The sequence below is a fragment of the Paenibacillus sp. GXUN7292 genome (assembly GCF_050864975.1).
In the GTDB taxonomy this organism is placed as follows: Bacteria; Bacillota; Bacilli; order Paenibacillales; family Paenibacillaceae; genus Pristimantibacillus.
Window position 1 is genome coordinate 1 of record NZ_JBOZWO010000029.1, and the last position, 91,904, is coordinate 91,904.

General features: G+C 44.7%; 66 protein-coding genes and 9 tRNA genes. 64 read left to right on the plus strand and 11 right to left on the minus strand.

The window, feature by feature from the left end; all coding sequences use genetic code 11:
• The first annotated feature begins 7 nt into the window (after positions 1-7).
• The 10 genes from ACRRU2_RS20335 (at position 8) to ACRRU2_RS20380 (ending at position 3,151) form a co-directional block, all read left to right on the plus strand.
• Positions 8-82: transfer RNA gene (locus tag ACRRU2_RS20335), tRNA-Gln, on the plus strand.
• A gap of 5 nt (positions 83-87) precedes the next feature.
• Positions 88-163, plus strand: a tRNA-Lys gene (locus tag ACRRU2_RS20340).
• Positions 164-187: 24 nt separating this feature from the next.
• A tRNA-Leu gene (locus tag ACRRU2_RS20345) sits at positions 188-272 on the plus strand.
• 380 nt (positions 273-652) lie between these two features.
• Positions 653-737: transfer RNA gene (locus ACRRU2_RS20350), tRNA-Leu, on the plus strand.
• Positions 738-834: 97 nt separating this feature from the next.
• On the plus strand, positions 835-2,247 hold the full coding sequence (aspA, locus tag ACRRU2_RS20355) for an aspartate ammonia-lyase (protein WP_432504640.1): 1,413 nt from the start codon (positions 835-837) through the stop codon (positions 2,245-2,247).
• A 164-nt stretch (positions 2,248-2,411) separates the two neighbouring features.
• A tRNA-Leu gene (locus tag ACRRU2_RS20360) sits at positions 2,412-2,496 on the plus strand.
• A 317-nt stretch (positions 2,497-2,813) separates the two neighbouring features.
• Positions 2,814-2,888: transfer RNA gene (locus ACRRU2_RS20365), tRNA-Gly, on the plus strand.
• 6 nt (positions 2,889-2,894) lie between these two features.
• Positions 2,895-2,971, plus strand: a tRNA-Arg gene (locus ACRRU2_RS20370).
• A gap of 19 nt (positions 2,972-2,990) precedes the next feature.
• Positions 2,991-3,067, plus strand: a tRNA-Pro gene (locus ACRRU2_RS20375).
• A 10-nt stretch (positions 3,068-3,077) separates the two neighbouring features.
• A tRNA-Gly gene (locus ACRRU2_RS20380) sits at positions 3,078-3,151 on the plus strand.
• 222 nt (positions 3,152-3,373) lie between these two features.
• Here the strand turns inward: ACRRU2_RS20380 and ACRRU2_RS20385 are convergent.
• Complete coding sequence (locus ACRRU2_RS20385; RefSeq protein WP_432504538.1) at positions 3,374-3,760, minus strand: WGxxGxxG family protein; 387 nt, start codon at positions 3,758-3,760, stop codon at positions 3,374-3,376.
• Between the two features lie 1,025 nt (positions 3,761-4,785).
• Between ACRRU2_RS20385 and ACRRU2_RS20390 the strand changes: the two genes are divergently transcribed.
• A complete protein-coding gene (locus ACRRU2_RS20390; RefSeq protein ID WP_331701583.1) occupies positions 4,786-5,040 on the plus strand; it encodes a hemolysin XhlA family protein in 255 nt (84 codons plus the stop codon).
• A gap of 87 nt (positions 5,041-5,127) precedes the next feature.
• Here ACRRU2_RS20390 and ACRRU2_RS20395 read toward each other — a convergent pair whose 3' ends face one another.
• Positions 5,128-5,466: a L,D-transpeptidase gene (locus ACRRU2_RS20395; protein WP_432504540.1), complete on the minus strand. Its 339-nt coding sequence runs from the start codon at positions 5,464-5,466 to the stop codon at positions 5,128-5,130.
• Positions 5,467-5,640: 174 nt separating this feature from the next.
• On the opposite strand from ACRRU2_RS20395, the gene ACRRU2_RS20400 reads away from it, so the two are divergent.
• Positions 5,641-6,714 carry a glucose-1-phosphate thymidylyltransferase gene (locus ACRRU2_RS20400; protein ID WP_432504542.1) on the plus strand — a complete coding sequence of 358 codons (1,074 nt, stop codon included), beginning with the start codon at positions 5,641-5,643 and terminating at the stop codon, positions 6,712-6,714.
• 86 nt (positions 6,715-6,800) lie between these two features.
• On the opposite strand, the gene ACRRU2_RS20405 is transcribed toward ACRRU2_RS20400, so the two are convergent.
• On the minus strand, positions 6,801-7,886 hold the full coding sequence (locus ACRRU2_RS20405) for a glycosyltransferase (RefSeq protein WP_432504544.1): 1,086 nt from the start codon (positions 7,884-7,886) through the stop codon (positions 6,801-6,803).
• On the minus strand, positions 7,883-8,656 hold the full coding sequence (locus ACRRU2_RS20410; protein WP_432504546.1) for a glycosyltransferase family 2 protein: 774 nt from the start codon (positions 8,654-8,656) through the stop codon (positions 7,883-7,885). Before ACRRU2_RS20410 ends, ACRRU2_RS20405 begins: the two co-directional genes overlap by 4 nt.
• 231 nt (positions 8,657-8,887) lie before the next feature.
• On the opposite strand from ACRRU2_RS20410, the gene ACRRU2_RS20415 reads away from it, so the two are divergent.
• The 14 genes from ACRRU2_RS20415 (at position 8,888) to ACRRU2_RS20480 (ending at position 25,280) form a co-directional block, all read left to right on the plus strand.
• Positions 8,888-9,898, plus strand: coding sequence for a phosphotransferase (locus ACRRU2_RS20415; RefSeq protein WP_432504548.1), 1,011 nt, complete (start codon positions 8,888-8,890; stop codon positions 9,896-9,898).
• A gap of 2 nt (positions 9,899-9,900) precedes the next feature.
• Positions 9,901-10,977 (plus strand): glycosyltransferase, encoded by a 1,077-nt coding sequence (locus ACRRU2_RS20420; protein ID WP_432504551.1) that lies wholly within the window; start codon positions 9,901-9,903, stop codon positions 10,975-10,977.
• A gap of 16 nt (positions 10,978-10,993) precedes the next feature.
• Complete coding sequence (locus ACRRU2_RS20425) at positions 10,994-11,827, plus strand: glycosyltransferase family 2 protein (protein ID WP_331701590.1); 834 nt, start codon at positions 10,994-10,996, stop codon at positions 11,825-11,827.
• Positions 11,824-12,594: a GT-D fold domain-containing glycosyltransferase gene (locus tag ACRRU2_RS20430; RefSeq protein ID WP_432504553.1), complete on the plus strand. Its 771-nt coding sequence runs from the start codon at positions 11,824-11,826 to the stop codon at positions 12,592-12,594. The genes ACRRU2_RS20425 and ACRRU2_RS20430 overlap by 4 nt, the downstream gene beginning before the upstream one ends.
• A 30-nt stretch (positions 12,595-12,624) precedes the next feature.
• Positions 12,625-13,956 (plus strand): UDP-glucose dehydrogenase family protein, encoded by a 1,332-nt coding sequence (locus tag ACRRU2_RS20435; protein ID WP_432504555.1) that lies wholly within the window; start codon positions 12,625-12,627, stop codon positions 13,954-13,956.
• Complete coding sequence (locus ACRRU2_RS20440; RefSeq protein WP_432504557.1) at positions 13,953-14,909, plus strand: NAD-dependent epimerase/dehydratase family protein; 957 nt, start codon at positions 13,953-13,955, stop codon at positions 14,907-14,909. Before ACRRU2_RS20435 ends, ACRRU2_RS20440 begins: the two co-directional genes overlap by 4 nt.
• Before the next feature lie 10 nt (positions 14,910-14,919).
• A complete protein-coding gene (locus ACRRU2_RS20445; RefSeq protein WP_432504559.1) occupies positions 14,920-15,984 on the plus strand; it encodes a YheC/YheD family protein in 1,065 nt (354 codons plus the stop codon).
• Between the two features lie 82 nt (positions 15,985-16,066).
• Positions 16,067-16,768 (plus strand): histidine phosphatase family protein, encoded by a 702-nt coding sequence (locus ACRRU2_RS20450; protein ID WP_331701595.1) that lies wholly within the window; start codon positions 16,067-16,069, stop codon positions 16,766-16,768.
• 202 nt (positions 16,769-16,970) lie between these two features.
• On the plus strand, positions 16,971-18,095 hold the full coding sequence (ftsW, locus tag ACRRU2_RS20455; RefSeq protein ID WP_331701596.1) for a putative lipid II flippase FtsW: 1,125 nt from the start codon (positions 16,971-16,973) through the stop codon (positions 18,093-18,095).
• A 30-nt stretch (positions 18,096-18,125) separates the two neighbouring features.
• The gene (locus tag ACRRU2_RS20460; RefSeq protein ID WP_432504562.1) at positions 18,126-19,250 is read left to right on the plus strand and encodes an FtsW/RodA/SpoVE family cell cycle protein; all 1,125 of its coding nucleotides are present in this window, start codon (positions 18,126-18,128) and stop codon (positions 19,248-19,250) included.
• A gap of 16 nt (positions 19,251-19,266) precedes the next feature.
• The gene (locus ACRRU2_RS20465) at positions 19,267-19,923 is read left to right on the plus strand and encodes a phosphatase PAP2 family protein (RefSeq protein WP_432504564.1); all 657 of its coding nucleotides are present in this window, start codon (positions 19,267-19,269) and stop codon (positions 19,921-19,923) included.
• 175 nt (positions 19,924-20,098) lie between these two features.
• Complete coding sequence (gene ppc, locus ACRRU2_RS20470) at positions 20,099-22,903, plus strand: phosphoenolpyruvate carboxylase (RefSeq protein ID WP_331701599.1); 2,805 nt, start codon at positions 20,099-20,101, stop codon at positions 22,901-22,903.
• Positions 22,904-23,981: 1,078 nt separating this feature from the next.
• On the plus strand, positions 23,982-24,539 hold the full coding sequence (sigW, locus tag ACRRU2_RS20475) for an RNA polymerase sigma factor SigW (RefSeq protein ID WP_432504642.1): 558 nt from the start codon (positions 23,982-23,984) through the stop codon (positions 24,537-24,539).
• A 99-nt stretch (positions 24,540-24,638) separates the two neighbouring features.
• Positions 24,639-25,280, plus strand: coding sequence for a zf-HC2 domain-containing protein (locus ACRRU2_RS20480; protein ID WP_432504567.1), 642 nt, complete (start codon positions 24,639-24,641; stop codon positions 25,278-25,280).
• Positions 25,281-25,367: 87 nt separating this feature from the next.
• On the opposite strand, the gene ACRRU2_RS20485 is transcribed toward ACRRU2_RS20480, so the two are convergent.
• The gene (locus ACRRU2_RS20485) at positions 25,368-27,566 is read right to left on the minus strand and encodes an Ig-like domain-containing protein (RefSeq protein WP_432504569.1); all 2,199 of its coding nucleotides are present in this window, start codon (positions 27,564-27,566) and stop codon (positions 25,368-25,370) included.
• A gap of 431 nt (positions 27,567-27,997) precedes the next feature.
• Between ACRRU2_RS20485 and cdaA the strand changes: the two genes are divergently transcribed.
• The 14 genes from cdaA (at position 27,998) to ACRRU2_RS20555 (ending at position 49,430) form a co-directional block, all read left to right on the plus strand.
• Positions 27,998-28,840 carry a diadenylate cyclase CdaA gene (gene cdaA, locus ACRRU2_RS20490; protein ID WP_331699150.1) on the plus strand — a complete coding sequence of 281 codons (843 nt, stop codon included), beginning with the start codon at positions 27,998-28,000 and terminating at the stop codon, positions 28,838-28,840.
• The gene (locus ACRRU2_RS20495; RefSeq protein WP_432504571.1) at positions 28,833-30,188 is read left to right on the plus strand and encodes a CdaR family protein; all 1,356 of its coding nucleotides are present in this window, start codon (positions 28,833-28,835) and stop codon (positions 30,186-30,188) included. The genes cdaA and ACRRU2_RS20495 overlap by 8 nt, the downstream gene beginning before the upstream one ends.
• Before the next feature lie 81 nt (positions 30,189-30,269).
• The gene (gene glmM, locus ACRRU2_RS20500) at positions 30,270-31,610 is read left to right on the plus strand and encodes a phosphoglucosamine mutase (protein WP_331699148.1); all 1,341 of its coding nucleotides are present in this window, start codon (positions 30,270-30,272) and stop codon (positions 31,608-31,610) included.
• Between the two features lie 313 nt (positions 31,611-31,923).
• Positions 31,924-32,883, plus strand: coding sequence for a DoxX-like family protein (locus tag ACRRU2_RS20505; protein WP_432504574.1), 960 nt, complete (start codon positions 31,924-31,926; stop codon positions 32,881-32,883).
• On the plus strand, positions 32,867-33,544 hold the full coding sequence (locus ACRRU2_RS20510; RefSeq protein WP_432504577.1) for a DUF4166 domain-containing protein: 678 nt from the start codon (positions 32,867-32,869) through the stop codon (positions 33,542-33,544). The genes ACRRU2_RS20505 and ACRRU2_RS20510 overlap by 17 nt, the downstream gene beginning before the upstream one ends.
• A gap of 103 nt (positions 33,545-33,647) precedes the next feature.
• Positions 33,648-34,895, plus strand: a complete 1,248-nt coding sequence (locus tag ACRRU2_RS20515) for a TraB/GumN family protein (RefSeq protein WP_432504579.1) — start codon at positions 33,648-33,650, stop codon at positions 34,893-34,895.
• A 699-nt stretch (positions 34,896-35,594) separates the two neighbouring features.
• Positions 35,595-38,303, plus strand: a complete 2,709-nt coding sequence (locus tag ACRRU2_RS20520) for a choice-of-anchor Q domain-containing protein (RefSeq protein WP_432504581.1) — start codon at positions 35,595-35,597, stop codon at positions 38,301-38,303.
• 254 nt (positions 38,304-38,557) lie between these two features.
• The gene (locus ACRRU2_RS20525) at positions 38,558-40,744 is read left to right on the plus strand and encodes an NAD-dependent epimerase/dehydratase family protein (protein WP_432504583.1); all 2,187 of its coding nucleotides are present in this window, start codon (positions 38,558-38,560) and stop codon (positions 40,742-40,744) included.
• Positions 40,745-40,748: 4 nt separating this feature from the next.
• A complete protein-coding gene (locus tag ACRRU2_RS20530; protein WP_432504585.1) occupies positions 40,749-41,642 on the plus strand; it encodes a hypothetical protein in 894 nt (297 codons plus the stop codon).
• Between the two features lies 1 nt (position 41,643).
• Positions 41,644-43,491 (plus strand): DUF2194 domain-containing protein, encoded by a 1,848-nt coding sequence (locus ACRRU2_RS20535; protein WP_432504588.1) that lies wholly within the window; start codon positions 41,644-41,646, stop codon positions 43,489-43,491.
• 4 nt (positions 43,492-43,495) lie between these two features.
• Positions 43,496-44,935: a GT4 family glycosyltransferase PelF gene (gene pelF / locus ACRRU2_RS20540; protein WP_331699140.1), complete on the plus strand. Its 1,440-nt coding sequence runs from the start codon at positions 43,496-43,498 to the stop codon at positions 44,933-44,935.
• Positions 44,910-48,029, plus strand: a complete 3,120-nt coding sequence (pelG, locus tag ACRRU2_RS20545; RefSeq protein WP_432504590.1) for an exopolysaccharide Pel transporter PelG — start codon at positions 44,910-44,912, stop codon at positions 48,027-48,029. The genes pelF and pelG overlap by 26 nt, the downstream gene beginning before the upstream one ends.
• The gene (locus ACRRU2_RS20550) at positions 48,030-48,740 is read left to right on the plus strand and encodes a polyphosphate polymerase domain-containing protein (RefSeq protein ID WP_331699138.1); all 711 of its coding nucleotides are present in this window, start codon (positions 48,030-48,032) and stop codon (positions 48,738-48,740) included.
• Positions 48,741-48,761: 21 nt separating this feature from the next.
• Positions 48,762-49,430, plus strand: coding sequence for a DUF4956 domain-containing protein (locus ACRRU2_RS20555; protein ID WP_331699137.1), 669 nt, complete (start codon positions 48,762-48,764; stop codon positions 49,428-49,430).
• A 78-nt stretch (positions 49,431-49,508) separates the two neighbouring features.
• Here ACRRU2_RS20555 and ACRRU2_RS20560 read toward each other — a convergent pair whose 3' ends face one another.
• Both ACRRU2_RS20560 and ACRRU2_RS20565 read right to left on the minus strand, forming a co-directional pair.
• Positions 49,509-50,477 carry a hypothetical protein gene (locus ACRRU2_RS20560; RefSeq protein ID WP_432504593.1) on the minus strand — a complete coding sequence of 323 codons (969 nt, stop codon included), beginning with the start codon at positions 50,475-50,477 and terminating at the stop codon, positions 49,509-49,511.
• A 26-nt stretch (positions 50,478-50,503) separates the two neighbouring features.
• The gene (locus ACRRU2_RS20565) at positions 50,504-52,534 is read right to left on the minus strand and encodes a hypothetical protein (protein WP_432504595.1); all 2,031 of its coding nucleotides are present in this window, start codon (positions 52,532-52,534) and stop codon (positions 50,504-50,506) included.
• Positions 52,535-52,688: 154 nt separating this feature from the next.
• Between ACRRU2_RS20565 and ACRRU2_RS20570 the strand changes: the two genes are divergently transcribed.
• From ACRRU2_RS20570 to ACRRU2_RS20670, 21 genes are all read left to right on the plus strand, one after another.
• A complete protein-coding gene (locus ACRRU2_RS20570; protein WP_331699134.1) occupies positions 52,689-54,134 on the plus strand; it encodes a hypothetical protein in 1,446 nt (481 codons plus the stop codon).
• Positions 54,135-54,163: 29 nt separating this feature from the next.
• Positions 54,164-57,157: a cyclic nucleotide-binding domain-containing protein gene (locus ACRRU2_RS20575; protein ID WP_331699133.1), complete on the plus strand. Its 2,994-nt coding sequence runs from the start codon at positions 54,164-54,166 to the stop codon at positions 57,155-57,157.
• Between the two features lie 49 nt (positions 57,158-57,206).
• Entirely contained in the window at positions 57,207-57,671 is a 465-nt protein-coding gene (locus tag ACRRU2_RS20580) for an ATP-binding protein (RefSeq protein ID WP_432504598.1), read from the plus strand.
• A gap of 5 nt (positions 57,672-57,676) precedes the next feature.
• Positions 57,677-58,015 (plus strand): STAS domain-containing protein, encoded by a 339-nt coding sequence (locus ACRRU2_RS20585; protein ID WP_331699131.1) that lies wholly within the window; start codon positions 57,677-57,679, stop codon positions 58,013-58,015.
• Positions 58,016-58,020: 5 nt separating this feature from the next.
• The gene (locus tag ACRRU2_RS20590; protein WP_432504601.1) at positions 58,021-59,397 is read left to right on the plus strand and encodes a PP2C family protein-serine/threonine phosphatase; all 1,377 of its coding nucleotides are present in this window, start codon (positions 58,021-58,023) and stop codon (positions 59,395-59,397) included.
• A 5-nt stretch (positions 59,398-59,402) separates the two neighbouring features.
• Complete coding sequence (locus ACRRU2_RS20595) at positions 59,403-61,622, plus strand: ATP-binding protein (RefSeq protein ID WP_432504603.1); 2,220 nt, start codon at positions 59,403-59,405, stop codon at positions 61,620-61,622.
• Positions 61,619-62,191: a DUF4255 domain-containing protein gene (locus ACRRU2_RS20600; RefSeq protein ID WP_331699128.1), complete on the plus strand. Its 573-nt coding sequence runs from the start codon at positions 61,619-61,621 to the stop codon at positions 62,189-62,191. Before ACRRU2_RS20595 ends, ACRRU2_RS20600 begins: the two co-directional genes overlap by 4 nt.
• A 36-nt stretch (positions 62,192-62,227) precedes the next feature.
• Positions 62,228-63,913 (plus strand): phage tail sheath family protein, encoded by a 1,686-nt coding sequence (locus ACRRU2_RS20605; RefSeq protein ID WP_432504606.1) that lies wholly within the window; start codon positions 62,228-62,230, stop codon positions 63,911-63,913.
• 56 nt (positions 63,914-63,969) lie between these two features.
• The gene (locus tag ACRRU2_RS20610) at positions 63,970-64,407 is read left to right on the plus strand and encodes a phage tail protein (protein WP_432504608.1); all 438 of its coding nucleotides are present in this window, start codon (positions 63,970-63,972) and stop codon (positions 64,405-64,407) included.
• Positions 64,408-64,568: 161 nt separating this feature from the next.
• Positions 64,569-64,946, plus strand: coding sequence for a phage tail assembly protein (locus tag ACRRU2_RS20615; RefSeq protein WP_331699125.1), 378 nt, complete (start codon positions 64,569-64,571; stop codon positions 64,944-64,946).
• A complete protein-coding gene (locus tag ACRRU2_RS20620) occupies positions 64,925-65,134 on the plus strand; it encodes a DUF6760 family protein (RefSeq protein WP_331699161.1) in 210 nt (69 codons plus the stop codon). The genes ACRRU2_RS20615 and ACRRU2_RS20620 overlap by 22 nt, the downstream gene beginning before the upstream one ends.
• Positions 65,135-65,146: 12 nt before the next feature.
• Positions 65,147-65,590 carry a phage tail protein gene (locus ACRRU2_RS20625; protein ID WP_432504611.1) on the plus strand — a complete coding sequence of 148 codons (444 nt, stop codon included), beginning with the start codon at positions 65,147-65,149 and terminating at the stop codon, positions 65,588-65,590.
• Between the two features lie 54 nt (positions 65,591-65,644).
• Entirely contained in the window at positions 65,645-68,836 is a 3,192-nt protein-coding gene (locus ACRRU2_RS20630; RefSeq protein ID WP_432504613.1) for a hypothetical protein, read from the plus strand.
• A 185-nt stretch (positions 68,837-69,021) separates the two neighbouring features.
• Positions 69,022-69,660 (plus strand): LysM peptidoglycan-binding domain-containing protein, encoded by a 639-nt coding sequence (locus tag ACRRU2_RS20635; RefSeq protein WP_432504615.1) that lies wholly within the window; start codon positions 69,022-69,024, stop codon positions 69,658-69,660.
• Between the two features lie 17 nt (positions 69,661-69,677).
• Entirely contained in the window at positions 69,678-70,778 is a 1,101-nt protein-coding gene (locus tag ACRRU2_RS20640; protein WP_432504617.1) for a phage late control D family protein, read from the plus strand.
• Positions 70,779-70,784: 6 nt separating this feature from the next.
• Entirely contained in the window at positions 70,785-71,501 is a 717-nt protein-coding gene (locus ACRRU2_RS20645) for a phage baseplate assembly protein V (protein ID WP_432504619.1), read from the plus strand.
• 25 nt (positions 71,502-71,526) lie between these two features.
• Positions 71,527-71,928 carry a GPW/gp25 family protein gene (locus ACRRU2_RS20650; protein WP_331699119.1) on the plus strand — a complete coding sequence of 134 codons (402 nt, stop codon included), beginning with the start codon at positions 71,527-71,529 and terminating at the stop codon, positions 71,926-71,928.
• A gap of 20 nt (positions 71,929-71,948) precedes the next feature.
• The gene (locus tag ACRRU2_RS20655; protein WP_432504645.1) at positions 71,949-75,068 is read left to right on the plus strand and encodes a baseplate J/gp47 family protein; all 3,120 of its coding nucleotides are present in this window, start codon (positions 71,949-71,951) and stop codon (positions 75,066-75,068) included.
• Positions 75,069-75,082: 14 nt separating this feature from the next.
• The gene (locus ACRRU2_RS20660) at positions 75,083-77,242 is read left to right on the plus strand and encodes a putative baseplate assembly protein (protein ID WP_432504621.1); all 2,160 of its coding nucleotides are present in this window, start codon (positions 75,083-75,085) and stop codon (positions 77,240-77,242) included.
• A gap of 12 nt (positions 77,243-77,254) precedes the next feature.
• Entirely contained in the window at positions 77,255-79,330 is a 2,076-nt protein-coding gene (locus ACRRU2_RS20665) for a phage tail protein (protein WP_432504623.1), read from the plus strand.
• A gap of 22 nt (positions 79,331-79,352) precedes the next feature.
• Positions 79,353-81,056, plus strand: coding sequence for a hypothetical protein (locus ACRRU2_RS20670; RefSeq protein ID WP_432504625.1), 1,704 nt, complete (start codon positions 79,353-79,355; stop codon positions 81,054-81,056).
• A gap of 367 nt (positions 81,057-81,423) precedes the next feature.
• Here the strand turns inward: ACRRU2_RS20670 and ACRRU2_RS20675 are convergent, their stop codons facing one another.
• Complete coding sequence (locus ACRRU2_RS20675) at positions 81,424-82,203, minus strand: alkaline phosphatase family protein (protein ID WP_432504627.1); 780 nt, start codon at positions 82,201-82,203, stop codon at positions 81,424-81,426.
• 152 nt (positions 82,204-82,355) lie between these two features.
• The gene (locus tag ACRRU2_RS20680; protein WP_432504629.1) at positions 82,356-83,231 is read right to left on the minus strand and encodes an AraC family transcriptional regulator; all 876 of its coding nucleotides are present in this window, start codon (positions 83,229-83,231) and stop codon (positions 82,356-82,358) included.
• A 157-nt stretch (positions 83,232-83,388) separates the two neighbouring features.
• On the opposite strand from ACRRU2_RS20680, the gene ACRRU2_RS20685 reads away from it, so the two are divergent.
• On the plus strand, positions 83,389-85,620 hold the full coding sequence (locus tag ACRRU2_RS20685) for a family 78 glycoside hydrolase catalytic domain (protein WP_432504631.1): 2,232 nt from the start codon (positions 83,389-83,391) through the stop codon (positions 85,618-85,620).
• Positions 85,621-85,857: 237 nt separating this feature from the next.
• Here ACRRU2_RS20685 and ACRRU2_RS20690 read toward each other — a convergent pair whose 3' ends face one another.
• On the minus strand, positions 85,858-87,687 hold the full coding sequence (locus ACRRU2_RS20690) for a hypothetical protein (protein ID WP_432504634.1): 1,830 nt from the start codon (positions 87,685-87,687) through the stop codon (positions 85,858-85,860).
• Positions 87,688-87,714: 27 nt separating this feature from the next.
• Positions 87,715-88,110: a DUF4280 domain-containing protein gene (locus tag ACRRU2_RS20695; protein ID WP_432504636.1), complete on the minus strand. Its 396-nt coding sequence runs from the start codon at positions 88,108-88,110 to the stop codon at positions 87,715-87,717.
• Positions 88,111-88,340: 230 nt separating this feature from the next.
• Between ACRRU2_RS20695 and ACRRU2_RS20700 the strand changes: the two genes are divergently transcribed.
• Both ACRRU2_RS20700 and ACRRU2_RS20705 read left to right on the plus strand, forming a co-directional pair.
• Positions 88,341-91,094, plus strand: a complete 2,754-nt coding sequence (locus ACRRU2_RS20700) for a HAMP domain-containing protein (RefSeq protein ID WP_432504638.1) — start codon at positions 88,341-88,343, stop codon at positions 91,092-91,094.
• 42 nt (positions 91,095-91,136) lie between these two features.
• Complete coding sequence (locus tag ACRRU2_RS20705; protein ID WP_331699087.1) at positions 91,137-91,646, plus strand: GNAT family N-acetyltransferase; 510 nt, start codon at positions 91,137-91,139, stop codon at positions 91,644-91,646.
• Positions 91,647-91,904 lie beyond the last annotated feature (258 nt).

The window sequence follows — 91,904 nt, forward strand, 5'->3', positions numbered from 1 at the left end:
CCCTTGTTGGGGATTAGCCAAGCGGTAAGGCAACGGACTTTGACTCCGTCATTCCAAGGTTCGAATCCTTGATCCCCAGCCATTTATGAGCCATTAGCTCAGTTGGTAGAGCACCTGACTTTTAATCAGGGAGTCGAAGGTTCGAGTCCTTCATGGCTCACCAGTTTTACTGGTCATATTGTAATGTGCGCGTGTGGCGGAATTGGCAGACGCACCAGACTTAGGATCTGGCGTTTAACGACGTGGGGGTTCGACTCCCTTCACGCGCACCACTACAGCTAATCAAACTCTTTGGATACTTCATCCGGAGAGTTTTTTGTTTTGCTGCGATTTTATGATTTAAGCGGTGACACATCATATGTGTACAGAGAGCGCTATTGGCTTTCTAGGCCGTTCGCTAAGCTGTCATGGATAAAATGTACATACTAAGATAGCGTGGCGCAATGGAGCGTCTGCGAGGTGATGAGGAGAAAGTTTGCTTTTTCTCGAAACCCCAGCAATTACTGGACGGATAACGAAGAACTGGAAGTATATAGTTGGAATAAATTTTTAATCGAAAAAAAGAAAAATGGTATTGCATTTTTTGATTATATTCGGTATTATATTAATGTTCTATTAAAACATGCTTCATTCACTTGATTGCATGCAATATGCGCGTGTGGCGGAATTGGCAGACGCACCAGACTTAGGATCTGGCGTTTAACGACGTGGGGGTTCGACTCCCTTCACGCGCACCACTTATGATAATTAAGCTCTTTGGACATTTTAATTAATCCAAAGAGTTTTTTTCATATGTGCACAATAGTTCAGGAGGAGAACGAGTTGCTTAAACAAATGGAGCTAGTAAGGGTTGAACGAGATTTTCTAGGAGAAAAATCAGTTCCTGCGCAGGCCTATTACGGTGTTCAAACCTTGAGAGCCGTAGATAATTTTCCAATTACCGGATATCGTATTCATGAAGGATTAATTACTGCGATGGCGATGGTGAAAAAGGCTGCGGCGCTAGCTAATGTAGATACAAAGCAAATGAGCAAAGACACGGGAGAAGCTATTGCTCAGGCTGCTGAAGAAATTATTCAAGGTCGGTGGCATGAACAGTTTATCGTTGATCCGATTCAAGGGGGCGCTGGCACTTCAATTAATATGAATGCTAACGAAGTGATCGCCAATCGCGCAATCGAGCTTCTAGGCGGTCAAAAAGGCGATTATACGATCATTCATCCTAATAACCATGTTAATATGGCCCAATCGACGAATGACAGCTTTCCGACGGCTATTCATATAGCTATTTTATCATTAGTGGACAAGCTGCTTTTAACGATGGAGGAGCTGCATCAAACGTTCCAGCTTAAGGCCGGCCAGTTCGATTCTGTTATCAAAATGGGAAGGACTCACCTCCAGGATGCCGTGCCTATTCGTCTAGGACAGGAATTCGAGGCTTACAGCCGTGTATTAAACAGGGATATCAAAAGGATTGCCAAGACGAGAGACAACCTGCTGGAGGTCAATATGGGCGCTACAGCGGTTGGTACGGGGCTGAATGCTGAGCCTGCATATATTAAGCGAGTTGTTGAAATATTGGCTCAGATTAGCGGCTATCAGCTTAAAAATGCCGAGCACCTGCCTGATGCAACTCAAAATACGGATGCCTATACCGAGGTATCAGCTGCTTTAAAAATTTGTATGATAAATATGTCCAAGGTAGCAAATGACTTAAGATTAATGGCGTCGGGGCCGCGTACAGGCCTTGCAGAAATTAACTTGCCAGCGCGCCAGCCTGGCTCCTCAATTATGCCGGGCAAGATTAACCCTGTAATATGTGAGGCAGTAAATCAAGTGGCATTCCAAGTAATCGGTAATGATCATACGATTTCACTCGCTTCGGAAGCAGGACAATTTGAGCTTAATGTCATGGAACCGGTTATGGTATTTAACTTGCTGCAATCCCTGGATATAATGAATAATGTGTTCAAAGTATTCCGTACGCATTGCTTGGAAGGCATTGTCGCAAATGCAGAAACCTGCAAAAGCTATGTTGATAACAGCGTAGGCATCATTACAGCGCTTAACCCCTATCTGGGCTATCAGACTTCAGCAAAAATCGCATCGGAAGCGATAGCAACCGGTCGGCCTGTACGTGAGTTATGCCTAGAATATAAAGTGCTGACCGAGCAAGAGCTGGATGTGATTTTAGATGCATTCCAAATGACGCAGCCGGGCATATCTGGGAAGCAGCTGCTGAAATAAATGTGATAAGGAGAGGAGCAGGTGCTGTTGGTTTCTCTCCTTTTTGTTATTGGAAAATCTTTGTTGATAATTTCTTAAAAAAAGACTTGCATTTTCCCGAAAAACTTGGCATAATATTAATGTTAGCTCATCGCCTATTGGCTTTTGACTAACTTGCCAAATGTGCGCGTGTGGCGGAACTGGCAGACGCACCAGACTTAGGATCTGGCGTCTAACGACGTGGGGGTTCGACTCCCTTCACGCGCACCACTTCATAAATGACAGCTCTCAAACCTATCGGAATGAGAGTTTTTTATTTCTAAAATAAATCGATGAGGTGCTGTAGTTAATCTCAGTGTTTATTTCATGCTTTCGACGGAGCAACTAAATACCAGTAATTAAGCTTTAAAAAGTTATGATTTTGCTGATTTTGCTAAGTGTTTTTTCATGAATTCCTAGAAAATTTCAAGCTGGTAAAACTGTTGAAATTTTTTTTGAAAAAAATAATAAAAATAGTTGCAATTCATGCGTGAAGATGATATATTATTACTTGTCGCTACGATAATGAAATTGAAGCGAAACGTTATGCGGAAGTGGCTCAGCGGTAGAGCATCGCCTTGCCAAGGCGAGGGTCGCGGGTTCGATTCCCGTCTTCCGCTCCATAATGTGCGCCCTTAGCTCAGCTGGATAGAGCGTTTGACTACGAATCAAAAGGTCAGGAGTTCGAATCTCTTAGGGCGTGCCATTCTTTTCAGGATTTACTACGGGACGTAGCTCAGCTTGGTAGAGCACCTGGTTTGGGACCAGGGGGTCGCATGTTCAAATCGTGTCGTCCCGACCATTTATAAGATGCGGGTGTAGTTCAATGGTAGAACTTTAGCCTTCCAAGCTAATAGCGTGGGTTCGATTCCCATCACCCGCTCCATAATTACGGAGCTAACAAGCCTTGCACAGCAAGGCTTTTTTTGTTTTTATAATTCGACAAACTCTAAACTAATTAGTGCTCAGGGGGGAAACTAGAGAACAAATTACACTTACTTATTCCTAACTCCTGTTTCCATTAAGTCGAAAAATTTCTCAAGTTTTTTATCTACTTAAACCCGAAAGACCCCCTAATTCCTTAGGGGGTTAAACCTGGTTAAATCTGTTACGAACGTTCTCTTTCGCGGTTTCTTAATCCAAATAATCCCGCTAAGCCAAGCAATCCAAGCCAGCTCCAGTTAAAATTGCGATTGTTATCAACAGCGGTTGTACGATAGTTGTTTCCATCTAGTCCATAAGTGTTCATTCGGTCATTTGTTACATTGTTAGTTCTGTAATTGTTCTTGTTCATACGATCATTTGTTACATTGTTAGTTCTGTAATTGTTCGTGTTCGTTACGTCATTTGGAATAAAGCTGTTCAATGGTGTACCATCATTTTTTCTAACATTGGTTTGTTGAGTCATTTGGTCATTTGTCAGTGCATAGGCTGGGACAGACAGTAAAGATAACAATATCGCAAAGGCAAAGGCAATTGTGAAAAATTTTCTCATGCGTATTCTCCTTGTTTTTTATTTGGTACAAAGATAAGTTTCCCGTATTATAAATTGAATATTCAGTGGTTATTATTGTAAATCAGGATCATTGAGATTAAACATTTTTAAATTGTGTAGTTGTTCAGGCAGCGAAAAACGAAACGAATACTTTGCAACAATGGCAAACTCTGTTTGTGGAAGGAGTACTCACGCGCCAAAGCTAACTGCATTTTCTCAGTTTGTTGAGGAAACTTAATTGGAAAACTCTTGACGTGTATCGCATGAATGCAGAGGCTGGTATCAACCAGATCAACCAGCATATGTATTGCTTGTTGCCCTGTTTGCAAGGAATGTACAACTTCAATAGATGGTCAGTCGTTCCGCTATTTGGCGCAAAATCGCAGTTTTGAGGAGGTAAAGTGACAGTCGTTCCGCTATTGGCCAATAAATCGAAGAAAAAGTCCCGTTTAGAGCCGGATAGCGGAATGTGTGTCCGCGTAATTAAGAAAATGGTGGTTTTTAGGCAAATAACGGAACGTGTGACCATGTTCATTTATTGTGAGCACGTTTGGTAAGCAAAAGAAAAATGTAACGGAGAGCAAGATTGGGATTGGAGAAGAGGTAGCATCCGACTTTATAGGCCAATCTTAACCATTAGAGTTTTATAGGTGCCCAAAAACTGGCGTACAACAGCGGTAGCAAGCTCAAACTTGATCGTAGTGCGATGGCATCGCAGTGTCACCACTTCTGTTGCTAGTTGCATCATCCACTATGAATTGTTAATCTCGCCAGCTGCGAGCACTTAAACATTTTTACATTCATCATCGTGTATTCATCATCGTGTATTCATCATCGTGTATTCTTCATTGTGTACTTTTCAAAAGCCCGAATTGTCGCACGACTTTTTGTTGCAAGGGCATATTCATTATTTTTCCCCCTTGTTGTAGCATGTCCAATCACTTCAAAAAACTTTGCATAAATTGTTATAGAAACATATTTGTTATAGAAACATATATTGTAAATTTACTTAAGGGGGGAAAGGTATGCCGGAAGATACACAAACAGAAGTATTACAAAGACTGACAAGAGTTGAGACGGTTGTTGATGGTATGAATCAAAAGCTGGATCGGGCTATACATGCAAATGAAACGGCTGTTGAAGCTCGTTCGTCGGCAAAGCAGGCACATCAAAGACTGGACAAAATCGAGGATACTCAAAAATGGCTGTGGCGTACCGCTGTAGGTGCTGTTATATTAGCGATTGCAGCTTTTATTATTAGCGGGGGCCTAAATCCTTAGATTGGTAATCGAACATACGCCTCATATACGGCCAAATAAAAGAAGCCAGTTTCCTCGTAAGGACTTGGCTTCTATTTCTCGTTCCCACTACGATCTAATGGTGACACGCGTACCTATGGGCACTAGATTAGCCAGCTGAATAACATCCTGATTATGCATTCTTATGCAGCCATGGGATACAGCATACCCTATGGAAGCAGGATTATTAGTACCGTGTATGCCATAATGAGGCCTTGATAATCCCATCCAGAATGCCCCGAAAGGTCCGCCAGGGTTAGGAGCTTTATTAATAATGGTATATTCCCCTTGTGGGGTTTGGGTCAACTCTTTGCCAATGCCGATTGGAAAAGCTCTTACAACGACGTCGTTATCGAGCAAATAAAGTTTCCGGTCTGACAAGTCAACAATGATACGGTAATTAGGCATGTAAAATATCGCCTCCTTTTTGTAGTTAGCTTATGTTAGGCGGTAGATGAAGGTGCGATTAGCTATATATTGGCGATGCTACATGACATATGCAGTGTCGATAGAAACAATATTTTCATATAATGCTATTACTTGTTCATATTATAAAAACTACATTCTAGGGGGGGGGTTGAATTGAAAGGTTTAATATTGTGTGCTGGAATGGGCTCGCGGCTGCGTCCGTTAACTTATTCCAGACCTAAACATTTATTGCCATTAATAAATAAACCGGTACTATTCTATGGAATTGAATCTATGATAGAAGCTGGAATTACGGAAATTGGAATTGTAGTGTCTCCCAGCTTTAAAAAGGTGTTTGCTGAGGCGCTGCAGCGAGTAATTCCGTCTCATATACGCATTGAGTTGATAGAACAGAATGAGCCTAAGGGCTTAGCGCATGCAGTAAGTGTAGCAAGGTCATTTACTCAGTCAGAGGAGTTTATTTTGTACCTTGGAGATAATATTATAGATGGTCCTTTAAAGCCGCTAATTGATCAATTTTATAGTGATAATTTGGACGGGCTAGTATCCGTCAGCCCTGTTGAGCATCCGGAGCGATTTGGCGTGGTAGAAATGAGTGGTAATAAGATTAGTAAAGTTGTAGAAAAGCCAAAGAATCCGCCAAGCAATTTGGCTATTAATGGCGTTTACTTGTTTAGGGAAGCTATCTATGATGCGATTGCCAAAATTGTACCTTCAGCTAGAGGAGAGTATGAAATAACAGATGCGATACAGCAGCTTATTGATGATCAATACCAGCTTGGCATTTTTCACTCGCCTTATTGGTGGAAGGATACAGGTCTTCCTCAAGATTTAATTATTTGCAATCAATATTATTTAAGCAAAATAAAAGGGATAAACAACAAGGGAATGATAGACTCAAACTCTAGCGTTTCGATATCGGCCATAATAGGAGAAAATACGAAAATAGTGAATAGTGTCATCCGCGGGCCGGTAATTATTGGTCCAAATACAACGATTGAAAATTGTTATATCGGTCCTTTTACGTCGATTGCTGAAAATGTAACGATGAACAGCTGTGAGCTGGAAAACAGCATTGTGATGGAAAATACGGTGCTTAATGAGATCCCGCATCGCATCGATGAAAGTTTGATAGGCGGAGATGTGAAGATGATGGGCAGCTCACAAATACCAAATCGCATTCATATGTGGATGGGAGATCATACTTTAATCAATTTTCCAAAATAAAGGGAAGAACGAACGGCGGTTCAGGAATACGATACCTGAACCGCCATTTTTTAAATATATATAAGTTTTGATCCGGTTATCCTGGACTAATATTTTTTCTTTTGCTGGTGCAATATTTCCTCGTAAAATTGTTTTTGCTTTTGTAATTGAATCTTTAGGTTAAAGTCGGTATTAATTTTTTCACGCGCTTTCGTTCCAAAGTCTTCCCAACGCTCGGGGTGTCCAATCAGCCATAGCATGGCATCTGTTAATTTACTAATAGCTCCTTCAGGAACGAGCAGTCCTGATACTCTGTCTGTCACTAGCTCGGGGATACCTGCATGAGTAGTTGAAATAACAGGCAATCCTGTTGCCATTGCTTCTTTCAAAGTATTGGGAATTCCTTCCTGATTGCCATTTTTATCGGTACAGCTCGGAGCACAGAAGATGTGGGCGCGATAATATTGCTCCTGAATAGTTTTGTAATTTACCCAGGGAATAATTTCAACATTTTTTTGAATACTATATTTTTTGATCAGCTTACGATACTCACTTTCAAGAGGGCCTTTGCCGATTAGGGTCAGTTTGATATTGCTATAATACTTTTTCACTTCTGCAAAAGCATGTAAGAGATCAGTGAAGCCCTTTTTCTCGACAAAACGGCCGACTGCCAAAAACCGAATCGTTTTATTAGCATCAAATTTACGTGCACGATATTCAAACCGATCTAAATCTAATCCGCCATACAATACACGAATTTTGCTTTCTGGACAACCAAGCTCCATAATGGTTTCTTTTAAATGATGACATACTGGGAAAAATAGGTCAGCGGTTTTAAATAGCTGTTTTAAACGGCTTAAGTTTTTCTTTTTCTTAGGATAGGCAGTGGCATCATTGCCACGGAAGCTGACAAATAGGGGAAGCTTATGTTTAAGCTTTAGAAACTGAAATTTTGGAGCTAATGATCCGTGATGAATATGAACCCCAACTACATTTGATTTTTTTAGAAGTGCGGGCTTTGCTTTGATTGCTTTTAAGAGAAGAATCGTCTTGTGTGGAGATTTTTTTCGAATTTCTGAAGCTTTATCAATCATCATAAGACCGCGATACCCTTCAACACTTATTATTTGCTGGGATACATGCCCATCCTCCATGGAATGTTTATGGTGCAAAATTGTGGGGGTTTTTGTCATCGGTGTTCACCTTCCCATTTAAATATTTTATTGGCATTTTTCCTGATTTGACTATGACGCTTGCTGCCGGGTATTCTTTTGCGCCTGTGCCTGCGGTATACAGCCAAATATTTTTTTTGGCAATAGCCTTTGTAGTGGCATGCCAAACGGAGCCACATGTCCCAATCCTGAGAGTACCGGTAGGACGGGTTGAATAATCCTATTTTATTGAAGCAGCTATGATGGACAACAACGGTAGAGGTCCGAATCATCATCGATCTTTTATATAAGCGATTGCGTAATTTGTGCATATCGTTGTAGCTCTTTACTTTCTTGACACGTCTTTTGCGCCCTCTTCGAGCCTCGTAATACCAGCTGTACAGAAACATGGCTTCCTGATTCGCCTCTAAAAATTGTTTGTTTTTCTCCAGCTTACGAGGAAGGAAGCGATCGTCGGAATCCAAAAATGCAATGTATTTCCCTTTAGCCAAGCGAATTCCTGTATTTCTAGCTGCGGAAGGTCCTTGATTTTTTTGATAGACATATCGAACCTGAGCTCCAAATAGGCTGACAATTTGTTTGGTCCTATCTCTAGATCCGTCATCTACAACAATAATTTCATAGTCCTTGCAGGTTTGCTTTAAGACGCTCATGATCGCTCGTTTTATAAACCGCTGCCGATTATAGGTTGGAATAATAACGCTAAAGAAAGGCATCTCGTTTATATTCTGAGTTCTCTTATCTGTAACGTCGTTACTTAATTGCTCTAACTTTTCTGCCTGTGTGGACAAATTGAAGTCCTCCTCTATTCATTTCCTTTCATTTTTTTCAGATCCCTTAAATGACGGTAGCCCTCCCTTATGCATAATTGCTCTTCCTTCTAACTTATGACCCTTTGGTAGAAAGGGTATAGACTGATGCATCTAGCACACTTATTTTTTTGCAAGAAGAAGTATTAGCCCAAGATTTTTAAAGCAATATGCATAATCTAGTAAAAAAGATTAATAGTGATGTGAAGGAAGGTGGAGATTATAAAAGCTTTAAAAAGGAATGTGGAGAAAGATTACGGCTTCAAAATAAAAAAGTGGAAAGTCATTAAAAATGTAAAGAACTCTAGCCTTGTCGTTCAAATTGTTACTAACAACGGTAAGAAGTATGCTCTAAAAAATTTGTATTTGACGCGGGCTAGACAGCAGTTTATTGCTAAGTCAGAGCAGCTGTTGGCCGATAGAGGTGTCAAGCTGGCTTCACCAGTTTTAACCCATAACGGCGAGCTGCTAATGGAATATAATAAAAACCCTTATGTGCTGTATCAATGGATTGACGGCAAAAGCGCCTCATTGCGCAATCAGGAAGATTTGGAGGCTATTGTTGAAGCGATGGCTCGTTTTCATCAAGCTTCAAAGCAGCTTCAATATCCTGATGATATGAAAATATACGGTCATGAGCATTGGGAGAACGAATACAAGGAACGAATAAAAACGATGAGAAAGTGGTCTAAAGAGCATAAATCATCCGATAGCGGCAATGCGCCTTTAATTAAGAAGTATATTGGCTTCTTTCAGAAGATGGCTTACAAAGCGCTGCAGGAGCTGCAGAACAGCCGATATGAAAGTTATTTCAACAGTGAAGCTTCAGCCAAGAGCCTGGTGCATGGAGATTTGCATAGTAATAACGTCATCGATAGTAAAAATGAAAAAGTGTTGATTGATTTTGAGGATGTTCGGTATGACTTGCCCTCCAAGGATTTGCTTCGCTTATTCAGCATGTATAGTAAAAATCATTCCTTTCAAGGGAAAACGTTCAGCGGCATGCTGGAGAAATATGAGGGTTACCATAAGCTATCCTCTGAAATTAAAAAACTTGTTTTGATTGATTTCATGTTTCCTCATATTTTTGAACGTCTGCTTCGCAAGAAAAAATATATTGGGATGGAAAACAAGGAACTCAAGCACAGACTGAAACAAGAAAAGAAAAAAGCAGCGTATGTCTACGAAAAATACTTTTCAAATAATCAAGGCACGGGGGGATAATTTTGAAAAAAATCGCATTTGTCCGAACACGATATCTTCCTCCATCTGAAACCTTTATTTACGAAGAGCTTAAAAATATTAATACGGTTAAACCGATTGTCTTTTCTCGCAAAAAAATGAACCTCGACCGATTTCCATACTCCGATATTAGAAAATTATCCCGCGGCACAAACAATATTATAAAAAGGTTCCGGCAAGAAAAAATCAAATTAATTCATGCTCGCTTCGGTAATGCAGGCGTCCGTTTAATGGAGGTGAAAAGACGGACTCGCCTGCCAATGTTGACTTCCTTTCACGGATTTGATTTGCCTGTAAAAAGAAGCAGGAAAAATTTATATCATAGAAAGCTTCCGCGATTGTTTAGAATAGGCGACCGGTTTACGGTCCCATCCTTTCATATGAGACAGAAGCTCATTAACTGGGGATGTCCTCCAAACAAAATCAATGTGATGTACAGCGGAATCGATTTGAAAAAATTCACCTATTTAAAGCGGGATCTTAAAACGGAAAATGTGGTCATTATAGCGGTTGGACGGCTTCATAAAAAGAAGGGCTTTCGTTATTTATTAAAAGCATTCAAGCAAGTAGTCGTTCAATATCCGACATCCCGTCTAATTATTGTTGGCGAGGGAGCGGAAAGAGGCAAATTATCAGAGCTCATATCAGCATTGAACCTAAAAAAATATGTAAAGCTGGAAGGCATTGTTACCCATAGCCAAATGTCTGCAATGCTCAGCCAAGCAGATATTTTCTGTCTGCCAAGTGTCACTACAAAGGAAGGCAATCAGGAGGGAATTCCTAATGCAATTAAGGAAGCGATGGCGACAGGGCTGCCGGTTGTGTCTACGCTTCACGGCGGAATTCCGGAACTCGTTGCTGATGAAAGCGAGGGACTATTAGTTCCTGAAAAAAGCGTTAAGCTGCTAGCCGAAAAGATTATGTATTTAATTGAAAATCCATCCGTTCGCAGAGAAATGGGGCAAAAGGGACGAGCAAAGGTTGAAAATAGCTTTGATTCTTCCAAGCAGGTTAGAATGCTGGAGGACATTTACAAAGAATTGATGGGAGACAACAAATAGAAGAGAGTTGATAGGTATGAATGATAATCATGACACGGAACAGGTGGATGAAAGGATGGAACAGTCCACCTTGGTAACCGTAGTGATCCCGACCTACAATCGCGCCAAATTTATTACGAGAGCAATCGATAGTATATTGAATCAAACGATGGGGCAGTGGAAGCTGCTAATTGTAGATGATGGATCAAAGGACAATACCAAATCAGTAGTGGAAAAATATATTGGGGATTCTAGAATTCGCTATGTCCGTCTAAAAGGCAATAAGGGAGTTTGCTACGCCTTAAATCATGCCTTGTCACTAGTAGACACCAAGTATTTTTCACAGCTGGACGCTGACGATTGGTATGAGAAATATACGTTGGAAGCCTGTCTTAAAAAGATGGAGAGCTCCAGCTCCAGAACAGCAGTGGTATATGGGCATGAAAAAATATGGCGGCTGGCAGGTTCTAACCGCTTGCATTATGTAGGCAAAAAAAGAAAAAAAACGATTACTGGCAAGTATCAGTTTATTACGTATCATGACATGATTTATCCGCGGTTTTATCGTACGGAAGCTCTTCGGAAGATGGGCGGCTGGTCGCATAAGGTGCCGCAAAAAGGCCGTTATGCCGAGGATCGGCAAATACTGTTAAAGCTTGCGGGTAAATTTAAATTTAAACGGGTTGACCGGACGTTGTATAACCGTCTCAAGCATAAGAGCAATAATTCACGTAAGCAAAATCGGCTGAAATACGCAAAGGTAACGAGATATCTTTATAAGTCGGCATTAAAAAGATGGGGAAATAAGTATAAGGCCAAATTTGTATGGGTAGGCGGACGATTAAAGGTAGGGAGATTGATAAAGAAATGATTACAGATGTCCCGAAAAGCAGCCAAAAGAGCGAGGATATGCTGACCACAATGGAGGTTATTGAAAAGGTTGGAGAGGCGCTTGTAGAGAGAAGGCCATTATCCGTAGTGCGTGTTGGCGACGGTGAAAATTTATGCTTAAGCCAATACAAGGTATGGCCGATTCGCAAAGTATTATCAACACGCTGGGCCAGACTGTCGAGAAGCACGAACTGGAAAGGGGTACGGCTGCCTAATGTCAGGCTTCGCGATGAGCTGATTACCTCTATTAAAAAAGCGGATATTGTAGGCATTCCCTATTACAAAGATAAGGAGATTTTAGCAAAGCAGGGGCATCTGCTCTCGCTCACACAGCGCTGCTTTGAGCAGTACAATATCCATCCCAAGCAGCTTTGCCATACTTTTGTTAATCGCCATATGGTCGAGTATCCGTTGTTCTGGGAAACGCTCAGGAGTAAAAGAATAGTTGTTATTTCACGCTGGGCTAATAAATTCAAAAATTTGGTAGGCAAAAAGTATAAAGACTTTGATATTAGCTTTGTTAAAGCGATACGTATGAACAATTATAGAGAGATACCAGCAGTGCTTGAGAAGATGAAAGCTGTCGAATGCGACATTGTATTTATTTCTGCTGGCGTTAGCGCGGTAATTTTGGCACAGCGGCTGGCTGAGGAGCAAGGGCGAATCGCGATCGATTTTGGCAAATCGGCAATATTTATGATAAGCGGCAATCATAAAGTCCGTCCATGGGACCCGAAAGCAAAATAATCAAGTCATTTTATTAGGGGGATGGGTGAATTGAAGGTAACAGTAATTGGTTCTGGATATGTCGGCACAACGACTGCTCTGGTGCTTGCTTATACTGGCCATGATGTGATTGGATTGGATGTTGATAGCAAAAAAGTAGAGAAGCTAAACAATGGAGTTCTTCCTTTTATGGAGCCGGGACTGGATAGCTTGCTTCAGGAGGCTTTAAGTAAAAAGAAAATCCAATTTACAACTGACAGCAAAAAAGCAGTTAAGCTGAGCAGCATACTGATGATAGCCGTGGGGACACCTTCCACATTAACCGGGAAGGCCGATCTTACCTACGTCCGGCAGGTGCTGGATATGATTGCCGAGCATGCGGATGAACCGAAAATTGTCGTTACAAAAAGCACGGTGCCGCTTGGCACTAATCGGTGGATCAAACAATATATGAAAGAGAAAATGGGCGAACGCCATCAGGGGATAAGTATTATATCTAACCCTGAATTTTTGCGTGAGGGCAAAGCACTCCACGACTCCTTGCATCCGGCAAGAACAGTAATCGGAGGCGAGGACAAAGCAGCAATGGCGAAGATAAAAGAAATGTATGCTCCTCTGCCTACTTCTTTTTTCACTTGCAGCTATGAAACTGCGGAGCTGATTAAGTATGCGTCAAACGGGTTTTTGGCGACGAAGATTTCCTATATTAATGAAATAGCGCGTCTGGCGGATGAAGTAGGAGCGGATATTGAGGGCGTTGTAGCAGGAATGGGGATGGATCCGCGCATTACGCCGAGCTATATGCAGGCCGGTCTTGGGTACGGCGGCTCCTGCTTTCCGAAAGATGTAGACGAATTAATTGCTTTTGCCAAGCAAAATGGCGTAGGCGCTAATTTGCTTGAGCAGGTGAAGCATATCAATGAAACACAAATCAGCTGGTTTGTTCGAAAAATGGAAGCTGTTCTTGAGCTTAAAGGAAAGAAAGTGCTAGTGCTGGGCGTTGCTTTTAAGGAAGATACCGATGATCAGCGCGAGTCTGCCGGTATACGCTTAATTGAGCATTTGCTTGAGAAAGGGGTAGATGAGATTACGATTATTGACCCTACAGTTTTTTCACCGGATCAAATTAAGTGGACGAAAGCAATGGATGATGTTCACAAGCAGCGAGTTAAGGTGACAGCTTTAAATGAGGAAGCTGCTGATGGCATTCATGCGGTATTGCTGGCTACGCCTTGGCCGGCCTTCAAGGATTATCCTTGGCAGGCTTGGGGGAAGAGAGCGGCATCGGCTTATTTATTCGATGGACGGAATTTTCTTGATCCCGAGCAAATGCGTCTAAGCGGCTGGCACTATTCTGGCGTAGCAAGGAGGGGGCAGGGATGAATATTGTCATTACCGGCGCAGCAGGCTTTATTGGCTCTCATTTAAGTGAAGCGTTGCTAGGAAGCGGCCATACGGTTATAGGGCTGGATTGTTTAGACCGCTCGTCTAACATGAGCATTAAACAGGACAATCTGAAAATTGTGTTGAACCACCCGTGCTTTAAATGGCATGACATTAATTTGCTGGATGCTGATCTGGAGCAATATATTTGCGATGCAGATGCGGTTTTTCACCTTGCCGGCATAGCAGGCGTAAGAAATAGCTGGGGAGCTTCCTTCAGCGATTATTTGCAAGCTAACGTTCTGCTTACTCAAAAAGTGCTAGAGGCGTGCAAAAAAGCTTCTGGCTTGAAAAAGCTTGTATATGCCTCTTCTTCCTCCGTTTATGGAGGAAGCGATGAGTCATACAGCTCTGAGCAATCGCCGACCAGGCCGATCTCACCCTACGGGCTGACTAAACTTGCGGGTGAGCAGCTATGTTCGCTTTATTACAAAGAGTACGGAATTCCGTTCTCGGCGATGAGATACTTTACCGTTTACGGACCTAGACAGCGGTCGGATATGGGCTTTCATCGCTTCATGAAGGCAGCTTTGCTAGATGAGCCTTTAACGATTTTCGGCAACGGTGAACAAACACGCGATTTCACTTATGTGGATGACGTAGTTGCCGCCAATATTAGCGCAATGAATTGCAGCAAGCATGGTACTGTATTTAATATCGGAGGCGTGGAAACAGCGTCTGTCAATGAGGTGCTTCATAAGATCGAAAAGTTATGCGGCAGGAATCTGCAGCTGAATTATGTAGATGAGCAACCAGGAGATCCTTTCACTACACGCGCTGACATTTCATTTGCACAGGCTGAGCTGAATTATAAACCTGTTGTTACGTTAGATGAGGGATTAGCTAGACAGTGGAAATATATTTCTGACTTATATCGTATGGAAAGAAAGTAGGTGAGCGGCAATGATCGGAATTTTGTACCCCAGGTCGCTGCTGCGTCCTTTAATGCTAGGCAAGCAAAGCTTTGAAAAACCAGCTTTCTATATTAAGGCAGCTAGCGAGGCAGGAGAAAAGGTAATCTTCTTTTCACTTTCAGATATTAATTGGGCGAAAAGGACGGTTACAAGCTGGGATGGAGTGGGAACGGTCCGCTCCATGCATCGGCTGCCGCCAGTCATTATAAATCGGACGAGGACAAATGACTCGCTGACCAAGCGCGTGATTCAGCGGTTGAAGAAGCTGGGCATCATCGTATTCAATGAGCATAATGTAGAGTCTAAATTGCATGTTCATCGTATTTTGGCTGCAAATAAGCACTTGCTGCCGTATTTGCCGGAAACGGATGAGGTTAGCAAAGACTCGCTCAAAAACTTGCTTGGCAATTATGACTGTTTGTATCTCAAACCAACGACGTCATCTGTAGGCACTGGGATTATTCGCGTTAGAAAAGAGAAAAGCGATTGTATAGCTGATATTAATATGCGTGGTAAAACGAAGCATAAAAGAGCGAGTGTTAAAAAAATTGTTAAGCTTGTTAAAAAGCGCAAATATAAATATTTAGTGCAGCAAGGCATCTCGCTTATGACCTACAAGGAACAGCCGGTTGATTTTCGCGTATCGATCCAAAAAGACGAGGATGGCGCGTGGCAATATGTAGGAATGGTTGGACGGGTAGCTCAAAAAGGGGCGGTTGTGACTAATCTGCATTGCGGAGGAAAGTCATTCAAGGCATCAGAATTGTTTGAAGCATGGGGCTGGAATGGGAAGCGTGTTGAGGAGCATGTAGCGGCACTTGGATTAAATATCGCAGTAACGCTGGAAGCTAATCTGCCGACTATCGCCGATTTGGGGATCGATATCGCACTTGATGAACATCAGCATCCGTGGCTCATTGAAGTCAACTTTCGTGATTTGAGAATTACATTCCGCGAAGCGGGAGAGCGGGATAAGTGGAAAAAAACATTTTTTAATCCTGTTTATTATGCTGCTTATTTGGTGAGAAATAGCGAGGGCAGCTATTATAATTGAAGCGGGTAGAAAACATTTATTACCATACAAATTATGGTATACTATGTTCACCAAATAATAGTGCTGGGGAGATAGATATACTATGAGACTATATATTATTCGTCATGCTGATCCGGATTATGAGAGAGATACAATTACTGCTGCAGGCCATTTGGAAGCGCAGGCGCTATCGAGACGGCTGCAGCGTATGGGAATAGATGAGATTTACAGCTCACCAGTGCCAAGAGCTTTGTATACGATGCAGTACACGTCTGAATTAATGCAGATTGCGCCGTCAATCCAGCCCTGGATGGCAGAGCTGGACTGGAGGGTTACCGATAAGTCGGGAGTGAAGCGGTCAATATGGAATACCGACGGAGAATGGATCCGCGGACAGCGGCCTTTGCCGAATGAAGACAACTGGCATCAGTTCGAGGCTTTTCAGGAGGATAATTTTCTATCCAAGTATATTAATCTCCAGGGAGAATCGGATAAGTTTATGGCGTCCCTTGGTTACTTTAGAGAGGACGGCGTATATCGCATGGTGAAGCCGAACAAGAAGCAAGTAGCGGTCTTTTGCCATTTAGGCTTTGGCATTACCTGGCTTTCACATTTGCTGGAGCTCCCGCTGCCTCGCTTATGGGCTGGCTTCTCGATGGCGCCCAGCTCCGTAACAACTATATTGCTGGATGAGCGCTCTGAAGAATTTGCAGTACCGCGTTGCCTCAGCTGGGGAGATACTTCTCACCTATATGAAGTGGGTTTGCCGATAAGCAAGCAAGGCATTGTTGCCAATACAGATTAGTAATGCTAGGAAGCAGGGCTGTCCCATTAGTCATCATGAAGATGCCGGGGACTGTCCTTTTCTTTTGTGACCGAGGGCATATCATCCGGTTGGCAGCTGTATGCAGGCTCTTATTCTATTAACTTCTATCAGAGGTTAAACCTGTGTTACAATAGGAACAGATTTTATGTTTGTTCTGCTTTGCAGGGGGTGTTATTAACGGATGGATAATCAAGACAGGCCAATTGGCAGACCGGATTTTTTGTTGTTATTTATTGCGTTTTTCTTAGTTTGCTTTGGTCTTGTGATGATATTTAGCGCCAGCTCAGCTCTTGGCCTCAAGGATTATGGCAACCCATGGCATTATGTGAACAGGCAGGTCATGTTTGCAGGGATTGGGCTGATTGCGATGCTGGTATGTATGCGAATTCCTTTTCAAACCTGGAAAAAGTTCGCGCCTCCTATGATCCTGACAGCGTTGCTATTGCTTGGCTTAGTACTTGTGATCGGTAATGTGGCCGGCGGTGCTAAGCGCTGGTTTGCAGTTGGGGGATTCAGCTTCCAGCCATCGGAGTTTGCTAAGATTTCCATTATTGTTTATTTATCAGCAATTATTAGCAAAAAAGGCGAAAAGATCCGCTCCTTCAAACGAGGTCTTATCCCTATTTTTATCGTGATGGGACTGGTGCTGGGGCTTGTATACAAACAGCCGGATTACGGCACGATGTTGATATTGTCGGCTATAGCAGGCAGTATCATCGTTGTAGGCGGAGCTAATTTTAAGCATTTGTTTGCTATTGCGGCTGCTATTATTCCTGCTTTCGTAATATTAGCTGTTTCTTCAGAATATCGGATGAAACGTATCACTTCATTCCTTAACCCGATGGAAGATTTATCCGACGACGGCTATCAGCTAAGCCAATCGTTATCTGCGCTGGGACATGGCGGCTGGACGGGAACGGGACTCGGCCAGAGTGTGCAGAAGCTGTTTTATTTGCCAGCGGCGCATACAGATTTTATTTTCTCTGTAATAGCAGAGGAGTTTGGTTTTCTTGGTTCTACTTTTTTTGTGCTGTTGTTTCTATTGTTTATATGGCGCGGCTTCCGAGCTGCATTATCCAGCCAGGATTCCTTTGGACTTCTATTAGGAGTCGGGATTAGCTCCATGTTTTCCATTCAGTTCCTTATGAATATTGGCGCGGTAACCGGCAGCCTGCCTATTACAGGGGTTACATTGCCCTTTATAAGCTATGGCGGAACATCGCTTATTCTTAGTATGGCTAGTACAGGAATATTGCTCAGCATTTCCAGACAAGCTACTCGCAAGAAGCAGGAGCTGAAGCAATAGTCCAAGTATAGAAATAGACGAGGATAGACTATGTTTATAGTTAATAAAATAAAAAAGCTCGACATGCTCATTTTGCTTATAACTTTTGCGCTTGGCCTTGTAGGTACAATGGCTATTTATGAAGCTACAGTGGGGACTAACTTACATAATCTGCATATTCAAAATTTCATTATGCTCTTATTGTTTTGCGCGCCCATGCTTTGTATTGCGCTTATTGATTACAGGATTATAGTCAGCAAGCTCGCCTATGGCTTTTACGGCATAGGTGTAGCTTTGTTGGTTGCCGTTCATTTTTTTGGCGAGAACAAAAATGGCGCCCAGCGCTGGCTGAATCTAGGCGGATTTGAATTTCAGCCATCGGAGCTCGCCAAAATTTGCACGATTTTATTAGTGGCTCATTTGCTGCATCGGCGCAAGGGAGAGCAATTGAAAATTGGGAAGGATATTATTCCTATTTTGCTTGTATTTCTGGTGCCTGTATTGTTTATTTACAAGCAGCCTGATCTTGGGACAGCGCTTGTGTTTTTAGGGATGATGCTCAGCATGCTGTGGATGGGCAATGTCAGGATGATCTATATGGCATTATGTGTAGGTTTAGGCGCAGCCGCTATTGTTGCCGTATTTTGGCTCTTCCATAATAATTACGATTTGCTGGCCTCGATAGTCAAGTCGCACCAGATGGACCGCATTCAAACCTTTATAGATCCCGCAAGCGATCCGGACAAGTCCTGGCATGTGAACAATGCCTTAATTGCTATTGGTTCGGGAGGCTTGAACGGAGATTCCGGATACTTTTTTCAAAAAGGCTTTATTCCTTACGTTTACTCGGATTCCATCTTTGTAGCAGTGGGAGAGAAATACGGCTTTATCGGCTCCTCGGTGCTTTTGTTTTTGTTTTTTCTGCTGTTGTACCGAATGATTATCGTCAGTAATGAGAGCAGAGATTTGGCAGGCTCCTATATCGTGATTGGCATTATTGGCATGCTTGTCTTTCAGATCTTTGTAAATATTGGCATGCATGTTGGCATAATGCCGCTTACCGGTATTTCATTGCCGTTTATTAGTTATGGCGGAAGCACGATGTTAACGAATATGATCGCAATCGGAATTGTGCTTAGTGTTGCCGTTCATAAAAATGAAATTGTTATAGATTAAGCTGGAGGGAATTGACGTGCAGCAATATCGGTCGATTAGCGACAAAAGGACGACGCAGCGCTATGTATTTTGGCTGCTTCTTGCAGGCTTTGCAGTGATTGCTGCTTTTGTGGCCCTGCAGCCTGATAATAGACTGGATCAAAGTGTAGCATCCTATATTCAGGGCTTTGAGGCGGACAAGATTACATCGATTATGATGTTTTTTACAACGGTTGGTTCGACGAAATTTACAATATTAATTACGCTTGGTGTGCTGGCTATTTTATATGCTAAATTTCGCAAAGCAAATGAACTATTGTTTATTTGTGCTGTACTTGGCGGTTCTGCCTTGCTTAACACAGTATTGAAGCTAATCTTTCATCGCGCGCGCCCTGAGGTGCATCGCTTAATTGAGGAGACAGGATTTAGCTTTCCTAGCGGTCATACAATGGCTGCATTGGCACTTTATGGTGCGGTAGCCTTCTTGCTGTGGCGCCACGCTTCTACAGTCGCTCTGCGAGCGCTGATCATCGGTATTACCGCTCTTTTTGTTTTTATGATTGCGGTAAGCAGAATCTATTTGGGCGTTCACTTTCCTAGCGATATTGCAGGCGGAATACTGGCAAGCGGAATGTGGCTCTCGCTTGTAATTTGGGTTTATCAATGGTGGCAGGAGAATGGCAAGACAAGGTAATTGGTCAAGAAAGGGACAGCCAGAGGGCTTCAACCTTGTTCTGTTTTGTAGTATGATAGTAGAAGTGTAAACGTCAATAACTGATAGTATACTTACGAAATGCAATTAGGCATGTGTCTATTATGGCGGATGCTTTCAAAGTGAGTTTGCTGTACAGATTTGTAGGAGGAACAGTATGTCGGATCAATCTTCATCCACAGTGGCGGCTAATCGATCTCAACCTAGCAATCTGCTGCGTCGTGATGTTCGTTTTCTTGGCAATATACTTGGTGAAGTTCTCGTTCATCAAGGCGGACGCGAGCTGTTTGATATCGTAGAGCAAATCCGTGAGCAGAGCAAGGCTGTGCGCGCGGAATTTGTGCCAGAGCTATACGAACAGTTTAAATCGACCATTTCATCGATTAACCCGTCAATTAGACAGCAAGTGATTCGTGCGTTTGCAATTTATTTTCAATTAGTGAATATTGCAGAGCAGAATCATCGCATCAGAAGAAAAAGAGACTACGAGGTTACGGCAGGAGAGGCTGTACAAAGCGGGTCCATTGAAAGTGCTATTCAGAAGCTTAAGGAGCGCAACACATCGATCGAAGATGTGAAGGAAATGATTAACGGTATTTCCCTGGAGCTTGTTATGACAGCTCACCCGACTGAAGCGACACGTCGTGCTGTGCTTGATATCCATAAGCGTATAGCAGATGATATGACGGAGCTGGACAACCCGACTCTTACCTATCGCGAGCGCGAGAAGCTGAAGGAAAAGCTGATGAATGAAGTGCTCATTCTTTGGCAGACTGACGAGCTGCGCGACCGCAAGCCGACCGTAATCGATGAAGTACGCAACGGGCTGTATTACTTTGATGAGACGTTATTCGAGGTACTTCCTAATGTGTATGAAGAATTGGAGCGTTGTTTGACGAAATATTATCCGGAGCACCATTGGCATGTGCATGATTATTTGCGCTTCGGCTCCTGGATTGGCGGAGATAGAGATGGCAATCCATCTGTGAAATCCCATGTTACATGGGAGACTCTAACCCTTCATCGCCAACTCGTCATTAAAAAGTATGAAGAAAAGCTGCAAGAGCTAATGGAGCTGCTAAGCTTCAGCACGAATCTTGTTACGGTTACACCGGAGCTGATCGCTTCCATCCGTTCAGATCGTGAGCAAATTGAGCTTAAAAATATTGAGCTTTGGCGTAATTTGTCGGAGCCTTACCGCATCAAGATCGGCTTTATTCTTGAAAAGCTTGCTAATACTCGCAATGATTCCGTTAAAAATGCACAGCTTCGCTACAGCAACCCGAATGAGCTGCTGGAAGATTTGAAAATTATCGATCGCAGCCTGCGCAGCCATTATGCGGATTACGTGGCAGATACAGCCGTTGCGAAGCTAATTAGACAAGTTGAGCTATTTGGCTTCCATTTGGCAGCATTGGATGTGCGTCAGCACAGCCAAGAGCATGAAAATGCGATGACAGAGATTTTATCTCTTATGAATATCGTTCCAAACTATGCTGAACTGAGTGAAGCGGATAAAACAGAGCTGCTCCATCGTCTGTTGAATGATCCAAGACCGCTTACATCCAGCCATCTGAATTACTCTGAGTCTACTCGCGAGTGCTTGGATGTATATCAAACGATTTATCGCGCACAGCAGGAGTTTGGCGTGAATTGTATCTCGAGTTATTTGATCAGTATGACAGAAGCGGCAAGCGACATGCTGGAGGTTATGGTATTTGCCAAAGAAGTCGGCCTTTTCCATCAAGACCAGGATGGAACAGTAACCTGCACGCTGCAATCTGTTCCGCTGTTTGAAACGATCGACGACTTGCATGCTGCGCCTGGTATTATGAAGCAGCTGTTTGAAATGCCTGTCTATCGCAAGGCTATTGAAGCATGCGGCAATCTGCATGAAATTATGCTTGGCTACTCTGACAGCAACAAGGATGGCGGAGTCGTTACGGCAAACTGGGAGCTTCGTGTTGCTCTTCGCGATATTACTGAAATGGCGAGCAATTACGGCGTGAAGCTGAAGTTCTTCCATGGACGCGGCGGTGCACTAGGCCGTGGCGGCATGCCGCTTAACCGCAGCATTCTGGCTCAGCCTCCTTCAACTGTAGGCGGCGGCATTAAGATTACGGAGCAAGGCGAAGTGCTGTCTTCCCGTTACTCGATGCAAGGCATTGCTTACCGCAGCTTGGAGCAAGCGACTTGGGCTCTGATTACAGCGGCCCGTCTAGCGAAATATCCTGAAGACGATAAAGTGAAAGAAGCGGAATGGGACGATATAGCCCGTTCAATTTCTGAAACGGCTTTGACGAAATATCAGGATTTGATCTTCCGTGACCCGGATTTCTTGCAGTTTTTCAAAGAGTCTACACCGCTGCCTGAAGTTGGCGAGCTGAACATTGGTTCTCGTCCTTCAAAACGCAAAAATAGTGACCGCTTTGAAGATTTGCGCGCTATTCCTTGGGTATTTGCTTGGACACAAAGCCGTTATTTGCTGCCGGCATGGTATGCGGCAGGTACGGCGTTCCGCCAATATATTAATGATGAACCGGCTAAGCTGGAGAAGCTGAAGGAAATGTACGAGCAGTTCCCATTCTTCCGCACGCTTATTGACAACCTTCAGATGGCGCTTGCGAAGGCTGATCTTGTTATCGCCAAAGAGTATTCGCTTATGATTAAGGACGCAACAGTCCGCGATCGTATCTTCAAGCAAATTGAAGAAGAGTATGAGCTTACTTCCAAGCTAATTCTGGAAATTACGAAGCAAGCCGAGATTTTGGATAGTGTGCCTGTGATCCAGGAATCTATCCGTCTGCGCAACCCTTATGTTGATCCGCTTAGCTATTTGCAGGTTCAGCTATTGTCTGAGCTTCGCCAGCTGCGCGAAAATGAACAGGATGATGCAGCGCTGCTGCGTGAGGTTCTGCTCACTATCAACGGAATTGCTGCCGGCCTTCGCAATACGGGCTAATCGGATAAAGGGCTTAACATGGAATGACATGTTAAGCCCTTTTTTTAAATTACAAGGGGTTGTCCGCCCCCTATTTTAAGTATTCACCGAGAAACGGCGCATCCTTAACAAAGGAGCGCAGCGTTTTTTCTTGAAATATTAGAAAGTATAAGTTTTCTGCCTATACCTGTTCTAATATTTCGCCGGAATGAAACTTATGATCGCCATAAGGACGGCGACAGCCGTTTCACCTTGTCGCATTGGTTATTATGAATCGTTACTTTGGCGCCCAAAGTGTGTAACGGTTGCTACAGCCGCTAAAGTGCTGTTTTCGTACTGTTAAATTTTCTAAAATATAGGAAATTATATGTTTTAACCTTATACTTGTTCCTATATTTCACCGAGAAACGGCACATCCTTAGCCAAGGACGCGCAGCGTTTCTTCTTGACGGTTGTTTTAGCGGCTATTTCGAAATTTTGGCGTATTTTTAGCAGATATGGATTGAATAGCGGCAATGGCAACCGTTAGGTTTAAAAACATCATATTTTTTAATGAATAGGCTCTGTAGCAACCGTTAGATCCTTCATCCCAACAATTTATATCGAGGAGTGAGGAGGAATTAGGAAATGGAGAGCAAGATTGGGACCGGAGAAGCGGTAGCGTACAGCAGCGGTCGGAAGCCCGAACATGATCGCAGTGCTAATTCCTTATAGTTACTTTGATGCCTTGCCAATAACATAAATCTTCATGAAACGTGTCACATATGGACATAATATGATTAGTTTATGTTTTTCTTTCAGAAAAAGAGTATTAGCGCTTCATGTTCCTGAGTATATTTGCTAGAATGAATATAGTAATAATAATTAGGTCTTGAAGCAGCAATGAAAGTAAGTCACTGTATTGTTGATTTTACGATTTTTAACAATGATTGCAAATGATAGCCGATAAAGGCGTAAGTTGAATATAAGTTCATGCTTATAATTCATCGGTAAACGCGCCAGTCCAAAGGACGGCGGAGCCGTTTATCTTTGATATCACGCATTTGTTGCTGGCAGTACGACGTGAGAGACGTTTGGAGGAAGACGCAACGTGAACGAGATAGAGAATCAGCTTGTCAGGCTTTCCCTGAAGGGAGACCAGCGAGCATTTGCAGAGCTTGTTAGCTTGTACCAGGACAAGCTCTTTCATATGTCATATCGAATGTTGAATAGCAAGCAGGAGGCGGAGGATGTCGTTCAGGACACCTTTCTTCGCGTTTATAAAAATCTGGACCGTTATGACTCATCCTTAAAGTTTTCTACGTGGATTTATCGCATTGCTACGAATTTATGTATCGATCGATTGCGCCGCCGAAGGCCGACGTATTCCCTGGATGCGGAGTCGAGCGAGCATGAAGGGCTTGACGGCTACTCGATGCTGCCAAGCGATGAGATTACGCCGGAATCAGAGATGATTATAACGGACACACAGCGTATTATCCGGGAAGCGATGGATGGCTTGCCCCCGAAGTATAAAGGTATTATGATTTTGCGTTACATAAGAGATTTATCCTTGCAAGAAATTAGCGATATTGTAGAGATGCCTGTTACGACGATTAAAACGAGGGTGCACCGCGGGCGGGATTTACTTCGTAAAAAATTGGAGCATCGTCTATAAAAGGGTTTTCTAAATAAAAGTGAAACGTTATTGGAAAAGCAACGTATCCTATATTGAGATTGTAATTATGGAGTAAAGGGAAAGAAGGGACTGGCTGCTATGGAATGCAAAATCGCCATAAGCAAAATGCATGATTATTTAGACGGCGAATTGCCACGAGAAGAAATCCTGACACTTCGAGCGCATGTTAACTCTTGTCCTTCATGCAGCAAACAATTAGAACAGCTAGAAAAGACTGATGCGGCAGCATATTTTTCATTTGAGGCTATGAGGTCTGAGTCGGGATATGATGCAGCTGCAGCTCAAAACCTACAGGAGCGTATACTAGGACAACTCCCGAAGCAGAAGAAGAAGCGTAACGGTGTAGTACGTTATATATACCGTCATCCATTTCTTTCGGCAGCAGTTGTATTTATATTAGTAATGATTAGTGGATTATTTGCCTCATGGAGTGAGAACTCTGAGCTTATTGTAGCTGTTTCTGGACTAGACTCACAGCAGCTCGTTTTTGAAGGAAATAAGGTAATCGTACCTGAAGGTGCGCATATTGGCGGCAATTTAACGGTAGAGAATGGCATAATTGAAGTCAGAGGCGAGGTAGACGGCAATATTACAGTTATTGACGGAAGCATGATGCTTGCATCTACAGGCAAGATAGCCGGTAATATTAGACAAATTGACCAAGCACTTGATTGGTTTTGGTACAAAATCACCTCTACTTTAAGCGGAATTACGCCATAATAGTGAAATAGTCGGCATATATGAAAAGGCGGCGCAAGGAAATTTTCCTTGCGCTGCCTTTTGTCTGTTTTTTGAAGCTTTATTTTATTATTTAACGGTTACTCGTATTGTCACGGTCTTGCCCTCGAAGCTTGCTCTAATTGTTGCTGTTCCTTTTGCTACCGCTTGAATTTTACCATTTTTAACAGTAGCAACGCTTGCCTTGGAGGTTGTCCAAACAGCTGCATCTGTCACAATAACTGGTTCGCCAGTTGTATAGTTTGCTGTAATTTCAACAGATCCAGAAGCCCCTTTCGTCAGCTTCAACGATTTGTCGGAAGCTGTGAGCGACTTGATTTTTGGTGTTATTTTTACTGGAATAGATATTTTAACGCCTTGGTAGCTGCCTGTTACGACAGTGGTTCCTGGATTCAAAGCTTTAACCGTACGTCCGTTTACTGCCGCCAACGCAGGGTTCGCAACGGTCCAATCTATTTTCGAGCTCAGAACAACTGATTTGCCCGATTTATAGTATCCTGTTACTTTTATGGACTTTGATTTGTTTGGATTGAGCAGCAATTCTGTCGGCTCTGCAACAATCTTCACTATCTCTTCTTCAATTTTCACCTTCACTGAAACGGACTTATTCAAATATGTGCCTGTTAAAGTAACGGTTGATTGATCAAGACCTTTAATCGTTTTTTCTTTTAAAACAATATTATCACTATTCGATTCCCATTTGATCGATTTGCTTACATCTTCCTCTTCTCCATCCACATTAATAACCGTTACAGCTGGATAAGAAATTTCTTTACCGATAATGATGCTTAGTTCCTTCGATTCAGGGATGAGCTTAAGCGGCTTTACATGAACGATTAGCTTCGTTTCTGCAGACATATGGCCAAGAGTTGCAATTAGAGCCGTTTCGCCAATTTCATTGGCTTTCCACTTGCCATCCTTTATTTCTGCAACAGTGTTATTAGAGGAATGCCATTTTACAAGCTTGGATACATCAACCTTTGTACCATCGAAAGTAGTGCCCATCACTGTAGGGAGCTCTCCGGAAGTCCCGCCAAAGCCGTCGATTGTTTTATTTTCAATCGTCAGCTTATTGATGCTTGGATATACTTGAACATCAATGCTGCGGCTTACTCCCTTGTAGGAAGCCGTAATTTTAGTCGTTCCGATTTCTTTGGGAACAACAACTCCATTGGATACAGTAGCCACAACTACATTAGAGGAAGTCCAATCTGCAAGTAAGGTTGCATCATAGGACACATTAGAATTGCTAAGCACTTCTGCACGAATGTTTAGCGGGCTATCCTGCAGCAGCATATGAAATTCTTTTTCCGGCGTTAGACGAATCGACTGATATGGTGTTCTTACAACAACATCAATCGAAGCAGACACACCCATGTGTGAAACGGTAATTGTCGTTTTTCCTGCACCTACAGGCGTTACTAGTCCTTTTTCAACCTTTACAACTTTAGCATTGCCTGTTGTCCAGACAGCTTTATCTGTAGCATTCAAGGACCCGCCCGTTTTAGGGTAAGCAGTTGCTGCAAGCGCCGTATCATCGGCGCCAACCTCAAGCTCCAGCAGTTGATTCGGTGCAATTACAATCGATTTGTAAGGAGAGCTTACAGTTAAAGCAATACTGGCAGATTTGCCCTTAAGCTTGGCTGTTATGGTAGCTGTTCCAGTGCCTGTTAGTTTAATTTCACCTTCATCAACAGTAGCTACGCTGCTATTGGAGGTTGTCCAAATGGCTTCGGAAGTAACATCCTCTGTTACACCATTTTTCGTGCCGTTTAATGTATAACGCAATGATTGTCCCAGCTCCACCTGTATTTTTGCAGGCGCAGCTTCATCTTTATCCATCAGCTTTACACTATCGTACATATAGTCTGAGCTAGCTTTTATAGAAATCGTATAGCCTTTGTATACCGCGCTGATCGTTGCTGTTCCCTTGCCAACACCAGTTAAAATCCCTTTGTCTACTTTAACGTAAGAGGTGTTGGTAGATTTCCATACAGCATCGGCTGTTACATCCTTTTTGGAAGTAGAGCCTGCAATGGAAGCGAGGACGGATACATGCACCTTATTGTCTTCGACAAACATTTCAAGCGACGAGGTACTGTTATTATAATTGGCATCATCATATTGAAATTCAATACCTGTCACCTGTTCTTCTGCAGCTGCTGCTAAATCCGCAAATGTAACAGTCATCAGCAAAACGGCTAATAGGCTTGCCAGCCACATCTTCGGGTTTAGTTGGATCATAAATCTGCTATGTTTTCTGCTCACTTCATCCTGTCCTTCCTGCATTAAAATAAAAAAAGTCTTCTACTATATAACGGTTTTTCGTTTCATAAATTGAAGTGTAAATTGAAACATATTTTGGAATTCTGATTAATATCGAAAGTTTTGTTAAATAACTGATGAGCTTCATTCGGCCGAAAACGCTTCCTCAAACACCAAAAACGGCCCTGACGATAGGGTTAATCTGCGACTTCCTAGACAGCCCTGTTTTTTTTGATATTATAGGGTAATATAAGTTACAATTAGAGTAACGGATAGCAGTATTTATTAATGGCATCTGAAATGTTTCTCATCTAAGAAGACATTGGTATGAAAAAGAGGAGTTTCGTTGTAAAATATAGAAATTACTTATTGCTCACAAAAGAATGAATAAAAAGATAAAGAGACAAATGTGGTAAGCTGCTGGGGGTTGGCTTATGAGTTATTTTTCTGACTTAACGTGGCAGGATGGAATCAAGGATATTATCGATATTGGCATTGTCACTTTTATTATTTACAAGATAATGGTCCTGGTGCGTGGTACTCGAGCTGTTCAGCTGCTTAAAGGAATTTTTGTACTTGTGGCAACTTGGGCAATCAGTACGTGGTTTAATTTATATACGCTAAAATGGTTAATGAATCAAATGTTTACGTTAGGAATTTTAACAGTAATCATTATTTTTCAGCCTGAGTTAAGACGTGTATTGGAGCAGTTGGGAAGGGGCAATTTATTTTCGCGCTCCTCCAATATTGATCGGCAGGATTTGAGTGAACAGGTTGATGAATTAATTAAGGCCGTTCAGTTTATGTCCAAGCGAAAGATTGGCGCGCTGATTGTTTTTGAACGGCAGACCGGTATAAGCGAGCTGATAGAGTCCGGAGTTCAAATGGAGTCGCGGATTACTTCCGAGCTGTTGATTAACATATTTACACCTAATACTCCATTGCACGATGGTGCGGTCATTGTACGAGGCAAGCAAATTATGGCAGCTGGCTGTTATTTGCCCTTGTCCGAAAATCCGTTTATTAGCAAGGAGCTGGGAACTAGACACCGCGCCGCAATCGGCGTAAGCGAGGTAAGCGACGCTTTGGCTGTAGTCGTTTCTGAAGAAACCGGACAAGTATCGCTCACGATGAATGGGATGATTGTCCGTGATATTAATGAAGAGTCTTTGATTTCCAAGCTGTTTGAGGAGCTACTGCCTAAATCCAGTACTCCAGGCAAGAAACGATCAGCAGCCTCCGCGTTCTGGAAACGGAAAGGAGAGCGCAATGGATAAATGGTTGAATCATCCAACAGCATTAAAAATAATATCTTTATTGTTAGCAGTATTGTTATGGGCAGTCGTACATATCGATCCTGAAACGTCACCACAGACAGCAACATCCAGTACGGATACTAAAATTATCGAAGCTATTTCAATAATGCCTGTGGGCTTGGATACGGAACGATTTACATTGACAGCTATGGAGCCTACAGTTGCCAGGCTCGTCGTTGAAGGACGTATTACCCATTTATTTGCCGCTTCCAATGATCAGTATATTGTTAATGTAGATTTATCAAATGTAAAGCCAGGAATACATGAGCTTCCGCTCACGGTAAAGCTTCCTAAGGGCATTCAGAAAGTGGAGCTTTCGCCTCAATTAGTAACCGTGCGAGTAGAGGAAATTGTAACAAAAGATTATGATGTGCAGGTCATTACGCAAGGAAGCCCGGTTGAAGGTCTGGTAGTAGGTACGCCTGCGGTAATGTCTGAGGGTGGCAGCAAGGTGAAGGTGACACTGCCGAGCGATGATATGAGCCAGGTAGGATCAGTTGTCGCTAATGTCGATATTAGCGGTGCAGACAAAACGGTTGTAAACAAAAAAGCAAAGGTTGTCGTTTACGATACGCAAGGCAATGAAATGAGTGGCGCGGTTGTTGTTCCAGATTCGATCCATGTAGAAGTTCCAGTTACTTGGCCTAACAAACAGGTGCCTATTCAAATCCGCTATTCTGGCACTTTGCCTGAAGGCATGAGCATCGTTTCAGTAAAGCCTGAGGTGAATCAGACAACCGTATATGCAGACAAAGCAGAGCTGGATAATATTACGATTTTTGATGGCTACGTTGTAGATTTGTCCAAAATCAAGCAATCGGGAACGTATAAAGTGAAAGCAGCTGCTGTAGACGGGGTAAAATCGGTATCGCCTGCCGAAATATCAGTTCAAGTTAACGTAGAGAGCTCCATTACAAAGACGATGTCGGCGCTGCCTATTCATTTGCAAGGGACTTCCAAAGGCACTGATGTTAAAATCGTTTCTCCGGCCTCAGGCCGTATGGATTTAATCGTAAGCGGCTCCGAATCGGCACTTGCAGAGCTGAAAGCAAGCAATATTCAAATCACTGCAAATATAGATGATTTGGATGCAGGGACACACACGCTTCCTTTGGAAGTGGAGCTTCCGCCGCATGTTTTCCCGGTATCGAGCAGTGAGCAGCAGCTGACGGTTGTCGTCGAAGTCATGGCGCAGGAAACGCCAGGCAGCGGCAACGGAGAGGAAACGGATGACCAAGAGGTCATTGGAAGGCCGGAGGAGGAAGAAAGCCCTCCGCCTGATGACAGCAACGGTGAAGGCGAGCCTTAGTGAAAATAGTAGTGAAATAGTTAACGAAATAGGGCAGTAGTGCTTATGATATACAGAGATCAGGGTGAAGGAGCAAGAGAAATGGGGAAATATTTTGGGACCGATGGTGTGCGTGGTATTGCAAATAAAGAACTGACTCCTGAATTAGCATACAAAATTGGCCGTTGTGGAGGATATGTTCTTACCGGGCAGGCGCATAAGCCAACCGTTGTAATAGGTTTAGATACACGAATTTCGGGCCCCATGCTGGAATCGGCGCTTATAGCAGGTTTGTTATCGATTGGAGCAAGCGTTGTTCGTCTGGGAGTTGTTTCTACTCCTGCTGTTGCTTATATAACAAGAGAGCTCAAAGCCGATGCTGGCGTTATGATATCCGCATCGCATAACCCGGTAGAGGATAATGGCATAAAATTTTTTGCCGGCGACGGCTTTAAGCTGTCTGATGAGACAGAGCTGGAAATCGAACGCTTGATGGATGCCGAAATCGATCAATTGCCTCGTCCGATCGGCGGAGATATCGGTGCAGTAACAAGAGATTATGAAGCGGGCAATCGTTATTTGAGCTTCTTGAAAACGACGATAAAAAATAAGTTTACCGGATTAAAAATCGTACTTGATTGCGCAAACGGCGCATCCTATAAGCTTGCGCCAGACGTGTTCCGCGATCTTGGCGCAGACGTTATTGCAGTAGGAGCCGAACCGGACGGGCTTAATATTAATGCAGGCGTTGGCTCCACGCATCCGGAGTATTTAAGCTCGCAGGTGCTAGAGCATCAAGCTGACCTGGGATTATCCTTTGACGGCGATGCTGACCGCTTAATCGCAATCGATAACAATGGCGAAGAAGTAGACGGCGACTTTATTTTAAGCATTATTGGCAATGCCATGAAAATTGCAGGAACGCTTAAGCACGATACAATCGTGACGACAGTGATGGCCAATATCGGCTTCTTCAAAGGTATGGAGAAAGCAGGCATTCATACAGCCAAAACAGCTGTAGGCGACCGTTACGTCATGGAGGAAATGCGCCGGGGCGGCTATAATCTTGGCGGAGAGCAGTCAGGCCATGTCATTTTGCTGGACTACATTACAACTGGCGACGGTATCCTTACAGCACTTCACCTTGTCGATATCGTGGCAGGCACTGGTCAAAAGCTAAGCGAGCTCAAGTCGCTTATGCGCAAATATCCACAAAAGCTGGTTAATGTCCGGGTAGCGGATAAAAGCAAATACGCTGGAAATACCGCCATTGAGCAGGCTGTTCAAGAAGTAGAAGCCAAGTTTGGCGATAACGGTCGCGTCCTTGTTCGTCCTTCCGGTACAGAATCGCTTATTCGCGTCATGGCCGAAGGTCCGGACAAAGATGAGGTCGATGCATATGTCGATCAAATCGCAGCGATTGTGCAGAAAGAGCTTAGCTAGTAAAGAAAAAATGAATCAGCACTAATCTAATTTACATCATACAGCTTGTCATAAATTGTCTATTTCCAAGGAAATAAAATTTGTCGATAAATGACTGTCCTAACTAAAGGTTGGGGCAGTTTTTTTTCATCGGTAAATGAGCCTCCTTCGTTCTAGCGAAAGACGGCAGAGCCCGTTTATCCTTGTTCCAGAGGACGGCGGAGCCATTTATTCTTGAGATCAGGCTATCCAGCTGCTCAGGTCCTACAAAAAATAGTACTGATCAACCTCCCGAAAATGCTATAAGCTTTAAGTAGGATCGGAGGTTACAGTGATGAAAAGCAAGCCAATCTATGTGGAAATTGATATTGATACGAGCATGCAGGCATTGTGGGAGCATACGCAACGGCCTGAGCTGCATGAGCAATGGGATTTGCGCTTTTCAGAAATTAAGTACTTGCCACGTAACCCTAATGATGAGCAGCAGCGATTTTTATACCGTACGAACATTGGATTTGGCATAAGCATAAAAGGAACAGGCATGACAAAATCCAGCAAACCTTGTGAAAAACAAGGAAGAGCGTCTTCTCTATTCTTTTGCTCAGATCAAAAAATTTCTTTAATTCGAGAAGGAAGCGGCTTTTGGAAGTATGAGCCTTCTGTTAATAAAATCGCATTTAAAACGAAGTTTGATTATCAGACCCGGTTTGGATTTTTGGGACGCTGGTGCGACAGACTGCTGTTCCGGCCTTTTTTTGGCTATGCAACCGCTTGGAGCTTTGATTTACTCAGATTGTGGCTGGAAAAAGGAATGCAGCCAGCCTCTGTAATTCAGAAGGCGGCGATTCATTACTTAAGTGTATTTTTACTCGCATTTTTATGGATATATCAGGGTGTTGTTCCGAAATTAATGTATCCATTGGGCGGAGAGGTTCAATTATTGCAGCAATTGGGCTGGTTTTCGGGCTGGGAAAAGCCTGTTTTGCAGCTTTTGGGCGCAGCAGAAGTAGGTGTCGGGTTTATAACGATGATTTGGCACAAAAAGAAGCAGGTTTACAAAGGTCAAATTGTGCTGCTGCTGCTGTTGGCAGTAGCAGCATTGATAGGGCAGCCAGAGCTGCTGCAAGCACCTTTTAACCCGCTGACACTCAGCGGCTCTATGATTGGTTTTTGTATTTTGGCGTATTTGTCCAGCCGAGATCTTCCGGAAGCGGGGAATTGTTTGCGAAGTCCTGAATCAAGAGCTGTGCGAAATAAGCGGGCGGGAGGGAAAATAGATGGCATCCATTTATGAACAGGCGCTTGGTGATGATTTTAATAAGCTTCATCCGCGAATCCGGCAGCGTTTTGGCTTCAATAGTGAGGCAGGCATAGCTTCTATTGGTTATGGCGTGATGGATTTTATATCGTTTTCAAAATGGGCTGCATTGCCGCTGCAGCTAGGCACGCTTCGTCATATTATGTTCCCTCAGGGAGGGAAGAGAGTTCCTTTCCGAATTGAAAATTATGCCTATCGAGATTCATTTGGCCGGGAAACGGTCACATGGAACAGGCAGTTTAAATTCCAAAATAAGCTGCGTAAATTTGATGCCACTATGATCTATAGTCAACAACGCAATCGCATTGTGGATTATCTGGGCAACAAACAGCATTTGGCTGTTGATCTTGACGTATCCGTCGCTTCAAGCGGGGGAATACAAATCCGCTCGGGCGATCAGCGCTTTTATGAAGGGTGGCTGCAGTTCCGCATTCCACGCTCATTTACTGGCGCAGCTAGTGTATGTGAATGGTATGATGACGAGCAGGAGCAATATAAAATTAATGTAGCCGTTCATAATCCGTTAATAGGCTGCGTGTTTCAATATCAAGGCAGTTTTCAGGCTAGTTTTATCGCTATGCCGCAGTCTGCATTGCCGTTTGATGCGAAGCCGTTGCGCCAGGAAGATAGAGAATAGATTATATTAATTCTATGAAACTAAAATGAAAATTGGCCGTACTATAGGTTGTGCCAAATATTTGTATAACTGGCATACAAAATAATAGAATCGAGGCTAATAGATGAAAAAAATTACAGCACTTCTTTTATCTATCGTGATGATGCTGGCCTTTGCAACCAGCGCTCAGGCGGAAGCCAAACCAGTTTCTGTATGGTTTAACAATGAAGAGATTCAATTTGGCAATCAGGCTCCAATTATTGAAAAAGGAACAACCTTAGTGCCTGTCAGAGCTTTTTTGGAAAAGCTGGGCTTTGAGATTGGCTGGGATGATGAGCATAAGGTTGTTACAGCTTCTAAAAAAAGCTTGAGTATCGTTATGCAAATTAATAATACGACCGCATTAGTCAATGATGAAGAGCATACGTTAACAGTTGCACCAAAGATCGTAAATAAAAACACATTGGTTCCGCTACGCTTTATCGCAGAGACTGCTGGCTATGAAGTGTCATGGGATCAAGAGCTCCGCATTGCAGCGATTGTAGAGAAAGAGGCAAGCCGCGGATTCCTTTGGAAAGTGGAGCAAAACGGCAATACCGTTTATTTGCTTGGCTCGATCCATGTTGCTAATGAGGCTATGTATCCGCTTCGCGCTGAAATCGAGGATGCTTTTGCACAAGCTGATCATTTGGCTGTAGAGGTGGATATCACTAAAGGCGGAGATCCTGAGATCCAACAATTTGTTGAAAAAATCGCTACATATCAAGACGGCACAACTTTGCCGGACCATATTTCCAAGGAAACCTATGAGCTGCTCGGCGAAGTGCTTACTGAGATGGGACTTCCTGCAAATGCTTTAGATCAAGTGAAGGTTTGGAACGTTTCCAATTCACTCTCTTATTTGAAAATGGCCAACGCGGAATTTGATGCCGGTTTAGGAATTGATCTATATTTCATGACGCGGGCACTTGAAAGTGGACTACCTATTTTGGAGCTCGAAACATACCAATCCCAACTAGAAATGTTTGACGGCTTCTCCAAAGAGCTGCAGGAAAGTTTGCTGGTCGGAACGCTGCAAAGCTTTTCTGAAGAAAGCGAAGAAGCTTCCGGCGTTGATATGCTGTCGCAAATGTGGGTTACAGGCGATGAGAAGCTGTTAACAGCAATGACTGAAGACGTCGCCCAAGTTCCAGAGTATTACAAAGCGATGATCGAGGATCGCAATATTGCAATGGTCGATAAGATTCAGGGCTATCTGAACAGCAAAGAGCCGACAACCTACTTTGTTGTTGTAGGCGCGCTTCATATGGTGGGCAAGCATGGCATCGTTACTCTTTTGCAGCAACAAGGATTGACGGTTGAACAGCAATAATAAATAGAAAACATAGGCGCAAGTTCTAGGGCATCCCCCTGGGGCCTGCGCCTTTTTATTTGCCGCCGTCATTCGTTTACACCGCACTAACGGTGACTTGCTTTCTGCTCTATCCACAATGAATCGCCAATTTTTCTAGCTGGTCAGTCGTTCCGTTATTACGCCCAAAATCGCAGTTTTGAAGCAGCAAAGTGACAGACGTTCCGTTATTGATCCCTAAATCGCATAAAAAGCCCATTTTAGAGGCGGATAGCGGAATGTGTGACCGCGAAATTTTAAAAATGGCGCTTTTAAGACAAATAACGGAACGAGAGACCATGTCGAGACATTTTGCGCAAACGGAGGAAAGCAATTGATCCGACTGGAGTGATTATCCAACCATTGATGCAAAGAAAGCCAGTCGTATCCCATGACAATCGATAAGTATCGACAGCTAATTTTGTGATATGATAATATTTCGTAGAAAAAAATGGTGATTTTTGTTATAGTCTAGATAAAAAATAGATGTAAAAATATTGGCAATACTTTGGTACAGGAGACTAAAGGTCAGTTCTTCTCGAATAGTTGTATGGTTGTCCATGTGAAAGAATAAATGGATATGCTACACTTCGATTATAGAAATCTACATGACTCCTTATATTCTCTCGCAATTACAATAGATAGTCATACATTTAGAATGGAGGGGGGCTGTACTTCATAATGAGATCAATGAGTAAACATGAATGGGTTTTGAAGCAAGTCAAGATCGGCTTTGCCGTGCTTATGACTCTGATGATTGTATTTGCCTATTTGCCTATGACTGCACATTCAAATAATCACTTTCCAGGGAAAGTATATTATGTTGCAACAGATGGGAACGATTCTAATGCAGGCACGATAGATGCGCCTTGGCGTACGATTCAAAAGGCTGCAAATACGCTAGCAGCGGGGGAGACGGTTCTCGTAAGGGGCGGAATATACGAAGAGTTCGTTACGATTAGGAGTTCCGGCTCAGCGGCAGCAGGTTATATAACCTTCCAGGCTTACCCGGGCGAACAGCCGGTTATTGAAGGGGGAAGCTTGAAGCCGGGCAGCAGCAGTTCCTTGCTAAATATTCGTGGGGCAAGCTTTATTGTTGTACAAGGGTTTGAAATCCGCGGCTTGTCTACAACTAGCTCTAATGATTATATCTCAGGCCTAAAGGTACAGGGCGGCGGTTCCAATATTCATATTTTAAACAATAACATTCATCGAATTGAAAATCATGCGACTAAAGGCAATGCACATGGTGTAATTGTCAATGGAGACTCTGCTACACCTATTTCGAATATTAAAATTAGTGGGAATGAAATTCATCATTTGATCTCTGGCTCAAGCGAATCACTCACTTTGGATGGCAATATTAAAAACTTTAGTGTGGATCGTAATATCGTTCATGATAATAACAATATAGGAATCGATATTATCGGTCATTACAATACTTGCTCCAGTCCGTGTCAGGATCAAGCTCGTGATGGGGTTGTAGCTTATAATCTTGTTTATAATATAGATACATCAACGAATCCTGCATATGGCGGCTTAGGCCATCGCGCTGCAGGAGGTATCTATGTGGATGGCGGAACAAATATTGTTGTGGAATACAATGAGGTGTTTAATAGTAATTTTGGAGTAGAACTGGCCAGTGAGATTTATGGAAAAACTACTAGTAACGTGATTCTCCGAAATAACTACTTGCATCATAATCATGGTGCAGGAATTATAATGGGCGGATCGGGCACAGATAACGGCGGGGCGGCAAAAAATATAATTGCTAATAATACGCTCTATATGAATGATACTTTGAATCAAGGCTACGGGGAAATCACATTACAGAATCATAATGTAGATAATGTATTTGTAAATAATATTATATATACGTTTCCTAAGAAGAAATTTATTGATAAATACGGTAAAACGGGTAGCGGAAATATTATAGATTACAATTTGTATTATCGTTCTGATGGACAAAGCTCCACCAGCTGGCGTTATGATGGCATCTCATATAAATCTTGGGAGGAGTTCAAAAAGGCCACTGGTTTTGATACAAATTCAATTTATGCAGATCCGATGCTTATTAATATTGAACAAAAAGATATTCATTTGCAAGATATTTCGCCAGCTATTGACGCAGGTACTAGTGAATTTGGCGATATAGCGAAGTTGGATTACTATAGTCAGGTGAGAACAGCAGGAAAGGCTATTGATATAGGAGCAGCAGAGTTTGGCAGCGAACCCGTTACTGAGCCGGAACCATCTCAGACGCCAGAGCCGAGCCTTACACCGCAGCCGACTTCAACTCCAACTCTAGCGCCTACCTCTGACCCAGGTACGCCTATACCAACGACAACACCTTCGACTGAGATCAAAATTGATGGCGTGAGTGAGGATTGGAAAGCTTATCCTGAGCTAAGCTCAAGCAATTCGAATGTAAGATCAATGAAAGCAACGATTATAGAGGAAACGCTGTATGTACTCATAACCGGAAATCTTCTTCAAGAAAAAGGCCAGCTGTTTATAAGTACAGGTTCGGATGAAACAGTATTTGCAGCTCCTTATTGGGCGGGCAATGGATCAGAGTATATGATTGAAGATGGTACATTATATAAATATAGTGGCACAGGCAGAACAAATTGGAACTGGTCAAAAGTTGCGTCATATAAAAAGACACAGCAGTACGCTATTAATGCGACAGTTGTGGAGTATGCTATACCTTTATCAGATTTAAATGGGGCAGCGGGTAAAGTTTCTATTGGTTATGTATGGAAGGACTCTGCTTCTGATAAGCTGCCGTTAAGTAATTCTATGGCAGTTATTCAAGCAGATGAAGGTCAGCCAAGTTCTACGCCAAAGCCAACGCAACCAACACCGACACCAACACCGACACCGACACCGACACCAACACCAACACCAACACCGTCGCTTGTAGTTGTTGATGGCAAAGATAATGAGTGGAGCAATGTCCCGGTTTATGCATCAGGCGGCAGCAAAGTTAAGTCAGTAAAAATAACCAATGATGCAGAGTATCTCTATATGCTGGTGGAGGGATCGAAGCTTACAGGGAAGCTTCAAGTATATTTTAATTCTGATATGGATGAATCAACAGGCTACAAAACATCTAACTGGACGACTGCTGGCATTGATTATTTGTTAGAGTCGGGCAGATATTACAGCTATGCAGGAAATGGTGAAAAGTGGTCGTTTAAGGAAGAAGTTAATTTAACAAAAGCTAACTTATATGCTTCAAGTTCAAAGCTTGCAGAGATAGCGATACCCCTCAAGCAATTGAATGCAGCTCCCGGGCAAAATATTAAGCTGGGTGTTCTGCTGGATGACACTAAAACGGATAAACTGCCATCCAAAGACGACATGATTTCGTATAGGTTAAAGTGAGAATTTAAGAAATATATCAGTTCTATTCTGTAAAATAATGAATAAAGTGTATTGCTCCCATGTTAAAGGTCTTAAGGAGAATGATCGCATGGGAGTTTTTTGTGCGAGAAATTAGTCGTATTGTGCTGTCGATTTAAAAAATATTTTGTTGAAACTATAGTGCTGTTTTTGGCCGTATGGTAAAATAATCTTTAGTCAAATTGAAAGAAAATGGATATTGTTGTCGAAGAATATGATGCGGAAGCGGTGTTACGATGAAGGTATTGATAACGGGTGGATATGGGTTTATTGGCTCTCATGTTGCAGATCGTTTTCATAAAGAAGGACATGATATTTACATAATTGATAATTTAAGCACTGGGAAAAAGGAAAATATCACCTTCAAGCATAAAGGTTACATCCTATCTGTCGAGGATTCTAAATGTGCAGAAATATTTCGATCTAATAAGTTTGATATCGTCGTACATTTAGCTGCACAGGTAAGTGTGGCTCACTCAGTTGCCCAACCTACTGTTGATGCGGAGTCCAATGTTCTTGGTCTTGTCAATATGCTGAATTTATCGGCAGAGCACCATGTTAAAAAATTTATTTATGCTTCATCAGCTGCTGTCTATGGCTTGCAAGAACAATTGCCGATTACAGAGGATGCACATTGTTCACCGATCTCGCCTTATGGCATTAGTAAGCTGAGTGGTGAGCTTTATTCTAGTAAATGGGAAGAGCTATATGGTCTTTCCACTCTTGGCTTGCGTTTTTCTAATGTGTATGGCCCGCGCCAGGATGGTTTGGGGGAAGGCGGCGTAATTTCTATTTTTATGAACCGCATGATTGCAGAACAGCCTCTTCTTGTATATGGTGACGGTGAACAGACTCGCGATTTTATTTACGTAGAAGATGTTGCTTATGCGATCTATCGGGGAGCAAATAGTTATCAGTCAGGCATTTATAATTTGTCTGTTAACCAGCAAACCAGTGTAAATCGTATAATATCCGTTCTTGGCGAAATACAGCCCTTAAAAGAAGTTGTCTATACAGAGAAGAGGGTAGGTGATATCGATCATTCGGTACTCGATAATACCCGAGTTATGCGCGATTTTGACTGGTCACCGTTATATACGATTGAAGAAGGGCTAAAGCGAACAGCGCATTCTTTCATTCAACAAAGTGCAGAGCAACAAACAGCGGCCTCTGCAGGTGCTGTGTTAAAGTCCCCAATGCAAATTAAACTGCAGGAGGGTTTCAAACGACTGCTGCCATCGATTGAAAATATAGTAGCGTTTTTATTAACTGCTTGGCTTACGTTAACCTATGCCAATAGCTCGTATGGAGCAATTGATGTAAAGCTATTCTATATTACGATTATAGGAATTTTATATGGCAACCGGCAGGCTATACTAGCTGTAGTTCTATCATCTGGCTTATATGTATATCAAAAGCTGCTAGATGGAAGAGATATTATTTCTTTAACCTATGATACAGATTTCTTCTTTCAAATTGCCATCTATCTCTTTATCGGGCTAGTTGTTGGATACTCAATAGAAAGAAAAAATACAATTATTCAACAGCAAGAGCAGAAGGTAAGCGAGGTAAATGAACGATATGAATTTCTTGAAAATGTTTATACAGAGGTACGTGAAGTTAAGGATGAGCTGCAGCTTCGTATTTTAAACTCAGGGGACAGCTATGGAAAGATTTATGCCGCCACCAAGGAGTTGGAAAGTCTTGAGCCGGAGCAAGTATTTAACGCGGCTGTTACTGTAGTAAAATCGATTATGCATGTACCAAAGGTAACAATATACACTGTAAATCCACAGCAATCTTATTTGCGTTTATTGGCAAGCTCTGGCTACAGTCTGGATACATTACCGAAATCACTTAAAGTGTCTGATCATCACTATTTAACGATGATTCTCCAAACAGGAGAAATATATATAAATCGGCAATTAGAGGATAGTATTCCTTTGATGGTAGCCCCAATAATGCATAAGGATCGCATTGCTGCTGTTATTGCGATTGACGGGTTGACCTTTGAAAGCTTTTCCCTATATCATCAAAATTTGTTCCGTATCACGGTGGATCTTATTTCTTCTGCTCTCAGCAAAGCATTCACTTATATTGATGCAACCGAATCACAGCGCTATATGGAAGGTTCAACATTATTACAGGCTGATATATTCCAAGAAATATTGAATTCAAAAATTCAGGCGTTTGATCAGCATCAGGTACCGTTTTTGTTATTAAAAGCAGAGTTAAGTAACATTACGCTGATTGAGGCTGCCATGCATGTTTCATCAAAGCTTAGAGAAACTGATTATGTCGGACTTAATAAAAATAATGAAATGTTAGTATTGCTTTCAAATACGAGCATAGAGGATTCTAACCCGATATTGCAACGCTTGGCACATGCTTCAATTGAGTTACGGGCAGTAAGAGAGGAGTAATCGCATGTATTGGATGATGTACGGAATATATATACTTGTTTCCCTCCTGCTGATTACATTTTTTTACCGTAAGTCATGGCAAGAATGGTTAATTAGGGTAATAATGGTTGCCGTCCTACCAGTTGTAGGATGGCTGCTTCCGTTATTTTGGTCGAAGCTATTCACAAGTAATTCTAAAGAAGCTTTCGAGGATTATGTTACTCGTCAACAAGAAGAACATAAAATAAGACGCATAGGTGTATACAAGCAGGTTGAACGGAAGCAGGAACTTGATGTTATTCCAATTGAGGAAGCTTTATTAGTGAGCGAACATCAAACTCGGCGAAAGGTCATGATAGATGTATTAAAGCAGGATGCGATTAATTACTTGGAAATACTACAGCGTGCAGTTAGTAACGAGGATACAGAAACTTCCCATTATGCAGTAAGTGCTATTATGGAAACGAAGAGGAAACTGCAGCTCGCTCTGCAGGATCTAGCCGTGAAATTTGAAACGGATTCGTCGGACTTGCTTGTAGTTCGTACTTATGCGGAGGTTTTGCATGCCTATATGCGCAGCGGATTTCTAGATGAGCGTACTTTATTGAAAAATCGTTATACGTATTTGGCGGTTTTGAACCAGTATATAAAGCTGGATGAAAGCTCTGAATGGGCATACCAAGAAAAAATAGAACTTGAAATCGTTCTTCAAGCTTATAGTGATGCAGAGCGAAGCGCCAAAATGTATATGGAACAGTTTCCAGATAGTGAGGCTGCTTATTTATGTATGTTAAAAGTTTATTATGTTATGAAATCCTATCCTAAATTAAATGAAACATTGGATAGGTTGAAGCGGGCACCAATAAGTTTATCCAATCATGCTCTTACAATGGTAAGGTTTTGGTCAGAGGGAGCGTAATATGAATAAGGATGTTAAATTTAGACGTAATGTATATATCATTCTCGTATGTGTGTTGTTGCTTGCAATAGCTACGCAAATCGCCAGATCTAAGTTTGTACTGGAGTTCAGTCATAATGGCAGCTTGCAGGAAAAATATCAGACGATTAAACAAAATTATTTTGCCTCTGGCAAAAAGAAACCTGATCTTTCGGAGCCGAGCAATCGCAATTATTGCTTATTGTTTGATGGGCACGATGAGTTAAGTATCGGAATTAAAAATAATACAGAGCAAGTATTAAACTATATGAAACAGCCCCATTCAACTGTTGATTTAACGGATGGAGACGTTGATTTTGAACAGTGTCAAGCTGTACTAATGACAGCGTCGCTACAGCTTCTAAACGATGAAGTTAAAGAGATAGAGAATTATGTTTCTAATGGCGGATATATGTTCATTATGCGATTGGATGATCCGACTGATACCTTTATTCAAATTTATCGAAAGCTTGGGTTTGTAAGCTTTGCTTATTTGGTAGGGGATACTGGCATTGATCTGACTTCAAATGTGTTAGTCAATCAATCGGGAGTTTCCTATAAAGAAAATTTTATCTACAACAATGTACTTGCCGGGGAAATAGAGAAGGATGTCCTGCTAATGGCACGGACGGGCCAAAACTATCCGTTAATGTGGAAAAAGCAGTACGGTTCGGGTGCCTTTCTTGTTTTTAATGGCAGCAGTTTAGATACAAAGGACACAAGGGGGTTAATTGCAGGCGGCATAAGCATGTTGGAGCCAGACTATATTTACCCGATTTTTAATACAAAGCTATTCTATATGGATGATTTTCCTGCGCCTATCCCTCAGGGAATCAACGATACGATTTATGCGGAATATCAAAGAGAGACGCCTGTTTTTTTTCATGAAATATGGTGGCCGCAAATGATTAAAGCCGCTAAGCTTCATGACATTAAGTATACTGCGGTTGCGATTCAAACCTATCAAGATAATGTGCATGCTCCTTTTGTACCGTTAGATGATGAGGAACTGCATAATTTAATAGGATATGGCAGAGAGGTAATTAAAAGCGGCGGTGAGATAGGCATTCACGGTTATAATCATCAGTCATTGCAGATGAACAAAGAAGTCGCTGACTTTTTTGAATACAAAATATGGGATAGCCAAGAGGATATGGAAGCTTCCGTTAAAACGGTTTTAAATTATATTGCTAGAGCCTTTCCAAAATATGCTGTTATGTCCTATGTACCGCCTTCCAATGTGTTGGGGGCCGAGGGCAGGCAAGCTTTGGTCAATGCTTGGCCGGAACTTGCAGTCATTTCCTCTTTGTATATGGTCGACCCATCTAATCGGGCCTATGTGCAGGAATTCGAAATAGCAGATGATGGCATTATAGAGATGCCAAGGGTAACCTCAGGATATTTTGATACTGAATATAACAAATGGGTGGAGGCCAATACAATAACATCCATAGGCGTTTTTTCTCATTTTATTCACCCGGACGATTTATTGGATGAAGACCGAGGACGCCAGCAAAAATGGAAGGATCTATACAGAGACTTTGAGCACTTGCTGGAACGTCTTCATACCACTTATCCTTGGCTGCGCAGTATTACATCGGCAGAGGCCGCCATTGGTGTCGCTCATCAATTGCAAAGCAATATGGATGTTATAAAAAATAATAAGGAACTAAAGGTAAAAACTACCTCCGAAGCAGAAAGTCAATATTTTATTTTTAGAACAGATAAAAAAATAGGCAAGCTAGTTAATTGTTCCGTAAGAAAAATTGATACGGACACCTATTTGGTAACAGCCTTTAAACAAGATTTCACAATAGGATTAGGCAGGTGATAACATGAGAATATGTATCATAGCGGAAGGTTCTTACCCATATGTTACAGGCGGAGTATCGAGCTGGATTCAAAATATCGTTAAACAAATGCCCGAGCATGAGTTTGTTATATATGCAATTGCAGCACAAAAAAAGCAGAAGGGTATTTTTAAATATGATTTACCTGCCAATATTGTTGAAGTAAAGGAAGCTTTTCTGGATTCCTATTTGGAGGAAGATAGCAAATGGGGCAAGCGTTTTAGACTAACCGAGGATCAAAAAAATAACGTAAAAGCGCTGCTTGGCGGAGCCGGAGATATGGACTGGTCCAGTTTTATTCAGATGATGCGCAGCTCAAAGTTTAATAAGGTTTCAGATTTTCTGACGAGTAAAGATTTTTTCGACATTTTAGAGGAGCTTTGTGAGGAGAAATATCCACTCGTTCCTTTTACCGAAATGTTCTGGACAGTACGATCTATGATCCTGCCGCTATTTATAACGATCCGAGATGACATTCCTAAGGCCGACCTGTATCATAGCGTTTCGACAGGATATGCTGGAGTAATTGGCGTTGTGGCAAGGGAGATCTATAAAAAACCTTTTCTACTGACAGAGCACGGTATTTATTCACGTGAAAGAGAAGAAGAAATTATAAAAGCAGAATGGGTAAAAGGTTATTTTAAGGATTTATGGATTCAATATTTTTACCGGCTATCTTCCTGTGCCTATGAACAATCGGACTGGGTTACGACACTTTTCGGCCGAAATAAAGAAATTGAAGTCGAGCTGGGCTGCTTAGAGCAGAAAATCGAGCTTATACCGAACGGCGTGACCATTACGGATTATGAGGCCCTCCCTGCGGATAAGCCGGAAGATCAATTTTATATCGGTGCAATCGTTCGTGTAGTTCCTATTAAGGATATTAAGACAATGCTCCAAAGCTTTGCCTTGATTAAGCAGGAGCTGTCCAATGCGGTGTTTTATGTAATGGGTCCTTATGAAGAGGACGAGGACTACTATCATGAATGTTTACAGCTTGTCGAGGCTTTACAATTGAAGGATGTTATTTTTACCGGCTCTGTACCTATCAAAGAATATATCGGGAAAATGGATTTGTTGATGCTGACTAGTATTAGTGAAGGACAGCCTCTTGCAATATTAGAGGGAATGGCTGCTAGCAAGCCATTTGTTGCTACTAATGTAGGCAGCTGCAAAGAGCTGATTGAAGGTATGAATGACGGAATAGGAGCTGCAGGCTTTATTGCGCCGGTCATGCATTATGAGCATCTGGCTCAGGCTGCAGTAACATTATGCAAAAATAAAAAACTGCGTCTTGAAATGGGAAGAAATGCTTATGAGCGAGTGAAGCGTTACTATCGCCAGGATGACGTCATAAGAAACTATCGTCAGTTGTATGACAGATTAGGAGGGGAATTGGATGGCAGGGATAGGCTTCGAGCTTAGAAAGCTCTTTCGTGAGCAAGGTCTCATTAACAATATTAAAGCATATGCCTACTCCTCTCTTACTACTGTTGGCCCTATGATTCTAAGTATGCTGCTAATTATAGCCTTACAGAAAGTAACGAAGACAGAAGAGACAACATATTTAGATTGGGAATTGTATATAGCAACGGTTTCTTATTGTTTTATTTTTTCTATTGTATTGACGAGCGGAATTTCTATGGTGCTTACCCGCTATACCGCGGATATGCTTTATCAGAAAAAATACAATCGAATCATGTCTTCTTATTACGGTGCTTTAATAATTATGCTCCCCACAACTGCATTAATTGCAATTTTATTTTTGAACGGGGTATCGGCCGATTGGCAGTATAAGCTTGCTGCTTATTTCTTCTTTATGCTGCTGGTTGTTGTATGGATACAAGGTGTCTATTTATCAGCATTGAAAGATTACATTCGTATTGTAAGAGGATTTTTAATAGGCTCGGTTGCGGCTTTAATAAGCGGTTGGCTAGTTTCCCAATATGCAGATTTAGATCCCACAGTAGCTGCGCTATTAGGTCTTGATATAGGGTTTTTAATTATCGTTATTTTATCAAGCTATCATTTTGAACAGAGATTTCCACATGCAGAACGTGCTTATTTCTTTGAATATTTAAGTTATTTTAAAAAGTATGCTTCTCTATTTTTTGCGGGCTGTTTTGTATATTCAGGCGTTTATTTGCACAATTTTGTATATTGGCTTGGTTCAAGAGGTGTAGAAGTTGCAGATCAATTTTTAGTGATGCCTTATTATGATCTTCCCGTATTTTTTGCCTTTTTATCAGTAATGCCAACATTAGTAACGTTTGTAGTATCAGTGGAAACTGCATTTTATGAAAAATTCAAGTTGTATTATTTGAATATTTTAAATGGCGGTACGATACAAGATATATCTGCTGCAAAAAACAAAATGCAAAAAACATTAACCAAAGAAATTAGTCTGTTGATGGAAATCCAGCTATTGTTTACTATTCTGGCTATTGCATTTGGCATTAAATTTTTGCCGAAAATAGGATTTACAATGGCGCAGCTCGATTTATTCATTATACTAGCTTTAGCGTATTTTCTATTTATTATTTTCTTTGTGCTCACACATATATTAATGTATTTTGATGACCGTAAAGGTGTCATATCCATAGGTTTTGTTTTTGTATTGCTTAACATTGGTTTAAGCTATTGGATGATGCGATTGGAGTTTGATGGATTAGGAATGTTTATAGCCTCTTTTATAGCTTTAGGTTTAGTTATCGGTCGTTTGCTATATGTCCTACGTAATATTGATTACTTTACATTCTGCTCACAGCCTATTAATCAGCAGCCGCGCGGTAGTATGAACAAAAAGATTAATAAAGCGGGCATGATGGTTTCTGTAATAGTTGTGTGCACATTGTTACTATCAGCATGCACGGGACTGGAGGGAATGGATATCAATGATCCAGATTCCGATAAGGATAAAATTGTGAATCGTGCGCCTATGCCAGATACTATTAATACAGCGCTAGAAGAAGATAGACGCCTTTATGAGCGTGATGATGATTCCTCGCTAAAGACGCTGTATATTACTGTGCTCCCTTATACAGAGACTGACGATAGATTTGATTGGTATGCACTAAACAGACAAACGGATCGAACAAAAGCGAAGCAGCTGCCGATCATTATGCAGGAAGGATTAAGCGACGGGAAGGGGCCAATTTCAGGAATGTTTGGTTTTGGTTCTACCGCTGAGAATGCATCAATTGAACTGCGCGGCAACACTGCTTGGAGCCTGTCTCAAAAATCGTTTCGGATTAAGCTTCATGATGATGCTGGAACTTATATGGACCAGCGGACAATTAATTTAAATAAACATAGTCTGGATTTTTCACGTATACGTAATAAATTAAGTTTTGATTTGTTTGAAAAGATTCCTAATATGACCAGCTTGCGAACACAATTTATTCATGTTTATGTCAAGGATTTGTCAACGGGCATACAGAATGCAGGTTATGAGGATTACGGACTGTTTACTCATGTTGAACAGCCTAATAAGAAGTTTTTACGTGCCCATTTGTTGGATCCCAATGGTTATTTGTACAAGGTATCTTTCTTTGAATTCAATCGATATAATGAGCAAATCAAAGAAGAGGAAGATCCAACTTTTGATTTGGAAAGCTTTGAATCCATTCTTGAAATTAAAGGAAGAAAAGAACATACACGGTTGATAGAGATGCTTGATGATGTAAATGATCTAAGTATACCTATTGAACAAGTTATGGAAAAGCATTTTGACGAAGAGAACTTTTTAACTTGGACGGCTGCGAATATACTAATGGACAATATGGACACTGACGCTAATAATTTCTATTTGTACTCCCCTCTTAATAATGAAAAATGGTATTTCTTGCCATGGGATTATGATGGCGGCTGGGAGAAGCAAAGAAGAAGCGGAAGTATCCGATCATTTCAAAACGGAATAAGCAATTTTTGGGGATCTAAATTAGCTAATCGTTATTTTAGACAACAAAGTAATGTTGAGAAATTAAAAGCAAAAATAGAAGAGCTTCATAAAAAGTATATTAACGAGGAAACGATACAAGAGCACATTAATCAGTATAAAGAAGTTGTACTGCCCTTTTTATATCGTTCTCCTGATGTAAAGTTTTTATCAAGACATACTAGCGAGTATGATGATGAGCTGAATATTATCATTCAGACTCCGGAAGCAAGTATTAAACGTTTTATGGAAGATTTGGAAAAGCCTAAGCCGTATTTCATGAATGATGTCGAGACTGTAGGAAATAAACTGAAGTTTTCTTGGGAAATATCATTTGACTTGCAGGATGACACTCTTTCATATGATTTTACAATAGCTAAGGATCTGGAATTTTCAAATATAATAGTTCATAAAACAGATATTCCTACGAATTCAGTAGAAATCGATAAGCTGCCAGCTGGAAGCTATTATTGGAAATCTATCGTGAGGGATAGCAAGGGAAATGAACAAACAGCGTTTGATTTTATTTATGACGATGAAGAGGTAAGTCAGAATGGAGTAAGAGAATTTGAGGTGAAGTAATTGCAATTTCGAGGGCGCAGGCTGAGAACAGAGCAAAAGTATTATTTGCATCTTCATGACTTCTTGGCCTTGAAGCAAAAAGTGTCTACCACTCTTGCTTTAGATTCCTATTCGGTAGATTATGATGGCTATCGTATTCGCAGTTTATATTTTGACGATCCGCGCCGCGCTGCTCTTGAAGAGAAGAATGATGGGATTTTCAAGAGAGATAAGTACCGCATCAGGACGTACAATGAAAGCGACAAAACGATTAATCTAGAGCGAAAAAGCAAGTTTGGCGAGTTTGTATGCAAGGAGTCAGCTCCATTAACGAGAGAGGAGTATGAGCTGATATTAGCGGGAGAGTATGAGTTTTTGCTTGATCGTGAAGAAAGCCTGTTGAACGAGTTTTACGCTGCGCTAAAAACCTATCATTTTAGACCAGTTGTAATAGTAGATTATTGGCGTGAAGCTTATGTATACGAGATGGGCAATGTTCGCATTACATTTGATAAGAAGTTGTCGGCTGGCATCAATACAATTGATTTGTTCCATCCAGAGCTCGTTATAGAGGAGGCTATTCCGCCAGAGCTTACGATTATGGAAGTGAAATTTGATTCCTTCCTTCCCGATCATATTCGTAAAATATTGCAGCCAAAAAGCCACATTCGATCTTCGATATCGAAATATGTTATTTGTCGGGAAAAATCGATACAGCATTTTAAGGAATAATGTTCTGTTGGAGGAGTGTCCATGAGTTTTCAAGATATTATTAAACAAAGCGTGTTAAAGCTCGAAGCTTTCCGCGTTGTATCCTACGTTGATATGGTGCTGGGAATGCTATTTGCTTTCCTGATCGGTATGTTTATTTACTGGATTTATCGCAAATCGTTCCGGGGTGTTGTGTACAGCTACAATTACAATGTGTCATTTGTATTGATGACGATGATAACGGCACTTATTATTATGACAATTAGTACAAATATTGTCTTGTCCCTAGGTATGGTCGGCGCGCTCAGTATTGTCCGCTTTAGAACGGCTGTAAAGGATCCGCTTGATATCGTGTATATGTTTTGGGCGATTTCGGCAGGTATTGCGTGCGGTGCCAAGATTTATCCGCTGGCGATCGGCGGCTCCATCATTATTGGCCTTGTGCTGATGCTTTTATCCAGACGCAAGATAAGAGAGCAAACTTACCTGCTTATCATTCGCCATACGGAAGAGGCAGTGTCTGATCTGCGTGTCGAGCTGAACAAATTAAAAACAAAGCTGAAGTCCAAAACGGTAAGAAAAGGATTTACAGAGCTGACTGTAGAAATTTCGCTGCGGGATGATAATACGGCGTTTGTTCAAAATATTAGCGAAATTAACGGCGTTAACGATGTGTCTCTGGTTAATTATACGGGGGATTATGCGCAGTAAAGCTGTTGATTTATTTAAATCATTACGGGTAACAGACAAAGGACGCCATTGGGGCGTCCTTTTGCCATTAAAACGGCTTTAGTCTTCTAGAATTTTTTCGATTACAGGGATATATTGCTCCATAAGTGTCATATGGTTGCCGATGATGGACTGCAGTTTGTTAACAGGCAGTTCTTTATTGGGACATTCTATTACTGAGCGGAAGCGCAGCTGCTCTTCCTCAGGATCAAGCTCAAAGCAGCCGGAAGTAAATTCGCTCTGCATTCGAAGCAGGTATAGGGCCAAGCGCTCCTGTTTGCCAGAAGGGATTGGGATTGGGAACATGCTATGGACAGTTACTGCTTGCAGGACTGTATCCGGCTGCAATAGCAGCAGCCAGCGGCCAGTAGCTTCGCTATGGAAAGGCACGCGAAAAATTTGTTTTTCAAAGATATCGTAATTCAGCTGTTGTCTGATTAGTGCTGCTTCAAGCTGCTGCATGACTGAAAGTTTCACAGGGTTGTCTTCTTGTATAATGCTTGGCTGCCGCTGCATAGCTGCAGACAAGGAGGGATGCCAAATCGTGCGAATGCCTTGACGCAGCGTTCCTTCCTTCTTTAAGGAAGGAGGCAGCTTGACCGTTTGAATGGCTTCAAGCAAAAACCAGCAATCGCTATGTGCAAGGGTCCCTGCATATGCACTGTCCTCCAGTGTGGAGGGAGGCAGCAGCGCAGCAAGTATAAATTCGGCATCCTTGCGCTGTTCAGCGAGCAGGGAAGCGATGGCAGGGTTTAATTCAAGACTTACTTCAATAGAAGTGAGCTTGTCGTAATGGGCTTGTGCAGTCAAGGCGTGCGGCCATGCATGAAACCATTGCCCGTCAATGAGCTGCTGCATGGTGCTGGCGCTTATGGTTATATTAAGGCTGGCATGAGTCTCATGCTCGTCAGCTTGAAATGCAATGGAAGTAAGTGTGGCGTGAAGAAGCTGGTTGCTCCAGCTTTTGAACTGGATCGGAACATTCACCTTGACGGTTGAAAGCTGATTGCTTGTGTCTGCCTTCATCATGTATCGCGCCCCTTTACGTTAATCAATTAAAAGCCGGCGAAGCCCTTCTTCAAAGACTTTACGCCCTTTTTCTTTTCTCCGCCGAATTCTGCGATTTTCTTCGTTTTTTCTACGCTGAAGCTGAATACATCCGCATCGATTTCAAAGCTTTTACTTTTTCCGAGCTCCAGGGAGACCTCCCATTGTCCAGGCTGGCCGTTTTCTCCCCATTCGTATTCATAGCTAAAGCCTAGCGTCGTTTGTGATTTAAGTGAAAAGAGACGCTCCACCTCTCCCGTATCCGGGTCGACCTCGCTTTTGAAATTCGCAATCGACTGGCCAATACTGTCGAATTTTGAGCTTAAAATGGACGTGTCGCTTACCGCATCCAGGATGGAGCCTTGTTTTTGTGCTGCATTGTATTGGGCACCCGGCACCCCGTTATCCTTGCTAGCAAGCGCCTTATTCATTGTCGTGAGCAGCCCCATTGAAGGGCTGTACAGCTTGCTTATAATTGCGACCCAGTCGACGTTATCTCCGCCATACTCAAAAGGCAGGGAAACACCCATTGATATTTCAATGCTTTCAAAATCGCTTCCAGATTTGGTGAGCGCGCCTTCAGCCTCCAAGCCTAACTCGCCAAAGCCTAAATTGAGGGCAATTTCCGCACTGACCTCATATTTTTTCTTCTCTTCCACGCTCATTAATTGCAAGGCTTTGTTGCGCAGCCTAGCAATGTCGGTTTGATCTCCGAATTTGTTGCGGGTATGCTCCATAATTGTTTTTTTGTCATATTGATTAAAGCTCTTTTTGGTAAGACTCAGATCAACCTCTGCAATGCCCGATTCGATGGCCAGGGCAAGCTGCTTATAGGTTCCCACCGATACGCTGCTATCCTCGTCATCCATATCTTGAGCCTCTATAGCGGAAGCCCACATTTCAGCTTCCTCGGTTTCGGATTTTCCGGATTTTCCGCCCATCCCCCACATGCTCTCTGCAAGACTGGGAACGCTGGCATTGATGTAGCGATACATCCCATACGAAATCAAATTCATAGCAGAAGACGTCGTTGCGGCGTTTGCTTCTACGAACATGCCGAGCTGCACATTGAAATCGACGATGCCGGCTTCCACGCCGACGCCGATTCCTATTTGCGAGCTTATTTCAATGCTGTCTTCATCCCGCTCTGCACCTGCCTCAAAGGAGATGATGACATAGCCGCCTGATTGCCCGATAGGTATTTTCAATTCGCAAGCAAGTGAAGCGGCGTCCCCGTCATGGGGAACAACCCGGTCAATAATACCGCCTATTTTTGTCAGGCCGCTGTTTAGCGAATCGCTTTCAATTGCTTTCGTTATCGATTTTTTGCCGATTTCATCGGTTTTAACCTGGCTGGTAACATCCTTTTGAATCGCTAGCTGACGATTCGTATCAGCGCCTGCCTGGGGTTTATCTTTATCGCCTTTTACAATTTTACGGGCTTCGTTAACGGCAGTATCTTTTGTGCTTTTTAGCAATTCCTTTGCTTTATCCTGTGCTTTGCTGCGGGCACGCTTCTTAATATCCTTTTCCAAGGCATTATTATGTATCAGACTGGAAGAACCATCATAGGCTGCATTTCGCAAATCTGACAGCGCAGATTGGGCAGGCTTAACTGCTTCAATAATACGTTCTGCTTCACGATACATAATGGCATCAACTGATATTTTTGACATGCTGTAAGCTTCTTTGTTTGCTGCCATTCCGAAGAAAGCTTTGCCAATATTGCTCTTATCCTTTAAATCCTGGTGATCATCCATCTGATTGGCAATATCCAAGCTTGCCTGCTTGCGGGCAGCGTCCTTTAAGCGCTGACGAAATGCGTTAAGCTCATCAGAGCGTCTCCATTCGCCTCTTCCTACTCCGAATTTGTCCAATACAGCCAGCTTGAGCGGATCAAAAAATTTGTCTGTATAAACCTCTCTCAATTCCTGTTCGCCGAAGTAAGGGGCCAATGCATGATTGGCATTCGCATGTTCGGTCTGCTGGCCTCCAGTCGGTTTGACTGCCTTTGCAGGCTCATGAGATGGGGGAGTCATCGTCGATCGCCCTCCAATATTTATGTTTCATCTTGAACCAGTATAAATGGTTAAAAATAATAATTTTGTTAGCCCGGTTACAATGTTCTTTATGAATCTCGGATATTGTGAAGAAAGGAGATTTATGTCGAAGGAAAGAAAGCGGGTATAGGCCATGAAGAGGGCAAATGAGCGGCATTTGTCTATGCTTCAGGAAAAAGAAGCGCCAAAGCTAAGCAGACTGCAGCATGGGCATGAAGCGCAGCAAGAGTACCAAGCAAGCTTGCAGCAAATGTATGGCAACAGGTGGATCGGTACAAGGGCTGCTGATCTGGAGAGGCTGGAGCTGCAAAGACAATGCATGCGCGGGATGAAGGAGCCTTCCCGTTCTCACGTAAGCAGGCTGATTCAACTGCCTGACGCTGATCAGCAGCTATGGCGCCGCTTTGCAAAGTTGACTGCCGAGCAGCGGCAAGCTGTCCTCCTTCATGCCGCCGGCTCTATAGCTAAGCTGGAGCTGTGGCAGGCTTTGCCGCATAAATGGAAGATACTTGACGATAGCATAGAAGCGCTGAAAGAGATTCGTTTACAGCGTGATGAAGCGTTGAAGGAAGGCAGTATTTACGAATCCGGAGCGCTTGAACGCCATCTTGAAGCCGATAACACCGTTAATGTGACAGGGCTTATTGCTCCGTACCGTGATATTGTGAGATGGCTGAACTATAAAGCGAATAAGCAAGGGCAACGGGAGCTGATGCAACGGTTCGAGCTGCTGTCGACCGCTCGCAAAAAGCAGGTTTTGCATCGGCTTGCGGCCGGCAGCAGGCTTAGGTTTACCGAGTTTGCCAAGCAAGTCACGATTGTAAAAGAGCTGAAGGAATGGGTCGATTGGACGCGCGTAAGCCAAGCTGTATTCGAAGCTGAACAACAGCAGCGCAAGGAAGAGAAAAAAGCTGGCAGTGAGCAGCAAGCTAAAAAACCGGCTGGAGCAAGAGCTGAGCTGCAGGACGAGCAGGAGAATGCTGAATACAGCCTGTTGATGGAAGAAAACAGGGTTAACGAAGAAGCTGTTGACAAGGTCGATTGGGAGCCGGATGACAGCTCTACTTTGGAAGAGCGTGATCGGCAGGAGCATATTGCTGGAATGAAGGAGGAAGAGGCGGAACAGCTGAAGTGGAGCAAGGAATTGCTCCCGTTGCTGGCGGGAACAGACTTGCTGCGGGGCAGCTCGGAGCAGCCTGAGCATCTCATGTGGCTGCTTTTCGGAACAAAGGCCAGTGAAGGCAGCAGGAGCAATCACGCTGTTAAAGCTTCAGCAAGAGCTTATGGACAGTCACTATTATCCCCTGGCGATATTGTGCACCGTTACCTGGGCATTGCCCATTTGCCGCTTTCCAAAAGGAACAAAGCGGAGCGAAAGAAATTACAGCAGTTGGGCTTTCTTTCCGCGCAGCAATGCTACGACCAGTTGCTTTCTGCTGTTGCAGCGTTATTGTACAAGCAAGGCGTGCGGCAGAAGAAAAAACAATATTTTCTTATTATCGAACGGCTCGGTTTATTACATGGGAGTAAGCTGCCGAGCAAACAGCAGCTTTATGAACGGCTTGGGGTACATATATAAGCCTTATCAGTTAGATGGAGATATAGCATATGGGATTACAAACATGGTTTCAATTGCGTCATGAGGATCGGCGCAAGGTATGGATGCTGGGCTCGGTATTTTTTCTTGCCGGTGTATCGGAAATGATTAACTACACATCCTTTATGGCGATATTTAACAGTCGCGTAGGGACGCAATATTTGCCTCTCATGTATTTTGCAGAGGCTTTTCTGCTGCCGTTGGAGGGCTGGCTGCTCTCTTATTTTTCGCAGCGGACAGCGAAGTCGAAATTTATGGTTTTGCTGTATGGACTATTTATTGGCATTGGCTTATTGAATGGTGCTGTGCTTTTGACAAGCAAGCTGCTTGGGCTGGATATAACGATGTATTATATCGTTTTATTTTTATCCTCCAATTTTGTTATCAGACAACAGACATTGCTAATGTGGAGCACGGCGTTTGACCTCTGTCCGACACAGCAGGCGAAGCGGGTTATGCCGGTATTTGTGCTGACTGCTATTATCGGCGGCATTGCAGCTGGAGTTATATCTAATTCAATGGCGGCTTATTTGGGTCCTGAGCTGCTGTATATGCTGGCGGTGCTGCTGCTGCTTGCAGGCCTGCCGCAGTTTGTCCGTTCTATTCGGCAATATTTGCTGCCTTTTACGAACGGGCAGGGTGAGGAGCAAGGCGGAGCAGAGCAATCCTCCTTGTTTTACTTGAAGCAAACGATTCGCTCTCCGTTTTTGCTTACCGTGATCGGCATTATGACATTAATGCCAGCGGTCTATTTTCTAATCGAATATCAGTATTTTACCGTAGCGCAAGCGTCCTTTGCGACGGAGAAGGAGTTGACCTCCTTTTACGGCTTGATGGTTATTATTTTGTTTTGCGCCGCTTTTTTATTGCAAATAGTAGCAGCCAGATTAATGGACTGGCTAGGAGCAAGCAACACCGTTTTTGCCATTGCGCTCATTTTTTTGGCAAGCCTGCTGCTTGTTAGCACGCTGGTTGCGTCGGAATATGCTCTTATAGTGGTGTCAATCGGCTACGGGCTGCTTTACCTGCTGCTTTACTATTTTGCTGAGCCGAGCTATCAATTCTTTTTCAAGATGCTGCCGCTCCAGCAGCGTGACGGTTATCGCTATATTGCACAAAGTCTGGCTGCTTCAGTTGGGATTTTGTTGGGCTCGGGCCTTTCCATGCTTCATTCCTCTTCTTTGCTTGCCTTGAACTGGCAGGCTGTGATCGGATTGATTTGTACATTGCTACTTGTAATATTAGCCTGGACCGCACGCCATCTATATTTGAAGGAGCTTATTAAGTATTTGCAGGACAGCTCTGCCTTTGTTCATGATTTTGTCGATCAGCTGCTTGATTCCATCAAGCATGAACGAATTCGCAAAGCGCTCGTCTTGCAGCTGCAGCATGCCAATGCAAATATAAGGCAATTTACGCTAGAGCTGCTGGGCATGCGCCCTCATCCTGCCTTGGGCGCGCCTTTATGGCAATATGCATGCCAGCATGATGGCGAGCAGAAAGCAGCTGCCCTTGCAGCGCTGCATGCAGACAGCTGGTCTGAGCGGACGATAAGAGAAATGGAGCTGTTCACGGCGGACGCTCATGAAAAGGTACGTACTGCCGCTTACCGCCAGCTCCTGATTGCGGCCAGAACGGGAACGGAAAAAAAGTACTATTTGGAACGAGCTTATAAGGATGACAGTCTTTTGGTACGTATGGAAGCTTGGCGGGGGATGGACGAAGGTGCGCTGCTGTATGAGGATATGCGCAAATTGCTAAGCGGCTCACAACAAATGGCTGTGCTGGCTTGTCAGCTTATTAGCGAGCGCAAGCTAAAGGAATTGTATATGGATGTAATGATGAGCGCGCTTTCTGATATCGCTGCAGTGAAATTAGCTTCGGTAAGGACAATGGGAAAATTAGGCGGAGCTGAGCTGGTCGTAAGCTTTATGGAAATGCTGGTTGGGAGTGACAAGGAGCTGCGTTCGGCCATTGAGGATGGGCTGCTCGCTATTGGGGCTGACGCATTGCCGGAGCTGCTTCGGTTTATAGATTCTCCCCAAGATGATATTTGGACAACGGCAGTTGCGGTAATGATGCGGCTGGATACAGAACAGATACATCTGCAAGCGGTTATAGCCTCATGCGCAAAACGATTGGCAGCACTATCAGCAGGCTATCGCATTGTGAAACGGATTGCTATGCAAAATCAGCCGGAATGGACGGGGCTGGCAAGGGCTAGAGCGAAGGAAATAGAAGGTTTTATTTTGGATACGGTGTGGCAGGTTATGCTATCCATCCATGATGAACGGGTAATTGCGAAGCTTCGTGCCGCTTTGGAAAGCAAGGATGAGGAGCTGCGTGATAACGGCCTGGAGGTATTATCCGAAAACCTTGGCAACGCCCGGTTAAGCGGCGCACTGCTTGGTTTTTATCGCCAGCAAGCGGATGAATCTATGCAGCCGGACGATCATAACGGGGATCAAAGCGAGGTAACGGATTCCTGGCTGCAGGCTATAGCGATCAAGGCAGGAGCAGGAGATGGAGGGGAGCTGCTAATGAATAATTGGGAATACTTGAGCGCGCTCGATAAGATTACATTTCTTAAGCAAGTGCCGTTATTTCAAAACATTTCGATTGAGGAGCTCGGGCGGATTGCCAGCATTGCCCGCGAGAAGGTATTTCCGGATGGAGAGCTGCTGCTGCAGCAAGGTCAGCAGGGACAGCTGCTTACCATTATTATGTCGGGCCATGTGGAGCTGAGCGGGATAAATGAAGCGGGTCTGGAAGGCACGATTAGCGTGCTTGGCGAGCTTCAAACAATTGGTGAAACGAGCTTGTTCGATGACCAGCCCTCTTCGATAGATGCCCAGGTTATTTTTGGAGAGGCAAAAGTGCTGCAAATTGAAAGCAAGGAAATGACCAAGCTCGTTCGTTTATATCCGGAAATAGGGGTTGGCTTGCTAAGAGCGATGAGTATGAGGCTGCGTACGCTGGAGCAGCTATTCATCAAGCTGGGCTAAGGGCGACAGCGAGTAAGGTTGGCTTCACAAAACTTGAAGGAGGATGGATATGAAGCATGCGGCAAAGGAGCATGTGCAATCAATCGGACTTGCAGCGGAGCTGGAGCAATGGACCGTTTTGTTGCATTGGCTGCAAAAAATCGGTGAAAATTTCCAGCTCTCAGCCAAGCACCAAGCGGCGCTGCAGCTCGTATGCGAGGAATGGTTCGTGAATATCGTTCACTACGGCTTTAAAAACAGGTCCCATGACGATTTGCCTTATATCCAAATTACAGCTCGAGCCTCCGCTTATGTTCCTAGGAAGGTTTGGATTTTATTTATAGATAACGGCAAGCCCTTTAATCCGTTGCAATATGAACTGCCTAATATTAATTTGCCCGGGCAGCATCGTCCGATAGGAGGGCTCGGCATCTACTTTATTCGAAAAAAAACGCGGTTATGCCGCTACAATCGGGCAGGAAGCTACAACTATTTTACGATGGAGCTTGAAGAAGAAGGGAGAGAGAAGCAGTGATACATATGGATAGACAAGCTGATTATTCCGTATTGAACTTAACGGGCCGGCTCGATGGCTTGACGATGGCAGAGGTGGAGAAGTGTTTTTTAGAGGCAGTTGCCGCAGGAGAGCAGCGGTTTGTTTTCGATATGGAGCAGCTGGAATATATAAGCAGCGCGGGGCTTCGAGTCATGCTGCTGGCTATGAAAAAAACGAAAGCAATTGGCGGCCAGCTCGTCCTATGCGGACTTTCCGGAATGGTTGAAGAGGTGTTTCAAATGTCGGGCTTTACAGCTGTTTTTTCAATTGCGGCTTCACGCCAGGAAGCCATTCAGAACGTACGAATAGCCAGTGGAGAGTGAGTGTATTGACCGTAGCGATTATTGCAGCAGCTGCATTCGTCATTTGTGTCGCTATCCTGATGATTAGGTACTTAGTCAAGTCAAGCAGAAGGGCCAGCTTGCTGTTGAACGTAAGTATGGAATTAAGCTCTTCGATGGAGCGGAAGACGCTGCTTGAAAAAATGATGGCTGCAGCAGCGAAGGCCTTGCAGGCTGAAGGCTCATCTGTGCTGCTTGTGGATGAAAAGACCGGTGAGCTGTACTTTGAGGTGGCTACAGGAGAGCGGCATGAGCAGGTTAAGCAAATCCGCCTGCAGCCAGGCGAAGGAGTGGCTGGCTATGTTGCAGCTACGCGCCAGCCGCTGCTCATTCCCGATGCCGGCAAGGATGAGCGCTGGTCGGCACGAGTGGCCGACAAGGTGAAGGTAGCGACGCGCAATATGCTGTGCGTGCCTGTCGTGTCGGCGGACAAGCTGCTGGGTGTGCTTCAGGTTATTAACAAGCAAGGCGGTAAAACGTTCCGCAAGCAGGATTTGCGCCTGCTGGAAATGCTCGCTTCTCCTGCTGCGATAGCGCTGGAAAATATGCTGTTGTACGAGGCGCTGCTGGAATCTATGGAAAACCTGCGTGTTACGACTGCCGCTAAGCAGCGCATGGAGAGCGAAATGTTGTTTGCAAGGCAAATTCAGCAAAGCTTTCTCCCCCAGTATGAGCTTGCAGCAGAGCGGGTACAGCTAAGCGCTCAGCTAATACCGGCAAGAGAGGTGGGAGGGGATTTTTTCTACTACACCTTGTTGGACGAGCGAACGTTGCTGCTTTGCTTGGGTGATGTATCGGACAAGGGGATGCCGGCAGCTCTTTTCCTATCCGGCTTGATGATTTGGATTAAAGCGAAGGCGAGAGAATGGACATCTCCTGCCGCAATTATGCAAGCCATTAATGAAGAGCTGAGCACTGAGGATTCTACGATGTTTGCCACTATTTTTTTAGCCAGCTTCAATTTGGACACGGGCCGGCTTGTTTATTGCAACGGCGGGCATTGCCCGCCTATATGGCTTTCTAATGGTGAAGCAAGGCTGCTGTCCGGAGATCGAAATTTGCCGATTGGTGTAATTGGCAGTGCGCAATATGTCGAGAATGTGGCGCAGATTACGGAACAAGATACGCTAGTCTTTTATACTGATGGCATTACGGAAGCATTAAATACAGAAAAGCAACTATATGGAACTGAGCGTTTATACGAATTATTGAGCAATATAGCTTCTGCTAAGCCTGAGCAGCTGAATGAACATCTTATAAACGATGTCCGCTTATTTTGCGGCGGTCAGCCGCAAGCGGATGATATTGCAGTTATGTCTATTGCATATTTGCCGGCAGCACAAAAAGAAGCAGATAGGAATTGAACGATATGGAAACGATGCTTCAATTATCTACCTTGACCGATTGTTATGAGCATGCGGAACAGTATGTGCGGGACGAGCTGATCATGCTGGATGTCAGGCTGGAGCTTGAGCTGGAGCAAATATCGGCCTTAAAAGAAGGCAGTGAGCGTGCAGCTGCTTATCCAGGCATGTATTTTAGCGAGGAGGAAGCTTTTGCGCTGCTTAGCTCGGATACAGCGGCCGAACTGTCAAGCGAGCAGCAGCAGCTGCTGGAGCAGCTGGAGCAGCGGATTGCCGCAAAAGCTAACAATAGCAAGCAGAAGGGGGAGCGGCTGCCCGTCCATGTGCTGGAGGGAGAGCTCGGCCTGCATAGCTGGGAGGTGCGTGTTCTGATTGCAGCGCTCGCACCGCATATTGACCGCAAATATTGGAAGCTGTACGGCTATATTCAGGACGATATGACTTGCCAGCATGTAACGCTTGAATTGCTGCTGCGGATATGCTGCAAAAGCAAGCTTGAAAGAAGGCTGCTTTACAAGCAACTGACTAATCCGCATTCTGTGCTGCGCTCTATGCTGTTGTCCTACCCGGTCCGTTCCGCCGATGAATCATCGGTGCTGAAAGAGACGCTGACGCTTGGGCGGTTTATGATTCATTTCCTGCTGGGCATTTCGCAGACCAGCGGGCTGGGTATAAGGCGAATTAGCGAGGAGGAGTTGAATGAGCTTCCGCCTCTTCTCATTCACCAAGAAACACATCAGCAAATTATTCATTATGCGAAGACGCAAGGTCTGGATAAAGGACTTATCTGGAATATTCACGGTGAAGCCGGCAGCGGAAAAAACTTTCAGGCGATGCATGCCGCACGTTCCCTTGGATTTGCCTATATGGAAATGAGCCTGTTGTTTGCACCAGCGGACTTACCCGCATTTCGAAGCAAGCTTGAGCAATTTATGTTAGAAGCACGGTTGTATAATGCTCTGCCGGTTCTTGATCATATGGACGAGCTTGTCAAAGGTGAAGAGACGGATGTGAGGCTGCTTTGGCTAGCCGACAGATTGCAGCAATGCGATAGGCCGATCTTGCTGCTGAGCAGAAAGGAATTTAGAGGGATAGGCCTGCGAAGCCGTTATATAAACGTCCATCTGCCTCTTCCTCATTTTGACCAGAGCCGACTGCTCTGGCAGCAGTTATCCGGGTCATGGATGGAGCTGAAAGATTACGAAGCACAGCGACTTGCCGGCAAGTTCCGTTTTACTCCCGGTTATATTGCAGCTGCAGCGGATCAGGCAGGGCGGGATGAAGAATGGTGCAGGTACAGTGTTAATGGCGAGAAGTTTATGGCGGAGTCAGAGTTAGGGGCAGATCGTAAGGTTAAGCGGCTTCATCAATCGGCTTATCGCATCGTACAGCATCAGCTGGAACAAAAGGCTGTTAAAGTAGATCCGAAGTTCGAATGGTCTGATCTTATTTTGCCGGAAGACACAATTGGGCTGTTAAGACAGGCATGCAATCGGGTGAAAAATCGTTATCAGGTTATGCAGGTGTGGGGATTTGATCGTGTGCTTCCTTATGGCAGGGGCGTCAGCATGATGTTTACGGGACCGCCTGGCACAGGCAAAACAATGTCGGCGCTCGTCATGGCCAGAGAAATGGACGCTGAACTGTACCGCATCGATTTATCGCGAGTTGTCAGCAAGTACATTGGCGAAACGGAAAAAAACTTGAGCGATATTTTTGATCAGGCCAGAAAAAGCGGAGCGATACTGTTTTTTGACGAAGCGGATTCCTTGTTTGGCAAGCGGTCAGAAGTAAAGGATTCACACGATAAATACGCAAATATGGAAACCTCGTTTTTGCTTCAGAAGATGGAGGAATACGACGGGCTTACCATATTGGCAACAAACTTTGCGCAAAATCTGGATGAAGCTTTTACAAGGCGAATTCAATTTATTATTAAATATCCTTTTCCGGATACAGCTCAAAGAGAGCAGCTTTGGAGAGCTTCCCTGCCTAAGCAGCTTCATTCGAAGTCGTTGGATTTCACTTTTTTGGCACAGACCTTTGAGCTTACCGGCGGGCCTATCAAAAATATTATTTTGACTGCGGCATTTCTGGCAGCAGAGGAGGGCTCCGAGCTTCATATGAAGCATATGGTGGAAGGAGCAATCCAAGAGTATAAAAAAACCGGGAAGCTGCTGCTGAAGGATCGGCTTGGGCCGTATGCACAGTATTGGAGGGGGTGAGCACAATCGCAGATTATTCAGTCATTGCCGATATAGGCTTATCCTTGGCGAAGGTGCTGCGCGAAGCGCTGGTTCCTGAGCTGGTCGCTCATTCGGACGGCGTCGGGCTGGCCCACCCTAATGATAAGGGAGATATGAATATAAGCCTCTTCCTGTATGAAATTAAGGAAAATACAGATGTAAGAAGCAGTGATTTAATTGACCAGGGGGATCGTATGCGATACCCGCCTATTGCCCTTGATCTCTATTATTTGATTACGGCCCACTCCGCCTCTGATGTGCTGACGAAAGCGATTGATGAGCAGAGAATGATAGGCAAGGTCATGCAGCTGCTGCACGATCACAGCGTTCTAAAGGGCAATGATCTGGTCGGCTCGCTGGCCGGCACGGATGGTGCCTATAGGCTTGTGAAGGAGGAGATGCCGCTGGAATCGGTGTTAAGCCTGTTTCCTAATACACCGTACAAGCTATCGCTTAGTTATAGGCTGGGCCCAGTATTTCTGGATTCTACCCGTACGAAAGCTGTTGGCAGAGTGCGAGAGCGTCTTGTAACGACGAAGCAAAAATAAAATCAACTATTTTCCAAACGTGAAAGGGGAATTACGATGGCTGAATATTTGTCACCCGGTGTATATGTGGAGGAATTTGATTCAGCGGGTCAGCCGCTGTCTGGAGTAAGCACGAGTATGGCAGGCTTTATAGGACTTGCCGAACGCGGCCCAGTGGAAGGCTTGCCGCTCCTTGTAACTAGCATGAATGAGTTTAAGCGTTATTATGGGTCATATTTAAAAGAAAATCAGTTTGGCGCTTATCGTTATTTGGCTTATGCGGTCGATCAGTTTTTTACTAATGGCGGCTCGCAGGCTTATATTATGCGTGTGGCACCAACGGATAGTGCAGCTGCTTCAAGCGAAAGCGAGCTGTTTAGAATTACAGCCAAAAACCCAGGCTCCTGGGGCAATGATGCCAAAATCTTCTGTGAGCCTTCAAGCAAAGCAAAAACGCAAATCTTCGAGGACTTGGGCGAAGGGAAATACCGCGTAAAAAGCAGTGCAGGCTTTCATGATGGCGATGAGGTCAAGTTTTTTGATGGTACCGGCATTGTGTCCAATAAAGTGGTGAAGGTGCAGGATCATATAATTGAGCTGGAGCAGCCGCTGGAGGGCGACCCGACAGATAACGGCCTGCTGCCAAGTAAAGTATTATCTACCTCGGAATTCACATTACATATTGCTTATGGGCTAGAAATGGAGACATTCGAAAAATGCTCCTTCAATGCAGCAGCTGCAAATTATGTGAGCAAAGTGGCTGAGCGGTCGACATTAGTAAAAATAGAAGCGGCGGAGCAAGCAGCAGTAGCGCAATTATTTGCTGAGCAGGATAAATATTCAATCTTGCTTGCTGGGGGCAAGGACGGTTCGCTTGACGGCTTGTCTCCTGCAAGCTTTATAGGCGAGGACAACGGACCTGGCAAGCGCACAGGCATTCAAGCCTTTATCGATAATGACCAGGCCAGCATTATGTCTGTACCGGGCATAACGGAACCGGCAGTTCAGCTGGCGCTAGTCGCTCATTGCGAGAACTTGGGCAGCCGTTTTGCAATACTCGATATACCGAGAGAAAAAACGAAGGTGCAGGAAGTGCTGTCGCATCGCGATATATTCGATTCCAGCTATGCTGCGATGTACAATCCCTGGCTGCAAGTATTTGATCCTGCAGAAAAACGCAATATTTTTGTTCCTCCGTCTGGAACCGTTGCAGGTGTCTATGCACGCAGCGACAGCACGCGCGGTGTGGAAAAAGCGCCTGCCAATGAAGTCGTTCGCGGCGTAACCGGCCTGGATGTGCAGTATAACAAGGGCGAGCAGGATGTGCTGAATCCCAAAGGCGTCAATTTAATCCGCAGCTTCTCCGGCCAAGGCATCCGAATTTGGGGTGCACGCACGACGTCTTCCAACGCATTGTGGAAATATATTAATATTCGCCGATTGTTTATTTTTGTGGAGGAGTCTATTAAAGCAGGGACGAACTGGGTAGTTTTTGAGCCGAATGACGAGCGTTTATGGGCAAAGGTGCACCGTACCATTGACGCATTCCTTACAAGGGTATGGCGTGGCGGCGCATTACAAGGCTCATCGCCGAGTGAAGCTTTTTACATTGATATCAGCAGCAATACAATGACGCAGGATGATATCGACAACGGCCGCTTGATCTGTGTCATTGGCATCGCGCCGGTGAAGCCTGCTGAGTTTGTAGTATTCCGCATTACTCAAAAAACGAATGAACAATAAGGCTGAAAATATGAAATTGATTTGATAATGAATAGATTAGAGAGGAAGATGTAGCAATGGCAGGCGAACGCAATGATCCATACCGCAAGTTTCGATTCCGTGTAGAGGTGGAAGGCATTGAGCAGGCAGGCTTTAGCGAGGTTTCAGGCTTCGATGCTTCTCTTGATGTGATTGAGTACCGTGAAGGAACAGATGTTATTACTCCGCGTAAGCTTCCAGGACTCGCGAAGTATGGCAATATTTCGTTGAAATGGGGCTCGACAGAGTCGATGGATCTTTTTGAATGGGTACAGGATTGTATCGTTGAAGGCAGTGTAGAACGCAAAACGGTTACCATTATTGCCATTAACGAAGAGGGTGAGGATGTGGCCACTTGGCAAGTCATTGAAGCATGGCCTACGAAATATACAGCGCCAGACTTCAACGCGACCGCATCCGAGGTTGCAATCGAGCTGCTTGAGCTTGCGCATGAGGGTATGCTGCGTACGCAGTAGATGAAGGAATTGCTGCACTGATTTTGTGGGCAAACGGAAGTGGCAGGGAACAACGTTGCTTAATGTTGTTCCTTCCGCTATTTCTGTTCCGATTGGAAGCTGAGCTTGCAGGATGCTGCACAATCAGTCTAAAAAAAGTGGAAATTTGAGGAGGCGTAAGGATGTCCTTTCAGACAGAATATGATTTTGAGCTGCCGCGGGGTTTCGTAGATGAGAACGGCAATCTTCACCGCAGAGGTACGATGAGGCTGGCTACAGCTGCCGATGAAATATTGCCGATGCGCGATCAGCGCGTACAGCAAAATCCGGGCTATTTAACGATTATATTGCTTGCCCGTGTAATAACGAAGCTGGGTGATCTGCGCGCTGTAGATACAAAAACAATTGAGCGCATGTTTACAGCGGATCTGGCATTTTTGCAAAACTTTTATCGTGAAATAAATGAAACAGAAAAGCTTTCCGTACAGGCGGTTTGTCCAAAATGTGATCATGAGCATGAGGTGGATATCTCTTTTTTATCCGTAATGGAAGGAGCCTAAGCGTCTATCCGGAGGAGCGGCTTTATGAGGAGGCTGGCTTTATTGCTTACTACTTCCATTGGAGTCATGAACAAATAATGAACATGGAGCATCGCGAGCGTCGAAAATGGTGCGAAGAAATTTCCAGAATCAATCGGAAAATGAGTGATGAGCCTGAACGGCATAATCCGTTTGATGTATTCAAGTAAGAGGTGAAATGGATGAAGCAGCAGTCAGAGCAGGCAAGAATGCAGCTGGTAGGCTCTTATAGATTTATGGTTGAGCTTGATGGTCTGCTCGTAGCAGGTTTTTCCGAGGTAGGAGGCCTGGTCGTTGAGACGGATACGGAGGAGTATGCCGAAGGGGGACTGAACCAATTTGTCCATCGTTTTCCTTCGCGAACGAAACATGTGCCGCTTAGCCTCAAGCGCGGCATGACCTTGTCCGATGAGCTTTGGAATTGGTACGCCAATGTGGTCGAAGGCCAAATTGAGCGGAAAAGCGGCTCGATTATTTTGTATAACGAACGGGATCAGGAGTTTCGGCGCTGGAATTTTTACGATGCCTATCCGACGAAATGGTCCGGTCCGGATCTTAATGCTTCAGCAAGTGAAATTGCAGTGGAATATATTGAACTGACGCATAACGGCTTCAAGATGATGTAACAGCTGATTGCAGCTGCATACGTCTGTGATATAGACAAGGGGGAAGGCAGGTAGATGAAGGAATCGGAAGTATTGCGCCCCATACAGTTGACCGACGGGTCATTTGCAATCCGCCTCGCTTCCAAGTATGGCTGGATGATTGGCAATCCGCAGCACAATGGGACTTTAATATATTTGGAGCGGCAGGACGCCAAGCGCCGTTCTGCTTCAAGGCAGCATCATATTCACCTGTCTATATCACGGACGTATTCCCCTATAGCTCTGCATGTCTCGATTATGAATCGCATAACAGAGCTTGCAAGGCTTGCAGGCCAACAAACAACGCTTGCTGAATCATTTGGCAAAAGTAAAGCTCGGCTAGTAGAGGCAAAGTCTGCAAAATCGGTGAAGATTGGATCTGGCGATGAACAGCGACAGTCTGATCAAACGAGGCTGCGCGGACTTAACAGTGATCCCCGCAGATTAGAGCACAAACGGCGCGAAGAGCAGCAGAGAGACAATAACCAGCCATCTGTTACTGGAAATGCTGTCTCAGCAAGGCTGCTTAAGACGGAGCAGTCTATTCTTAGCAAAGTGTTATGGAGGACTATGGGGCTTCATGCTGAAAGAGAAAGCCTCAGTAAACGGCCTGGAAGATTAGCTTCCGGCTATTTGCTTAAGCATACGGTGAGCAGAACAGAAACAAAGCAGCTGCTTCAACAGCTGCTTGTGCAGGTCAAGCATGGTTTAGGCAGTTCGGAGCAATCCGTTTTAAGCAAAAATGACGTAGCCATTTCCATGGAAAATAGGTTTAAACAACATTTAGGACAAGAGCAGGTTCAAAGCGGGAAACGTTTGGACCATGAGAGAGGCCAGCCAGATAAACAAACCGAGCGACAATTAATCCGCCAAATCAAGCAGCTTGTTCGAGATCAATCTCAGCTTGAAAATTCAACGCAAAATCAAGTCCGACACACAAAAAAATCAGTGGGCTTCCGTAGTATAGCATCCGATGTTCTTCTTGCGCATAAGAAGTCATTGCAACAGACGCAGACAATTGATTCTAAACAAGTAGTAAAAAAAGAATTATCAAATGCACCTGTAAATTCAATTCATCCAAATTATTGGGCAAGACGAGTCATTCGTCGTATTAAACATTTTAGCGCTATGCGTCAAGATCAATTGCATGAAACAGGAAGTCCTATTGAAACGAAGTGGAAGTCAGAGCAGTTCAAGCAAGGTGCAGCATTATTTTTTAATGCAGTTAAATTTCATTCCAAGCAGGCTGCTCGCCTTCAGCAAAAAGCTCCCTTGTCTCCCGCCGCTAGCCAGGCAGATGAGACGGTTGCAATGAAGCGAAACGGAATTGATATAGCTGCTGCTGTCCAATTAGCGACAGAGACAGTTAATGTCATTAAAAGACTGAGTTTGAAAAATGCATCCCGGTTTGTACATAGAAAAATACGAGATACAGCTAGCCAATCAAATGGTAACAACGCGATTAAGGAAGCTAGCCATACATTGATGCTAAAACGGTATATCAGTGAGGATGTCAGAGCACGAGTTACACTTGCGGAAGAAAGCTTATCGCATCCGAATGTTAAAAAGCAGAGGCTAGGGAAAGCTGCGCGGCTTAACAGCATTACTCCTGAACGTGCCGAGAGCTTGTCAAAGCTTGTTAAACGCAAAAGAGCGGAATTGCAGGTGTCAGCTGTCGATCGATTAGAGGAAGCTGTCAAGGTTGCTGCCCAAGATAATAACAAGAAGCTTTCAATAGAGGTGCGGGATCCAGTTAGCTTAAAGCCAGTTAAGTTGTATATGAGTGCAAGCAATACATCAAAAGGCCAAATGAAAGCAGGTCAGCTTGTAAAAATCCAATCGATTAAAGCGATGTCCGGGCAGCTTGCAAATTTAATCCAAAAGCAAGCCGGCCAGCCGCTTGTTGCAAGTTTTAGAGCTAAGGTGCAGCGTCACTTGGCGGAAACTGAGCATATAGCGGAACAACTGCATTCGAAGGCTGCCGCTCTGTATAGACAGACAGCAGCAGAAGCATATCGCCAGGAGAAACGGCGTACTGTCGTAAACGTTCAACACGAGGAGAAACAGCATGCTGCCGTGAAAGCTAATCGCGGGGAGAAGCAGCATACTGATGCGCAAACTCATCACAAGGAGAAACAGCATACTGTCGTAAAAGTCCATCGCCAGGAGAATCAGCATACTGTCGTAAAAGTTCATCGTCATGAGGTGAAGCATACTGTCGTAAAAGTTCATCGTCATGAGGTGAAGCATACTGTTGCACAAGCTCATCACAAGGGGAAGCAGCATACTGCTGCACAAGTTCATCATAAGGAAAATCAGCATACTGTCGTAAATGTTCGTCGTCATGAGGTGAAGCATACTGTTGCACAAGCTCATCACAAGGAGAAGCAGCATACTGTCGTAAAAGTTCATACTATACAGTTGCCGCAAGCAGCAACATTCGCAAGTAGCTCAAAGCCGTTACAATCCGTGGCTCGTCGTAAGGAACTGCCACAATTAGCCCAGATTGAGCATATGAAGAAGCTGCTAGTGAACACAGTGCCAGTGAGTTTAGAACAACAGCGTGCTATGTCGAATGCTCGTGCCATGAATAACCTGCCTGCAGAAATAAAAAACCAGCAGCTTGAGCAGCAATTCACAATGAGTAGTATACGAGCAATAACTAAAGCATATGTGAAAATGAACAAAATTTCTCCTATTCGTCGGCAGTCTCCATTAAGCGAAAAAGCAGCTTCTTTGGCGCAAACCAGAGTATTCATGCGCGCTGAAATACGACAGCTTGCCACAAAGGCCCGTAAGTATGCGAATATGCAAATTACCAGCTCAGCCCAGACGATAAGTGATGGGATTAGCCCCAAAACCGTAAGCGTTGTTTCGCTCGGTACTCCAGGGGACCAACAAATCATTAATGGCGCTCAAACTTCGGCGATTGTCCATCGTAAATCTGCGGATATAGCTGCTAAAAAGCAGCAAATTGTAAGCCGCTCGCATGCTGCACCGCATAAGGAAGCTGCGCTTCATGTGCTGCAGCGCACCCCGCCAAAGGATCTGGCGCAAAAGGAAGCGATGACAAGCTTGAAGGACGCTATTAAAGGCGTAGAAAAGGAACTATTGCAGGTAAAGGAACAAGCAGCAACGCCTCAAATGAATATCAAGCAGCTTACAGACCAAATGTACAGAGAGTTTTCTCGCAGGATGCGGCTGGAGCAGCAGCGTAGAGGATTATGATTGAGGGCAAGAATGGGAATGGAGAAGCGGCAGCGTCCGCCTTTGTAGGCCACTTTTATCTATTACAGGGGTGCTTATTCATAAAAATTGGACTACAACAGCGGTAGGATGCCCATTTTTGATCGCAGCGGCCCCCCTTTCTATTGCTTGTTGCTCTTATCCATAATCAGAAAATCGATTGGAGAGTGAAAGGGTTGGCACTTAAGAAAGCGATGATTTGGATTGATCGCGGACATAGCACAGAACAAATTGACGTTATGTTCAATCCGACGGAATACAGCATGGACGCCTCCAATGAATATTCCTGGCAGACAGTCCCCGGCCTGTCGCTGCCAATTGCTCAATTTGTCAGCGGCGAGTCTACCTCGCTCAATATGGATTTGTTTTTCGATACTTACGAGGCAGGCACTGATGTCCGGCAGAAAACGATGCAAATTGCGGGATTGCTGGAAGTCGATAAAGATTTGCACGCGCCGCCGCTATGCAAGTTTGTATGGGGGACACTGCAATTCAAAGGCGTGGCAGTGAAGGTGTCGCAAAGATACACGATGTTTTTAGACTCGGGCCTTCCGGTTCGAGCGACGCTGAAAGTTACTTTTCGTGCCGTTCAAAGCATCACGGAACAGTTCAAAAACATTCCGCGCCAATCGGCCGATCGGACCAAGCAGCGTACGGTAAAGCAGGGGGATCAGCTTTGGCAAATTGCTGCCGAGGAATATGAGGAACCGGGGCTATGGCGCGAAATTGCCCGAGCAAACGGTATTGAAAATCCGAAAAGGCTGGAGCCAGGCACAGTCATTAAAATTCCACGCCTGTATGGCTGAAGCGAGGGAGAACGGTTATGAGCAATTTGAAGCTGAATACAGACAAATTTACGTTTGAGCAGCTTGAGACGAAATATCGGAACTTTATCGCGCCAGGCTACAAAATAATGGTGGATAACAAGGATGTTGTCCGTGAAGGAATGGCTATAAGCTACGTTACAGTCGAAACGACAACGACCCGCGAAGCGGATACGGCTACCTTCTCTATTGTCAACGCCTACAATTTGGTTACGCGTGACTTTCAGTGGCTCGAAAAAAGCTTGACGCTAGGCAGCACGCTCGAAATTCATATGGGCTATTTGGACCGCATGACCCCCGTTTTCTTCGGCTACATTACAGCCGTTAATATAGAATTTCAGCAAAATGAAACCCCTAAACTGATTGTAACCGGGATGGATCTGTCCTTCAAAATGATGCTGGGACGCAAGGCTAAAACGTGGTCAAATAAAAAGCTGTCTGATATGGTCAAGGAGCTTGGTCAACAGTATGGCGCTAACAGCTTTGTTGTTGATGATACGAATAACGTACTCGCCACGTTTCCGAAAAAACCGGAGAATGACTATCAGTTTTTGCAAACATTGGCGTATAGCATTAACTATGAATTTTTTATCGTTGGAAAAACATTATATTTTCGCAAAAGAAATCAAAGCAAATCTCCGTTAATGACCTTATCCAGGGGCAAGCATTTACTTTATTTTCATGTGGAGCACAATATCGCAGAGCAAGTATCGGGAGTAACTGTAAGGAGCTGGGATTCCAGCACGCAGCAGGTTATTGAGGGCTCTGCTTCAAGTGTGCAGCGAATTGGAACGAATCCGGCAACAGGGCAGGATATTATGAAAAAGCTGGGCAGCTTTGAAGAGTTTCTTTATTTGAATGCAGAGGACTATCAGGATGCAAGAGAGAAGGCTGATGCCGCGCTCAATGAGCGAGCAATGAGGCTTGTTACGGGTGAAGCGGAGTGTATTGGCCTGCCGGAAATACGCGCTGGGCGATTCATCAAGCTGGATGGCCTCGGAAAAAAGCTTAATCAGCCTTATTACATAAAAAGCGCTGCACATACAGTCGACGAGTCAGGCTACTCGACGCGTATGAGCGTGCAAGGAAATGCGGTGTAGCCAGCCATGTATGATTCGCTGCAAGGTAGAAATGATGAGCTGCTTGGATTGGTTAACGGTGTATACATCGGCATAGTAACGGACAACAAGGATCCCGAGAATCTAGGACGTGTACGTGTGAAAATTCCTGTGCTGGATAATCAAAATGCAATGAATTGGGCGCGTGTTGCGACACTCATGGCAGGCAAGCAGCGCGGCTCCTTATTTTTGCCGGAGGTTGGCGATGAGGTGCTAATTGCTTTTCAAATGGGGGATTTGCGCGAGCCAATTGTAATTGGCAGCATGTGGAACAAAAATGCGCCTCCTCCCAATGGCAAGGATGAGCGCAACAATATACGTAAAATTACGACCAGAGCAGGGCATGAAATTATTTTCGACGATACAGACGGCGATGGTAAAATAACGCTGAAAACGCAATCCGGACATGCATTGGTGCTGTCGGATAAACAGGACCAAATTACGCTGCAGGAGAAAAGCGGACAGCATACGCTCAAAATAAAAGGCGGCTCCGCCAATCAAATTGAGCTGGCCAGCGGTTCGAGCAAAATTATGCTGAACAATAAAGGAACTGTCACAATTGAAAGCATGAAGGAAGTTAAGCTGAAGGCAGCGCAAATTGCGTTGGAGGCTACGGCTACGCTGGATCTTAAGGCAAGCGCTGCCCTTAATCTGAAATCCGACGGAATTGTGACTGTTAAAGGCTCTATCGTCAAAATCAATTAATTTGGGCATGAGATGAGGAATGAGGATGTCAAAGGATTTTCTTGGGCGCGGCTGGAAGTTTCCCATTGAAGTGGACGAGGTTACAGGACGCATAAGGCATATCCAGTATGAGGATGACATCGCAGAAGCGATCAAAATCATAATAGGGACGTCCAAGGGCGAGCGGATTATGCGGCCCGATTACGGCTGCAGCATTAACCGTTATTTATTTGAGGGAAATGATGATACGACGCTGCGCTTAATAGAGGCTGAGGTTGAGGAAGCTGTACGGACATGGGAGCCGCGCGTGCATGAAGTAGAAGTACAGGTAGAGCGGGAGACAGGCCAGGAGCAAAGACTGCTGATCCACGTCAAGTATACCGTTCGCACGACCAATAACCTGTTTAATCAGGTATACCCTTATTATTTATTTGAGGGATCACATTAACAGGCGGAGAGAGATAATTGATGAAAGAGCGTACAGATAAGGGATTTTACAGCAATATTCCGATCATTGACAATCGCACAAAGACACAGCTGATGGAGCAGATGAAAAAGATGTCGCCGAGCTATGCTCCTGAGTGGCGCTTTAGTCCGGACAATCCTGATCTTGGCACAGCTCTAGCCCTATTATTCGCTCACTTGCTGGAAGGCAATATTAAACGTTTGAATCAGGTGCCTTATAAAAGCTTTATCACCTTTTTAAATCATTTTAATGTTGCACTTGCACCGGCTATGCCTGCGCTTGCCTATTTGACCTTTAAGCTTGCGGAAGGGACACCGCACTCCATATTTGTGGATAAAGGCGTACAAGCAGCTGCGAGCCATGCGGATGAAGCCGAGTCTGTATTGTTTGAAACTGTTCAGCCCGTGCTGCTTACAACCGCTAAACTGACCGATGTTATTTCTGTCAATCCGAAGCAGGATCGAATCGTAATGATTGGCGATAACGGACTGCTCAAGGAGCATGACGGAAGAGGCATAGCTTTATTCGGCCTTGAAGGACAAAATATGCAGGAGCATGTTTTATATATACGCCATGATTTTTTATTTTTGCTGCATGGGCCGTCCTTTATTGAACTGACCCTGCTTCATTCGCAGCATGGCAGCGCTGCTGATGAGGCCGCCGGCTGGATGACTGATCTGAAGCAGGTTGCCTGGGAGTATTGGACTGGCGAGGGCTGGCAAAGCTTTGACCGGGCTTATGGCAAAGGCAATATTATCCGCCTTGTGAAGCTTAGTCCGTATGCCGTACGGCAGGTGGAATGCCATGGAGACTACGGTTATTTTATCCGCTGCCGTGTTCTTGGGAATGATCAGCACAAAGCAGCCTCCCTGCTCGGAAAAGCACAATTTGAACGTATGCTGGTCAAAAGCGAATATGCAGCAGCCTCCGAGCGGTCAGGCTTGGTTCCTGATCGATTATATTTTAATGATGTTCAGCTTATTGCGGATAACAGCTATTATCCATTCGGACAAATTTTTGCACCGTACGGCTTGTTTTATATCGCCAGCGAAGAGGCGTTCTCAAAGCGAAGTGCAACAATCAACATAAAATTCGATGCCGAGCTTGTCCCTCATCGCATGATTCCTGAGCATCCGAAGCCTATTCAATGGAAGCCGATTATGCGCCGTGAAATCGTGGACGCGCAGGATATCCCTGATATGGTGACGATTGCAACCCTGCAGTGGGAGTATTGGAACGGACGCTCATGGGCAATCCTGCCTGTAACGCCGGAATCACGCACGTTGTTTCAAACGGTATGGGAAGGGCGTATGGTTTTTGAAGTGTCTTACTGCTGCCCCGATGATATAGCAAAAATTATCGTTAATGCAGAAGAAAATTATTGGATTCGCGCAAGAATATTGCAAATTACGAATGCTTATTCATCTAATGCCGTTTACTATTCACCGCATATTCAAAATTTGCATATTCGATACGGTTATGAAAAGCCTGTTCACAGTCCTGAGCAATTGCTTGCTTACAATAATTTGGAGCTTTTGGACCGAACACATGAGGTGCAGGCTGGCGGAATGCCCATCCGCCCCTTTACAGCTTTGGAAGGTCAAGCGCCAGCGGTATGGCTGGGCTTTGATACGCCGCCAGAGCGGGGACCGATTCATTTGTACGCTGATATTGCAGCTTCAAGGTCAGTAGGGCAAAATCCGCCTTTGATGGAATGGCAATATTTGCGCAGAACAGGCTCGCATTCCGTCTGGACAGCTTTGCCTGTTGCCGATGATACAAATGGATTTACGAAAAGCGGAACGATTCAATTTGCGGGACCTGCGGATTTTGCGAGGACGATGCATTATGGCAAGCAATGCTACTGGCTTCGGGCCATTAATCGGGATGAGCGCTTCAATGCTGTAAGCTCTGCTGCAGTCAGCCCTCGAATTCGTGAGCTGCTGCTCAATACAACACTTGCCGTACAGCAAAATACGATTGTCAATGAGTTTCCGAGACAGCTGGAGCAGCAGGAGGATATGTCCGGGCAGCCTAATGCGCATTACGTGTTATCGCAAACACCCGTGCTGAGAGAAGAGGTATGGGTTGACGAAACAGAGGCGCTGCTGCCCGGTGAGCTGGCCCAGCTGCAGCAATCCGGCTTGAAGCTCGACATTATAGAGGATTCGGAACAGGAAGCTATGCGTGTTTGGGTGCAGTATACGCCTGCCCTGCAGTGGCTGCATTCCGCTCCGTCTGACCGGCATTACCGCATTGACCGGGCAACAGGACGCATTACCTTTGGCAATGGCCAATCAGGCAAGGCGCTGCCTGCCAGCGGCAACGATATTGTAAGAGTCACCTATGCATGCGGAGGGGGAGAGAAGGGCAATGTGCCGGCTCATTCCATTCAAACGCTGCAAAGCTCGATTGCTTTTGTGGAAAAGGTGACTAACCATTATCCGGCAGCAGGCGGCTGTGACGCCGGCACGCTGGAGGAAGCGTCAGAGCGGGGGGCCAAGCGTTTTGTGCATCGCCATCGTGCCGTCACCGCACAGGATTACGAGTGGCTGGCTCGTGAAGCTCACTCCAACGTAGCAAAAGTCAAATGCTTGCCTAACGTTAACCGCCTGCTCAATAAAGAGGCTGGAGCAGTTTCGATCGTTATTTTGCCAAAATCCGGTATGGGCAGCGATGTTCAATTCCAGGAAATACAGCGGGCTGTCGAGACCAGTCTTATTGCAAAAGCCTCAGCAGGCACGGCATTTCCTGGCAAGCTGCACGTAATCAGACCGGCTATTTTGGAAATAGGCGTCTGCGCTACCGTATGGGTGCGCAGCATGGAGCAGCTTGTGCCTGTAGAGAACGAGCTGCTGCGAAAGCTTGATCAATTTCTTCACCCTATAACCGGCGGGGCGGACGGGAAAGGCTGGGGCATCGGCGAGCGCATCCATTCCTCCATGTTCTATGCGTTGATGAAGTCGCTAAGCGCCGTTGTACATATTCCGCAGCTCGCTCTCGATGTCTATAAGGTAGAGGATGGCGAGCGGCAGGAATGGAATCCCGATCGCATGGACCAGCTGCCGAACAGCGTAGTAACTGCTGGCAAGCACCGGCTTATCGTTGAGCTGCACAGATAAAAGGGGGAGTAAGCATGTTGCCTTTACCGAATTTGGATGATCGCAGCTTTGAACAGCTTGTAAGCGAAGCGCGCAGTCTGATCCCGGGTATTATTCCTGAGTGGACGGATGAGAATGCTCATGATCCCGGCATTACTTTGCTGGAGCTGCTCGCTTGGCATCTGGAAATGCAGCAGTTTCAAACGGATCGTATTACAGCCAGCCATGACCGCAAATTTCTGCGCTTGCTCGGCGAGACTACGCGCGATGTCGTTCCTTCGACGACTTCTGTCAGTATTTCAAAATCGCCGTATCCGATGTATATCCCTTATGGTACGCTTTTGCGCGTGAGAGATTTGCCTTTTGAAACGATCCGTGCGATTACAGTGCTGCCGGATTCTAATCAGGAAATTACGACTTATACAAAGGACGGCGTTAATAAAATAGAAGAGGATATGACCTCGGGCAGAGTGACGTTTTATCCATTCGGTCAACAGGCTGAAGCGGGAGCGAGCATGGTTATTGCGCTGGGGAAGGCGCTGCCTCAGCTGCTGCCGCTCTCGCTGTGGATCGAGCTGGACGACCAGGATCCTGCCCACCGTATTCCGGCCAGATACAAGCATTTTACTCCTTCAGGGCAAATCGAATGGAGCTATTGGCATACGGCTGACAACGAGGAGCAAGAAGCTGACGGCTGGCGTCCGCTTCAGATGGAGCGGGATGAAACCTATGGCCTGCAGCAAAGCGGTCCTATTTTATTTGCGATACCAAAAGGGGCCAGGCAAGTGCGCCGCATTCGCGCATTGCTTGCTGGAGGGGGCTATAACGATCCGCCACGCATACGCCGAATGGTATGGAATGAAGTATTTGCGACGCAAGGTCAAACGTTGTGTATGGCGGTATGCTTTAATGGCAAAGAGGCCGGCAGTCAGGCTGATCCGGACATCATGCTCGAGCACGGGCTGTTTCTGCAGAGCGAGCTGGCAGTACAATTTCGTACCAAAGCTGGCTGGGTAGACGTGTCCCCCTCGAGCTATTGGATTAATTATACGGATGAGCTGGCCAGCCTGCAGTTTCAAACTAATGTGGAATTGCCAAGCGGCAAGGAAAGTATTCGGGTAATTGCCAATGCAAGGGAATTCAGCCGTCATATTTATTTGGGGACCGGTACCGGCATATCTCATCAGCAGTATGTATTGCCAGTCCAGCCGCTGCTTGCCGGCACGCTCGGCATTCAGGTCGGCTGGCTTGCTGATGATAAGCAAACGATGCTATGGCAGGACTGGGAACGGGTGTATGATTTTGACGAGTCGGATGATGCAAGCCTTCACTATATTATTGATACAGAAGAAGGTGTCATTCGCTTTTCCGATGGCGTTCATGGTGTCGTGCCCCCAGCATGCACGCAGCCCAACATTAGAATTATAAATTACAGAATAGGGACCGGAGCAGCCGGTAATGTAAAAGCAGACACCATTCACGAGCTGGATTATTTCAACATTCCCTTGCATGTAACGAACCTGTTTCCGGCATATGGAGGCATGGAGGAGGAATCGCTGCAAGCTGCGCTGCAGCGGGCAAAGCTTGCGGTTTTAGAACCTAAATGCGGCATTACGGCGCAAGATATCGAGAAGCGCGTAGGGGAAATACCAGGCTTGCGACTAGTGCGCATCAAAGCGATTAATGGCTACAATCCGCGAAGAGGCGCAGCTGCCGGCAATAGCGAGCTTGGTCATATCGCGGTAGTTGTTGTGCCCTATAGCCGCAGTCCGCTGCCGTATCCGACAGAAGGCATGCTGCATACGATTCGAACGCATTTGGAGCCGTATCGTCTGCTTACCACAACTCTGCATGTAATCCCGCCGGATTATATAAAAGTAACTGTCAGATCCATAGTTGTCGTGCATCCGCGCTATGAAGGAAGAGAGCATGAAGTGCGGCATGCGCTGCAGCAGTGGCTGCAGCCCTATGGCAGCGAAGGTCAGGCGGGCTGGGAGTTTGGCAAAACAATTTATAAAAGCGATGTATTCAACATTATCCATCGCGTTCCCGGTATTCAGTATATACAGGATGTCTGGCTGTCAGCCGAGGGTAATCACGCATTCGTCGATGAGGGCGGGGATATTCGCATTCCGCCGAACGGCCTTGCCATATCAGGAGATCATGACATTGAATTTATTGTTGCAAGCGGATAGGAGGCTGTTTGGATGAGTGATCGCACTTTTTTCTCATTTCGTAGAGCTCCGGATTGGGCCAGAGGTTTTTCCATGCAGCTGGAGCATCAAAAAGACGGCTATAGTATCGTAAGGGAAAAGGTCTATCGCCATCAAAGCCGCTATCAGCTGGCTTCCAGCGAGCATATAGCTGGAGTGACAAATACAGCAGCAGATTCTGAAGGGCGCTGGTACGTGCTGGATGAGCAGAGAACCGTATGGCGAATGGATGCTGCAAGCCGATATGCGGAGAAAATAATTCAGCTTGAAGAGAACGCGGGGAGTCCAACGTATATTGCGGCGGCGGGTGAAGCGGTAGTAATTGCCTTTCAAGGTGAAAGCAGCAGGCTGGAGGCGCTGCAAATCGATAAATCGCAAATTCGCTGGACAACAGACAATTGGTATGAAGAAAGCTTTCATATTCAAGCGATCGCGCCGGATCATTCCGGGGGCTGGCTTGCAATAGCGACACTAGGCGCTGAGACAGAGCTGCAGCTGCTTCGCTTCGATGTTTCCGGCTTGCCGGCCTATCGCATTCCGCTTGACGCAGCTGCAGTCGACAACAGCGCGGGTGAAGCCGAACCTCACACGCAATCTGGCAGCAGATTTCAAATTGTTTTAGGAAAATCACCAACATGCTGGATAATGGATCGCTATACGCAGCAGCTGATTGAAGTGGATTTGCTAAGAAATTATGCTGCTTTAAGCAATATGGATTTTTTGCCTGACAGCTGTGAAATGATTTCATTATGCTGCACAGAGGAAAATTTGCTATGGCTGCTGCTGGCGGAGAAGCAGGATCGGAATGTATGCTCCTTGCTTGCTTTGAATGCTGAAGGAGCTGTAATGAAGCACGGCTATACCGGCAATGCAGCTGGCGAGCTGTTAATTGCAGGACATAGCTGTTTGTATATATGGAATGCAGATCAGCGCTTGGTTTTTCGCATTGTACCGGTATCCGAGCCGGCTGTCTGGAAAGCGACCGGCAGCCGGATGGGCATTTGGATCAGCGAGGCGCTTGACAGCGGCGAGGCAGAGACACAGTGGCACAGGCTGGTCTTGCAAGCAACGCGTCAAAATGATACGCAAATGAATATCCGCTATTATGCCTCGGATAGTCGTGAAATATGGCTGGGTCAAGAGCGTACGACGATAGAACGTTTTTTGGCTGATGAACGAATACCGATAGAGGAAAGGCTGGCTTTGCTGGCGCCATATTGGTCAACACCTTTAAAGGACCCGCAGGATGCGCTTATTCACAAGGCGAAGGGACGCTACCTTTGGTTGTACGTGGAGCTGATCGGTTCTGCGAATAATGCGCCCGGCATTCGAAGCATGGAGGTTTACTTTCCGCGCCAAAGCTATTTGGATTATTTGCCGGCACTTTATCAGCAGGACGAGCATTCTAGTGATTTTCTATCACGCTATTTGAGTATTTTTCAAACGATGATCGAGCAGGTGGACGATTCGATTCAGGGCGTTACACGTATTCTTGAAGCTAATCAGGTAACGGGCAGCTCGCTTCGCTGGCTGCTTGGCTGGCTAGGCATCGAGACGGAGGATGATTGGAGCGATGAACAGCTGCGCAAGCTGCTCAAGGCCGCCCCGCAGCTGTATAGCTTGCGCGGCACAAAATCGGCTCTGGAGCGGTTGATCGAGATTTACACGGGCGAAAAACCGATCATTTTGGAATATGAGCAAGTAAAGCCGCTTAAGGAAAATGTTGAGCTGGGCGAGGTGGCAGACCGCTTGTATGCTGCTGAACCGCATATGTTTAATGTGCTGGTCAAGGCGGAAACGGTAGATACGGAGTTGAAGCGGGTATCCCTCCAGCAGCTGATCGATGCTTATAAGCCTGCTTTCGCGACGTTTAAGCTCATTATTTTGCAGCCGTGGGTGTATATGGACCTGCATTCGTATTTGGGCATGAATACGATATTGTCTGAACCGACATTGCTGACGCTCGATGGCCGTTCGTCAATGCCCCATCATACGATTACGATAGATGTTGGACAGGAAAACCGGATGGACCAGCATACGAGACTGGGCCTCAATTCTCGTTTGGAATAAATGCAAGGGTGGGAGATTAGCAATGAACAGATCAAGGTATATTCCGTTTGAGCGCAATCGGTATTTTTATGGCAAGCTGCTTACGGTCCGAGACTTTATGTCAGAGCAAACTTATTATTCAGACAAACGGCGTCTATCGAACCGCTTGCTGTTTGGAAGCGGGGTAATTACAGGTCTTCAGGTCGTTGCAGTGGATGATAAATCGATATCGATTGAAGCGGGCGCGGCGCTTGACCAATTAGGAAGAGAAATAATCGTACCGTCACCCGTTACGATGAAGCTCTCGAACATGGATGGATTCACAAATAATGATTATGCCAAAAATGTTTATCTTTGCCTGGCCTATGATGAGAAAGGCAAGGAGCCTGTGCATACAGTGACGGGATCCTTAGGCGCGAATGAAGAGGTAAGCGAGCATAATCGTATTTTGGAAAGCTATCGCCTTTACGTAAAGGAACAGCCTCCAGTTCCTTCCGCACTGGAGTACGATGCATTAATTGAAGATACTACAGTGTGGTACGATGACGGGCAGGTAAGGGTGCTTCAGACTGTACCGCGTTATGTAGAGCCTGGCCAGTTGTTCCATATTGAGTTGACTGTCGAAAAGACGCTGCAGACACCGCATATCTCTTTTGAATATGAGCCGGAGCTTCTTCATGCAGAGCTTGCGGAGGAGCTGATACAAGGGAAGATCGTATTTTCTGAGCCTACGGATGGCGGAGCTGCCAGCTATAAAAAACGAATCAGCTTGCGTGCTTTGCATAATGAGGAGCAGGAAAACAAACAGGTCATTTCCATCGGTGTAAAAGCAGGGACTGCGAAGCTGGTAATTGGCGATAAGCTCATCTATGAGCTATCGAACATTAAGCAGATGATAGAAACTGCTGGGCAAAGCGCCTTGGAGCGGATTTTGGAGGCCTTTCATTCCCGTTCCCTGGATCGTGCAATCGAATCGCCTGCTGAGCCTTGCTTATACATTGCCAAAATACATTTGCTGCAGATGGGAGCCAGCTATGTCATTGATCAAGTAGAATCGTTGCCGTTTAAAGATTATGTCATTAACCCGACGTTGCTGTATAAGCTCCTTGCCGCAGCCGATAAAGAGGCGCATGACTATTCGGCTGCAAGCGAGGCAGGTACCGATGCTGCCAAAGCAAAGGGGATAGAGCAGGACAGTGCTGCAATTGTACAATTTCCAGATATCGAGCAGGAATTCAAAGAGCTTTTTCCTCAGGAGCACGAGGAAGTGAAAGAAAGATATATTGCTTCTGGAACTGTAGAAATTTCAATCGTTTCGCAGACCGTGAAAAAGTGGTATCAGCGAAGGCAGAAAAATTTCTATTCCGAAGAAATCGAACATGGCCTGGAAATAGGAGCAAATGAGGCTGTATTGCTTACAGCAGCTTTATCAGACGAGTCGGAGCACTCTGATATCCCGGTGCCTGAAATGTGGCAGCGCAGCAATTCTATATACACGGGTCCGCAAGAAATATTCGAGGGCAGCGAATTTGCTTCAAGCTATCCGCGAATATCGATCGGCACCGTACAATTTCCGAAAAAGGGCAGCTTCCGGATTGGCATTCGCTTGCATCAAAAAACAGAGCGGACCCGAATTAAAATTCGATGGTGGGCCGTTAAAGCAGAGGCTGGCGAGTATGCAGACAGCTTGACCAGCGACGCAATAAATGAAGGCTGGCAGAGCGCAGCGGCTGCAAAGCAGCAATAAACCGGCTGGCCAGTTTATTAAACAGAACAGGCATCCCCAAAGTCATAATATGACTTGAGGATGCCTATTTCGCTTTCGTAGAGGGCTGTGCAAGCATTGAAAGGGAATCTGCAGCGGTCAAGTTTGGGCAGAGGGCTGCTGTTACCCATAATGGAGCGGGAATGGTCACACATTCCGCTATTTTCCTTAAAACCGCCATTTTTTAAATTTCGCGGCCATACGTTCCGCTATTCGACTCTAAATGTGACATTTTCTACGATTTATTGACCAATAGCGGAACGTCTGTCACTTCGCCGCCTCAAAGCTGCTATTTTGGGTGCAATAGCGGAACGACTGACCAGTTGGGAAGACTGTTGTTTCATTGGGGCTAAGGCAAAAGGCTTTTTCCTTCCCAATCTTTGCTGCACCGTGTATCCAACAGCTTAGCAATGGTAGGGGCAACGTCGATAATCGAAGCTTCCGGCAGCTGTCCGCCTGGGGTAAAGCCTGCCCCTTTTATAAAGATCGGGATCGTCATATCCTCCGGCATGCTCGTGCCATGGCTGCGGTCATGGCCGCCATGGTCAGAGAGAACGATAATCGTATAATCTTCAGGAATGGCACGGGTTATATCCTCCACACATACCCAAGAATCATAAACAGCCTGAATATACTCATCGGACATCCAACCGTATTTATGCCCCATCACATCAACCAGCCCTAAATATAAAAAGGTGAAATCAGGCTGGTGCTCATTTATATATTCCGTTGCTTTGCCGGTCAGCATATTTTTTGTTGCTTCATACGTGTGTGCATCTCCCGAAATAAAGCAATTATGAGCGAGCGAGCCCGGGCGCGCCAAGTCGCGCAGCTCCGCCCAATCATGGAAGAGTCCACATGCTTTGTCATTGGCAGCCAGCTGTTCAAACAATCCCGATATAGGGCGTACCTGTGCCGTATAAGTGTTTTCCAATATGCCGTGGCGCTCCGGCGGCACGCTGTGGAAAAGCGACATATGGCAAGGCAAGGTTACACTCGGCATAACGGTTTGAGCATCAAGCGTATAGCTGCCCTTCGTTTTCATTTCCTCGATAAAAGGATGTGCACATTTCTCTAAACTATCAGGCCGCATACCATCAATCAATATTAGCAAAACCTTTTCTGACAAAGCACTCACTCCGATCGTCCATTTGGTGGGAACTAATCCATTGTATGAAAACAATTAAAAACAACGAAAAACACTTAATCACAACTACAATATAATCGGTAACGGCACTGTCGTCAAACACTTTTTATTTATTTGCCAAAATAAAAAGGATATTACTGATTCTCTATATTTGGAGTGGTTAAGCGGGAACGATATTGCGCTGGCGAATGTCCGGTTTTCTTTTTAAATAGGGTGTAGAAAAACTTCAGGTCACGGTACCCGACAAGATTTGCTATTTCTTTTATGGAATAAAACGGATGCTGGAGCAGCTCCAGACTTTTTTTAACCCGAACGTTTTGAATGTATTCAATAAAAGACTGCCCGGTTACTTGCTTGAATATTTTTTGCACATAGCTGGGACTGGTCGAAATGAGCTGAGCCGCATTTGCCAGTGTGATCGTCTGGTTGTAGTGCTTATCAATATAAGAAAGAATGATGCTGATTCCAGAATAGGCTGGCATAGAAAAAGCTTGATTCGTTTCCAATCGGTATAAATAAACTAGCAGCTTAGTTAATTGGGCATATAAGGCAGCCTCATAGCCTGCTTGCTTTGAAAAGTATTCCTGATGCATGCCTTCCAAGAGCTGACGGCCCTCTGAGCTGGTATCCTTGTACCTGCGATAAGAAGCGGATTCCCCGTTTAAAAGTGAATAGATTTCAGCTGGAAGCGGATAGGAAAGCCCCAGCTGTTGCGGGACATTCTTGTCGAACAGGCAATTGTAGACGATCAATTCATTTTTGGATAATGGCGATGAAGGACGGTATACATGATGCGTGCCGATAGGGATAATATACAGGTCGCCCTTCTCTGCGACGACTCTCTCATCTCCAATATAATGAAAGCCCTTGCCCTCGGCGACGTATTGGATTTCAATGAAGTCATGAATATGCAGAGGCAGTGTAAAGGCTTCGCGTTCCCTGGTAATGTACATCGGAAAACGTTCATCCCAAAAGCTTTTTCCTTCTAAGGTGTGGAGGTCCGCTGTCATCTGAATCACCCCTCTAATTAAAATAATAGAAAGTATACGTTTTCAACCTGTTCCTATAGAAAAGATGTAATTGACCTATTCATATCACAGATTGCCCCCTGTAAACAAGAGAAATGACTATGCTATGCTGTTGAAAAATAGTAAGGAGATGAAAGAAATGGAATGGGAAGCAGATTGGATTTGGCGCTCCAGCCAGATCCAGATTAATGATTTTGCCTATTTTCGCAAAGAATTTCATATCCCTGAGCAGCTTGAGACAGCACAGCTGTATGTTTCCTGCCACCATTATGCGCATGTATATGTAAATGGGACGAAGCTCGGAGGCTATGGGACGCCTGCTCCGACCTACCCGGAGAAAAGAAAGCTGTATACCAGGTATGAGGTTAGCGGCTTTCTGCACAAGGGAGCTAACTGTATAACGGCAGATGCCCATTACTTGGGAGGAAACTGTCAAAATTCTGTTAATGGGCTTCCAGGGTTTCGCTTGGAGCTGCATTGGAAGGACGGAAGCGGCAGGCTGCATAAGCTGCTGTCGGATACTAGCTGGCTGGCGCTCAAGGATATGCCGCATCAGATAGGGGCTCCTTACCAACAAAACAGAAGAATATCAGCTGTTGAGGCCTATGATGCAAGGAAATGGGATCCGGCCTGGCGGCTTGCTGGGGGAGATTACAGCGCAAGATCAGCTCCAGTGCAATTAGCGCTTATTAGCGGCGGCGATTGGCCCATGCAGCTGCAGGCTATACCGGAGGGCAGGATCGAAGAAGAACTGCCGACCAATAAGTTGGCTGTGCCGCATGATTCCGGAAAGGAAGAAAATGTGCAAGTTTTTGATGCCGGCAGAGTTGTATCCGGATGGCCGCGAATTAGGCTTAAAGGATACAAAGGAACAATGATTCGTATGCGTTATTCTGAGAATTTGAATGAGTATGGCCGCGTTGGACATAACGTTGCCAATGAAGTCTCTGAATTTTACTATGACGAATATACGATGCGCGGTGAGGAAATAGAAGAATGGCAGCCTGATTTTTCTTACAAATCTTTTCGTTATGTTGAGATAACGGGCTATCCCGATGTAGTAGATGCAGGTGATGGAATAACTGTATGCACGGCCCGAACGAATATCCGCTCCGCTGGAAGTTTCAGATGCTCAGACGAGCTGTTGAATAATATGTATGCCGCAGCTGTACGTACACAAAAAAACAATGCGCTGGGCCAATTTGTAGATTGCCCTCATCGTGAGCAAGCGCAATATTTGGCTGATACAGATTTGCAGGCAGAGCTGTTAATTTATAATTTCGAAGCGATTACTATGCTGGAAAAAACATTGTCCGATTTTGCTGATGCACAGCTGGAGGATGGCACATTTCCGTTTGTGGCGCCGACGACTTTCGAGTGTCCTGATTTTAATATTCAAATACCGGAATGGGATTTGCATTATGCCACTCTGCTATGGAAGCTTTATGAAGCTGCAGGCAATGTTGAGTTATTGGCTACTTATTATGAGACGATGATTAGAATGGTTAATTATTATATTGCAATAATAGATGCAAACACGGGGCTCGTTCCGCTAGATAAAGGCTGGCATATTAGCGACTGGCCGTATCCATCGGTTGAGCATGCCGGGCAATTTGTTACGGTACAGCAAATAAAGCTGCTGCAGGCTATGCAAATTTCTGCTCGTGTTGCCGGTTTGCTGGGCAAGTCAGCAGATCAGGAAACATTTGAGAAGGAAGCGAAGAAGCTGCTCGTAAATATTAACAAGCATCTCTATTTGCCAGATGCAGGCGCATACAAGGATAGCATAGATGCCGCAGCCGCGCACCAGGGAGTTACGGCAATAGCCTTATATGCAGGCGCAGTGCCGCAGGAGGGACGGGAGCGTGCCCTTAATTATGTAAAAAATAAAGCTTGGGAATGCCGAACCGTCTTGTCGCTCCCTTTGCTCCGCATGCTGTTTGAGAACGGCTGTGAGGCTGAGGCTTTCGCGATCATAAATCGGCGAGAATATCCAGGCTGGGGACATATGATAGAGCAAGGCTCATTGACGCTGTGGGAAGGCTGGGAAGATATTGAGAGCCACTCGCATGCCTGGAACGGTTATCCGGGAAGATTGCTGCAAGAGTATGTCGTTGGCATCAAGTCGGAGGCTCCTGGCTTTAAGAAGGCTGTCATTCGCCCATATTTGCCAGAGTCGCTCGATTTTGCGGAAGCAACAGTTTGGACGATTCAAGGCGATTTGCATGCACGCTGGGAGAAGGCGGAGGAAGGTCATGTGATCGTTACTACGAATATACCTGCTGGCATTTGTGCCAGACTGGAGCTTAGTGCGGGCAGCAGCTATTACGAAGTGGAGCTGAAGGAAGGTATAAGCGAAACGATACTTTAATTTTCTAGCGAAGCACAAGAGAGGCTGCCTATTCATTGCGGATAAGATAATAAGCAATAGAAAAGGGATTCCTGTTCTCGGTTTCCCTTTTCTTAAAATATAAGAAAGTATAAGTTTTTGTATCCTTATACCTGTTCCTATATTTCATCGGTAAACGTGCCTGTCCAAAGGACGGCGGAGCCGTTTATCCTTGTTGCTTGTCATTGGTTGCCCGCACTGAATCGGCAGTCAGTTATATTAGTTAACGGCTCTAATAATCCTTCCCGATAAAACATTTTCCTTGCTGCTTACGGTCAGTTCATAGAGGTAATCATTCCAGCTGTACGTAATAGACGCACCTTGTCGGGTACGTTGGATCGTGTCCTTGTCGTCCTCATATTGCTGCTGCAATAGCTCATAGAGGGCTTGAAGAACCGCTTTATTGGAAAGCTCAAGCTCTTCAATGCGCATATTGTCAATATTGCCGTCGTCAGCTCGCGCTTGAAACCGCAGACCAAGCGGCTTGTATTCCAGCAGCCTGGTTACTCCTGGCGCAGCCGGCGCTTCCGGTTCCCGGATATGATCTGGAGCCTCTTCCTCATCCATAGACTCCGTCTGGCTATCCTTGCCTAATGTTTTTACCTCAGCATTGTCCTCAGATAGCGTATCACTGTCAAGGAAGGTTTCAACCGCTGAAGGCTTGCCGAGCAGCGCTTCAAGATCAGATGCGGTCATATCCAGATAGGGTGAAGGATCAGGCTTTCCTGCATGGAAGTAGCCATTATATTGCAGTTGATTATTGTCTGCATACCATTGTCCAAGCCCATTTAATACTCCGCGGCTGAAGAAGCCCTTGTACGCTAATGTACCTTCTTCACTGTACAGTTCTCCTTCACCCTGATACTGGTTATTGATAAAGGAGCCGTTATATATGGTTCGTCCTTCTTCATTGTATAACGTGCCGCTGCCTTCATAGCTGTCTGACAGAAATTGTCCTTTATATTTAACGATCCCTGTATCGAAATATTCTGTTCCTGCACCTGCGCGTTTGCCGTTGCTGAATTGCCCATCGTAACGCAGCAGACCGCTGTCAAAAAACAGCTTGCCGGCACCATGGTAATTGCCTGCGAGGAAGCCGCCCTGGTAAACAGGCTGGTTGTTAGTGCTGAAAATAGTACCCTCGCCTGTATAAATACCTGCTGCAAAGCCGCCTTCATATAGGAGAACCCCGGCATTTGTGAAAGCCCGGCCTTGACCGTGCGGCAAACCGGCTTTAAGGCCTCCTGAATATTTAATAGAGCCATCCGCGGCATACACAGTGCCTTCGCCTTCATAGGCTTCACCGTTCATTTGTCCATCATACAGCAGCTCGCCGCTTGGCGAGAACATTTTACCCCTGGCAAAACTGCCTTTGGCGAATTCGCCTTCTTTTATTAGATTGCCCTCGTTGTCATACAGCTTGCCTGCCCCTTCGAATACGCCTTCTGCAAATAAACCGTCGTATAGAACAACTCCGTTTTCTTCATACTGGGTGCCCGCTCCGCTGAATTGTCCGCGTGAAAAATTGCCTTCATAGTAAAGCGCTCCAGATTCATGGAATAGCTTGCCAAAGCCTTCATATTGACCATTGGCAAATTGCCCATCATACAGCAGCTTGTCAGCTGCGGCATACAGCTTGCCTTGTCCATGATAGGCGCCATTCAAAAGATCGCCGTTATAGAGCAGTATTTTGTTGCTGTCAAACAGCCTGGCTGTACCCGAGAAGCTGGGTGCTCCGCCATCGGCATTCATCGTAATGGCCGGCTTGCGGTTAAACAGTTTATTTATAAACTTAGGCGGTCGTATAAACAAAAAGAAATAGGCGACCAGTATGACGAGTATGATAATGACGATCAGCTTTTTTGAAATATAGTAGTTGCCGACAGGCACATAGCTCGCTTTTGTTATTTCCTTCTGGCCTAATATAGATTTGAAAAATCGTTTGATCCATTTGGCAAGCAGCTTAGGCCAGTTTTTTGCGCGTTTAAGCGGCATTAAAATTTTGCGTTGAATAGGATTGATAAATGGTTTAACGATACGTTCGATCAATGAACCCGACTCCTTTGAGCCTTATTGTTAAGGGATTTGAACTGTCATTTGGCCTGGACTTGTAATTTTAATGACTCCCCCCCACTGGCATAGGCAGGTAGAGGTGCTGTTAAGAGCCGGGAAAGGGCCAATGGTTACAGTTGGCGAGCCCGGCATCCAAGGCGCAGTCGTTACTGGCATGCAGGGCATAGGCGTTAAAACGCCAAATGCTGCTGCGGTCGCGGAAGCAACGGTTGGATTTGCGGGAGACGAACACATGCCGAAAGGCAGAATATGAACACCTGGAACGTTATCCATAATAGTTGCTGCCGGCGTGCTGGACATGACGCGATTGGTTGGCAAAATATTCAGGCTGCTTGGAAAAGAGCCAAAGCTGCAATTTGTTACTGCTCCGGCGCATACAAGTTGTCCGATTGTGATCACCCTTACAAAATAGATTAGAATTTTACGTTATTCTTAGTTTAACAATCACTATTCACATCTATTATTCTACTATTTATGATAATAATCGGCAATATTTATATTTTTTTCCTTAGAAAAAACGACATTTTTCTACATGCCTTCAACCCGCTTGGTTAGGCTTATTTCTTGATTGATTAATAGAAGAGCAGCAGGCAAGTGGGAAAAGTTTGCGTGCAGAAAGGAGGTTTGCATTGAGAACAAAGCTGGCTATTATGCTTGGAATATTAGCAATGCTTGCTGCTTCGCTTGTGTTAATGAGGGATGCATGGTCGTTGCAGCCGTTTCAATCAAAAGCTGTATATACGAATATTTCCCGTGTTGCTATAGATGAGCAGAACGCCGTTTATAGCATTGCAAATTCTAAAAAGGAGATTCATAAGGTTGATCAGGACGGAATGCTCGTATATTCCTATTCCAGCAATGAAGGCATGGCGGCAGATGCGGTATATATGTTCAACTCTATTGCGGCAGACAGCAGGGGAGCGGCTTATGCGCTCGAAACGAAGCTGGACAGCTTCGGGCTGAAGGTGCTTGGCGAACGAATTTTACAAATTGCCCCTAACGGCTCTCAAATAAAGGTTTTGTATGAGCAGGAATACGAATCCAGCAACTTATATCGTATAGGCAATATTCAGTCGCTTATGCTGCAGCAAGATCAGTTGTATTTCTTCCGTAAGGAAAATAATCGTAAAGCGGTCTTGTTGAAGCTGCCAATGGATCAACCAGGCGAGCCTGAAGTAATAGACGAGCTTGTACTGCCGGAGGGGGCAAGCATGAAGGAGCTTGCCTGGACAGGGGATAATACGTTCCTTGCTACGAGCAAGCAAGGTATTCTTTATTATTTTGCCAATGGCAATTGGACGATGCTGTACCCCGAACAGAGATCAGGAGGCAATGCGGAGGGGCTGCTTAACTTTCCTCTTTCAATCGCTCCCTCCAATAACGGCAGGGTCTATTATATTGACGAGCACGATCAGGCAATTAAAAGTATTTCTTATTCCTCAGGGAAACAGAGCACGGACGTTATTTCGCTTCGGCAGCTACTTGATTACCGCTCGGATTTAAAGTGGGCCAAGTTCAGCCATTTGACGGTAGAGGGTAACCGTATACTGGCTGCTGCAACGGATCAGATGATTTTGGCAAATGCGGATGGGCAAATTGAAAAGGTACTGACTGGATACAAATATCCTGTTCCCGTTGTATTGAAAAAGGTATTGTATTGGTTTTTGATTGCCGTATTCGCGGTCAGCTTGTTTATGACAGCAAGAATGATCTATATCGATTTTATGAAGCGCAAATTGTTTCTGCTTGTAAAGCAGCTGGCCGTTATTTTGCCTATTGTGCTGATCTCGATGGTTGGCTTGTCCTATTCTGTATATACTTCCTTCTCTGCGGAAATGAAGGCAGATACGTATAAGCAATTGAAAATATTAGCTGCTAACGGCAAATATTTAGTGGATGGCGATAGCTTGAAGCTATTGAACTCTCCGAAGGATTACGGCAACAATCAGTACCAATATATTAAAAAACGCATCAACGAAGTATTTTCTCTTGCCGGCGAGGATCGCTCGGGGCTGTACAATACGATTTACCGTTATATGAACGGCAAGCTTTATATTGTTATGGATGATGATGACAGCACGACGATGTTCGAGCCCTTTCCAATTAATGAAGAAAATCAGCTAGTGATAGAGCGCGGCGAGATTGTGCTTGGCGAGTGGGAGGACGAGACCGGGGAGTGGATGTATGCGCTTGGACCGATCTATCACTCTAATGGAGAAATCATCGGCATCTATGAAACGGGCAAGGATATGATTGGCGTCAAGCAAAGCAATATGAATATTTTGTACGATGTGATCAAGCTGTTTGCTCTAATCGGCATTATTTTGCTGGTGATGATAACCATTCTGACTGTATACTTGCTGTCTTCGCTGCGAACGCTGCGGCGGCATGTCAATCTGATCGCTAACGGAGAGTGGGATGTGAAGGTTGATATCCGCTCACGGGATGAGGTAGAGGAGCTTGGCGACCGCTTCAATATGATGGCCGGCTCGATTCATCAATATATTCAAGAGGTTACACGGCTTAGCAACTCCTATTTCCGATTTGTGCCGCAGCAATTTTTAAAGGTGCTTGGCAAGACGAATATGACCCAAATCAAGCTAGGCGAGCAGCAGAACCGCCGCATGACGATTATGGTTTGCAATATGAGAGGGTTTAACGAGGCCTCGGCGCAAATGAGCACCAAGCAAAATTTTCAGTTTATTAATTCGTTTTTAAAATATTTTGGACCGACCATTCGTGAGCACGGCGGGTTTACGAGCCGTTACTTGGGGCCTGGCATGCTGACAATGTTCCCTAATGGAGCGTCTGCTGCGATTGATGCAGCCTCGAAGCTGCGGTCCAAGCTGCAGCAATACAATATGGAGCTTAGAGCGCATGAGGAGCCGATTGATATCGGTATTGCAGTTCACACGGGCGATGTTATGCTGGGCATTATTGGCGAGGAGCAGCGCATGGAAGGCAGTGTTGTATCCAATCATGTGCAGCTGTCGCTGGACCTCGAGAAGGTGTCTGCAAAGCTTGGCGTTTCTGTGCTGCTTACAGAATCGACGATGCAGGAATTGAAGGCAGAGGAGGCGCAGCAGGTTCGCAGATTAGGGCGCTTAATAGTCGATGCGGATCAAGAAGCGATAGAGCTTTATGATTGGTATGCGGGTGATTCGGAGCTGATTCGCAAGCTGAAGCATGAGACTAAACAGCAGTTCGAGCAGGCTGTAGATAACTTTCGAACTGGACGCTTTTATGATGCGAGAGAAGGCTTTGTAGCTGTCGTGAAAAAGAATCGGTACGATTTAGCCGCGAAGCTTTACTTTTTCGAATGTGACCGCTTCGTGCAAGGCGGCGAGGCAGCTGATCGCCATATAGCGCTGCGAATATCTTAAGAGTAAAAGAAAGAATGCACTAAAGTTGGAGGTCGTACAGGCATGGAAGGACGCAATGAGAACAAGTACTCGGGCATCAAGCCAGTAGAAAATGGTACAGAAGCAGGCAAAGTATCAGATTTTCTGCTGGGTGAGAACTGCTTTGATGATCAGCGTTTTACTCCAGGAGAAACGGAGCAATTGCAGTGGTTTCCTATACGCAGCCTGCAGGAGAAACATGTTTTTTGCTGGTATGAGGAAGATGAGGGCCATATTATATCGGCCATTATTTTTGTGGAAAATGAACATCGCAGCGGAGGATATCGGCTTGAATATTTCGGTGTGCACCGCTCCTATCGTCATCGCAAGCTCGGCTACAGGCTGCTTGATGCGATGTTTGCCTTCTGCCAATCGCGCAATGGCAGATATATTGAAACCTTCACTTGCGATCTGCCAGAGTACGCCAGCGCGCGTTATATGTTTGAACGCAATGGTTTTCAGTTTATGTGCCATCTGCCGGAATATTATTATCCTGGAGAAGGAAAACTGCTTTATTTGAAGCAATTGGGATAGCTTAAAGAAATCACTGCCGGAAGAGGGCGGTGGTTTTTTTAAATTATAGGACAATGTGCAGCTCTAATGAATGCAGGAAAGCAGTCGATTCACTGCGGGCAATTGCGACCCTCCGCTTCACTCAGATTTTGCTTTATCCTTATTAAATCGTCATTTTTTCTAGCCGGTCAGTCGTTCCGTTATTACGACCAATATTGCTGCTTTGAGGCGGTAAAGTGACAGACGTTCCGTTATTGGTCAATAAATCGCCCAAAAAGC

Excerpts from the sequence above, each read along its gene's own strand:
- ACRRU2_RS20510 (WP_432504577.1), top strand. The coding sequence starts at position 32,867 with ATGGCATCCATTTATGAACAGGCGCTTGGTGATGATTTTAATAAGCTT.
- ACRRU2_RS20505 (WP_432504574.1), top strand. The coding sequence starts at position 31,924 with ATGAAAAGCAAGCCAATCTATGTGGAAATTGATATTGATACGAGCATG.
- pelF (WP_331699140.1), top strand. The coding sequence starts at position 43,496 with ATGAGAATATGTATCATAGCGGAAGGTTCTTACCCATATGTTACAGGC.
- ACRRU2_RS20450 (WP_331701595.1), top strand. The coding sequence starts at position 16,067 with ATGAGACTATATATTATTCGTCATGCTGATCCGGATTATGAGAGAGAT.
- ACRRU2_RS20630 (WP_432504613.1), top strand. The coding sequence starts at position 65,645 with ATGAAGGAATCGGAAGTATTGCGCCCCATACAGTTGACCGACGGGTCA.
- ACRRU2_RS20685 (WP_432504631.1), top strand. The coding sequence starts at position 83,389 with ATGGAATGGGAAGCAGATTGGATTTGGCGCTCCAGCCAGATCCAGATT.
- ACRRU2_RS20525 (WP_432504583.1), top strand. The coding sequence starts at position 38,558 with ATGAAGGTATTGATAACGGGTGGATATGGGTTTATTGGCTCTCATGTT.
- ACRRU2_RS20575 (WP_331699133.1), top strand. The coding sequence starts at position 54,164 with ATGGGATTACAAACATGGTTTCAATTGCGTCATGAGGATCGGCGCAAG.
- ACRRU2_RS20405 (WP_432504544.1), bottom strand. The coding sequence starts at position 7,886 with ATGACAAAAACCCCCACAATTTTGCACCATAAACATTCCATGGAGGAT.
- ACRRU2_RS20595 (WP_432504603.1), top strand. The coding sequence starts at position 59,403 with ATGGAAACGATGCTTCAATTATCTACCTTGACCGATTGTTATGAGCAT.
- ACRRU2_RS20650 (WP_331699119.1), top strand. The coding sequence starts at position 71,527 with ATGTCAAAGGATTTTCTTGGGCGCGGCTGGAAGTTTCCCATTGAAGTG.
- ACRRU2_RS20605 (WP_432504606.1), top strand. The coding sequence starts at position 62,228 with ATGGCTGAATATTTGTCACCCGGTGTATATGTGGAGGAATTTGATTCA.
- ACRRU2_RS20430 (WP_432504553.1), top strand. The coding sequence starts at position 11,824 with ATGATTACAGATGTCCCGAAAAGCAGCCAAAAGAGCGAGGATATGCTG.
- ACRRU2_RS20560 (WP_432504593.1), bottom strand. The coding sequence starts at position 50,477 with ATGATGAAGGCAGACACAAGCAATCAGCTTTCAACCGTCAAGGTGAAT.
- ACRRU2_RS20660 (WP_432504621.1), top strand. The coding sequence starts at position 75,083 with ATGTTGCCTTTACCGAATTTGGATGATCGCAGCTTTGAACAGCTTGTA.
- ACRRU2_RS20445 (WP_432504559.1), top strand. The coding sequence starts at position 14,920 with ATGATCGGAATTTTGTACCCCAGGTCGCTGCTGCGTCCTTTAATGCTA.
- ACRRU2_RS20535 (WP_432504588.1), top strand. The coding sequence starts at position 41,644 with ATGAATAAGGATGTTAAATTTAGACGTAATGTATATATCATTCTCGTA.
- ACRRU2_RS20615 (WP_331699125.1), top strand. The coding sequence starts at position 64,569 with ATGTCCTTTCAGACAGAATATGATTTTGAGCTGCCGCGGGGTTTCGTA.
- ACRRU2_RS20395 (WP_432504540.1), bottom strand. The coding sequence starts at position 5,466 with ATGCCTAATTACCGTATCATTGTTGACTTGTCAGACCGGAAACTTTAT.
- ACRRU2_RS20425 (WP_331701590.1), top strand. The coding sequence starts at position 10,994 with ATGAATGATAATCATGACACGGAACAGGTGGATGAAAGGATGGAACAG.
- ACRRU2_RS20570 (WP_331699134.1), top strand. The coding sequence starts at position 52,689 with ATGAAGAGGGCAAATGAGCGGCATTTGTCTATGCTTCAGGAAAAAGAA.
- ACRRU2_RS20390 (WP_331701583.1), top strand. The coding sequence starts at position 4,786 with ATGCCGGAAGATACACAAACAGAAGTATTACAAAGACTGACAAGAGTT.
- glmM (WP_331699148.1), top strand. The coding sequence starts at position 30,270 with ATGGGGAAATATTTTGGGACCGATGGTGTGCGTGGTATTGCAAATAAA.
- ACRRU2_RS20515 (WP_432504579.1), top strand. The coding sequence starts at position 33,648 with ATGAAAAAAATTACAGCACTTCTTTTATCTATCGTGATGATGCTGGCC.
- ACRRU2_RS20705 (WP_331699087.1), top strand. The coding sequence starts at position 91,137 with ATGGAAGGACGCAATGAGAACAAGTACTCGGGCATCAAGCCAGTAGAA.
- ACRRU2_RS20645 (WP_432504619.1), top strand. The coding sequence starts at position 70,785 with ATGTATGATTCGCTGCAAGGTAGAAATGATGAGCTGCTTGGATTGGTT.
- ACRRU2_RS20580 (WP_432504598.1), top strand. The coding sequence starts at position 57,207 with ATGAAGCATGCGGCAAAGGAGCATGTGCAATCAATCGGACTTGCAGCG.
- ACRRU2_RS20625 (WP_432504611.1), top strand. The coding sequence starts at position 65,147 with ATGAAGCAGCAGTCAGAGCAGGCAAGAATGCAGCTGGTAGGCTCTTAT.
- ACRRU2_RS20565 (WP_432504595.1), bottom strand. The coding sequence starts at position 52,534 with ATGACTCCCCCATCTCATGAGCCTGCAAAGGCAGTCAAACCGACTGGA.
- cdaA (WP_331699150.1), top strand. The coding sequence starts at position 27,998 with ATGAGTTATTTTTCTGACTTAACGTGGCAGGATGGAATCAAGGATATT.
- ACRRU2_RS20585 (WP_331699131.1), top strand. The coding sequence starts at position 57,677 with ATGGATAGACAAGCTGATTATTCCGTATTGAACTTAACGGGCCGGCTC.
- ACRRU2_RS20530 (WP_432504585.1), top strand. The coding sequence starts at position 40,749 with ATGTATTGGATGATGTACGGAATATATATACTTGTTTCCCTCCTGCTG.
- ACRRU2_RS20665 (WP_432504623.1), top strand. The coding sequence starts at position 77,255 with ATGAGTGATCGCACTTTTTTCTCATTTCGTAGAGCTCCGGATTGGGCC.
- ACRRU2_RS20610 (WP_432504608.1), top strand. The coding sequence starts at position 63,970 with ATGGCAGGCGAACGCAATGATCCATACCGCAAGTTTCGATTCCGTGTA.
- ACRRU2_RS20670 (WP_432504625.1), top strand. The coding sequence starts at position 79,353 with ATGAACAGATCAAGGTATATTCCGTTTGAGCGCAATCGGTATTTTTAT.
- ftsW (WP_331701596.1), top strand. The coding sequence starts at position 16,971 with ATGGATAATCAAGACAGGCCAATTGGCAGACCGGATTTTTTGTTGTTA.
- aspA (WP_432504640.1), top strand. The coding sequence starts at position 835 with ATGGAGCTAGTAAGGGTTGAACGAGATTTTCTAGGAGAAAAATCAGTT.
- ACRRU2_RS20480 (WP_432504567.1), top strand. The coding sequence starts at position 24,639 with ATGGAATGCAAAATCGCCATAAGCAAAATGCATGATTATTTAGACGGC.
- ACRRU2_RS20495 (WP_432504571.1), top strand. The coding sequence starts at position 28,833 with ATGGATAAATGGTTGAATCATCCAACAGCATTAAAAATAATATCTTTA.
- ACRRU2_RS20555 (WP_331699137.1), top strand. The coding sequence starts at position 48,762 with ATGAGTTTTCAAGATATTATTAAACAAAGCGTGTTAAAGCTCGAAGCT.
- ACRRU2_RS20680 (WP_432504629.1), bottom strand. The coding sequence starts at position 83,231 with ATGACAGCGGACCTCCACACCTTAGAAGGAAAAAGCTTTTGGGATGAA.
- ACRRU2_RS20385 (WP_432504538.1), bottom strand. The coding sequence starts at position 3,760 with ATGAGAAAATTTTTCACAATTGCCTTTGCCTTTGCGATATTGTTATCT.
- ACRRU2_RS20460 (WP_432504562.1), top strand. The coding sequence starts at position 18,126 with ATGTTTATAGTTAATAAAATAAAAAAGCTCGACATGCTCATTTTGCTT.
- ACRRU2_RS20520 (WP_432504581.1), top strand. The coding sequence starts at position 35,595 with ATGAGATCAATGAGTAAACATGAATGGGTTTTGAAGCAAGTCAAGATC.
- ACRRU2_RS20640 (WP_432504617.1), top strand. The coding sequence starts at position 69,678 with ATGAGCAATTTGAAGCTGAATACAGACAAATTTACGTTTGAGCAGCTT.
- ACRRU2_RS20440 (WP_432504557.1), top strand. The coding sequence starts at position 13,953 with ATGAATATTGTCATTACCGGCGCAGCAGGCTTTATTGGCTCTCATTTA.
- pelG (WP_432504590.1), top strand. The coding sequence starts at position 44,910 with ATGGCAGGGATAGGCTTCGAGCTTAGAAAGCTCTTTCGTGAGCAAGGT.
- ACRRU2_RS20655 (WP_432504645.1), top strand. The coding sequence starts at position 71,949 with ATGAAAGAGCGTACAGATAAGGGATTTTACAGCAATATTCCGATCATT.
- ppc (WP_331701599.1), top strand. The coding sequence starts at position 20,099 with ATGTCGGATCAATCTTCATCCACAGTGGCGGCTAATCGATCTCAACCT.